Consider the following 100,601-nt stretch of genomic DNA (forward strand, 5'->3'; position numbering starts at 1 on the left):
ATCCTTCGCTCCGCTCCGCCCAGGAGATCCGCAGCGGCTGGCGGGCCTGGATCTCCTCGGCCGGCTCGGCGAGGGCGGTCAAGGCGTCGTCTACCTCGCCAAGGACCCGTCGGGCACGCACGTGGCCGTCAAGTGGCTGCGCCCCGACCAGGCGGGCGACGCCGTCAGCGTCGAACGGTTCCTGCGCGAGGTGCAGGTGGCCCAGCAGGTGGCGCCGTTCTGCACGGCCGCCGTCCTCGGCACCGGCGTGGAGCAGGACCGCCCCTACATCGTCAGCGAGTACATCGAGGGCCCCTCCCTGCACCGCGTCGTGCAGGAGGAGGGGCCGCGCACCGGGTCGGTGCTGCACCGGCTGGCCATCGGCACGGCCACCGCGCTGGCCGCCATCCACCAGGCCGGCATCGTGCACCGCGACTTCAAGCCGGCCAACGTGATCATCGGCGCCGACGGGCCGCGGGTCATCGACTTCGGCATCGCCCGCGCGCTCGACGCCACCTCGACGATCAGCAGCATGGTCGTGGGCACGCCGTCGTACATGCCGCCCGAGCAGATCATGGGCCACACCGTGGGGCCGGCGGCCGACATGTTCGCCTGGGGCAGCGCCATGGTCTACGCGGCGTCGGGGCGGGCGCCGTTCGGCAGCGACACCATGCCCGCGGTGATCAACCGCGTGCTCAACCAGCAGCCCGACCTCGGCGTGCTGGAGGGCCAGCTGCTCGACGTGGTCACCGACTGCCTCAACAAGGACCCCGCCCAGCGGCCCACCGCCGAGCAGGTGATCATGCGCCTGCTCCAGCATCCGGCGGCCGGCTCGGGCATCCTCGCCCAGGCCGCCGCCGAGGCCGCGCCGCAGACCCCGGCCGGCCCGCCGGCCCCGCACGGCCCTTCGGCCGCCTACCCGCCGCCCGGCCGGCCCTCCGGGCCCCAGCCGGGCGGCCCGGCCTCGGGGCCCCAGCCCAGCGGCCCGATGCCGGGCCCGCACTCGGGTCCGCTGTCCGGCCCGCTGTCCGGCCCGCTGTCCGGCCCGCCCTCCGGTCCGCACCCGGGTGGTCCGGCGTCGGGGCCGGTGCCGTACCCGCAGTCGGGGCCGCAGCCGGTCGGCCACGGGGGCCACGTCCCGCCGCCCGGGTCCCAGCCGTGGCAGCCGCCGCACCAGCCGGCCCCGCCGTACGGCCAGCCGACCTACCCCAGCAGGTACGGCCAGCAGCCCCCGCGCCGCAAGAGCCGCGGCCCGCTGATCGCCGGCATCACCGCAGGCGTGGCGTTACTGCTGCTCGCGGGCGTCATCGTGATCGTCACCCTGGACAAGACGAACAGCGGCGGCGCCAAGGTCGCCTCGTCCGACTCCCCCGCCGCGAGCACCGACCCCCGGGAGAGCACGCCGCCGTCCACGCCCCAGGAGACCGGCGTCCCGCGCGAGGGCCAGCGCAAGACGCTCCCCGGCGGCGCCATCCACCTCTACGAGACCCCCTCCGACGCCGTCCTCCTGACCTCCTACGAGGTCTACGACAAGAAGAAGGAGGACTGGGTCGACTACGCGCGCGACTCGCTGCAGAGCACGACGTTCACCAAGTACGCCGGCAACTGGGAGTCCAGGGTCTCCCCCGACGGCCGCTACCTCGCCACCCGGGGCCGCGACTACAGCTCCGACAACCACGACTTCATCGTCATCACCGACCGCACGACCGGCGACCGCTCGACGATCAAGACCGTCAAGTCCCCGCTGATCAGCAGCATCCGGGCCTGGTCAAAGGACAGCACCAAGATCCTGCTCAACATCGAGCGCAAGACCGGCGCGGACAAGTGGGTCTATCTCGGCTTCGTCCTCGTGGACGTGGCCGCCAAGAAGGCCGACGTGGTCAACGTGAGCGACACCGCCGTCCGCGACACCGCCTTCGGCTTCGACGCCGAGGACAAGGGCGCGATCAACGTCTACGGCGACGAGAAGAACCGCGGCCTGCGCTTCTTCGACGCCCAGGGCAAGGCGACCCGCTCGCTGCCCGGCATCGGCACGCTGTCGGCCGGCACCCAGGACATCTTCTCGCCCTCCGGCAAGACGTTCGTCACCAACTGCCCCAACGGCGGCGACGGCGACCACTGCATCTGGGACACCGCGTCCGGCGAGCGGGTGCGCAAGTTCGGCTCCGACTGCGACAAGGTGCTCGGCTTCTACGACGAGAGCCACCTCTACTGCTGGGAGCAGGACAACAACGACGTCGACGAGATCCAGGTGATCGACTTCACCGGCAAGCTGGTGCGCAAGCTGGTCGACGTGCCCGACGACCTCGACTTCAGCCCGGCGTTCACCGTCAATCCGCAGCACCGCTCCTGAACCGCTCGCCCCCGGGAGCCGTGATAGGGGCATGAGAACGTTGATCCGTACGGTCGCGACCGTCGCCGCGCTGGCGGCAGTGGCGTCCTGCACCTCTTCCGCGGGGAAGTCCGCGGAGGAGTCGCCCGGCCGTCAGAAGCCGTCGTCGCTGGGCGCGATCCGCCTGGTGTCCTACAGCGGCTGCGACGACCTGCTGTCGGGCCTGCGCGAGCACGCGGCCGCGAACGTGTCCCCCTGGGGGCTCGGCGGCGTGATGCCCATGATGATGGAGCGCTCGGACACCGCGGCCACGGCGAAGCAGAGCACGCCCGAGCACTCCACCACGAACGTGCACGAGGCCGGCGTGGACGAGCCCGACCTGGTCAAGACCGACGGCGACCGGGTCGTGACCGTCACGAACGGCACTCTGCGGATCATCGACACCGCCACCCGCAAGGTGACGGGCTCGCTCAAACTGACCGAGGGCGACCAGCACTACTACGCCCCCGCCGACCTGCTGATGGCCGGGGACCGGGCGCTGGTGCTGTTCCGCGGCTACGGCGACATCATGGTCAAGAGCACCCGCATGATGCCGATGGGCGACACCCGGTACGTCCTCGTGGACCTGGCCGGCGGCCGGCCGAAGGTCATCGGCACGGTCAAGCCGTCGGGCACGTACGTCGACGCCCGCATGGTCGGCTCGACCGTCCGCATCGTCACCCGCAGCCAGCCGCAGATCGAGTTCCCGCAGGCCGAGAACGCGACGGAGGCCGAGCAGCTCAAGCGCAACCAGGAGACGGTCCGCCGCGCGCCGCTCGACGCCTGGCTGCCGAAGCTGCAGATCACGGACGCCGCGGGCAAGGTCACCGACGGCAAGGTCCCGTGCGAGCGGATCAGCCACCCGGCCGACTACACCGGGACGTCGCTGCTGACGATCCACACCCTCGACCTGGCGCAGGGCCTCACCGCCGCCGGCACCGACCCGATCGCGCTGGCCGCCGACGGCGACATCGTCTACGGCACCGGCACCAGCCTGTACGTCGCCAGCAACCCGCGCTGGTGGGCGCCGCTGCCCCAGCTGCCCGCCGAGGAGACCCCGGCCACCGGCGAGGCCCCGGCCGTGGAGCCGACGCCCACAGAACCGGTACCCACGCCGACGGCGCCGCCGGAGGAGACCGAGATCCACCGCTTCGACGTCGCCTCGCCCGGCCGGCCCGCGTACGCGGCCTCGGGCAAGGTCGCCGGCCGCCTGCTGAACCAGTACTCGCTGTCGGAGTACGACGGCCACCTGCGCGCCGCCACCACGATCGTCTCCGCCGACGGCCGCGAGAGCTCCAGCACCGTCCACGTGCTCGACGCCCGCACGCTGGCCAAGACCGGCGAGGTCGGCGGCCTCGGCAAGGGCGAACGCATCTACTCGGTGCGCTTCATCGGCCCGGTCGGCTACTGCGTCACCTTCCGCCAGGTGGACCCGCTCTACACGCTGGACCTGCGCGACCCGGCGCGGCCGAGGGTGACAGGGGAGCTCAAGATCACCGGCTATTCGGCGTACCTGCATCCGGGGGCCGAGGGGCGGCTGATCGGGATCGGCCAGGAGGCCAGCGACAAGGGCCGCACGCTGGGCACGCAGATCTCGCTGTTCGACGTCAGCGACCCGGCCGCGCCGCGCCGGCTGTCGCGGTTCTTCCAGAAGGAGTCCGGCTCGGAGGCCGAGTGGGACCCGCACGCGTTCCTGTACTGGCCGAAGACGGGCCTGTCGGTGATCCCCCTGTTCCAGCAGGACGGGTCGGGCGCGCTGGTGCTGCGGATCGACGACTCCGGGGTGACGAAGCTCGGCATGATCAGGCATCCGGCGCAGCGGCAAGAGGGCAGCGACCAGCCATACCAGCCCGGTATCCAACGCTCGATCGTCATCGGGTCCTCGGTCTGGACCCTGTCGCAGGAAGGGCTGCAGGTCAACGACGCGGCGACGCTCGACTCACAAGCGTGGATTTCGCTCCGTTAAGCAAGCAAAAGATGCCGGTTAGTAGCTAACCGGCGTCTTTTGTATGGACTTACCCGACAAGTCGTGAAACTTTTGCTGACAGCAACCTGTCCGATCTTCACCGAGAAAGGGCTCACGCTGCCATGCGATCACTCACCCCCCTGCTCGCATTGCTCGTCGGCGCGCTGGCGTTACCCCTGACGCCGGTCAGCGCGTCGGCCGGCGCGGCCGCCGACGAGGGCACGTACATCGTCCAGCTCAGGCCGATCACCCGGGAGGCCCCGCAGAGCCTCGCCGCCGCCCAGACCGCCCAGTACGGCGGCCATCTCGTCGGCGTGTACGAGCACGCCTTCAAGGGCTACACCGCCCAGCTCACCGCCGAGGCGGCCGAACGGCTCAAGAAGAACCCCAACGTGCTGAGCGTCGAGCCCGACGCCGAGGTCCACACCTTCGCCCAGACCGTGCCCACCGGCATCCGGCGGATCTTCGGCCCGAGCAACCCCAACCTCGACATCGACGGCGTGGACGACGTCCGCATCAACACCGACGTCGCGGTCGTCGACACCGGCGTGGACTACACCCACCCCGACCTCAACGTGGTGGCCCGTACCAACTGCCAGACCGGCGTCTGCGTCAACAACTCCGGCACCGACGACAACGGCCACGGCTCCCACGTGGCCGGCACCATCGGCGCCATCGACAACAACATCGGCGTGGTCGGCGTCGCCCCCGGCGCCCGCATCCACGCCGTGAAGGTGCTCAACTCCGCCGGCTCCGGCACCCTGTCCGCCATCGCCGCCGGTCTCGACTGGGTGGTGGCCCGCGCCGCCACCATCGAGGTCATCAACCTGAGCCTCGGCTGCAGCGGCTGTTCGAGCAGCGCGATCAGCAGCGCGATCACGAACGCCACCAACGCCGGCGTCGTGGTCGTCGTGGCGGCCGGCAACAGCCACGCCAACACCTCCAGCTTCTTCCCGGCCAACCACGCCGACGTGGTCACCGTCTCGGCGCTGACCGACAACGACGGCCTGGCCGGCGGCGCCGGCGGCAGCACGCTGTCGTGCCGCAGCGAGACCGACCAGGACGACACCTCGGCGTTCTACTCGAACTACGGCTCCACCGTCGAGATCACCGCGCCCGGCACCTGCATCTACTCGACCTGGCGCAACGGCGGCTACAACACGATCAGCGGCACCTCGATGGCCAGCCCGCACGTGGCCGGCGCGGCCGGCGTCCTCACGGCGGGCACCCGCAAGCCCACCACCCGGGCCGGCGCCCTCGCCGTGCGCAGCACGCTGATCTCGACCGGCAACTTCAACTGGACCGACGACTCGGGCGACGGCGTCAAGGAGCCGCTGCTCGACGTGCACGACGCCACGAAGTACTGATGCTCTCTCAGCGGGCGGCCCCCGGGGCCGCCCGCTCCTCCGCCTCGGCCAGCTCCCGGGCGATGTCGAGGTGCCCGGCGTGCCGCATGTACTCCTCCAGCACGTGGAACATGATCCACCCCAGCGTCGGCGGCTCCTCCTCGCGGAAGCGGCCGATCCGCGAGGCCCGGTCCGACAGCCGCCCCGCGGCGACCACCTGGCGTGAACGCTCGCACTGCGCCAGGTAGAACGCCCTGACCTCGGCGAAGGACTCGTCGGTCGCGAGGTCGCCGGCCTCGTCGCGGTCGTCGTCGGGATCGTCAACCGGCTCGCCCGCGTGGTCCCACACGAACCAGCGCCGCTCCATGGACGCCAGGTGCTTGAGCATCGCCACCGGCGTCCAGCCGGACGGCACCCGGCTCACCCCGGGGTCGGGGAAGCCCTCCAGCAGCCGCAGGACCTCGGCGCGGTAGTGGTCGAGGTAGCCCTCCAACAGCTCACGGGGGTCGGAGAGCCGCCGTGACGGCTCGCCGCCGCTCATGCCCGCTCCGGGACGACGACGGGGACGATCTCCGGCGCGCCCAGCCGGATCGCGTCCGCCTCCTGGTCGGAGTCCTGCTCCTGGGAGCGGCGTTCGGCCTCGACGCGCTTGGTGAAGTACTCGACCTCCCGCTTGACCTGCTCGTCGGTCCAGCCGAGCGGGCCGGCCAGCAGTTCGGCGGCCTCCTGCGCGACCGCCGCACCGCGGTGGAAGGTCTCGATCGAGATGCGGGTGCGCCGGGTCAGCACGTCGTTGAGATGCCGGGCGCCCTCGTGGGTGGCGGCGTACACGATCTCGGCCCGCAGGTAGTCGTCGGCCTTGGTGAGCGGCCTGCCCAGCGATGGGTCCCGCTCGATCAGCTCCAGCACCTCGTCGATGAGCGAGCCGTAGCGCTGGAGCAGGTGCTCGATCCGCGCCACGTGCAGGCCGGAGGAGTGGGCGAGGCGGTGCCGGGAGTTCCACAGCGCCTGGTAGCCCTCGGCGCCCACCAGCGGGACGCGGTCGGTGCACGACGGCGGCACCCGCTGGTCCAGGCCGTGCGCGACGGCGTCCACGGCGTCCTGGGCCATCACCCGGTAGGTGGTGTACTTGCCGCCGGCGATCATCACCAGCCCCGGCACCGGATGCGCGACGACGTGCTCGCGCGACAGCTTGGACGTCTCGTCCGACTCGCCCCACAGCAGCGGGCGCAGCCCGGCGTAGACGCCCTCCACGTCGTCGCGGGTCAGCGGCGTCGACAGCACCGCGTTGACGTGGTCGAGCAGGTAGTCGATGTCGGCGCGGGAGGCGGCCGGGTGCGACTTGTCGAGCGTCCAGCTGGTGTCGGTGGTGCCGACGATCCAGTGGCGGCCCCACGGGATGACGAACAGCACCGACTTCTCGGTCCGCAGGATGATCCCGGTCAGCGAGTGGATGCGGTCGCGCGGCACGACCAGGTGGATGCCCTTGGACGCCCGGACGTGGATCTGGCCGCGCCCGCCGACCAGCTCCTGGATGTCGTCGGTCCACACGCCGGTCGCGTTGACCACCTGCTGGGCCCGGATCTCCTGCTCGGCGCCGGACTCAAGGTCGCGGACGCGCACGCCGGTGACCCGCTCGCCCTCGCGCAGGAAGCCGACGACCTGGGTGCGCGGGGCGACGTGGGCGCCGTACGCGGCCGCCGTGCGCAGCGTCATCATCACGAAGCGGGCGTCGTCCACCTGGGCGTCCCAGTACTGGACCGCGCCGGTGAAGGCGGACTTCTTCAGCGCCGGGGCCAGCCGGAGCGCGCGCGAGCGCGACAGGTGCCGGTGGCCGGGCACGCCCCGGGTCAGGCCCGAGGCGAAGCCGAGCGTGTCGTACAGGGCCACCCCCGCCCCCACGTACGGCCGCTCCCACAGGTGGTGCGTCAGGGGGAACAGGAACGGCACCGGCCTGACCAGGTGCGGCGCGATGCGCTGGAGCAGCAGCGAGCGCTCCTGCAACGCCTCGCGCACCAGCTCGAAGTTGAGCTGTTCGAGATAGCGCAGCCCGCCGTGGATGAGCTTGGAGGAACGGGACGAGGTGCCGGAGGCGAAGTCCCGCGCCTCCACCAGGCCCGTGTCCAGGCCGCGGGTCACCGCGTCGAGTGCGACTCCCGCCCCCACCACTCCGCCACCGACCACGACCACGTCGAGCTCCCGCTCGGCCATCCGCTCCAGCGCCGCGGCGCGCTCGGCTGGACCGAGCCTGGCCGCACCTATCCCCGAGGCCATAACACTCCCTGATAGCGTCCTGAGCCCCTACATACCCACAGATAAGCCTCAGGCGCGTACGACCTTCACCCCGGCGTCGCTGAGCGCGCCCGCCAGCTCGTCGGAGAGCCGGTCGTCGGTGACCAGCGTGTCGATCCTGGTGATGGGGCAGATGCGGGAGAACGCCCGCTTTCCGATCTTGGAGGAGTCGGCCACCACGACGACCTGCGCGGCCCGGCTGATCAGCAGGTTGTTGACGCTGGCCTCGCCCTCGTGGTGCGCGGAGGCGCCCAGCTCGACGTCCAGGCCGTCCACGCCGAGGAAGGCGATGTCCAGGGTCACCTGCTCCAGGACGCCGGAGGCGAGCGGGCCGATCAGCTCGTACGACTGCGGCCTGGCCACCCCGCCGGTCACCACGATCTTGACGTGCTGGCGTACGGTCAGCTCGGCGGCGATGTTGAGCGCGTTGGTGACGACGGTGAAACCGCTCTCCAGCGCGGGCCGGATCGCCAGGGTGCGGGCCAGCTCGGAGGTCGTGGTGCCGCCGTTGAGCCCGACCACCGCGCCGGGCGGGACCAGCTCGGCGGCGGCGGTGGCGATGCGGTTCTTCTCGTCGGCGTGCCGGGCGGTCTTGTAGCGCAGCGGGAGGTCGTAGCTGACGCTCTGGGCGACCGCGCCGCCGCGCGTGCGCATGAGCATCTGCTGCTGCGCGAGCTGGTCGAAGTCCCGCCGGATGGTCGCGGTGGACACCTCGAGCGCCTGGGCCGCCTCCTCCACCGTCAGCCGCCCCTCCTGGGCGAGCAGTTCGAGGATGGCGTTCCAGCGGTCGTAGCGGGACACGGGGGCCTCCTAGCGGATGTGGTCCGCAGCAAGCGTGGCACACCGGGAGGGGTGGAGCCACTACTGCCCAAATGTGCACTTTCCTGCTATAAAAGGTGCAGAAACAATCAATCCTGGGGAGGCCGGGTGACCACCCACACCGAAGCCGAGATCGCGTCACAGCCGGAGTGCTGGCGGCGCGCCGTCGCGAACGTCCCCGCGGACGCGCTGCCGCGTGAGGGCGAGCGGGTCGCCGTGGTCGGCTGCGGCACCTCGTGGTTCATCGCGATGGCCTACGCCACGCTCCGCGAGCAGGCCGGGCAGGGCGAGACCGACGCCTTCGCGGCCTCCGAGTTCCCCGTGGGCCGCGCCTACGACCGGGTGCTCGCGCTGACCCGCTCCGGCACCACGACCGAGGTGCTCGACCTGCTGGGCCGCATCAGCACGCGGACCACGGCCATCACCGCCGACCCCAAGACGCCGATCATGGAGGCGGCCGGCGACGTCGTCGTGCTCGACTACGCCGACGAGCGGTCGGTCGTGCAGACCAGGTTCGCCACCACGCAGCTCGCGCTGCTGCGCGCGAGCCTCGGCGAGGACCTGACCCGGGCCGTCGCCGACGCCGAGGAGGCCGTGGCCGCTCCCCTGCCCGCCGAGCTGGTGGAGGCCGAGCAGTTCAGCTTCCTCGGCGCGGGCTGGACCGTCGGGCTGGCGCAGGAGGCGGCGCTCAAGATGCGCGAGGCGTCCCGGTCGTGGACGGAGGCGTACCCGGCGATGGAATACCGGCACGGCCCGATCAGCATCGGCGCGCCCGGCCGCGTCACCTGGATGCTCGGCGAGGCCCCCGAGGGCCTGCGCGCGCAGGTCGAACGGACCGGCGCGACGTTCGTCGAGAGCGGACTCGACCCGATGGCCGAGCTGATCCGCGCCCAGCGCGTGGCGGTCGCGCGGGCCTTCGCCGCCGGGCTCAACCCCGACGAGCCCATGCACCTCACGCGATCTGTGATCCTTTCTCCATGAGCCTTACTCTCGCCGACGCCCGGATCGTGACCACTGAAGGTGTGCACGAGGGGTGGCTGACCATCGAAGACGGCCGGATCACGCACGTCGGCCAGGGCAGCGCTCCCGGCCCCGGCCTCGCCCTGGGCGGCCGGCACGTCGTGCCCGGCTTCGTGGACGTGCACAACCACGGGGGCGCCGGCGGCTCTTTCCCCACCGGCGACCTCGACCAGGCGCGCACCGCCGTGGCGCTGCACCGGCGCCACGGCACCACCACCACGATGGCGAGCCTGGTCAGCGACGCCCCCGAAGGGCTGGCGCGGGCCGCGGCGGCGCTGGCCGAGCTGTGCGAGGAAGGGCTGCTGGCCGGCATCCACTTCGAGGGCCCCTACATCGCGCGCGGCCGCTGCGGCGCGCACGACCCGGCGCTGCTGCGCGAGCCGTCGCCGCAGGAGTTCGCCGAGCTGGTCAAGGCCGGGCGCGGGCATGTGCGCATGCTCACCATCGCGCCCGAGCTGCCGGGGGCGCTCGACACGATCCGGCTGGCCGTGGCCGAGGGCGTGATCGCCGCGATCGGCCACACCGAGGCCGACTACGACCTGACCATCGCCGGCATCGAGGCGGGCGCGAGCCTCGCCACCCATCTCTACAACGCGATGCCGCAGCTCGGGCACCGCGCGCCCGGCCCCATCGCGGCCCTGCTCGACGACGAGCGGGTGACGGTCGAGCTGATCAACGACGGCGTGCACGTGCATCCGGCCATGCTGCGGCTGGCGTACGAGGTGGCCGGGCCCGGCCGCACGGTGCTCGTCACCGACGCCATGTCGGCCGCCGGGCTCGGCGACGGCGACTACCGGCTCGGCTCGATGCGCGTACGCGTCGACGACGGCGTGGCGAGGCTCGCCGAGGGCGGCTCCATCGCGGGCTCCACCCTCACCATGGACGTCGCCTTCCGCCGGGCCGTGCGCGAGCTCGGCCTGTCGCTGCCCGACGCCGTCCAGGTGACCTCGCTGACGCCCGCGCGGGTGCTCGGCCTGGCGGGGAGCATCGGCTCGATCGCCGTCGGCAAGGCCGCCGACCTGGTCGTGCTCTCCCCCGACCTGGAGGTGGACGCGGTCATGAAGGACGGCGTCTGGACGACGGAGCCCTGATGATCCTCACGGTGACGCTCAACATGGCGCTCGACGTGACCTACCAGGTGCCCGCCGTCGAATGGGACGGCGTCAACCGGGTCGGAGAGGTGCACAGGCGCGCGGGCGGCAAGGGCGTCAACGTGGCCAGGGTGCTGGCCGCGCTCGGCCGGGAGGTGCTGGTCACCGGCCTGGCCGGCGGGCCGACCGGGCAGGCGATCGAGGACGACCTGCGGGCGGCGGAGCTGCCGGGCGCGGTCTTCGCCGTCGCGGGCGACTCCCGCACCACGCTCGCGGTCTCCGAGACCGGCGAGCGGCCGGCGACGACGCTGTTCAACGAGCCGGGCCCCGAGGTCACGGGCGAGGAGCTGGCGGCCTTCACCCGGCACTACGCGGCGCTGGCCGCCGACGCCGAGGTGGTGGTGCTCTCGGGCAGCCTGCCGCGCGGCGTCCCCGCGGACTTCTACGCCACGCTCAGCGGCCTCACCGCCGCGCCGGTCATCGTGGACGCCGACGGCGACCCGCTGCGCCACGCGCCCGAGGGCCGGCCCGCGATCGTCAAGCCCAACGCCGAGGAGCTGGCGAGGGCCGTGCCCGGCGCCCCCGAGGAGGGCGCGCGGGCGCTCCGCGAGCGGGGCGCGGAGTCCGTCGTGGTGTCCCTGGGCGCGGGCGGGCTGCTCGCCGTCACCGGCGAGGGAACGTTCCGGGCCCGGATGCCCTACACCGTGCGCGGCAACCCCACCGGCGCGGGCGACTCCCTGGTCGCCGGGCTGGCACTGGGCCTGGCCGAGGCGACCCCGTGGCCGGACCGGCTGCGGCGGGCGGCGGCGCTCGGCGCGGCCGCGGTGGCCGCCCCCGTGGCCGGCGACTTCGACCGCGACGTCTACGCCGCGATCCTTCCCCAGATCGTCATCACGTAAGGAGCGACCATGCCCCTCTCCGCCATCGGCGACATCGTCCGTCAGTCCCCCGCGGGGGTGGGTGCCTTCAACGTGATCCAGCTTGAGCACGCCACCGCCATCGTCGCCGGGGCCGAGTCCCTGGGCCTGCCGGTCGTGCTGCAGATCAGCGAGAACTGCGTCCGCTACCACGGGGCGCTGGAGCCGATCGCGCTGGGCGCGCTCGCGGTGGCCCGGCGCGCCGCCGTGCCGGTCGCCGTCCACCTCGACCACGCCACCGACCGCGCGCTCGTGGAGGAGGCGGTGGAGCTGGGCCTCGGCTCGGTCATGTACGACGCCTCCGCCCTGCCCGACGAGGACAACGTCCGCACCACGGCCGAGGTGGCGGCCTGGTGCCACGAACGCGGCGTGTGGGTCGAGGCCGAGCTGGGCGAGGTCGGCGGCAAGGACGGCGTGCACGCTCCCGGCGCGCGCACCAAGCCGCACGAGGCCGTCGACTACGTCGCCAAGACCGGCGTGGACGCGCTCGCCGTGGCCGTCGGCACCTCCCACGCCATGACCACGAAGTCCGCCGAGCTGGACCTCGGCCTCATCGCCGAGCTGCGCGCCGCGGTGCCGGTGCCGCTGGTGCTGCACGGCTCGTCGGGCGTGCCGGACGACACCCTGCGGGCCGCCGTACGGCACGGCATGAAGAAGATCAATATCGCCACGCACCTGAACAAGGCGTTCACCGGCGCGATCCGCGACTACCTCGGCCACGACGAGCGGGTGGTCGATCCGCGCAAATACGTCAAGGCAGGCCGCGACGCGGTGACCCGCGAGGTCAGCCACCTGCTGGGCGTACTGGCGGGCTGAGCCTCAGGCGCGCCTCGCCGAGCTTGCGGCGCGGCCGTCGGCGCGCCTCAACCGTCCAGGCGGGCCAGCACCCGTTCCGCCTGGCGCCGGAAGGTGCCGGGCGGGTTGCGCGGCTTGTCCGGGTCGTCCTGCGCGAGCAGGAAGAGCCAGACCAGCGCCTGCGCCCTGCGGCACTCGCGCAGCCGCCGCTCCTCCTCCGCGCTCAGTCCGAACCTGGCGACGAGATCCACCCCGACGTCCGTGGGGCCGTCCACCCACATGGACACGTGCTCGGCCAGCTCCGCCAGCTCGTACGCCAGATCGCTCCGCCCCGAGTCCTCGAAGTCGACGACCCGCACCCGGCCGCCGTCCCACAGGAAGTTGGCCAGGTTGCCGTCACCGCCCCCGAACACCGGCCGCACCCCGCTCCCGTCCGGCCGCCACCCGTCCAGCCAGCGCAGCCCTTCGCGCACGGCCCGGTCGGCGAGCGGGTCGCGGGCGCGCCACCGCGCTCCCTGCCCGCGCAGCCAGTCGCGGACCGCCTCGCGCTGCCACGGCCGCACGGGCACGTCAAGCAGCACCGGCAGGGGAACGGCGGCGTGCAGCATGGCCAGCGCCCCCGCCAGGGCCGTCAGGTGCTCGTCGGTCACGGGCAGCCCGCGCAGCGGCTCCCCGTCGAGGCGGCTCATCCGCACCACGCCCGCCTCGAACGCGATCGGCTCAGGCGCGAGCCCCGGCGCGTGCTCGGCCAGCAGGGTGAGCGCCCGCCACTCCCGCTCGGCCGAGCCCGGACCGCCGGCGCGGTAGCGTTTGGTCACGACGTCGCCGTCGAACGCCACCTCGTGGGTGTGCTGAAGATCGGCCATCCCGCGCATGCTACGGCAGGCGGCTCAGCCCCGCAGCGCCCGCGCCAGCAGCTCGGCGAACTCCTCGGGCGCCTCGGTGTAGCCGCCGTGCCCGCCGGGGAACTCGGTCAGCTCGCGCCCGAGCCGCCGGGCCAGCTCCGCCGCCGGCCGGTACGGCAGATGCCCCCGCGTCTCCCGCCCCGCCGCCAGGACCAGCCGGTCGGCGACGGCCGCCAGCGCCTCCAGGTCGGGCTCGTACGCCGTGAACTGCCGCAGCTCGTGCTCCATGAACCGCGGCATGTTCGCCACCGTCCTCACCACCCGCTCGGCGGCCCGGGGCGACAGCGTCGCCGGGTCCGGCAGCGGCCTGAGCGTGCCGCCGATGCCCTCGCTCATGTACGCCCCCGCCGCGGCCAGCCCCTCGGCCCGGTAGATCTCGTACACCTTGCCGAAGAACCCCAGCTGCTCGGCGGCGTCCGGCAGCACCGCCACGCACGGCGGCTCGTGGACCACGGCCCGCCGCACCCGTCCGGGATGGCGGGCGAGCAGGTCGAGCACGACGATCGCGCCGTCGCTGCCGCCGAAGACGTACGCGCTGCCGCCGCCCAGGTGGTCGATGAGCCGGGCGCAGTCCTCGCTCTGCGTCTCCACCCGCTGGTCCACGGGCTCGAGGCTGTCGAGCCGGCTGCGGGAGTAGCCGCGCGGGTCGGCGGCGACCACGGTGAAGTCGCGGGCGAGCACGTCGGCGATGCCGTCGAAGGTGCCCGCGTCGCCGCCCCCGCCCGGCACCAGCAGCAGCATCGGGCCCGCGCCGCGTACCTCGTGGAACAGCTCGGCGCCGGGGACGCGCAGCGTGCCGGTCTTCATCGTTCCTCCTCGTTCGCCCTGGGCCAGTGCGTCAGCGTCACGTGCAGGGCCTCGATGGCCCGGTCCCAGGACGCGTCCACGTCCCGGGAGTGCTGGAAGCCGCCCACGGCCTCCAGGCTGGTGTAGCCGTGGAAGGTGCTGCGCAGCAGCCGCACCGCGTCGGTGAGGTCGGGCTCGGCCAGGTCGTAGGCGCGCAGCATCCCGTACGTCAGCTCGCCGGTGCGCAGGAACGGCCCCAGGTCGGCGACCTGCGCGAGGTCCACCTTGCTCTGCGTGGCGGCGTAGCGGCCGGGGTGGCGCAGGGCGTACGAGCGGTAGGCGCCCGCGAACGCGGCCAGCGCGTCCTTGCCCGACCGCCCGGCCACGGCCGCCGCGATGAGGTCCACCATCTCGCCGGCGGCGAGCACCGCCACCCTGGTGCGCAGGTCGCGCAGGTTCTTGACGTGCGAGTAGAGGCTCGCGTCCTTGACGCCGAAGTGCCGGGCCAGCGCCGACACCGTGACGTTGTCGAAGCCGACCTCGTCGGCCAGGTCGGCCGCCGCCCGCGTGATGCGCTCGGCCGTCAGCCCCGCTCGCGCCACCCGTCCTCCTAGTGCCTCTAGCTTCTTACCTAGGAGCACTAGGTTAGCACACGCGTGAAAAACGGCCCGCCTCCCGATGATCGGGGGGCGGGCCGTTTCGGTCGCGGGACCGTCAGCGCTGGACCGGCGAGACGACGACCTCGACCCGCTGGAACTCCTTGATGTCGGAGTAGCCCGTGGAGGCCATCGTGCGCTTGAGCGCGCCCATCAGGTTCATCGAGCCGTCGGCCACGCTGGAGGGCCCGTGCAGGATCTGCTCCAGCGTCCCCACGGTGCCGAACTCGACCCGCCGCCCCCTGGGCAGGTCGGGGTGGTGCGCCTCGGAGCCCCAGTGGAAGCCCCGGCCGGGCGCCTCGGCCGCGCGGGCCAGCGGCGAGCCCACCATGACGGCGTCGGCTCCGCAGGCGATGGCCTTGGCGATGTCACCGGAGGTGCCCATGCCGCCGTCGGCGATGACGTGGACGTAACGGCCGCCCGACTCGTCCATGTAGTCGCGCCGCGCCGCCGCCACGTCGGAGATCGCCGTGGCCATCGGCACCGCCACGCCCAGCACGTTGCGGGTGGTGTGCGAGGCGCCGCCGCCGAAGCCGACCAGCACCCCGGCCGCGCCCGTGCGCATGAGGTGCAGGGCCGCGGTGTAGGTGGCGCAGCCGCCCACGATGACCGGGACGTCCAGCTCGTAGATGAACTGCTTGAGGTTGAGCGGCTCGGCGCGCCCCGAGACGTGCTCGGCCGAGACGGTGGTGCCGCGGATGACGAAGATGTCGACGCCCGCGTCGATCACGGCCTTGTGGTATTGGACCGTGCGCTGCGGCGACAGCCGGACCGCCGTGGTGACCCCGGAGGCGCGGATCTCCTCGATGCGCCGGCCGATCAGCTCCTCCTTGATCGGCGCCGCGTAGATCTCCTGCAGCCGCCTGGTGGCCGCCTCGGCGTCGAGTGCCGCGCACTCCTCCAGCAGCGGCTGCGGGTCCTCGTAGCGCGTCCAGAGCCCTTCGAGGTCGAGCGGGGCCAGGCCGCCGAGCCGCCCGATCTCGATGGCGGTGGCCGGCGACACGACGCTGTCCATGGGCGCGACGACAACGGGCAGCTCGAACCGGTAGGCGTCGATCTGCCAGGCGATCGAGACCTCCTCCGGGTCGCGGGTCCGCCGCGAGGGCACCAGACCGATCTCGTCCAGCGCGTACGCCCGCCGCCCGGTCTTCCCCCGGCCGATCTCCACCTGCTGAGTCATGAACTTACCTTCTGTGATAGTTCGGAGCTTCCACGGTCATCTGGATGTCGTGGGGGTGGCTCTCCTTGAGGCCCGCCGCGGTGATCGGCATGAGCTCACAGTCGGTGTGCATCTGCTCGATCGTGCGGCATCCCGCGTACCACATGCCCTGGCGCAGCCCGCCGACCAGCTGGTGCGCGACGGCCGCCACCGGGCCGCGGTAGGGCACCTGGCCCTCGATGCCCTCGGGGATGAACTTGTCCTCGCCGCTGATGTCGCCCTGGGCGTAGCGGTCCTTGCTGAAGGAGGTGCCGCCGCGCTCGCGGTTGCGCACCGCGCCCAGCGACCCCATGCCCCGGTACGACTTGAACTGCTTGCCGTTGATGAAGATCAGCTCGCCGGGCGACTCCTCGCAGCCGGCCAGCAGCGAGCCCAGCATGACCGTGTCGGCGCCGGCCGCGATGGCCTTGACGATGTCGCCGGAGTATTGGAGACCGCCGTCGCCGATGACCGGCACGCCCGCGGGAGCGGCGGCCTTGGACGCCTCGTAGATGGCCGTGACCTGCGGCGCGCCCACCCCGGCCACCACCCGGGTGGTGCAGATCGAGCCGGGGCCCACCCCGACCTTGACCGCGTCGGCGCCCGCGTCGACCAGCATCTGGGCGCCCGCCCTGGTGGCGATGTTGCCGCCGATGACCTGGACCTTGCTGTTGGCCTTGACCTTGGCGATCATGTCGGCCAGGCCCCTGGAGTGGCCGTGGGCCACGTCCACGACGATGACGTCGACCCCGGCCTCGATGAGCGCCTTGGCGCGCAGCTCGGCGTCGCCGCCGACGCCCACGGCCGCGCCCACGAGCAGCCGGCCGTCGGCGTCCTTGGTGGACAGCGGGTACTGCTCGCTCTTGGTGAAGTCCTTCACCGTGATCAGGCCGCGCAGCCGGCCGTCCGGGTCGACCAGCGGCAGCTTCTCGATCTTGTTCTGCCGCAGCAGGGCGAACGCGTCGTCCCTCGACACCCCGACCGGGGCGGTGACCAGCGGCATCTTCGTCATGACCTCGCGCACCGGGCGCGACTGGTCGGTCTCGAAGCGCATGTCGCGGTTGGTGACGATGCCCACGAGCGCGCCCGACACGTCCGTCACGGGCACGCCCGAGATGCGGTAGGTCGCGCAGAGCCGCTCCACGTCGGCCAGCGTGTCGTCGGGGCTGCAGGTGACGGGGTTGGTCACCATGCCGGCCTCGGACCGTTTGACCAGGTCGACCTGCTGCGCCTGCTCCTCGACCGCGAGGTTGCGGTGCAGGATGCCGATGCCGCCCTGCCGGGCCATGGCGACCGCCATGCGGGCCTCGGTCACGGTGTCCATGGCCGCCGAGACGAGCGGGATGGACAACGTGATGCCGCGCGACAGGCGGGAGGTCGTGTCGGCCTCGCCCGGCTGCAGGTCTGAATAGGCTGGCACCAGCAGCACGTCGTCGAAGGTCAGTCCTGTCTCGGTGAACTTGGACATGCTGCGGCCCCCTCTGCCGTTCCCGTTGATGGGCCTCAGTCTATGGCCTGCCGCCAAACGCGCACCGCCGACCTCGCACATCGCGCCCGCCGGACATGCGAATGCCGGGAGGACGATGACCCCCACGGTCCGTCGTACTCCCGGCATCCACCGCAACAAAAAGTGCCGGGGGATGGGACGGTCGGTGATCCGTCCCATCCCCCGGCCACCGGCAACCCAATGCCGCGGCGCCACGCACCACCGAACCCCCCTCCGCGTCCTGATGGGCTGCGCTGCCGCACTCTGACGAGATGCCGACGCTATGTGAATCCTGCGTTACGCACCGGCAGCGCCGCAATGTCCAAACGTGCAGTTGCACGAAGCTGCACGACGGGCGTACCGGTGGACGCGGAGGAACCGCCAGTCGTCGCAAGAAGCGGACAAGGGCGTCAAGCGGCGTTATTCTCACGGCACGCCCGTGTTCCCCCTACGGAGCCGCACACCATGCGCAACGAGTCCCGCACCCGGACAGATCCGCTGGAGACGCTGGGCCTGGACGCGGCCCAGCGCGCGCTCTACACGGCGATCCTGCGCCTGCACAGGGCCACCCGCACCGACATCGCCCAGGCGATGGACGACCCCGTGGAGAAGGTCGGCCGCCAGCTCGACGATCTGGTCAAACTCGGGGTCGTGGACGAGCACTCCGGGGAGTACTTCGCCCGGCACCCCGCCGCCGCGCTCGGCCGGGTGATCGCCCAGCGCCTCGACCGGCTCGCCGAGGAGAGCCGGATGATCGACTCCGCCTTCGGCTCGATCCGCGGCCTCATCCGCGATTACGACGCCGGCCGCGACTACCAGAGCGGATCCTTCACGGTCGAACTCGCGAACGGCGCGGACGTGTTCTACGAAAGCGTCGTCGGCATCGCGGTGCAGTCGCCGGGGATGGAATTGGTGACGGCGATCCCCGATGAGCGCACTATGACTGACTTTGTTCGCAAATTTGCGGATCTCTGGATTGATGCGCAAAAACGAAAACTGCTTACGGTATACGCGGTCATTCCCGTGGACACGCTCGCACTGCCCGGCGTCCGCGCCCAGCTCACCGAGCTCATCGAGACCGGCGGCCAGGTGCGCACCCTGCGCAGGGTGCCGAGCTGGTTCATGACGGCCGGGGCGGAGGTCGCGGGCCTGCCGCCGTTCTGGGGCGGCAACCTGCCTGACCACGCCTACAACTTCTACCTGGTCCGCACCCCCGTGGTCGTCGGCGTGCTGCGCGCGCTGTTCGACGAGCTGTGGGGACGGGCGGTGCCGCTCCCCTGGGGCCGCAAGGGCGAGGGGATGGTGCAGGTGCTGCGCCTGGCCGCCCAGGGCATGTGCGACGACTCCATCGCCCGCCAGCTCGGCGTCTCGGTCCGCACCGTACGCGCCCGCTTCGCCGACGCCATGTCCGAGCTGGGCACCCAGACGCGCTTCCACGCGGGTGTCGAGGCGACCAGGCGCGGCTGGCTGAGCTGACCAGGGGCGGGGGCCCGTTCCGCGCGGCCCGTGGGACGACCGGATCAAGGCCGTCACCGGTGCGGGACACTCACCGCCGGTGTCAGATACTCACCGCGCGGGCCGCATCGGTCATATGGTGGGAAGGTGCTGGAAGACGTCCCCCGCGACCCGTTCGCGGACGACCCGAACGACCCTTCCTCGGCGATGGGCGCGCTCGACGACGCGGAGCCACTGACCGCGGCCGAGCGTGACGAGGCCATCACCGACCTCGCCGACGTCGAGGTCTTCCGCTCCCTGCTCGAACCGCAGGGGGTGCTGGGTCTCGTGCTCGACTGCCCGGAATGCGGTGAGCAGCACTACTTCGACTGGGAGCTGCTGCGCGGCAACCTCCGGCAGATGATCGAGAAAGGCCAGCCGCAGGTGCATGAGCCGGCCTTCCACCCCGACCCCGCCGACTACGTGACCTGGGAATACGCCAGGGGCTACGTCGACGGCGTCATCGACACGGAGGAGCGTCGCTGACCGAGATCATCAGGCGAACCGTCGGAAGACTCTGAGGAGCGGCCCCGGCCCGCGTCACCGACCTCGGACAGCCGAGGCCGTCCTCCCAGGGCACAGAGCCCGCCCAGCCCGTCCCGATCCGGAACGTCCCTGTCGAGAACGTCACCGACCAGCGCGGCCAGCAGGCGCACCGCGGGGTCGCCGGCGTGACCCGAGCCGAGGCCGGGCAGCTCTCCACGACCGAGCACATCGAACAGCGCGTCGGTCTCGTGCTCCGGCGTCAAGCGGACTCCAGCTCCGCCATCTGCCGCAGCCTGGTCAGCGCCCGATGCTGGGCGACGCGGACGGCACCTGGTGACATACCGAGTACATTACCGGTCTCCTCGGCGGACAGCCCGGAGACCACCCGCAGCAGCAGCAGCTCGCGCTGGTTCTCGGGCAGCCGGGCGAGCAGCCGGCGGGCGTGCTCGACCTCGATGTAGCGGACCACGGTCTCCTCCGGCCCCGGGCCCTCGTCCGGCCCGTCCGGCAGGTCCTGGGTCGGCACGGCGGAGCGCACCGAGCTCCGCAGCGCGTCGGCCACCTTGTGCGAGGCGATCCCGAAGACGAACGAGGCGAACGGCCGCCCCATGTCGCGGTATCGCGGCAACGCGGACAACACCGCGATGCAGACCTCCTGGGCCACGTCATCGGCAATGTGATATTGCCCAGAAACCCTGCCCAGCCTGGCGCGGCAATAGCGCACCACCATCGGACGCAACTCGCCGAGCAGGGATTCGATCGCGCTGCGATCCCCCTGTACGGCGAGGCTCGTCAGTTCCCTTAGGTCGGAGTCATCCGTCCGTGCCGGAAGTCTCGACGCGAGCCTTACCCCAATTTTGGCGTCGGCGACGCTTCCCTCGCTCACGATAGGCATGATGCCCTCACTGATCCGGCCTGTCGTCATGGCGAACGGCTACGGATTGGTCACATTGACGCGACGATAACGGGGAGTAATCGACTGATCACACTAAGCCTTTAGGCTGGCATAATGTTTCACCTGATAAGCCGAAATGCGCGACAATTGTCAGAGACCGACGCTTATCACGCACTGCCGGTTTACGCCATTAGTCCACCTTTTCCGACACTTCCCCAACCGAACGTAACTCCACCCCCGGCCCCTGACGAGACTCGTCGCCGCCGTCGGCGTCCTCGCCGCCGAGGTCCAGGAGCTCCAGGTAGCCCTCGACGGCCTCCCACAGATGGTGCTCGGGGTAGCGGCCGATGCCGCGGTGGTCACGGCGCCACTTGCGGTCCCAGTAGGAGCGGTGCACCTCACGCAGGTGTTCGAGCGCGGCCTCCCGCTCCTCGGCGGTGCGCGCCCGTACGTCCTGGGCGCTGCCCGGGCTCTCGCGCCGCAGCAGGGCGGTGCGGCGGTCGCGGAGGGCGTCGAGCACGTCCTGGTCCGTCCCCTCCTCCACGGACCAGAACCGCACCGGCTCCCTGATGTGGTGGTTCCACACCGGGTCCCTCCGGGAGCGCCACCAGTAGACGATCCCGCCCTTGTCCAACTCCAGGAAGTCCACGAGCCAGGCCGTGCCGGGCGGCTGGGAGCCCCAGGTCACCTCCTCGGGCGGCAGGTTCAGCACGAGGACCACCTCAAGGGCGTCCACCGGGTCGGCTCCCTCCAGCAGCCCCCCGAAGACGTACGCCGCCCGCAGGAACGGCTCCGCCGCCGCCACCCGGCGCGTCTGGTCGCACGTCTCGGCGAGCCGCCGCAGCCGCTGCACCGCCCGCCGGTACTGCATCCCGCCACCTCCCGCCGCCCAGCGTACGCACCCGCCGAGCCCGGGCCCTCCCCGGAGGCGCGAAGACCCCGAGACACGAAGACCCCGAGACACGAGGGCCCGGAGACGCGAAGACCCCAGTACGCGAGGGCCGGGAGACACGAGGGCCCCGAGACGCGAACTAGTGTCCCGGAGCCCCGAAAGCCCGAGACGCGAGGCCCCTGAGACGCGAAAGCCGCTGGGACACCGGAGCCCCTGAAAACCGCCGCGGCCCGCCTCCCCCTCCGCCCGAAGGCGGCAGCGGGACGCGGGCCGTGACAGGTGAAGCGGAAAGAAGGGCCGATCAGTGGCCGTGGCCGTGACCGTGGCCCTGGCCGGCGGCCGGAGCCTCCTCCTCGGGCTTGTCCACGACGAGCGCCTCGGTGGTGAGCAGCATGCCCGCGATCGAGGCGGCGTTCTGGACGGCCGAGCGGGTGACCTTGACCGGGTCGATGACGCCCTGGCCGATGAGGTCGCCGTATTCGCCGGTGGCGGCGTTGAGGCCGTGACCCGCGGACAGCTCGGCGATCTTGTGCGTGACGACGTAGCCCTCGAGGCCGGCGTTCTCGGCGATCCAGCGGGCCGGCTCGACCAGCGAACGGCGGACGATGCCGACGCCCGTGGCCTCGTCGCCGCTCAGGCCGAGGTCGTCGAGCTCCTTGCCGACGTGGATGAGCGCGGAGCCACCGCCGGAGACGATGCCCTCCTCGATCGCCGCGCGGGTGGCGGAGATCGCGTCCTCAAGGCGGTGCTTCTTCTCCTTGAGCTCGACCTCGGTGGCCGCGCCGACGCGCAGCACGCACACGCCGCCGGCGAGCTTGGCCAGGCGCTCCTGCAGCTTCTCGCGGTCCCAGTCGGAGTCGGACTGCTCGATGGCGAGCTTGATCTCCTTGACGCGGTCCTCGATGGCCTGCGCGTCACCGGCGCCGTCGACGATGGTCGTGGTGTCCTTGGTCACCACGACGCGGCGGGCGGTGCCGAGCACCTCCAGGCCGACGTGCTCCAGCTTGAGGCCGACCTCCTCGCTGACGACCTGGCCGCCGGTGAGGATGGCCATGTCCTGCAGCATCGCCTTGCGGCGGTCGCCGAAGCCGGGGGCCTTGACGGCGACGGAGGTGAACGTGCCGCGGATCTTGTTGGTGACCAGGACGGCCAGGGCCTCGCCCTCGACGTCCTCGGCGACCACGAGCAGCGGCTTCTTGGTCTGGGCGATCTTCTCCAGCAGCGGCAGGAAGTCCGCGATGGAGGAGACCTTGCCCTGGGTGAGCAGGATGTAGGCGTCCTCGAGGACGGCCTCCATGCGCTCGGGGTCGGTCACCATGTAGGCCGACAGGTAACCCTTGTCGAACTGCATGCCCTCGGTGAACTCGAGCTCCATGCCCATGGCGTTGGACTCTTCGACGGTGAGGACACCGTCCTTGCCCACCTTGTCGAACGCCTCGGCGATCAGCTCGCCGATCTTGGCGTCCTGGGCGGAGATGGTGGCGACGTTGGCGATCTCGTTCTTGTCGCCGACCTCGCGGGCCACCGAGAGCAGCTTGTCGCTGACCGCCTTGGCGGCCTTGTCGATGCCGCGCTTCAGCGACAGCGGCGAGGCGCCGGCGGCGACGTTGCGCAGGCCCTCGCGGACCATGGCCTGGGCCAGGACGGTCGCGGTGGTGGTGCCGTCACCCGCGATGTCGTTGGTCTTGGTGGCCACTTCCTTGGCGAGCTGGGCGCCGAGGTTCTCGTAGCGCTCCTCCAGCTCGATCTCACGAGCGATGGTCACGCCGTCGTTCGTGATCGTCGGCGCACCGAACTTCTTGTCGATGACGACGTTGCGGCCCCGCGGGCCGAGGGTAACCTTCACGGCGTCCGCGAGGGCGTTGACGCCGCGCTCCAGGGCGCGCCGCGCGTTCTCGTCGAACTCCAGGATCTTCGCCATGCTGAAAGTCCTCTCCTGGCGTCGAAAGCCCCGGCCGCCCTAAAGCGCCCGGGGCTCGACGCATCCGGCCTACTTCTCGATGATCGCGAGAACGTCGCGGGCGGAGAGCACGAGGTACTCCTCGCCGTTGTACTTGACCTCGGTGCCGCCGTACTTGCTGTAGAGGACGATGTCGCCCTCGGAGACGTCGAGCGGAATCCGCTTCTCGCCGTCCTCGTCCCAGTTGCCCGGACCCACCGCGAGGACTCGGCCCTCCTGCGGCTTCTCCTTGGCGGTGTCAGGGATGACCAGGCCGGAAGCCGTGGTCTGCTCGGCCTCAAGCGGCTGAACCACAATGCGGTCGCCGAGCGGCTTAACGGGAACCTTGGTGGCGGTCGTCACGATCGGACCTCCCCTTCAGATGTGAATGATCAGAAGAGGCGACCAGCTGGGCCTGCCGTCGCGGGTGTCAGACCTGCCTCGTCGCACGTTGGCACTCTCAAGGGGAGAGTGCCAACAGGAAACATATGCAAGAGGGCCTTGACAGTCAACACGAACGCGTCCGCGTCTGCTGACAGCGATCGGAACAACGGGTGTCGATCAGGCGTACGAGCCCTCGGTGAGCTCGGCCACGATCCCCGGCCGGGTCGGGGTCCAGCCGAGCTCGCGGCGGGTGCGCGGCGCGCCGACCCGCTGGCCGAGGGCCAGGGCCTCGGCGAATCCGGCCCCGAGCGCCTTCGCGGCCTCCTCCAGCGGCCAGGGCTCGGCGACCTCCTTGACGCCGGCCGCGCGGGCCGCGGCCTCGGCCACCTCCGTGAGCGGCACGGCCTCCTCGCTCACGCCGTGGTAGACCGCCGCCCCGCCCCGCTCCACGACCGCCGCGACGAGCTCGGCGAGGTCGTCCACGTGCACGAACGTCCAGGTGGGCGCCGTGCCGTCGGCCGAGACGTACACGCCGGTGCCGCGCTCGGCGGCCAGGCCGCGAAGGAGCGCGGGGATGCCGGAGCCCCGGCCGTGCACCACGCCCGGCCGCACGACGGAGCCGCCGCCGCCGAGCACCACCCGCTCCACCTCGTCCCGGTACGCCACGAGCGGAATCGGCCGGGCCGGGCTGTCCTCGTCGCCCCCGTCGACCGCGCCGAGCACCCACACGCCGCTCAGGTACACCATCCGCGCCCCCGCGGCGGCCGGGACACCCGCGACGGCGAGGTCGGTCTCACGGTCGCCGGTGAGCTGCCCGGCGTGCACGACGACCTCGACACCCGGCTCCAGTGCCGCCTGCAGCGCGGCAGGGTCCGACAGGTCGCCGTACCGCTCGCCGGCCGCCGCCGGCACCCGCCTCGCGCCGTCGGCCGACGGGCGTACGTACGCGATCACCTCGTGGCCCCCCTCGACCAGCCGCTCCACGACGGCCGCCCCGATGTAACCGGTCGCGCCGATCACCAGAACTCGCATCACTCTCACCTCAAAAAGTTCGACATTGAAGTCTTCCACGCCGAAGATAGCGCCAGGCGTCGAACATTTCAATGTCGTAGGATCGAGCGCATGGACGAGGCGATCGACGCGGTCGACGAGATCATCGGCCAGTGGGCGCGGGCGCGGCCCGGCGTCGACGTGTCCCCCACGGGCGTGATCGGCAGGGTCACGCGCGCCTCCCGGCTGCTGGACCGCGCCGCCAGGGAGTTCCTGGCCGAGCACGGGCTGGAGGCGTGGGAGTTCGACGTGCTCGCCACGCTCCGGCGCGCCGAGGACGTCCGCATGTGCATGAAGGACCTCTCGGCCGCCGCCATGGTGAGCCCCGGCGCGCTCACCAACCGCATCGACCACCTGCTCGACCGCGGGCTCGTCGATCGGTGGCCGGCCCCGGGCAACCGGCGGATGACGTTCGTCGGGCTGACCGAAGAGGGCCGGCGGGTGGCGGACGACGTGCTCGAACGGCACGCGGCCAACGAGGCCCGGCTGCTGTCCGGGCTCTCCGGGGACGACCAGGACGCCCTGGCCGCCCTGCTCCGCAAGCTCCTGCTGTCCCTGGGCGACACCCCAGCCGTCTCGTGCGCCGCCGGGGACGCCGCCGCGACCACTACGGAGACCGTCACGAGCGGCGTCACGAGGGGTTCCGCGACGCGATAACGTCGGGCAACGTGGACCTCGACGCCTTCCGACAGCTCCTGACCTCCCGCGGCCGGCAGGCGCTCGCCGAGGCCGTGGAGCTGACCGCCACGGGGGCCGATCCCGTCGCCGCCGCCACGAGGCTGCGCCGCACGTACGACGCCGCGCTCACCTCGGCCGCGCTCACCCAGGCGGCGCTCCGCGAGCGGGCGCGGGCGAAGTTCGGCGAGGACGCCGAGGTGATGTTCTTCACCCCGCACGGCCTGGAGCAGTCCACCCGCAAGGAGGTGGCCGAGCACCGCGCCCGCCGCCTCGCAGGAGCGCGCGTGGTCGACGTCTGCTGCGGCGTCGGCGGCGACCTCCTCGCCCTGGCGCGGGCGGGCTGCACCGTGACCGCCGTGGACATCGACCCGCTGACCGTCGCCGTGGCCAGGGCGAACGCCGAGGCGCTGGGCGTCGCCGACCGGGTGAGCGTGGTCGTGGGCAACGCGGGGGCGGTGCGGCCCGAGGACTACGACGCGCTCTTCGCCGACCCGGCCAGGCGGACGGGGCGGGGCCGCACGTTCGACCCTCTGGCGTACTCTCCGCCGTGGCCGACGGTGCTCGACCTGGTGGCGCGGGCGGACCGCGCCTGCGTCAAGGTCGCCCCGGGCATCCCCTACTCCTACATCCCCGAGTCCGCCGAGGCCGAGTGGGTCTCGTACAAGGGGGAGGTCAAGGAGGCGGCCATCTGGACCGGCCCCGGCGGCCGCTCGATGCGCCGCGCCACCCTGCTGCCCGGCGGGCACACGCTGGCCGCCACCGGCCCCGAGAGCCTGGCGCCGGTCGGCGCGCTGGGCCGCTACGTCTACGAGCCCAACGGCGCCGCGATCAGGGCGCACCTGGTGCGCGAGGTGGCCGGCCTGGTCGGCGGGCGGCTGCTCGACCAGCAGATCGCCTACATCGCCGCCGACGAGCCGATCGACACCCCGTGGGCCGCGCGTTACGCCGTGGACGAGGTGATGACGTTCTCGCTGAAGAAACTCCGGGCGGCGCTGCGTGAGCGACAAATCGGAAATGTCACCATCAAGAAGCGCGGCTCGGCTCTCGACATCGAACGGCTCCGGGCCGACCTGCGACTTAATGGGGAAAAGTCAGCGGTAATCATCCTGACTCGCATTATGGAACGCCCATATGCGTTTATCTGCGACACCTCCCCGAGTGCCTGACCACGGATAACGGTCGATCTCTCGCCAACCACGATCTTTCCATTCGGCGCTTCCGGACCTTGATCGAGGGGCTAAGGTTGGCGGGCGGGAGTTCTCCCCCTGATGCGGTTGTCGCGTTCTCGCCATTTCACGTGCAAACCGGACCTATCCCACCGCTGCGCAACAGACCGCCGGCGAGCGAAGGAGCCTTTCGGTGGACAATTCCAACCACACGACCCTTCTCACGGCAGGGGGCTACACCAACGTCTCCGAGAGGATGCGAGACCTGCTCAACCGCGCGTCACAGGACCACGTCTACGAGCAGCGCACGCAGGGGGCCGTCCTCGACGAGATCCGCCAGCGGCTCGAAGGCATGGAGTGGCTGCTGCGGGAGGTGCGCGAGCGCGAGCTGGGCGGCCTCAGCGGCGCTCTGGAGTCGGTCAACGGGCGGCTGGAGGACATCTCCGCCAAGCCGCCGATGTGGGCGGAGGGGCTGGCACAGCACGTCGAGGCCGTACGCGACCACGTGGACGCCGTCGGCGACCGGGTGGGCCACGTGGACGCCCGCGTCGCCCCGGTGTCCGAGCTGCCGAGCCTCTGGGCCGATCTCGGCACCGTGGGCGAGAACGTCGATGAGGCGCTCAAGCGCCTGCAGTCCGTGCTGGAGACCACCGACGGCATCACCAAGGGGATGTCCGACTTCGCCGGCATGCTGGCCAACCTTCACGCCGGCATGGAGGCCGCGGCGGGCCGCTTCACCAGGCTCGACAGGTCGGTGGCCGAGCTGAGCTCCCGCACCGAGCAGGTCGAGGCGGTCGTCGGCGAGCTGTCCGAGGGCGTCAACGACCGGCTGGCCGGCACGGCCGAGCGGCTCTCCGTCCAGGTCGAGGCCGTCGAGCAGCGCCTCACCGCGCGCCTCGACGACGGCGCGGCCCGCCTGGAGGAGACCGGCAAGCAGCTCACCGCCCGCCTCGACGCCACCGACCAGCGCCTCACCACCCGCCTCAAGGAGACGGACCAGCGGCTGACGGCCCGCCTGGAGGAGACCGACCGCAACCTGTCCGCCCGCCTCGGCGACACCGAGCGCAACCTCACCGCCCGCCTGGACGAGACCGACCGCGCCCTCTCCACACGTCTGGAGGAGACCGACCGCGCCCTCACCGTCCGCCTGGAGGAGACCGACCGCAGCCTGTCCACCCGGCTCGACGAGACCGACCAGCGGCTCAGCGCCAAGCTCGACGAGACCGCCGCCGGCGTCGAGGAGACCGGCAGGCGGCTGACCGCACGCCTGGAGGAGACCGACGCGCGGGTGACCGTCCGCCTGCGGGAGACCGACGAACGCCTCGACGGCCACCTCGCCGCGATCGAGCAGCGCCTCACGACCCGCCTCGACGAGACCGACCAGCACCTGGCCGTGCAGCTCGGCGAGAGCGAGCAGCGCCTGACCGACCGCCTCGCCGGCGTGGACGCCCGGCTCGGCCGGGTCGAGGGCCGGCTGGCCGGTCTGGACACCCGGCTCACCGGGTTCGACGGGCGGCTGGAGTCGACCGACGAGTGCCTGGCCGACATCGACACCCGCCTCGACGGCCTCGACGGCCGCATGGGCAGCCTCGACGGCCGCATGGGCGGTGTCGACACGCGGCTCACCCGCATGGACGGCCAGCTCGGCGCGCTCGACCAGCGCCTCGGCACGGTGGACGGCCACCTGAGCCGCCACGACGACCGCTTCGACGCGCTCGGCACCCGACTCGACACCCGCTTCACGGCCCTCGACGACCGGGTGGCCGCCGCCGACCAGCGCATCGGCGAGACCGCCAACCGCAGCGAGGGCCGCTTCAACAAGCTCGACACCCAGCTCGACGCGCTCGACGAGCGGCTGGGAGAGGCCGAGGAGCACCTGGGCGGCCGCTTCGACGGGTTCGACGCCCACCTCACCGGGCTGGCCGCCAGCGCCGGGCAGACCGGCCGGCACCTCGACGCCATCGACGGCCGCATCGACGCGGTCGGCCGCCGGGTCGACGGGCTGCCCGCGTCCCTGGGGCTGCCGGAGCTGCTCGGCGCTCAGGCCGGCGAACAGGCCGACCGCCTGACGGCCGCCGCCGAGGCGCTGACCGAGCTGGTGGGCTCGCGCCCCGACCGCGACGAGCTGGCCCGTACGGTCACCGGCATCGTCGAGCCGGCCGCGGCCGACCTCACCAGGCGACTGGGCGCGCTCGAGGACACCATGCTGGCCCTGGCCGAGGCCCTGCTCCGCCCCACCCGTACCAAGGACTGAGGCATCCCCGTGACCACGGACGTGTTCACGGGGCCTCTAAAGGTCGAGCTGCAACGTCAGCATCCTGTGGGTCGGCAGGTAGCCGAGCGCGTCGTTCACGGCGCGCATGTGACGGTTGCTGTCGGCCGTGTCGGTCAGCAGGCCCTCAAGGTCCGGGTAGCGCTCGCGTGCCTGCCGGATGGCCTCGGCCTTCATCCAGCGGGCGAGCCCGTGCCCGCGATGCTCGGGCAGCACGCCGGTGCCGTAGTGCTGGGCGTCGCCCTTGCCGTCTCCCGGCACGACCAGCTCGGTGAAGCCGGCGATGGACCCGTCCGGCTCCGCGACGGCGGCGACGGTGTGCAGCGTTTCGCCGCGCTTCCCGGGCCGCGCGCGGCCAGGAACGCCTCCGCCGGTGAGCCGGGCTCCGCCTGCGCGGTGAGGCTGCGCCGCCGTTCCTGCCGGGCCGCCGCCACCGCGGCGTCCAGCAGGAGGGAACCGACGCCCTTGCGCTGCTCGGCGGGGTGGACGTGCAGGTCGAGCTCGGCCAGATGATCCTGGCCCGCCTTCACGTACAGGCGCAGGAACGCCGATCCGGCGGGAGCGCCGGTCGGCAGGGTGGCGAGCCAGGCCAGGCGCCGGCTGGACGGCGTCGGCTCTGGATCGACCAGAGGGACGATGCGCATCGAAGGCCGGGTCAGGGTCAGACGTGCACGGTGGTGATCGGCAGGGACGAGTCGGCCGGGATCTGCAGGCTGGACGGCGAGACCCCGGCCGCGATCAGGTCGGAGCCCAGCGCGGCCACCATCGCCCCGTTGTCGGTGCAGAGCCCCGGTCGCGGCACCCGCAGCCGCACCCCGGCGGCGTCGCACCGCTCCTGGGCGAGCGCCCGCAGCCGCGAGTTGGCCGCCACGCCGCCGCCGATGAGCAGGTCGGAGACACCGTATTTGCGGCACGCCTGCAGCGCCTTGCGGGTGAGCACGTCGACCACGGCCTCCTGGAAGGAGGCGGCCACGTCGGGCACGTGCACGCTCTGCCCCGCCGCCTCGCGCGCCTCCACCCACCGCGCCACGGCGGTCTTGAGCCCGGAGAAGGAGAAGTCGAGCGTGCCGTCGTCGATCTTGCCGCGCGGGAACGTGACGGCGGTGCCCGAGCCGTCGCGGGCGGCCCGGTCGATGTGCGGCCCGCCGGGGAACGGCAGCCCCAGCACCCGCGCCACCTTGTCGAACGCCTCCCCCGCCGCGTCGTCCACGGTCGAGCCGAGCGAGATGACGTCGCCGGTCACGTCGGGCACGAGCAGCAGCGAGGAGTGCCCGCCGGAGACCAGCAGGGCGATGCACGGCTTGGGCAGCGGCCCGTGCTCCAGCTCGTCCACGGCCACGTGCGCGGCCAGGTGGTTGACGCCGTAGAGGGGGACGCCGAGCCCGAGCGCGTACGACTTCGCCGCCGCCACCCCGACCAGCAGCGCCCCCGCGAGTCCTGGCCCGGCGGTGACGGCGATGGCGTCGATGTCGGTGAAGCGCAGCCCGGCCGCGGCCAGCGCCGCCTCCACGGTGGGCGTCATGGCCTCCAGATGGGCGCGCGAGGCGACCTCGGGCACCACGCCGCCGAACCTGGCGTGCTCGTCCATGCTGGAGGCGATGGTGTTGGCCAGCAGCGTGTGGCCGCGGACGATGCCGATGCCGGTCTCGTCGCAGGACGTCTCGATGCCGAGCACCAGGGGTTCGTCAGCCATCCAGCTTCCTTCTCATCATGATCGCGTCGGTGCCGTCGTCGTAGTAGCGGCGGCGGGTGCCGATCTCCTCGAACTCGAAGCGCCGGTAGACCGCCTGGGCGCGCGGGTTGTCCGCGCGGACCTCCAGGAACATCTCGCGCGCTCCCCTGCGCCGGGCCTCGGCCAGCAGTTCGGTCAGCAGGGCGCTGCCGATGCCGCGCCCCTGGTGCTTGTCGAGCACCGCGATGGTCTGCACGTCGGCCTGGTCGGAGGCGGCGGCGAGCCCGGCGTAGCCGACGATCTCGTCCTCGTCCAGGGCCACCACGTAGTGGCGGGTGCGCGGCATGTCGTCCAGCTCGCCGCGCATCATGCCCTCGCTCCAGGCGTCGAGCGGGAACGTGGCCCGCTCGATCGCCATGACCGCCGGCAGGTCGGCGCCGGTCATGGGCCGCAGCGTCACCATGTGGGCCGCCTCACGCCGTCGCCCGCCCGCTCTCGCCGGGCGCGAGCACCTTCTTCGGGGCGCCGGGCACGACGGCGTCGGGGCGGCGCAGGTAGATGGGGCGCGCCGGGTCGAGCGGGGCGCCGGCGGCCAGCCGTTCGACGGCGAGGGCGGCCAGCGATCCGGCGTACGGGTAGGGCGGCGCCTCGTGGCCCTTGCCCTCCAGCACGTCGCGGTAGAGGTCGGCGCCGGCGCCGATGACCGGCAGCCCGTCGGCGGGGACGTCGGCGGGCCGGTCGACGGCCGGTCCGCCGAGCCGGGTGCGCAGGTCGGCGTAGCGGGCCCAGAAGACCTCCTTGCGCCGTGCGTCGGTGGCGGCGAGGAACGGCTCGGTCAGGCCGCTGCCGTAGGCGAGCGCGTCGAGCGTGCAGACGCCGTACGCGGGCACGCCGAGCGTGGTCGCGAGCCCCTGCGCGGTCATGAGACCGACGCGCAGCCCGGTGTAGGGGCCGGGGCCGCTGCCGGCGACGACGGCGGTCACGTCGCGGAGCGTCACGCGGGCCTCGGCCAGCACGAGCTCGATGGTGGGGGCGAGCAGTTCGCCGTGGCGCCGCGCGTCGATCGTCGTGTGCTCGGCGAGCACCCGCTCGCCGTCGTGGAGCGCGGCGGTGACGGCGGGTGTCGCGGTATCGAAAGCCAGGACCAGCACGACTGATTAGCCTACCCGCAGCGGACCGCGCACCCGCCCGTTACGCCGTCAGTCCCAGCCCGTACGCCGCCGCAGCCACTCCAGCGCGACCACGCCCTGCGCCCGCTGGAACTCCCGTACCGTCGCCAGCCCCGGCGGTGGCGGCTGCCGCGACTGCCTGGCCAGATATCCGGCCACCGCCGCGACCACGGCGGGCTCGGCGTCGGCGAACAGCTCCCACGGCGGCGGCCCGCCCTGCATCCCGACGGACGGCAGCATGCACAACAGGTCGAACCAGGGCGCCGCCCGGCAGGCCCAGGGCCAGTCCACGACGAAGACGCGCTCGCCGGCCAGCAGGATGTTGTCGGCGCGCAGGTCGCCGTGCGCGAGGCTGTCGCCGGCCGCGGCCTCCTCCCAGCCGGCCTCCAGCTCGGCCAGCTCGCCGAGGTGGCGCAGCGCCCACGGGTCGAGGCCGGCGGTGTCCTCACCGGTCAGCCTGCGCCAGCCGTGGAAGGAGTCGCCGAAGACCTCGGCGACCGTCGGCGCGTCGGCGACGGGCGAGGGGGTCAGCGCCCGCGACATCCGCGCGAGCGCCTCAAGCACCCGGTCGAGCTGGTCGCGTCTCCAGGGCAGCTCGGGGTGCTCGCCCTCGACGTCCTCGAAGACCAGCGTCACCCAGCCGGCCAGCTCGAACCCGGTCAGCAGCCGGGGCACGGGCGCCGACTCCGGCAGGGCCGCGGCGATCCTGAGCTCGGCGCGGTAGATGGGCGGGGTGTCGGGGTTGGGCTCGGGCCCGACGGTCTTGACGAAGGCCCGCCGGCCGTGCTCGGTGCGCAGCCGTACGGCGGCCGCGGGCGAGAACCCGCCCTCCTGGGTGCGCGCCTCGACCACGCGCCCGGCGAGGAACTCCTCGACCGCGGCGCGGACCTCTTCAGGCACCCGCGACCAGGGCACCCGGCTGCCGCCGACGGCAGGAGGATGGCTCATGCACGGGAAGCGTAGACGATGACGTTGTCGAGGTACTCGCCACGCGCGCGATCGAACTCGCCGCCGCAGGTGACCAGCCTCAGCCCGTCCTCCAGGTAGACCCGCCTGGTGGGGAAGCTGTCCTTGTGCACCTGCTCGATCGAGTCGACCTTGTACGTCACCGTCTTGCCGTCGCTGCGCCGCACCTTCACGGTCTGGCCCTTGCGCAGGTCCCTGAGCTTGTAGAACACGGCGGGGGCGGTCTTGGTGTCGACATGGCCGATGATGACCGAGGCGCCCTTCTCGCCGGGCACGGCGCTGCCTTCGTACCAGCCGGCGGTCTTGGGCTTCTCGTACGGCGGCAGCTCGACGTCGCCGTTCTTGGCGAGGCCCAGCTTCATGAGCGGGGCCTCCAGGTCGATCGAGGGGATGTCGAGGCTCTCGGGCACGACGTTCGCGGCGGGCGTGGACGCCTCCTGTTGAGCGCCCTTGCCGAAGGCGAACAGCACCAGCCCCGTGACGACCCCCGCGACGACGACCCGTCCAGGTCGTGCCATCGTCTACCCCTTGCGCCGCTTGACCGCCCAGCCGATGCCACCCGCGAGGGCGAGGCCGAGCAGCACGCCCGCCGGGCCGAAGGGGATGGAGGAGCCCTCGTCCACGTCCTTGGCGTACGTGCCGCCGCCGCCCGCGCGGGGCGCCCGGGTCGGGACGTGGGTGGGCAGCGCCTCGCCGGCCACGACGCGCAGCCGCGCGCTGCCGGCGTCGTTGGTGCCGTCGCACTTGACGCTGACGGTGTAGGTGCCGCGCGGGACCGTTCCTGAGACCTGCGCGGAGCCGCGCACCCAGGGCGAGCCGGCCGCCGAGCCGGTGGGGGTCGGGGAGCTGGCGCCGGAGGGCACGGGGTTGAGCGTGGCGCCGCTGACGAACGCCCGGGACGTGGCGGTGCCGGTGTGCGCCGGACCGCCGGTGGGGACGGGGCAGTTGGCGAGGATCCACACGGTGTTGGTCTGGCCCGCGGTGACCCGGTCGGGGTTGAGCTGGACCTGGATCCTGGGCCGGGTGCCCGTGGGCGCGGGGGTGCCGGTGGCGCTGGTTAAGGGCGTGCCCGACGCCGTGGCCGTCGGGGTTGCCGTGGGTTCGGTCTCGGCCGAGGCTGTGCAGCCGGTCAGACCTACGATGACGAGAGCTCCCGCGTACGCGACACGCCTGACCCTGAGCACCGGCCGCACCCCACTTTGCCGTCCTGCCACCAGCATCCACCCGAATCGTGGATGTCGCCCTCCCTGATACCCAGAAATTCTGGGCGAATCCCTGCCAACGATCATGTCTTCGGCCGGGTACGTCAAGGGTGCCAGTTTTGCCAGGACGTGACCGGCGTTTTACCCTTCGAGCCGATCAATCGGCGTGTCGGCCCAACGGGGCCCGACGCCGCGCACGGTGAGCACGCGGGCCTCGTCGCCCGCCTCCCTGTCGATGTGGATCTCCAGCCGGTCGTCGGCCAGGCCCTCGACCAGCCCTTCGCCCCACTCGACGACGGTGACCGACTCCTCCAGCGAGGCGTCGAGGTCGAGGTCGTCGACCTCCAGGTCGCCGCCCAGCCGGTAGGCGTCGGCGTGCACGAGCGGCGGCCCCTGACGCAGCGAGGGGTGCACCCGGGCGATGACGAACGTGGGCGAGGTGATCGGGCCGCGTACTTTGAGCCCTTCCGCGATGCCCTGCACCAGCGTGGTCTTGCCCGCGCCGAGCGGCCCGGACAGCACGATCAGGTCGCCGGCCCGCAGGTGGGCCGCCAGCCGGGCGCCGAACGCCCGCATGGCCTCGGCGGTCGCTGCTCTCATCGCTACAGCTCCACCCTCTTGGCCAGGTCGCGCAGCGCGTCGTTGACCACGCCGGGACGTTCGAGCTGGATCAGGTGCGAGGTGTCGGGCACCTCGGTCAGCTGGGCCTTGGGCAGCGCGGCCGCGATGGCCTTGCTGTGGTCGGGCGGGGTGAGCCAGTCGCCGTCGCCCACGAGGATCGCGGTGGGCACGGCGTCGAGCACGTCCAGCGCGGCCAGTTTGTCGTGGTTCATCAGGGCCGGGTAGAAGTCGGCGAAGACCTCGGTGGGGGTGGCCCTGATCATCGACTCGGCGAAGTCGACGACGGTGGGGCTGACGTTCTTCGCGTCGCCGAAGCCCATGTAGCGGGTGATGAGGAAGGCGATGTCGCTGCCGGCGCTGCGGGTGCGGTCGATGAGCGCGCCGCGCTTGCCCAGCATGGACACCGTGCCCGGCGCGACCTTGTGGACGACCTTGGACAGCATGGCCGGCAGGCCCAGCGTCAGCTCCGCCAGCTTGCCCGCCGAGGTCGCGAGCAGCGCCACGGCGCGGATCTTGTCGCCGAACAGGCCGGGGTGGCGGTCGGCCAGCGCCATGATCGTCATGCCGCCCATGGAGTGGCCGACCAGCACGCACGGGCCGGGCACGAACTCCTCGATCACCTCGGCCAGGTCGTCGCCCAGCCGGTCGATCATGCTCTCGTCGGCCTGGGCGCGCTGCGAACGGCCGTGGGAGCGCTGGTCCCACAGCACCAGCCGGTAGTTCTCGCGCAGGTCCTTGCGCTGGTAGTGCCAGGACTCCAGGCTGAGGCAGTAGCCGTGGCAGAACACGATGGTCAGCGGCGCGTCGTCAGGGCCGTCGAGCTCGACGTGCAGCGCCACGCCGTCGGAGGTGATGTGCGTGCGCTCCCTGCCCCGCAGCTCGCCGAACGGCTCGCTGGCCTCGGTGTCGGGGCGGAGCCTGATCCGGCCGACCGCGTAGCGCTTGGCCATGGCCGCCGCCGCGACCCCCGCCGACGCCGCGCCGACGAGCGCGCCGGCGATCCCGAACCTGCGGCGTGTTGTCGTCGTCATCTCCCCGATCCTTCTCAAGCGCCCGTATGGACCCGCGGGACCCGCGAGCCGATCCTGGTCACGATCTCATGCGTGATCGTGCCGAGGGTATCGGCCCACTCCTGAGCGGTCGGCTCGCCCCCGTCGCCCGGGCCGAACAGCACCACCTCGTCGCCGGCGGCCAGCAGGTCGTCACCTAGGTCGATCATGAACTGGTCCATGCACACGCGGCCCGCGACCCGCCTGCGCCGCCCGCCCGCGAGCACCTCGGCTCTTCCCGTGGCGTGCCGGAGTATGCCGTCGGCGTAGCCGAGAGGGACGAGCGCCAGGTGGGTCTCGCGTTCGGTGGTGTAGAGGTGGCCGTAGGAGACCCCGGAGTCCTGCGGGACGCGCTTGACCAGCGCGGCCTGCGCCACCAGGGTCATCGCCGGGCGCAGGCCGAAGCCGCCCTGCTCGGGGATCGGGCTGAGGCCGTACATCGCGATGCCCGGCCGGACCAGGTCGTAGCGGGCCTCGGGCAGCGTGAGCGCGCCGGCGGAGTTGGCGAGGTGCCTGATCACGTGGGAGCCGGCCGCGCCCGCCTGCTCGGCGAGCTTCAGCGCCGTCTGGTAGGCCTCCAGCTGCTGGTGCACGGACGGATGGCCGGGGATGTCGGCGCAGGCGAAGTGCGACCACAGGCCGACGATCTCGACGATCCCCTCGGCCTGCAGCTCCAGCGCCCTGGCCAGCAGCCCCGGCCAGGCGGCCAGCGGAGCGCCGCCCCTGCTCATGCCGGTGTCGGCCTCCAGGTGCAGCCGGGCGGTGCGGCCGGTGCGGCGCGCGGCGGCGGCGATCTCGTCGAGCAGCCGCACGTCGGCGGCCGACAGCTCGACGTCGTGCGTCAGTGCCTCGTCGAGCGGCTCGCCCGGGGTGATGAGCCAGGCGAGGACGGGCGCGGTCACGCCGCCCGCGCGCAGCTCCAGCGCCTCCCTGACGAACGCGACGCCGAGGCGGCTCGCGCCGCCCTCCAGCACCGCGCGCGAACAGGGGACCAGGCCGTGCCCGTAGGCGTCGGCCTTGACGGCGCCCATCAGCTCGGCGCCCGTGCGCTCCTTGAGCAGGGCGACGTTGTGCCTGATGGCGGCCAGGTCGACGCGTGCCTCCGCGGGCGTGGCCATCGAGGAGTACATCCTCCCAGTGTGGCAGCTCACGGGCGTGGTCGAGCGCGTTTTTCACCTCAGGCGCCCCCGGCCGTCACCGCCCGGATGGCGGCGGGAACGGCCGTGGTGACGTCCGCGGCGGCCAGCGGAGCGCCGTCGGCGGCCAGCCGGCCGGCCAGCCCGTGCAGATAGGCCGCGCACGCCCCCGCGTCGTACGCCCCGAGCCCCTGGGCCAGCAGCGAGCCCGCCACGCCCGACAGCACGTCGCCGGTGCCGCCGGTGGCCAGCCAGGAGGTGCCGGTCGGGTTGACCCGGACCGGCCTGGACTCCTCGGCCACGACCGTGGTCGAGCCCTTGAGCAGCACGGTCACGCCCAGCTCCGCCGCCGCCGCGCGGGCGTGCTCCAGCCGTGCCGCCTCGATGTCCGCACGCTCGGCCCCGATCAGCCTGGCCAGCTCGCCGGCGTGCGGGGTGATCAGCGTGGGGGCGGCGCGGCGCAGCAGCGAGCGGTCCCGCGCGACCACGGTCAGCCCGTCGGCGTCCACGAGCACCGGCAGACCGGTGGCGAGCACCTGGGCGGCCAGCTCGTGCGCCCAGTCGCCGGTGCCGAGGCCCGGCCCGAGCACCCACGCCTGCACCCTGCCGACGTCCTCGATGGTCGGCCGGTCGAGGGTGGTGATCACGGCCTCCGGCCAGGCGGCGCGCACCTGCGCCACGGGCTCGGCCGGCCCGGCGTAGCGGACCATCCCGGCCCCGGCGCGCAGCGCCCCGCCGACGGCCAGCACGGCCGCGCCGGTGTAGAGGTCGCTGCCGGCCAGCACGCCGAGCACTCCCCTGCGGTATTTGTCGGACTCGTTGCCGGGGCGCGGCAGCAGGTCGTCCACGTCGCCGCCGGTGAGCGCGGCCACGTCGGGGTCGGGCAGGCAGGGGCCGAGCCCGATGTCCACCAGCTCGACCCGGCCGGCGTACCCGGCTCCCGGATCGACCAGCAGCCCGGTCTTGATCGCGCCCATGGTCACGGTCACCTGGGCGCGCACGGCCGCCCCCTCGACCCGGCCGGTGCTCGCGTCCACGCCGCTCGGCACGTCCACGGCGACGACGGGGGCGCGGGCCGCGTTCGCCTGCTCGGCCAGCGCCGCGTACGGCTCCCGCAACGCCCCCGACGCCCCGATCCCGACCAGCCCGTCCATGACGAGGTCGGCCCGCGTCAGCGCGTCCGGCCCAGCTGAGGGCCCGGCTGCCCGCCCGCCGGCCCGCAGCAGCGCGGCCAGCCCCTCCTCGTGCGTCTTCGACCCGGCGAGGATCGCCTCCACCCGCGCCCCGCGCCGCGCCAGCCGCTCGCCCGCGTACAGCGCGTCGCCGCCGTTGTCGCCGCTGCCGACGAGCAGCACGACCCGGCTGCCGTACACGCGGCCGAGCAGCCCCGCGCAGGCGGCGGCGAGCCCGGCGGCGGCCCGCTGCATGAGCGTGCCGGGCGGCAGCCCGGCCATGAGGACGTGCTCGGCGGCGCGGATCTGGTCGGCGGTGTAGGCGGTGCGCATGATCCGAAGCTATCCCCCGCGCTAGCCCTCGGCGATCACGTAGGCCACGGCCACGCCCGCGTCGTGGCTGAGCGAGACGTGCCAGCGCTTGACGCCCAGCTCGTACGCCACCTCGGCCACCCGCCCGGTCACCCGCAGCTCGGGCCGGCCCAGCTCGCCGCGGCACACCTCGGCCTCCCGGTGCCCCAGCCCCCGGGGCGCGCCCAGCGCCTTGGCCACGGCCTCCTTGGCGGCGAACCTGGCGGCCAGCGACCGCACGGGCAACGTCTGCTCGTTCTCGGTGAACAGCCGCTCGCGCAGGCTCGGGGTGCGTTCGAGCGCCTGCTCGAAGCGGGAGATGTCCACCACGTCCACGCCGATGCCCAGGATCATGGCGTCCATTAGAACAGCCCGCGCTCCCAGGGCCCCCAGATGGCGAACGACCTGCCCTGCTTGGCCTGCACGTTGACGAACAGCGTGTGCCCGCCGGGGCCGAAGGTGCTGCCCGCGAACTCGGCCCCGGGGTCGCCGGCGATCGGCGCGAGCCGGCAGAAGTCGAACAGTTTCCCTGCCTTGGTCAGCCCGCGCAGGTAGTTGTCGCCGTCGCCGTCCTCGCACAGCACGAGCGTGCCGCGCCTGCTCACCGTGATGTTGTCGGGCAGGTCGAGGACCGACGCGCGCGGCGACTCGTAGACCAGCCTGAGCGTGCCGCTCCAGGTCTCGTACGCCCACACCTGGCCGCGGCCCTTGCCGAACCCGTCGGGCATGGGGTCGGCGGGCGAGGTGTCGCCGCCCTGCGTGGAGACGAAGTAGACCACGCCCTGGTGGAAGACCGCGCCTTCCAGCCTGGCGAAGATCGCCGCGCCCTTGGCCCGGCCCTGGCGGCCGACGGCCTGGACCGCCTCGTCGTAGGCGGGCCGGCCGCGGAAGGCGGGGTCGGGATCGTCGATGTCCACCCAGGTGGTGGCGTACGCGGCCCCGGACCGCTGCCCCAGGGACAGGTCGGCGCGCTCGGTGTCCGCGACGGCCAGCATCTGCAGCCGCCCGCCGTCGAGCAGCTTGCCGGCCAGCACCGGGTGCTTGGGCGGCAGGTAGCGGTAGAACCCGGACGGATGGGCGAAGTTGTCCTCGGTGAGGTAGAGGGCGCCCGAGGAGGGGTCGAAGGCGGCCGACTCGTGCGCGAACCGCCCGGCCGCCCGGATGGGCCTGGCCGTGGCGGCGCGGTTGAGCGGCACCTCGAAGATGTAGCCGTGCTTCTGGGTGAGCCTGGCGTTGCCCTCGCCGCCGGGCGCGTCGGCCACGTCGGGGCCGTTGACGGTCTCCTCGCAGCTCACCCAGGCTCGCCAGGCCATGGGCCCGCCCGAGCAGTTCATCATGGTGCCGGTGAGCGACGGGGTGGCCCTGATGACCTCGCCCTGGCGGGTGACGCGGAGGGTGGAGGTGCCGCCCCCGGCCATCGGGTCGTAGGCGCGCTCGCGGTCGCCGAACGCGCCGACCGCGCCGCCGACCTCGTGGTTGCGTACGAGGATCACGCTGTCGCCGGGCCCGGAGAAGGCGGCCATGCCGTCGTGCCGGCCGGGCACCTCGCCGCCGTCGCTGAACTTCTCGCCCGCGGCGCTGAACGAGCGGTAGCGGAAGCCCTCGGGCAGGTGCAGGCGCACCTTGCCGTCACGCAGGTCGCGGGCCGGGCGCAGCGGGCCGTAACCGCTGGGGGCGGCCTGGGCGCCGCCCTGCCGTCCCGCGCAGGCGACCCCGGCGAACGGCCCGGCGACGACGCCGGCGGCGGTCATGGCGGTGAGGAAACGGCGACGGTCCACGCAACGAGAGGCTAGCCGCCTCCCAACCCTTGCATAACGATTTCGTCGAATCGACGATCGTTCCCCGAACTGGCTCTCGATAATCCCCATCTTTTATCCACAGGCTGTGGACGCGGAACCAGGGGCCGCCCATGATCTCCCTTGTGGCGCATCGCTACGCTGCCTAGGTGAACAACGGCTACGTGGAACTGAGCAGGGAGCAGTGGAGCGAGCTCCGCAAGAACACGCCCTTGACTCTCACCGCCGAAGAGCTGGAAGAGCTGCGCGGTCTGGACGACCCCATCGACCTGACCGAGGTCACGGACATCTATCTTCCGCTGACCCGGCTGCTCAACCTGCACTTCACCGGATCCAAGCAACGCAGCAGCGTGCTGAGCGCGTTCCTCGGCCATCCCGAGACGCGTGTGCCGTACATCCTGGGCATCGCCGGGAGCGTCGCGGTGGGCAAGTCCACCACGGCGCGGCTGCTGCACACGCTGCTGGCCCGCTGGCCCGAGCATCCGCGCGTGGAGCTGGTCACCACCGACAGCTTCCTCCACCCCAACGCGGTGCTGGAGGCCAAGGGGATCATGCATCGCAAGGGGTTCCCCGAGAGCTATGACCGGCGGGCGCTGGTCAGGTTCGTGGCGGAGGTCAAGGCGGGGGCGGCCGAGGTGCGGGCGCCCGTCTACAGCCACCTTGAGTACGACATCGTCCCCGGCGCGGTCCAGACCGTGAAAAATCCCGACATCCTGATCATCGAAGGACTCAACGTCCTCCAGCCCGCCCCGCCCACCTCCCTCGCCGTCAACGACTACTTCGACTTCTCCATCTACGTCGACGCCAAGGTCGAGAGCATCCGCACCTGGTACGTCGAACGCTTCCACAAGCTGCGCCGCACCGCCTTCGAGGACCCGAAGTCGTACTTCCGGCACATCGCCGAGCTCTCCCACGACGAGGCCACCGCCTTCGCCGTGAACGTCTGGCGCGACATCAACGAGCGCAACCTGGTCGAGAACATCGCCCCCACCCGGGGCCGGGCCGACCTCGTGCTGAAGAAGGGCGTCGACCACGCGGTCAGGCGGGTACGGCTTCGCCGGACCTGAACGCCACCTCCTCGAACAGGTAGAGGGCGAACCGGCCCCCGCACTCCTGGTCGTCGAGATCGGCGAACCAGCACTCTTCGCCGTGTTCGTGGCATCTGTACCGGATCATGGCAGGGAGCTTCCGGCATAGGTATCAAAACCCCGTCAACGTCCGATCGACGCCGCGATCGATCACAATGGGCTCGTGCTGCATCTGCGACTGATCAGCCCGGCCGGCCGCACCGACGAGGTGACGGCGGTGCTGGAGGACTGCCCCGGCGTCACCAACATCGTGGTCCTGACCGGCGCGGGCCGCGTCCCCAAGGGTGACGTCATCCTCTGCGACGCGGCCCGCGAGTCGGCCAACGAGGTGATCGGCCGCCTCGGCTGGCTCAGGAGCGAGGGCTCGATCGCGGCCGAGCAGGTGGACCTGTCGCTGTCCGAGGTCGCCGACGAGGCGGTCGAGGAGGCGCCCGGCCATCCCGACGACGCGGTCATCTGGGAGGAGCTGGCGCAGCGGGTGTCGGCCGACTCCCGTGTGACGTGGGCGTATCTCACCTTCTTCGTCATCGCCACCATGCTGTCGGGCATCGGCGTGCTGCAGAACTCGCCGATCCTCATGGTCGGCGCGATGGTGCTCGGGCCCGAGTTCGGCGCGATCGCCGCCATCTGCTTCGGCCTGCTCCACCGGCACTGGCACCTCATCGTCACGTCCCTGCGCACGCTGGTCGTCGGCTTCCTGGTGGCCATCGTCGTCACCTTCGCCTGCGCGCTGGTCATCCACCTGCTCGGCTGGATCGACATCGGCAACCTGCAGAGCAACGCCGAGGTGCAGTTCATCGTCAAGCCCGACCGGTGGTCGTTCATCGTGGCGCTGCTGGCGGGCGCGGCCGGGGTGCTGTCGGTCACCGCCGGCAAGTCCTCGGCCCTGATCGGCGTGTTCATCTCGGTCACCACGGTCCCCGCGGCCGGCTACGCCGCCGTGGCCCTGGCGCTGGCCGACTGGAAGGAGGTCGCGGGCTCGGTGTCCCAGCTCGCGGTCAACATCCTCGGCATGGTCATCGCGGGCACCGTCACCCTGCAGATCCAGCGCAGATTCTGGCCTCAAGTAGGACGACGTTCATCCGTTTGACCGACGCCACGGCACGGGCCACCCAGGTAGGGTCCGGCTCATGCACATCCTCGCCACCGAGGGGCTGACCAAACGTTTCCCCACCGTCACCGCGGTCGACCAGCTCACGGTCACCGTCGGGCCCGGCGTCACCGGGCTGGTGGGGGCCAACGGCGCGGGCAAGTCGACGCTGATCAAGATCCTGCTCGGCCTGCTGCCGCCCACCAGCGGCACGGCCCGCGTACTCGACCTGGACGTCACCTCCCAGGGCGCCGGGATCCGCAGGCTCGTCGGTTACATGCCCGAGCACGAATGCCTGCCCCCCGACGTCTCCGCCACCGAGCTGGTGGTCCACCTCGCCCAGATGTCCGGGCTGCCGCGCACGGCCGCCCGCGAGCGCGCCGCCGACGTGCTGCGCCACGTCGGCCTCGCCGAAGAGCGCTACCGCCCGATCGGCGGCTACTCCACCGGCATGAAGCAGCGGGTCAAGCTGGCCCAGGCGCTCGTCCACGACCCCAAGGTGGTCTTCCTGGACGAGCCCACCAACGGCCTCGACCCGCGCGGCCGCGACGAGATGCTGGCGCTCGTCCGGCGCATCGGCACCGAGTTCGGCATCAGCGTGGTGGTCACCTCCCACCTGCTGGGCGAGCTCGAACGCATCTGCGACCACGTCGTGGTCATCGACGCGGGGCGGCTGCTGCGCTCGTCGGCCATCGGCGAGTTCACCCAGACCACGCGGACCGTCACGGTCGAGGTCGACGAGGGCATGGACGCGCTGGCCGCCCGCCTGTCCGAGGCCGGGCACACCGTCTCGCCGCAGGGGCGGCTGCTGGTGGTGGAGGTGGCGGGGCCGGAGACGTACGACGCCGTCCGCGACGCCGCCGCCGACCTCGACCTGTGCCTGATCCGGCTGGAGCAGGGCCGCCACCGCATCGAGGACGTCTTCAGGGAGGAGGTGGCGCATGTCTGAGATCTACGACATCGGCTACCGCCACTACGACGGGCCCCGGCTCGGCCGCGCCCACTCGTTCCGCGCGCTGGCCGTGCACAGCCTGCGCGGGATCTTCGGCCTCGGCCGCCCTGCGCGCAGCAAGATCGTGCCGTTCGCGCTGTTCGCCATCATGCTGATGCCCGCCGTCGTGAGCATCGCCCTCATGGCGCTGCTCAAGGAGCGCGGCATCGCCTACAGCGCCTACGCGGTCATCATGCAGGCCGTCGTGGCGATCTTCCTGGCCTCGCAGTCGCCCACCGTGGTCGCCCCCGACCTGCGTCACCGCGTGCTCCCGCTCTACCTGTCGCGGCCGGTCTCGGTCACCGACTACGTGGCCGCCAAGGTCGCGGCCATGACCGTGGCGGTGTTCCTGCTCGTCGCGGCGCCCCTCACCCTCATCTTCGTGGGCGAGGTGGTCGTGGACCTGCCGGGCGACCTGGCCACCGGCGAGTACGCCGGCTCGGTCCTCATGGCGCTGGCGCTGGCGCTGCTGCTGGCCGCGTTCGGGCTGGCGCTGGCCTCGTTCACGCCCCGGCGCGGGCTCGGCGTGGCCTCGGTGATGGTCGTCTACCTGCTGTCGTCCGCGTCCGTGCCCATCGTCTACGGCGCCTTCTACTCGACCGGCAACGAGGCCGCGGCCTCCTGGGCGGCGCTGCTCAACCCGTTCTGGCTGGTCGACTCCGTACAGTCCTGGTTGTTCGGCACCCCGTCGCACTTCATCGACGGGGCCCCCTACCCCAGCGGCCCCGCCTCGCTGGCGGCCCTCGTCCTGCTGATCGCCGCCGGCCTCGGCGCGCTCGCGCTGCGCTACCGGAAGGCGGCCGCCCGATGAAGATCGAGCTCTCCCAGGTGTCGCGCTGGTACGGCAACGTCGTCGCCGTCAACGACGTGACGATGACGATCGGCCCCGGCGTCACCGGCCTGCTCGGCCCCAACGGCGCCGGCAAGTCGACGCTCCTGCACATGATGGCGGGCTTCCTGGCCCCGTCGGGCGGCACGGTCACGCTCAACGGCGACCGCGTCTGGAAGAACCACCAGATTTACCGAAATATCGGGCTGGTCCCCGAACGTGAGGGCGTCTACGGCTTCCTCACCGGCTGGCAGTTCGTCCTGTCCGCCGCCCGGCTGCACGGCCTGTCCGACCCCGAGGAGGCCGCCCGCAAGGCCCTCGCCACGGTCGAGATGGAGGAGCCGAAGGACCGGCGGGTGGAGACGTACTCGAAGGGCATGCGCCAGCGCGTCAAGGTCGCCGCCGCGCTCGTCCACGACCCGCCCGTGCTGCTGCTGGACGAGCCGTTCAACGGCATGGACCCGCGCCAGCGGCTGCACCTCATGGACCTGATCCGGGCCATGGGCACGGCCGGCAAGACCATCCTGTTCAGCTCGCACATCCTGGAGGAGGTCGAGCGCGTCGCCCAGCACATCGAGGTGCTGGTCTCCGGCCGCCACGCCGCCTCCGGCGACTTCCGCGACATCCGCCGGCTCATGACCGACCGCCCCCACCTGTTCATGATCCGCTCCAGCGACGACAGGAAGCTCGCCGCCGCCCTCATCCGCGACCCCTCGGCCGGCGGCATCACGCTGCGCCCCGACGGCCTGGAGGTCCAGGCGACCGAGTTCCGGCGCTTCGCCCGCCTGCTGCCCAAGCTCGCCCAGGCCGAGGGCGTCCGCCTGCACCAGGTCTCCCCCGCCGACGAGGACCTGGAGAGCGTCTTCTCGTACCTGATCAACAGGAGCACCGGATGAACACCGTCGTCGCGGCCATCACCTACCGCGCCCTGCTCGGGCGGCGGCGGATCGTGCTGCTCCTGCTGCTGCCCCTCGCCCTGATCGCGCTCGCGGTGCTGTTCAAGCTGGTGGGCGAGAGCGACCAGCGCACCACCGTCCTGCTGCTGCAGAGCTTCGCGCTCAGCACCATGCTGCCGCTGCTCGGCCTCATCGCCGGCACCGGCGTCATCGCCCCCGAGATCGACGACGGCACGATCATCCACCTGATGTCCAAGCCGATCTCCCGCCCGGTCATCATCCGGACGAAGTTCGTGGTGGCCGTCTCGCTGCTCGCGCTGTTCGCGACGGTGCCGACGTACGTCGCCGGCTGGCTGCTCGTCGGCAACGAGGCCGGCATCGCGGCCGGGTTCGCCGTCGGCGCCCTGGTGGCGGGCATCGCCTACGCAGCGCTCTTCCTGCTGCTCGGCGTCGTCACCCGGCACGCGGTCACGATCGGCGTCATCTACGCCCTGGTCTGGGAGAGCCTCGTCGGCAACCTCGTCCCGGGCGCCCGCCGCTTCTCCATCCAGGCGTGGGGACAGTCCGTCGCCGGCCAGATCACCGACTCCCCGTTCTTCCGTACGGACGTCACCCTGGGCTTCGCCGTCCCCGCCCTGATCGTCGTCACCCTCGCCGGCGTCTTCTGGGCAGGCCGCCGCCTACGCGTCTATTCCTTGACCGGAGACGAATAACCGCGGGACTCCTGGGCAGAGCGATGGGACCAGGGGTACGAGAAGGGCCCACGGGGAGCGCTCCCCGTGGGCCCTTCTTCTTTCGTCACTCAGTTGCCGCAGGCTCTGCGGACCACGTCGGCGAGGCGGTTGGCCACCTGGGTGGCGTGCTCCTCCGACGCGGCCTCGACCATGACCCTGATCATCGGCTCGGTGCCGCTCGGCCGGATCAGCACCCGGCCGGTCTCCCCCAGCTCCGCCTCGGCCGCCCGCACGGCGGCCGTCAGCTCGTCGGCGCCGGCCTTGGCCTTGTCGACGTCCTTGACGTTGATGAGGATCTGCGGCAGCGGCGTCATCACCGCGGCCAGCTCCTTCAGCGGCACGCCCGTCTTCGCGACCACGCCCAGCAGGTGGAGCGAGGTGAGCAGGCCGTCGCCGGTGGTGGCGTGGTCCAGCATGATGACGTGGCCCGACTGCTCGCCGCCGAGGTTGTAGCCGTCGGACTTCATGCGTTCGAGCACGTAGCGGTCGCCCACCGCGGTCTCCACCACGGAGATGCCCGCCTCGCGCATCGCCAGCTTGAAGCCCAGGTTGGACATCACGGTCGCGACCACGGTGTCCTTGGCCAGCAGGCCCTCGTCGTGCATGGCGCCGGCCAGGATCGCCATGATCCGGTCGCCGTCCACGATCTCGCCCGTGTGATCGACGGCGAGACAGCGGTCGGCGTCGCCGTCGTAGGCCACGCCCAGGTCCGCGCCGCGCGAGACGACCACCTGGCGGACCCGGTCGAGGTGGGTGGAGCCGTAGCCGTCGTTGATGTTGAGACCGTCGGGGCGGGCCCCGATGGCCTCGACGCGGGCGCCGGCCCGCACCAGCGCCTCCGGAGCCACCATGTGGGCGGCGCCGTGGGCGCAGTCGACGACCACGCTGAGCCCGTCGAGCGGGTGGTTCATCGTGGTCAGCACGTGCGAGATGTAACGGTCGGCCTCACCGTAGGCGTCACGCACCCGGCCCACGCCGGAGCCGACGGGGAAGCCCCACTCCTCGCCGAGCCGCCGCTCGATCTCGTCCTCGACCGCGTCGGACAGCTTGAAGCCGCCGCGGGCCAGGAACTTGATGCCGTTGTCCGGCGCAGCGTTGTGCGAGGCCGACAACATGACGCCGAGGTCGGCGCCGAGCGCGGCCGTGAGGTGGGCGACGGCGGGCGTGGGCAGCACCCCGAGCCGCAGCACGTCCACCCCGGACGCCGCGAGGCCGGCGACCACGGCGGCCTCGAGGAACTCCCCCGAGGCGCGCGGGTCCCGGCCCACCACCGCCACCGGATGACGCCCGGTGGCGGCGAACGCGCCTGCATCGCCGAGGACGTGGGCCGCCGCCACGGACAGATCCATGGCGAGCTGGGCCGTGAGGTCGCGGCCCGCGACCCCTCGTACCCCGTCGGTGCCGAAAAGGCGCGCCAATTTAGCGCTTGCTGTACTGCGGAGCCTTGCGGGCCTTCTTGAGGCCGTACTTCTTCCGCTCCGTGGCGCGGGCGTCACGGGTGAGGAAGCCGGCCTTCTTCAGCGGCGGCCGGTTGACCTCGACGTCCAGGATCGCCAGCGCGCGGGACAGGCCCATGCGCAGCGCGCCGGCCTGGCCGGTCACGCCGCCGCCGTCGATGCGGGCGATGACGTCGAACGCCTCCTCGGCGCCGAGCACGACGAACGGCTCGTTGACGATCTGCTGGTGGACCTTGTTCGGGAAGTAGACGTCCAGCGAACGGCCGTTGATCGTCCACTTGCCGGTGCCGGGGACGATGCGCACGCGGGCGATCGCCTCCTTGCGGCGACCGGTGCCGTACGAGTTGCCCGTGGTGACGGGCTTACGCACAGGCGCGTCAGCGCTGGCGGTGGACTCGGTGGTGTACTCGGAAGGGAAGTCCTCGCCGGAGTATTCCTCCAGCTCGGCCTCGACCGTCTCGACACCGGTGGGCTCAGCCACGGTTCTCCTCTAAATCTTTCGCTACTACTGGGCGATCTGGGTGATCTGGAACGGCACGGGCTTCTGGGCCTGGTGCGGGTGCTCGGCGCCCGCGTAGACCTTCAGCTTCTTGGCCATCTTCCGGCCGAGGGAGTTCTTCGGCAGCATGCCCTTGACGGCCTTCTCGACGGCCTTGTCGGGCCGCTTCTCCATGAGCTCGCCGTACGAGACGGAACGCAGACCGCCCGGGTAGCCCGAGTGGCGGTACGCCTTCTTCTGCTCAAGCTTGTTGCCGCTCAGCGCGATCTTGTCCGCGTTGATGACGATGACGAAGTCACCGGTGTCGACGTGGTTGGCGAAGATCGGCTTGTGCTTGCCGCGGAGCAGGGTCGCGACGTGGCTGGCCAGCCGGCCCAGCACGACATCGGTCGCGTCGATGACGTACCACTGACGCTGGACGTCGGCGGGCTTCGGTGAGTACGTGCGCACGGTCGTAGCCTTCTTTATGCTCGCGTCTTCGGCGCTGTCGGATGCGACAGCCGCATTGGTCGGTCGGTGCGGGCACACGGCAGCCCGGACCTTCCGTCTCCTCGCTACGGGAGATGACGCCGGACGCGCCGCGCATTGGTCACGCAGGACCTATGCACACAACGAACGATTAGGTTACCCGCCCACCTGTCTGCAGGTCAAAAGACCGGTACCCGCGGAAGAGTCTACCCGACTCAGAACGGTTCGATTTCGTTTCCCTGGGACCCCTTCTTTCCCACGACCTTTCATCCCTATCGTTGTTTGCGGTATGTGGCAGACCTCTCACACCCGGCCATCCCAGCGGGGCGCTCGGCGCCGGAGCCATCTGGGTGTGTTGACCTGCCTCATGTTCGCCGTGCTGTTCACGGGGGTGCTGATCGGTCGATTGACGGACGATCCGGCGGCGGACCCCCACATCTACCTCAACGGCACCGCCCCGCCGGCCGCGGCCACGGCCAACCCCGCGCCGACCGTCGAGAAGAAGGCGTACCAGCAGCTCGAGAGCATCCCGCGCGAGGTCACCACCAACCGGCTCCCGGGCGGCGCGACCCCCAAGCCCACCGCCTCGCGCACCGACAGCCAGATCCCCGGCTCCTTCGACAGCCAGGGCGACCCCACCCAGGTGCTCGGCGGCGACCAGGACGCCGAGGTGGCGCTCATCCCCGGCCTCGCGGGCCGCGTCGTCACGCTCACGAACGCGGCCAGGGCCCGGCGCGGCTGCGGGCCGCTGCGGGTGGACTCGGGGCTGACCCGCTCGGCGCGTACGCACGCGCTGGAGATGGCCCGTACCGGCCGGCTCACCCACAACTCCCCCGGCGGCGACTCCCCCTGGGACCGCATGGAGCGCGCCGGATACCGCTACGGCGCCGCCGAGAACATCGGCGCCGGCTACAGCACGGCCGAGGAGGCGGTGCGCGGCTGGCTCGACAGCCCCGACCACCGCAGGAACATCCTCGACTGCGGTCTGAGGGCCATCGGCGTGGGCGTCGCCTCCGGCCCCGACGGCCCTTGGTGGACCCAGGACTTCGGAACTCAGTGAGCCACGTCGCGGTAATGTCGCCGCATGGGTTTTCCCGAGCAGCCTGAGAACGCCCAGGAGCGCGCCCCTCGCCGGTCCCGCCGCGCCCGCCCCTTCGACGACGCCGCACCCGCGCAGCAACCGCCCCCCGGCGCCCCTGGTGGAGCCCCTGGTGGAGCCCCCGGCGGTCCCGGCGGTCCCGGTGCCCCTGGCGACCCCGGTGCCTTCGGCGGTCCCGGTGCCTTCGGCGCCCCTGGCGGGCCTGGCGGCCCCGGCATTCCTGGCGCCCCCGGCGCGGAGGCCGCCGGCGACCCCGCTCCTGGCACGGCCACGCAGGTCAACAGCAGGATCGGCTGGAGCCCCTACGACGAGGGCCCGCGCTCACGCGCGCCGCTGTGGTTCGCGATCGGCGGCGTGCTGGTGCTCGGCGCGCTCGGCGGCGGCATCGCCATGATGTGGAACGCGGGCGGCCCCACCAGCGCCGAGACCGCCGAGCCGCAGCGCACCTCGGCCCCGCTGCCGTCCGTGCCGCCCGGCAAGTACGGCTACGCCGAGAACCGCTCGACCGACCCCGACCCCATCTCGGTCAAGGAGGTCTTCGGCAAGAAGCGGAAGTTCACCACGTCCGGCCGCGGCTACGAGATGACGATCACCAGCAAGGACAAGAAGTGCACCGACGGCGCGCTCGGCGACAAGCTGCAGAAGGCGCTCAAAGCCGCCAAGTGCACGCAATTCGTCCGGGCGAGCTTCCGCGACAAGGCGGGCACGGTGATCGGCACGGTCGGCCTGGCCAACCTCTCGACCGGCAAGAACGCCGGCAAGGTGGCCAAGGTCGGCGACGCGAGCAACTACGTGAAGCCGCTGACCGGTAAGGACAGTGTCACCAAGTTTCTAGGGTCGGGCAGCGGCGGGGCGCGGATCTGGACGCACGGCCACTACGCGGTCCTCGTCTGGTTCCAGAACAAGAACGGCACCAAGCCCGACGCCAAGGGACAAAAGCGCATTTCACAGGCAATTGACGACATCACGAAGGCGACAGTCTTCAAGGCTCTGGACAACCGGACGCTGACCGGCAGCCCGTTGACGTAACCCGTCTTCTGCCGTCTTAACCCCCCCAAACGGGATGCCCGCTGCCTCTGGGAACGCCCATACCGACGTAACGATCTCGCCTCTCTCGCTAGGCTCCCCCTATGCGTGGTCAGGAACCCGGGTCTGAACACGATCGCAAGGGCACCGGCAACACTGCCCGACCTGCGACGCCGCCGCCTAGCTTCGGCCAGACCAACGGGCGAGCCCAACCGCCGGCGCCCGCCTCCCCAGCGGAGGAGCCCGGCGACGAGACCGTGTCCGTCGTCCCCCCGATCCTCGGGTCCGTACCCACCGAGCCGCCGTCGGGGGCAGGGGGCGCCGTACAGCCGTGGGAGGTGCCGGCGGACGCCGGCACACCGTACGACTGGTACGCCGACCACGCCGACGCCGACCCTCCGTCCCACACCCCCCGCCACCCCGCACCACCCGCCCCCCACTCCCTCTCCACCCCCGGCGCCACCCCACCTGGCCCCGGCCCCATGCAGCCCGGTCACGGCCCTGCGCAGCCCGGCTACGGCGCCGCTCACCCCAGCACTGACGCCCCCCAGCCCGGCTACGGCGCCGCTCACCCCAGCACTGGCACCGCCCAGCCCGACCACGGCCTCGCGCAACCCGGCCACGGCCTCGCGCAACCTGGCCACGGCCTCGCGCAACCTGGCCACGGCCTCGCGCAGCCCGGCCACGGCCTCGCGCAACCTGGCCATGGCCTCGCGCAACCTGGCCATGGCGCCACTCACCTCGGCTCCGACCAGACTCATCCCGGCCTGAACCAGCCCCACCCTGGTGCCGCGCCCCCCGGCCCCGCCGCCCAGCCGCCCTCCGGCTACGGTCGCTCGCCCCACTCCGGCGCCAACCCGTACCCAGCGCCCTCCCACCAGGGCGCCGACGTTCCTCAGCACCCGCCGACGGTCCCGTACCCGGCCCAGCCACACGCCGCCCAGCACCCAAGCGGCCCGTACACGGGACAGCAGGCCGGCGACCCCGGGGCCGTCCATCCGCAGCCCACAAGCGGGCCGTACACCACCCATCCGCCCGCGATGGAGCAGGCCCCCGGCGCGGAGACCGCACACCCGCACGTCAGCGGCCCGCAGCCCATCCCCCCGCACGCCGCTTCTCCGGGTGGCGCCGGACCACACGCCGTCACCCCTCACGCTGCTTCCCCGCACGCCACTTTTCCGGGCGGCACCGACGCACACGCCACTTCCCCGCACACCGCGTTCCCGGGTGGCGCCGAGCCGCACGCCGCCTCCCCTTACGGCGGCTCTCCGGACGCCGCTTCTCAGCAGGCCCCTGTCCCGCAGTCCGGGCAGCCGTCCGCCGACACCCCGTGGGTCGGGCCGCTCCAGGCGGACCTCCAGGGCGTGATCAGCCACCAGCCCGCCGAGGGTGCCCCCTGGCCGTCCGCCGCCCCGGCGTCCGACGTCCGCCCCGCCCCGCAGCAGCCGACCGCGCAGGACCCGCCGTCCTGGCCCGTGAACCCCGGCGTACCCGGTGCGCCCCCGTGGGAGCCGCCTCCCGCCTTCACCGCCGCAGCGGCGGGCATGCCCGTATGGCCGGCCCCGCCCTCGGATCCGCACGCCATGCCCCCGTGGCCCGCCGCAACCGGCGAGCTGGTGGCCGAGCCCGACGAGCCTCAGCCCACCGCCTTCGACGCCAACGCCACCGACCCGGAGGGCACCGTTCGCCCACCCCACAATTCCGCCGCCCCCACCCCGGACCAGCCCCACCCCGGCCGCCCGCAGGGCCCGGGCCACGTACAAGGGCTGAGTGATCCGCAAGGGCCGAGCGGCCCGCACCCCGTCCAGCGCCCCGCCGGCCTCTCGCAGCCCGCCACCGGCCTCACCGCCTACCCCGCCACCACCGCACCCGGCATCTCCACGCCCGGCCCAGGCACTCCGCCGCCCGCGAGCCAGAACGCCTCCGCGCCCGGACACCCCGCCTCCCCCGACGGCACCGACCCGGACGCCACCCGTCCCGGCGCTGTCCCCGTTCCTCAGGAAGGTCCTCACCAGGAAGGTCCTCACCGGCACCCCTCCGACGACGCCCAGCAGGGCGCGACGCCGGACGAGGACCCGCGACGGCACAGCGGCGGCCACGCGATCCCGCTCTCCGCCCCCGTGGCCGAGGCCGTGGACACCCGCCCTGCCGAGCAGCAGCAGCCGTCAGACGCGCCCCTGCCGGCCCAGCCGACCGACCCCTCCGGAGCACCCGCGTCTCCCCACGGCGCCACGCCGCCCGAGGACACCGGCACCCCTGACGACGACCAGCCGCCCGTCACCCCCTTCGACCCGAACGCCCCCACCCCGGTCCGCCCAGCGGAGCCCGGTGACGTCCCCGTCTGGCCGCCGCTCCCGCCGGGCGCGGCGGACGCGACGGGCGCGACGGCCCCGCAGCGGATCCCCGACCTCCCCTTCTCCCGCGACACCTGGGGCCAGCGCCAGTCCACCAGCCTGGACCTGCCGACCCCGCCCCACGGCCTGGCGGTCACCACGGCGGGCAAGGGCACAGCCGGAGGCGGCCCGGCGTTCCCGCCGGGGGCGTTCAAGCAGGCCCCGTTCCAGATCCCGCCCCCACCCCCGCCCCCGTCAGGCGGCGGGAAGCGGGCGCTGCTGGTCACCCTGGGCGCCCTCGCCCTGGTCGGCGTCGCCACCGGCGGCTTCTTCGCCTATCAGGCGGTGAGCGACCCGGCCCCCACCACGGCCGCCGCCCGCACCGGCCCCCCGTCCGGCCAGGACGGGCACGGTCAGGGGCAGGGCCAGGGGCAGCCCCAGCAGACGGCCGTCACCAGCGACGGCCCCGGCGCGTCCGTTCTCGACTCGGAGCAGAGCGACCCGCAGAAGCTGTCGCTGTCGGAGGCGTTCCCGAAGAAGAAGGTGAGCGCGGCGGGCACCACGTTCAAACGGGTCAAGGCCGGCATGGAGACGACCTGCGACAAGGCCGCCACCGGCGCCTTCGCCGACGCGCTGAAGGCGCAGAGCTGCACCCGCGTCCTCCGCGCCACCTACGTGGACAGCAAGAAGCGCTACGCGGTCACCACGGGCATCGCGGTCCTGCCGACCAAGGAAGCCGCCACCGCCGTCGACCAGACGAAGGACCTCGGGAAGAACGTCTGGTTCCGCCCGCTGCCCGGCCCCAAGGGCTCGGGCGGCGATCGGGTGCAGATCGCCGGCGGGTACGCGGCCGGCCTCGTCTGGGGCCGCTACATCGTCTTCAGCTACGCCACGTACGCCGACGGCCGCACCCCGGCCGACAACGAGAAGACGCTGCCGAAGGTCAGCGGCGCCTTCCGCGACGAGACCTCACTCGTCCTGGAGCGCCGCGTCACCGGCGGCTGAGGCCGCGTCGCCGGGGACCGGCAGGCTGCGCACCCGCCGCGTGGCCGCCGCCCGCGCGGCGAGCTCGGCGTCCGGCGGGTAGCCCACCTCCTCCAGGCACAGCCCGTGGGCGGGCGCGACGTGCACGCCCGAGTCGCGTACGGCCCGGACCAGCACCTGTCCGGGCCACTCCACCGGCCGCCGCCCGTCGCCGGCCGCCAGCAGCGACCCGACCAGCGCCCGCACCATCGAGTGGCAGAAGGCGTCGGCCACGACGGTGGCCACCAGCACGCCGCCGGGCTCGCGCGCCCAGTCGAGCCGCCGCAGCTCCCGGATGGTCGTGGCGCCCTCGCGCTTCTTGCAGAAGGCCGCGAAGTCGTGCTCGCCGAGCAGCCGGGCCGCGGCCGCGTTGAGCGCGTCGAGGTCGAGGGGGCGGTTGTGCCAGACGATCTCGTGCCGCCGCAGCGGGTCCACGCCGCCCGCCGTGTCGCACACCCGGTACGCGTACCGCCGGAACGTCGCCGAGAACCGGGCGTCAAAGCCCTCAGGAGCCACGCTGACGCGATGAACCCGTACATCGAGGGGCAGAACCCCACCCAGCCTCCGGACGAGCGCAGCGAGCCGCTCCGCCGTGCCGAGCGGCCCCCGGTTGCCGTCCAGCTCGGCGAGGGCGTCTTCCGGGACGTCCAGATGGGCGACCTGGCCGCGGGCGTGCACGCCGGCGTCCGTCCGCCCAGCCACGGTCAGCGTCGCGGGCTCGCCGAGGCGCAGGATCCGGCCGAGCGCCTGTTCGAGCTCGCCCTGGACGGTACGCCGGCCGGGCTGCCGGGCCCAGCCGGAGAACTCGCTCCCGTCGTACGCGAGGTCGAGGCGGAGCCGTACCACGATGAATCCCCCTGAGAGAGCAAAGGGCCCGGCCCCCCGTGGAGGGGTCCGGGCCCGATACGTCCTGCCTGAAAGATCAGGCTTCGTCCTTCTTCTCCGCGTCCTTCTTCTCCGCGTCGCCGGCGCCCTCGGCGGCCTGAGCCTCCGGAGCCTCGGCGGTCTCGGCCTTGGGCTCCTCGGCGGCGTCGGCCTCGGCGGCCTCGGCCTTCGGGGCCTCCTCGGTCGCCGGAGCGGCGGCCGGGGCCTCGGTGCGGCGGGTCGTGACGGCGTTCAGCGGCTCGGTCACCAGCTCGATGATCGCCATGGGGGCGTTGTCACCCTTACGCGGACCGATCTTGGTGATCCGGGTGTAGCCACCGGGACGCTCCGCGAACGTCGTCGCGATCTCGGTGAAGAGGTGGTGCACGACGCCCTTGTCCCTGACGACGGTCAGGACCTGGCGACGGTTGTGGATGTCGCCCTTCTTCGCCTTGGTGATCAGGCGCTCCGCGACCGGACGCAGGCGCTTGGCCTTCGCGACCGTCGTACGGATCTTGCCGTGCCGGAACAGGTCCGTCGCCAGGTTGGCCAGGATCAGCCGCTCGTGCGCCGGGCTGCCGCCAAGACGGGCACCCTTGGTGGGCTTGGGCATGGGATTCTCTCCTCGGAGTCAACCCGCCCCGGCCGTGCCAGGTACCGGAGTCGGGCCGCCAGGCCCCCTGCTTGCCAGGGGGCCCGCGCTATCAGTGTGTGATCAGTACTGCTCGGTCTCGACGTACGCGCTGTCGTCGTCGTCGTAGCCGCCGCCGGCCACCGCGCTCGGGTCGAACCCGGGCGGGGAGTCCTTGAGCGACAGCGACATCTCGTGCAGCTTCTGCTTGACCTCTTCGATCGACTTGGCGCCGAAGTTCCTTATGTCGAGCAGGTCCTGCTCGCTCCGCGCGACGAGCTCGCCCACGGTGTGGATGCCCTCGCGCTTGAGGCAGTTGTACGAGCGGACGGTGAGGTTGAGCTCCTCGATCGGCAGCGCCAGGTCGGCCGCCAGGGCGGCGTCGGTGGGCGACGGGCCGATGTCGATGCCCTCGGCCTCGACGTTGAGCTCACGGGCCAGGCCGAAGAGCTCGACGAGGGTCTTGCCGGCGGAGGCCACCGCGTCGCGGGGCTTCATGGCGGGCTTGGTCTCGACGTCGAGGATGAGCCGGTCGAAGTCGGTCCGCTGCTCGACTCGGGTGGCCTCGACCTTGTAGGTGACCTTGAGCACCGGGGAGTAGATCGAGTCGATCGGGATGCGACCGATCTCCTGGCCCGGCTGCTTGTTCTGGGCGGCGGAGACGTAGCCGCGGCCGCGCTCGACGGTCAGCTCCATCTCCAGCTTGGCCTTGCCGTTGAGCGTCGCGATGCGCAGCTCGGGGTTGTGCACCTCGACACCGGCCGGAGGCGCGATGTCGGCGGCGGTGACCTCACCCGGGCCCTGCTTGCGCAGGTACATCACGACCGGCTCGTCGTGCTCGGAGGAGACGACCAGTTCCTTGAGGTTGAGGATGATGTCGGTGACGTCTTCCTTGACCCCGGGAACGGTCGAGAACTCGTGCAGCACGCCCTCGATGCGGATGCTCGTCACGGCCGCGCCCGGAATGGACGACAGCAGCGTGCGACGCAGCGAGTTGCCGATGGTGTAACCGAAGCCCGGCTCCAGCGGCTCGATCACGAACCGGGACCGGGTGTCGTCGAGCGACTCTTCCAGGAGAGTCGGGCGCTGAGCGATCAGCATGTTCGGGTTCTCCCCTTTTTCGTGTGGCGCCCGCTATATGACACCACTCCGATGAAAAGCGTAGCCGAGGTACGGCGAACCGCACCTCGGCCGAGGCTCACTTCGAGTAGTACTCGACGATGAGCTGCTCCTGGACCTGGGTGTCGATCTGCTGCCGGACGGGCAGCTGGTGCACCAGGACGCGGAGCTTGTCCGGCACGACGCCCAGCCAGGCCGGGATCGTGCGGTCGCCGGCCGTGGCCCGCGCGACCTCGTACGGCATGAGGTTGCGCTTGTTCTCGCGGACCTCGATGATGTCGTGCTCCCGGACCAGGTAGGACGGGATGTCGACCTTCTTGCCGTTCACCAGGATGTGCCCGTGACGGACCTGCTGGCGGGCGGCGTCGCGCGACTGGGCGAAACCGGCGCGGTAGACCACGTTGTCGAGGCGGCTCTCCAGGATCTGGAGCAGCACCTCACCGGTCTTGCCGGTCTTGCGGGAGGCTTCCTCGTAGTAGTTGTGGAACTGCTTCTCGAGGACGCCGTAGATGCGGCGGGTCTTCTGCTTCTCACGAAGCTGAAGCTGGTACTCGGACTCCTTGGGACGTCCGCGGCCGTGCTCACCCGGCGGGTAAGGACGGATCTCGATGGGGCACTTGGCGGATTCGCACTTGCTGCCCTTGAGGAAGAGCTTGGTCTTCTCGCGGCGGCAGAGCTTGCAGTCCGCGCCCGTGTAACGAGCCATGTGTCTCTATCTCCTGCGCTATCTCAGACGCGGCGGCGCTTGGGCGGCCGGCAACCGTTGTGCGGAACCGGGGTGACGTCCTGGATCGAGCCCACTTCGAGGCCGGTGGCCTGCAGCGAGCGGATCGCGGTCTCACGGCCGGAGCCGGGACCCTTGACGAAGACGTCGACCTTGCGCATGCCGTGCTCCATGGCGCGGCGGGCGGCGTTCTCGGCGGCCATCTGGGCGGCGAACGGGGTGGACTTACGGGAGCCCTTGAAACCCACGTGGCCGGCGCTGGCCCAGGAGATCACGTTCCCGCTGGGGTCGGTGATCGAGACGATCGTGTTGTTGAACGTGCTCTTGATGTGGGCGTGCCCGTGAGCGACGTTCTTCTTCTCCTTGCGGCGCACCTTCTTCGGCGCGCCCTGACGGCTCTTAGGAGGCATTGTTTGCCGTTACTCCTGAGGTCTTCGGTCCAGCGGCTGCGAGGACTACTTCTTACCGGGCTTCTTCTTGCCGGCGACGGTCTTCTTCTTGCCCTTGCGGGTGCGCGCGTTGGTCTGCGTGCGCTGACCGTGCACGGGCAGGCCCTTGCGGTGCCGGATGCCCTGGTAGCAACCGATCTCGATCTTGCGACGGATGTCGGCCTGGACCTCGCGGCGCAGGTCACCCTCGATCTTGAAGTTCGCCTCGATGTAGTCACGCATCGGGACGAGCTCGGTGTCGCTGAGCTGGTGGACGCGAAGGTCCCCGCTGACACCGGTGGCCTCGAGGATCTCCTGGGCGCGAGTGCGGCCGATCCCGTAAATGTAGGTGAGAGCGATCTCCAGCCGCTTGTCGCGGGGGAGGTCGACGCCAACCAGGCGAGCCATGGTCGGGCATTCTCCTTTTCTGTGGCGGAGGTCTTGCGCCGCACTACCCCTCCCCATGCCCGGGGTGAGGGCCCCGGCCTCCGACCGGGGGTCTCCTGAACGGTTCGACCGAAAGGCCGCCTGCTCAGGCGTGAAACGCGCTAACTGACTGGAGGCTTCTCATGCGTCGAGCCCGCTCCCGCGATCGGGGCGGACTCGGAGAAGCCTTGCGGCGACTTAGCCCTGGCGCTGCTTGTGGCGCAGGTTGTCGCAGATCACCATGACGCGACCGTGCCGGCGGATCACCTTGCACTTGTCGCAGATCTTCTTGACGCTCGGCTTTACCTTCATTGTCCTTTGTTCCTCAGACGTCTTACTTGTATCGGTAGACGATCCGCCCACGACTGAGGTCGTAGGGGCTCAGCTCAACGACTACCCGGTCGTCCGGCAGAATCCGGATGTAATGCATCCGCATCCGTCCGCTGATGTGGGCCAGGACCTTATGGCCGTTGTCGAGCTGCACCCGGAACATGGCGTTCGGGAGCGACTCGACCACAGTGCCCTCGATCTCGATGGCGCCGTCTTTCTTGGCCAAAGAATTCCTCGCGTTTCACTGATCGGTCGTCTGAGGCTCCGGTTCACTACGCAGCCGCGACCTTCACGCTTCGGAGAGAGCGGCGATCAGCGAGGACCGCCGACGCGTGACAAGTCATAGTGAGCCGACTAAGGAGTGTACGACACCTGAGCCAAAAACGCGAAACGCGTGCCAGGTGTCCTGACACAACCATGTAAGAGTGTACCCCACCCGCACAGCCCGAAAGGCCCGCCAGGGGAGAGAGCCCGGCGGACCTTTCCGGAAGGGGACGATCAGTAGATGCGGTGCGTGGGCCCGCAGTACTTCGTGGGGCCGCCCCAGCAGGTGTAGGTGTACAGCTTCTTGATGCCCGGCTGCGACCAGGTCTCGTGGTACGAGCCGTTCCAGCCGCGGTAGAAGGAGTGCCAGTTCCCGCCCGAGTAGTACTTGAACCAGACGTAGCCCTTCTTCGGCGTCGACTCCTTGCCGTACCAGTGGGTGTACACCCGGCCGCCGGACTTCCAGGTCTTGCCGTAGGTGTAGGCCTTGCGGTTGCTGGAGTAGTACTTCCCCCAGCTCTTCACCAAACTGGCCGTGGTCTGCGAGGTGGCCGCCTGGGCGGCGGGGGCGGCGAGGGTGAGGCCGGTGACGGCGATCGAGCCGGCGAGGGCGGCGGCCGCGAACAGCTTGCGCATCTTGGTTCCTCCGGTGAGTGGTGTTGCCGACACCGCTCACGTTAGGAATCCGGACTTATCCGTACTGCGGATGAATGCACACAGTGCACTAGTGCACAAATCCCTACTGCTGCTGCTTGGGCTGGTTGTTGCCGAAGATGGTGCTGATCAGCAGGATCACGCCCCACGGGCCCATGACCCACAACGGCCAGGGATAGACGTCACCGTTGGAGGTGGAGCTCACGATTAACCAGATCACCCAGTTGATGCCGCTGGCCATCGCCCACGCGCCCCACGCCGCCTTGATGCCCGCGTGCGCGTCGCGCTTCTTCTCGATCTCCTTCGAGACCTTGGGGCGGTTGCGGAGGTCGACCTCCGGCAGGTCGGCGGTCAGCCTGGCCAGCTCACCGTAGGTCTTGGACTTGTAGAGCTGTTCGAGCCGCTCGTTGAACTCGTCCATGGTGATGCGGCCCTGGGCCGTGTGCTCGCGGAGGACGGCGGCGACCCGGTCGCGGTCGCCGTCCGAGGCTCGCATCTCAGGGCTGTTCGCCATCCCACCACTCCCGGTTCAGTTCTGCGAGTGTCCTCCGAGGCGAGATTCGCCCCCGTCCAGGGCGGTAAGCACCCAAGGACCATTATGTGTCACGGCGACGCTGTGTTCGAAGTGTGCGGACGACTTGCCGTCCACGGTTACCACGGTCCACTCGTCGGACAGCACCCGGGTGCGCTCGGTGCCCAGGTTGACCATGGGCTCGATGGCCAGGCACATGCCCTCCTCCAGCACCGGGCCACGCCCGGGCCGGCCGTGGTTGGCGATCCACGGGTCCATGTGCATCTCGGTGCCGATGCCGTGGCCGCCGTACTCGGGCGGGATGCCGAAGCGGCCCTGCGACTTGACGTACTTCTCGATCTCGAAGCCGATGTCGGACAGGTGCCGGCCGGGCCGCAGCGCCGCGATGCCGCGCCACATGGCCTCCTCGGTCACCCGCATCAGCTCGGTCAGCTTCGGGTCCACCTCGCCGACCGGGACCGTCACGGCCGAGTCGCCGTGCCAGCCGTCCAGGATGGCGCCGCAGTCGATGGAGATGACGTCGCCCTCGCGCAGCTTGCGGGCGTCGGTGGGGATGCCGTGGACCACCTCGTCGTTGACCGAGGCGCAGATCGTCGCGGGGAAGCCCTGGTAGCCCTTGAACGACGGGATCGCGCCCTCGTCCCTGATCGCCTTCTCGGCGATGGAGTCGAGGTCGAGCGGCGTCATCCCCGGCTCGACCGAGCGCTTCAGCAGGTCCAGCGTGCGCCCGACGACCAGCCCGGCCGCGCGCATCTTCTCCAGCTGCTCCGGCGACTTGATCTGGATGCCGTGCCGGTTCCTCTTGAACATGTTCTGCCCCCCATGGGTCTCAACGGGCCACGTCGGGGGCCCAATTCCCCCACAATAGCCGCGAGGTGGCACGGAAACCCGTGCCACCTCCGCCTTGCCGATGCCGCAGCTAGCCCATGTAAGGGCTGATCGCCTCCATGGCCCGCCCGGTGACCTCCTCCACGGGGCCGGTCGCGTCGACCCCCACGAGGATGCCCTCCTCCGCGTAGTAGGAGACCAGCGGCGCGGTCTGCTCCTGGTAGACCTCCAGCCGGTGCCGGACGGTCTCCTCTTTGTCGTCGTCCCGCTGGAAGAGCACGCCCCCGCACGCGTCACACCTGTCGTCCTTCTTGTCGTCGAAGTCGACGTGCCAGATGCGGCCGCACTGGCTGCAGGTGCGTCGGCCGGCCAGCCGCCTGACCACCTCGTCGTCGTCCACGACCAGCTCCAGGACCAGGTCGAGCGCCTGGCCCCAGTCCTTGAGCATGTCGCGCAGGATCTCCGCCTGCGCGACGTTCCTCGGGAACCCGTCGAGCAGGAAACCGTCCTGCGCGTCGGGCTCGGACAGGCGGTCGCGGACCATGGCGATGGTGACCTCGTCGGGCACCAGGTCGCCGCGGTCCATGTAGGTCTTGGCCAGCTTGCCGAGGTCCGTGCCGCCGGAGACGTTGGCACGGAAGATGTCACCTGTCGAGATCTTCGGGATGGACAGGTTCGATGCGATGTACTGGGCCTGAGTCCCCTTACCCGCTCCGGGAGGCCCCACCAGGACGAGACGCACTACCGCAGGAAGCCTTCGTAGTTACGCTGCTGCAGCTGGCTCTCGATCTGCTTAACCGTGTCCAGGCCCACGCCTACCATGATCAGGATACTCGTCCCTCCGAACGGGAAGTTCTGGCTCGCACCGGACACCGCGAGAGCGACGATCGGGACCATGGAGATGAGACCCAGATAGAGCGACCCCGGAGCCGTCAGGCGGGTGAGCACGAAGTTGAGGTACTCAGCCGTCGGGCGACCGGGGCGGATGCCCGGAATGAACCCACCGTACTTCTTCATGTTGTCGGCGACTTCAGCGGGGTTGAACGTAATCGACACGTAGAAGTACGTGAAGAAGATGATCAGCAGGAAGAACGTGGCCATGTAGATCGGCGTGTCGCCGGTGGCGAGGTTCGTCGAGATCCACCTGATGACCGCGTTGTCGCTCGTCTGGAAGAGCGAGGTCACCAGCTGCGGCAGGTAGAGCAGCGAGGACGCGAAGATCACCGGGATGATGCCGGCCTGGTTGACCTTCAGCGGGATGTAGGTCGAGGTGCCGCCGTACATCCGCCGGCCGACCATGCGCTTGGCGTACTGGACCGGGATGCGGCGCTGCGCCTGCTCGACGAAGACCACCGCGGCGATCATGAAGACGCCGACCACCATGACCACCGTGAAGGTGAAGGGGTTGGCCTTGAAGATGTTGACCAGCTCGGACGGGAAGACCGCCACGACCTGGGTGAAGATCAGGATCGACATGCCGTTGCCGACGCCGCGGTCGGTGATCAGCTCACCCAGCCACATGATGACCGAGGTGCCCGCCGTCATGATGACGACCATAGTGACGATGCTGAAGATGTCGTCAGGGTCGAGCAGCACGCTCTGCTGACAGTTCGGGAAGAGCTGACCCGTGCGGGCCAGGGCGATGAAGGCCGTCGACTGCAGGACCGCGAGGCCGATGGTCAGATAACGCGTGTACTGCGTGATCTTGGTCTGACCGGCCTGGCCTTCCTTCTTCAGCGCCTCCAGTCGTGGAATGACCACGACGAGCAGCTGGAGAATGATGCTCGCGGTGATGTACGGCATGATGCCCAGCGCGAACACTGAAAGTTTCAGGAGGGCGCCACCGCTGAACAGCTGCACCATCCCGTAGATGTTGCCGGTTTCCTGATCAGCGCGCGCCTGGTTGAAACAGGCGGCCAGATTCTGGACGTGAACTCCCGGAGTCGGAAGAACCGAGCCGAGACGGAAAAGCGCGATGATGCCCAGCGTGAAGAGCAACTTCTTGCGCAGGTCCGGCGTCCGGAACGCCCGGGTAAACGCGGTCAGCACGGTCCCTCCTGCGCGCCTATGAGGCGAATTGAGTATGCGATGGTGCGGGGATCTGCCATCTGAGTCTCATTGTCAGAACGAGCCGGACAGAAGCCTGCCGTCTCGCGAACTCTAACGCACTACGGGCGTGGGAGCCCATTGTCAGGGCCCCCACGCCTCGTCATAGCGTTACTACAGCTCGGTAACGGAGCCACCGGCGGCGGCGATCTTCTCCTTCGCCGCGGACGAGAAGGCGTGCGCCTGCACGTTGACCGCGACGGAGATCTCACCGGTGCCGAGGACCTTCACGAGCTGGTTCTTGCGAACAGCACCCTTGGCGACCAGCGCCTCGACGGTGACCTCGCCACCCTCGGGGAACAGCTCACCGATCCGGTCCAGGTTGACGACCTGGTAGGTCGTCTTGAACAGGGCGTTGGAGAAGCCCTTGAGCTTCGGCAGACGCCTCTGCAGCGGCACCTGGCCACCCTCGAAGCCCGGGAGCATCGTGGTGCGGGCGTGCGTGCCCTTGGTGCCCCGACCGGCCGTCTTGCCCTTGGACGCCTCGCCGCGACCCTTGCGGATCTTGGACTTGTTGGCGCCCGGAGCCGGACGGAGGTCGTGAATCTTGAGCGGAGCCTTGTCAGTCATGACTAGTCGACCTCTTCCACCTCGACGAGGTGCGTCACCACGGAGACCATCCCGCGAATCTCGGGACGGTCCTCCTTGACGACGACGTCGCCGATTCGCTTCAGGCCAAGCGAACGCAGCGAGTCACGCTGGTTCTGCTTGCCACCGATCTTCGAGCGAACCTGAGTGATCTTCAGGCGTGCCATGACTAGCTCACCGCCTTAGCGGCCGCGGCCTCCGCCAGGCCCTCGCGCTGAGCCTTGAGCATGGCGGCCGGAGCCACGTCCTCGATCGGCAGGCCACGGCGGGCGGCGATCTCCTCGGGGCGCGAAAGGCCCTTCAGCGCGGCCACGGTGGCGTGCACGATGTTGATCGGGTTGTCGGAGCCGAGCGACTTCGACAGGACGTCGTGGATGCCGGCGCACTCCAGCACCGCGCGCACCGGGCCACCGGCGATGACGCCGGTACCGGCCGAGGCCGGACGCAGGAAGACGACACCGGCCGCCTCCTCGCCCTGCACGGTGTGCGGGATGGTGCCCTGGATGCGGGGCACCTTGAAGAAGTGCTTCTTGGCCTCTTCGACGCCCTTGGCGATGGCCGCGGGCACTTCCTTGGCCTTGCCGTAGCCGACGCCGACCAGGCCGTTGCCGTCACCGACGATGACGAGGGCGGTGAAGCTGAAGCGACGACCACCCTTCACGACCTTGGCCACTCGGTTGATCTTCACTACGCGCTCGATGTACGAGACGCCCTTGTCGGCGGCGCCACCGCGGCGATCGTCACGACGGTCCCGCCGCTCGCCACCGGTGCCGCCACCGCGACGCGGAGCTGCAGCCATCAGTGGTTCCTCATCTCAGCATTTGCGGTCATCAGAATTCGAGCCCACCTTCGCGGGCGCTGTCCGCCAGCGCGGCGATGCGCCCCGCGTAGCGGTTGCCACCGCGGTCGAAGACGACCTTGGTGATCCCGGCTTCCTTGGCCCGCTGAGCGAGGAGCTCGCCGACCTTCTTCGCCTTCTCGGTCTTGTCCGCCTCCAGCGTGCGCAGCGAGGGGTCCATGGTGGACGCGCTCACCAGCGTGTGGCCGACGGAGTCGTCCACGATCTGGACGAACATGTGACGGGTCGAGCGGTTGACGACCAGGCGCGGACGCTCGGCCGTACCGACGACGAACTTGCGGACGCGGCGGTGACGGCGGGCCCGCGAGACGGTGCGGGCAGCCGTGTGCTTGCTGAACGCAGTCTTCGGAGCCATGCCTACTTACCAGCCTTTCCGACCTTGCGGCGGATCTGTTCGCCCTGGTAGCGCACGCCCTTGCCCTTGTACGGGTCAGGCTTGCGCAGCTTGCGGATGTTCGCGGCGACCTCGCCGACCTTCTGCTTGTCGATGCCGTCCACGTGGAACAGCGTCGGCTTCTCGACGCGGAAGGTGACGCCCTCGGGGGCGTCCACGATGACCGGGTGGCTGAAGCCCAGGGAGAACTCCAGCTGCGTCGGGCCCTTGGCCTGGACGCGGTAACCGACGCCGACGATCTCCAGGGACTTCGAGTAGCCCTGGGTCACGCCCTGCACCATGTTGGCGATGAGCGTGCGCGAGAGGCCGTGCAGGGCACGGACCTTGTTCTCGTCGTTGGGACGGGTGACGGCGATGGAGCCGTCGTCGTCGCGACCCACCTGAATGGGGTCCGCGACATTGTGAGTAAGCGTGCCCTTAGGGCCCTTCACCTGAACGCTCTGGCCGTCGATCGTGATGTCCACGCCACTGGGCACAGGGATGGGCAGCCGTCCGATACGCGACATGCTGGGTTCCTCCCCTCTACCAGACGTAGGCGAGGACTTCCCCGCCCACGCCACGCTTGCCGGCCTGCTTGTCGGTCATGAGGCCGTGGGACGTCGAGATGATCGCGACGCCCAGCCCGCCCAGGACTCGAGGCAGATTGTCCTTCTTCGCATAAACCCGCAGGCCGGGCTTGGAAACCCGGCGCAGACCCGCGAGCGACCGCTCACGGGTCGGCCCGAACTTGAGCTCCACGACAAGGTTCTTGCCAACCTTGGCGTCCTCGACGGTCCAGGCCTGGATGTAGCCCTCCTGCTGGAGGATCTCGGCGATGTGCGCCTTGATCTTCGAGTACGGCATCGACACGCTGTCGTGGTACGCCGAATTCGCGTTGCGCAGACGCGTGAGCATGTCTGCGATCGGGTCGGTCATCGTCATGGCCAGTGGCCTTCCTCGCCGCGGTTTCCAGTCGGCCAAGCAGCGCTCTGCCGGTGGACCTTCGGCGTGGTCACGGACGCCCGCACCGGGCGTCCTGATCCTTGTACTACGAAAATATGAGTGCCTGGTGAACGGCACAGCCGTCCACCAGGTTACCTACCAGCTCGACTTGGTGATGCCGGGCAGCTCGCCACGGTGCGCCATCTCGCGGAAGCACACGCGGCAGAGCCCGAACTTCCTGTAGACGGCGCGGGGACGACCGCACCGCGAGCACCGGGTGTAGGCCCGGACCTCGAACTTCTGCTTGCGCCCCGCCTTGGCGATCAGCGACTTCTTCGCCATTGGATCAGGCCTCCTTGAACGGGAAGCCGAGGAGCTTCAGCAGCGCCCGGCCCTGGTCGTCGTTGGTCGCGGTGGTCACGATCGTGATGTCCATGCCGCGCGGCCGGTCGACCTTGTCCTGGTCGACCTCGTGGAACATGACCTGCTCGGTCAGACCGAAGGTGTAGTTCCCGTTGCCGTCGAACTGCTTGGGCGAAAGGCCGCGGAAGTCACGGATACGGGGCAGCGCGAGCGCGAGCAGCCGGTCCAGGAACTCCCACATGCGGTCGCCGCGCAGCGTGACGTGCGCGCCGATCGGCATGCCCTCACGCAGCTTGAACTGCGCGATGGACTTGCGGGCCCGGACGACGGCCGGCTTCTGGCCGGTGATCACGGTGAGGTCGCGGACGGCGCCCTCGATCAGCTTGGAGTCGCGAGCCGCCTCGCCGACACCCATGTTGACCTTGATCTTGACCAGGCCGGGGGTCTGCATGACGTTCTTGATGTCGAACTGCTCGCGCAGCTGCGCCGCGATCTCCTCGCGGTACTTCGTCTTGAGCCGGGGCGTCGGGCGCTCGGTCTCAGTGGTCGTGGCAGTCATCAGCTGTCCTCACCCGTCTTCTCGTCGGCCTTCTTCTCGTCGGCCTTCTTGTCGGCGGGCTTGTCGTCCTTGAGCCTCTTCACGTTCGAGACGTGGATGGGGCCCTCCATGGTCTGCACGCCGCCCGTCTTGGCGCCGCGCGGACCCTGGTGGGTCTCCTTCGCGTGCTTCTTGATCATGTTGACGCCCTCGACGACCACACGGTCCTCGCCCGGGAGCGCGGCGATGACCCGGCCCTTGGCGCCCTTGTCCTTGCCGGCGATGACCTCGACCAGGTCACCCTTCTTCACATGCAGCTTCGGCATTACAGCACCTCCGGGGCGAGCGAGATGATGCGCATGAACTTCTTGTCACGCAGCTCGCGGCCGACCGGGCCGAAGATACGAGTGCCACGAGGGTCACCGCTGTCCTTGATGATGACGGCGGCGTTCTCGTCGAAGCGGATGTAGGAGCCGTCGGGCCGGCGCCGCTCCTTGACCGTGCGGACGATGACGGCCTTGACCACGTCGCCCTTCTTGACGCCCGTGCTGCCCGGCAGCGCGTCCTTGACAGTGGCGACGATCACGTCGCCGATACCGGCGTAGCGTCGGCCCGAGCCGCCGAGCACACGGATGCAAAGGATCTCCTTCGCGCCCGTGTTGTCGGCGACCTTGAGCCGCGACTCCTGCTGGATCACGTTAACTCCTGTTAGTCGCGCCGGTTCTCATCGCTGAGCCTGGCGGAACCTGATGTTGTCTTGTTCCCACGGCCACAGCCCCGCTGGGGCCGCACCGCAGGCGACGCGAGGCCCCGGAGGACCCCGCGTCCTTGGACGCCGTCATGGGGGCTCTGGAGAGCCCCCACGGGGCGCGGTATATGCGAGAGGGCCTTACTTGGCCTTCTCGAGGATCTCCACGACCCTCCACCGCTTGGTGGCGGAGAGGGGGCGGGTCTCCATCAGCAGCACGCGGTCGCCGACGCCGCAGGCGTTGGCCTCGTCGTGCGCCTTGTACTTGGTCGTCCGGCGGATGACCTTGCCGTACAGGCGGTGCTTGACGCGGTCCTCGACGGCGACGACGACGGTCTTGTCCATCTTGTCGCTGACGACAAGGCCCTCGCGCACCTTGCGGAAGTTCCGCTGGGTGCCCTCGGCCTCGGCCGCGCCGGCCTCGGTGCTGGTGGTGGTCTCGTCAGCCATCGCTCGACTCCTTCTCGACCGTGACGATGCCGAGCTCCCGCTCGCGCATCACGGTGTAGATACGGGCGATCTCGCGGCGGACGGCCCGCAGCCGCCCGTGGCTCTCCAACTGACCGGTCGCCGCCTGGAAGCGGAGGTTGAACAGCTCCTCCTTCGCCTCCTTCAGCTTCTGGACCAGGGTGTCCTGGTCCTCGAGCCGCAGCTCGCCGGCGGTCAGGCCCTGTGCCATCACGCCTCACCCACTTCACGCTTAACGATCTTGCACTTCATCGGGAGCTTGTGGATCGCACGCTGAAGCGCCTCGCGAGCGATCGGCTCCGCCACGCCGGACAGCTCGAACATCACGCGTCCGGGCTTGACGTTGGCGATCCACCACTCCGGCGAACCCTTACCGGAACCCATGCGGGTCTCGGCCGGCTTCTTCGTGAGCGGACGGTCGGGGTAGATGTTGATCCACACCTTGCCGCCACGGCGGATGTGACGGGTCATGGCGATACGAGCCGACTCGATCTGGCGGTTGGTCACGTAGGAGTGCTCAACGGCCTGAATGCCGAACTCGCCGAACACGACCCTGGTGCCGCCCTTGGCGGCTCCGCTGCGGTCGGGCCGGTGCTGCTTGCGGTGCTTGACCCTGCGCGGGATCAGCATGGTCAGCTCCCTTCAGCACCCGGCTGCGCGGCCGGGCCGGTCTCGGGGGCGGCCTGCGCGGCCGCCTCGGTGCGGGGGGCGCGGCCGCCGCGACGTGCGCGGTCGCCGCCACGGCGCGGACGGTCGCCGCCACCGCGACGGTCGTCACGCTCACGGCGCTGGCCGGCCCGGGCGCCGGCGGCAGCCGCCTCGCGCTCGGCGCGGCTGGTCGGAGCCTCGCCCTTGTAGATCCAGACCTTCACGCCGATGCGGCCGAAGGTCGTACGGGCCTCGTAGAAGCCGTAGTCGATGTCCGCGCGGAGGGTGTGCAGCGGCACGCGGCCCTCGCGGTAGAACTCCGACCGGGACATCTCGGCGCCGCCCAGACGACCGGAGCACTGGACACGGATGCCCTTGGCGCCGGACTTCATGGCCGACTGCATCGCCTTGCGCATGGCGCGGCGGAACGAGACACGGCTGGACAGCTGCTCGGCCACGCCCTGCGCGACGAGCTGCGCGTCGATCTCCGGGTTCTTGACCTCGAGGATGTTGAGCTGGACCTGCTTCTTGGTCAGCTTCTCCAGGTCACCGCGGATGCGGTCGGCCTCGGCGCCGCGACGGCCGATCACGATGCCGGGACGCGCGGTGTGGATGTCCACCTGGACGCGGTCCGTGGTGCGCTCGATCTCGACCTTGGAGATGCCGGCCCGCTCCATGCCCTTCTGGAGCATGCGGCGGATCGACACGTCCTCGGCGACGTAGGACTTGTACAGCTTGTCGGCGTACCACCGGCTCTTGAAGTCGGTCGTGATGCCGAGGCGGAACCCGTGCGGGTTAACCTTCTGGCCCACTATCGGGTCCTTCCCTTCGGCTCGCGGGACTCCACGATCACGGTGATGTGGCTCGTCCGCTTGTTGATCCGATAGGCACGACCCTGTGCACGCGGGCGGAACCGCTTCAGCGTCGGGCCCTCGTCGACCCAGGCCCGGCTGACGACGAGCGTCTGCGGGTCGAGGTCGAAGTTGTGCTCGGCGTTCGCCATGGCGCTGCTGAGCACCTTGTAGATCGGCTCGCTCGCCGACTGGGGAGCGAACTGCAGCACGGCCTGCGCCTCCGAAGCGGGCAGCCCGCGAATGAGGTCCACCACACGGCGGGCCTTCTGGGGCGTGACGCGGACGAACCGCGCCTGAGCCCTGGCTTCCATCGCTTACTCCTCTGAATGCTTCTGAAGGCGTCTATCGCCGGCTGCGCCGGTCTTCCTTGACGTGGCTGCGGAACGTCCGCGTCGGGGCGAACTCTCCGAGCTTGTGGCCGATCATCGACTCGGTGACGAACACCGGGACGTGCTTGCGGCCGTCGTGCACGGCGATCGTGTGCCCGAGCATGTCGGGAACGATCATGGAGCGCCGCGACCACGTCTTGATGACGTTCTTGGTGCCCTTCTCGTTCTGGGCGTCCACCTTCTTCTGCAGGTGGTCGTCCACGAAGGGACCCTTCTTAAGGCTACGTGGCATTTCGGCTGCTCCTACCGCTTCTTCCTCTTGCTGCGACGCCGGATGATCAGCCGGTCGCTGGCCTTGTTCGCCTGGCGGGTGCGGCCCTCGGGCTTGCCCTTCGGGTTCACCGGGTGGCGACCACCGGAGGTCTTGCCCTCACCACCACCGTGCGGGTGGTCGACGGGGTTCATCGCGACACCGCGGACGGTGGGGCGCTTGCCCTTCCACCGCATACGGCCGGCCTTGCCCCAGTTGATGTTGGCCTGCTCGGCGTTGCCGACCTGGCCGACCGTCGCCCGGCAGCGCACGTCGACCATGCGCATCTCACCGGACGGCATACGCAGGGTGGCGTACTGGCCTTCCTTGGCGAGCAGCTGGATCTGGGCGCCGGCGGAGCGACCGAGCTTGGCGCCGCCGCCCGGACGGAGCTCCACCGCGTGGATGAAGGTACCGGTCGGGATGTTGCGCAGCGGCAGGCAGTTGCCCGTCTTGATGTCGGCCGCGGGGCCGTTCTCGATGCGGTCGCCCTGCTTGAGGCCCGTCGGCGCGATGATGTAGCGCTTCTCACCGTCGGCGTAGTGCAGCAGAGCGATGTTGGCGGTGCGGTTGGGGTCGTACTCGATGTGAGCGACCTTCGCCGGGATGCCGTCCTTGTCATGCCTACGGAAGTCGATGATCCGGTAGGCGCGCTTGTGGCCGCCGCCCTGGTGGCGTGCGGTCACCCGGCCGTGCACGTTGCGGCCGCCCTTGTTGTGAAGGGGCGCAAGCAGCGACTTCTCGGGCTCGCTGCGAGTGATCTCGGAGAAGTCCGAGACACTCGATCCGCGGCGACCGGGAGTCGTCGGCTTGTATTTACGGATGCCCATCTTTTTCGTTCATCCTTCGTCGGTTACATGGATGAGCCCGCCGCACGAGCGTGCGGCGGTCTCACCCCGCGGACCTCGGGGGCCCGCTCTATCTTCTGGCTGCTAGCCGATCTGACCGAAGATGTCGATCCGATCGCCCTCGACCAGGCTCACGATCGCGCGCTTGGTGTCGGGACGCTTGCCGTAGCCGGTGCGGGTGCGCTTGCGCTTGCCCTGCCGGTTGATCGTGTTCACGCTGGTGACCTTGACCCCGAAGATCTGCTCAACGGCGATCTTGACCTGGGTCTTGTTCGCGGTCTTCTTCACCAGGAACGTGTACTTGTTGTTCTCGTCGATCAGGCCGTAGCTCTTCTCGGAGACGACCGGCTTGATGATGACGTCGCGCGGGTCGGCGATCTTGTCCATCAGGCCTCTTCCTTCCCGCTGTTGCTCAGGCGAGCGACGACCTGGTCGTAGGCCTCCTGGGTGAAGACCACGTCGTCGTGCACGAGCACGTCGTAGGTGTTGAGCTGCCCGGAGTCCAGCAGGTGGACCTCGGGGGCGTTGCGCAGGCTCAGCCAGGTCAGCTCGTCGGCCTCGTCGACCACGACGAGGACGCGCGGAGCCTGGGTGATCTTGCGCAGGGCCTCCAGCGCCGACTTGGTCTTCGGGGTCTCCCCCGCGACCAGCGAGCTGACCACGTGCACGCGGCCGCCGCTCGCGCGGTCGGACAGCGCGCCGCGCAGCGCGGCGGACTTCATCTTCTTGGGCGTGCGCTGGGAGTAGTCGCGCGGCACGGGGCCGTGGACGACGCCACCGCCGGCGAACTGCGGCGCGCGCGTCGAGCCCTGACGGGCGCGGCCGGTGCCCTTCTGGCGGTACGGCTTCTTGCCGCCGCCGGAGACCTCACCACGGGTCTTGGCCTTGTGGGTGCCCTGCCGGCGAGCGGCGAGCTGGGCCACGACCACCTGGTGGATCAGCGGAACGTTGACCTTGGCCCCGAAGATGTCCTCGGGGAGGTCGACGGTGCCGGTCTTCGCGCCGCTGGCGTCGAGGACGTCAATAGTGGTGCTCACTTGGCAGCCCCCTTCTTGGCAGCGGTACGGACGAGGACCAGGCTGCCGTTGGCGCCGGGAATCGCACCCTTGATGAGGATGAGACCCTTCTCGGCGTCCACGGCGTGAACCTTGAGGCTCTGCACGGTGGTGCGGACGTTACCCATCCGGCCAGCCATGCGCAGACCCTTGAAAACGCGGCCCGGGGTGGCGCAGCCACCGATGGAACCCGGCGAGCGGTGCTTGCGCTGCGTACCGTGCGACGCGCCCAGACCACCGAAGCCGTGCCGCTTCATGACACCGGCGAAGCCCTTGCCCTTGCTCTTGCCCGTCACGTCGACGAACTGGCCGGCCTCGAAGGTGTCGGCCAGCAGCTCCTGGCCGATGGTGTAGTCGCTCGCGTCGTCGGTGCGGATCTCCGCGAAGTAACGGCGCGGGGTGATGTCGTGCTTGCGCAGGTAGTCGCCGAGCGGCTTGTTGACCTTCCGGGGGTCGACCTGCCCGTAGCCGAGCTGGACGGCGGTGTAGCCGTCCTTCTCCGCGGTGCGGACCCGGGTCACCACGCACGGACCGGCCTCGACCACGGTCACCGGTACGATCCGGTTGTCCGCGTCGAAGACCTGGGTCATGCCGAGCTTCTTGCCCAGGACGCCCTTGATCGTCTTAGCCATGTCAGTGCGTTCCCTCAGAGCTTGATCGAAATGTCGACACCCGCGGGGAGGTCGAGCCGCATGAGCGAGTCGACCGTCTTGGGGGTCGGGTCGATGATGTCAATCAGCCGCTTGTGCGTGCGCATCTCGAAGTGCTCGCGGCTGTCCTTGTACTTGTGCGGCGAGCGGATGACGCAGTACACGTTCTTCTCGGTCGGCAGCGGCACCGGGCCCGCGACCTTCGCGCCAGTCCGCGTCACCGTCTCGACGATCTTCTTGGCCGAGCTGTCGATGACCTCGTGGTCATAGGCCTTAAGCCGGATGCGGATCTTCTGTCCCGCCATAGTGGCCTCGGTGTCCTTCGCTGTCGTCTGAAAAAGTATCGTGCGGCCTGTTGCCGCTATGTCAGTGCAGGTCGATGCCTGCTTTGACCCCACGAGGCAGACGTAGTCGATCTGCCTTTTCTTCCGTGATCCGGCAGTGACTTCGGTCACTGGGGCCGAATTCACTGCTGGATCACGGCGCCTTTTGCGCGAGGTCCACGTGGAACGGCGGTCGGGCCCGGGATTCGGGGCCCGACCGCCGCCCCCACGGTCTGGCTACTTGATGATCTTCGTGACCCGACCGGCGCCGACGGTGCGGCCACCCTCACGGATCGCGAACTTCAGGCCTTCCTCCATGGCGATGGGCTGGATCAGCTCAACGCGCATCTCGGTGTTGTCGCCCGGCATGACCATCTCGGTGCCCTCGGGGAGGTTCACCACGCCGGTCACGTCCGTCGTACGGAAGTAGAACTGCGGGCGGTAGTTGTTGAAGAACGGCGTGTGCCGGCCGCCCTCGTCCTTGGACAGGATGTAGACCTGGCCCTCGAACTCGGTGTGCGGGGTGGTCGTGCCCGGCTTGATGATGCACTGGCCGCGCTCGACGTCGTCGCGCTTGATGCCGCGGAGCAGCAGGGCGGCGTTGTCACCGGCGTGACCCTCGTCGAGCATCTTGTTGAACATCTCGATGCTGGTGACGGTGGTCGTCGTCTTCTCCGGCTTGATGCCGATGATGTCGACCTGCTCGTTGACCTTGACGATGCCGCGCTCGATACGGCCGGTGACGACCGTGCCGCGACCGGTGATCGAGAAGACGTCCTCGACCGGCATGAGGAACGGCTTCTCCGTCTCACGCGGCGGCTCGGGGACGTTCTCGTCCACGGCGTTCATGAGCTCGATGATGCTGTCGGCCCACTTCTCGTCGCCCTCGAGGGCCTTGAGCGCGGACACACGCACCACGGGCAGGTCGTCGCCGGGGAACTCCTGCGCCGACAGCAGCTCGCGGACCTCGAGCTCGACGAGCTCCAGGATCTCCTCGTCGTCCACCATGTCGGACTTGTTGAGGGCCACGACGATGTAGGGGACGCCGACCTGGCGGGCCAGGAGGACGTGCTCCTTCGTCTGCGGCATCGGGCCGTCGGTGGCGGCGACCACGAGGATGGCGCCGTCCATCTGAGCGGCACCGGTGATCATGTTCTTCACGTAGTCGGCGTGACCGGGGCAGTCCACGTGGGCGTAGTGGCGCTTCTCGGTCTGGTACTCGACGTGCGCGATGGAGATCGTGATGCCGCGAGCCTTCTCCTCCGGCGCCTTGTCGATCTTGTCGAACGGGGTCGCCTTGTTGAGCTCGGGGTAACGGTCGTGAAGCACCTTGGTGATCGCCGCGGTCAGCGTGGTCTTGCCGTGGTCGATGTGTCCAATGGTGCCGATGTTCATGTGCGGCTTGGTCCGCTCGAACTTGGCCTTGCCCACTGGTTCTCTCCTTAGAGAATCTGACTGACTTTCGTCTACACACTCGGGCCCGGGAGAACCCAGACCCCTAGGCGGCGGGGTGGCTCGCACCACCCCGCCAGGGACCGGAACTACTCGCCCCGGGCCTTCGCGACGATCTCCTTGGCGATGCCCGGAGGCACCTCCGCGTAGGAGTCGAACTGCATGCTGTAGCTCGCGCGCCCCTGCGTCTTGCTACGCAGGTCGCCCACGTAGCCGAACATCTCAGACAGCGGCACGAGCGCCTGGACGACACGGGCGCCGGCCCGCTCGTCCATCGCCTGGATCTGCCCGCGGCGACCGTTGAGGTCACCGATGACATCACCCATGTAGTCCTCGGGCGTGGTGACCTCGACGGCCATCATCGGCTCGAGAAGAACGGCGTCCGCCTTGCGCGCGGCCTCCTTGAAGGCCATCGAGCCAGCGATCTTGAAGGCCATTTCCGAGGAGTCGACGTCGTGCGCGGCACCGTCCTGGAGCGTCACCTTCACGCCCACCATCGGGTAGCCGGCCAGCACGCCGAACTCGGCGGCCTCCTGAGCGCCCGCGTCGACCGACGGGATGTACTCCCTCGGGACACGGCCACCCGTGACCTTGTTCTCGAACTCGTAGCCGTCGTTGCCCTCGCCGAGCGGCTCGAGGTCGATGATCACCCGCGCGAACTGACCGGAACCACCGGTCTGCTTCTTGTGGGTGTAGTCGACCTTCTCCACCTTGCGGCGGATGGTCTCGCGGTAGGCGACCTGCGGGCGGCCGACGTTGGCCTCGACCTTGAACTCGCGACGCATCCGGTCGACGAGGATCTCCAGGTGAAGCTCGCCCATGCCCCAGATGACCGTCTGACCGGTCTCCTCGTCACGGCGGACCTGGAAGGACGGGTCCTCCTCGGCCAGCCGCTGGATCGCGGTGGACAGCTTCTCCTGGTCGCCCTTGGTCTTGGGCTCGATCGCGACGTTGATGACCGGGGCCGGGAACGTCATCGACTCGAGCACGACCTGGTTGGACGGGTCGGACAGGGTGTCGCCGGTCGTGGTGTCCTTCAGACCCATGACCGCGACGATCTGACCAGCGATCGCCGACGGGCGCTCCTCGCGCTTGTTGGCGTGCATCTGGTAGATCTTGCCGATCCGCTCCTTCTTCCCCTTCACAGAGTTGATGACCTGTGAACCGGACTCGAGCGTGCCCGAGTAGATGCGGATGTAGGTGATCTTGCCCAGGTGCGGGTCGCTGGCGATCTTGAAGGCCAGGGCGGAGAACGGCTCGGCCGGGTCCGCGTGCCGCTCGATGACCTTGTCCTCGTTGCCGACCGCGTGGCCCTTGAAGGCCGGGATGTCGGTCGGCGCCGGGAGGTAGGCAACGATGGCGTCGAGCAGGGGCTGCACGCCCTTGTTCTTGAACGCGGTGCCGCACAGCACCGGGTTGATGGCGCTGGCCAGCGTCGCGCGGCGCAGGGCCGCGACCAGCTGCTCCTCGGAGGGCTCGGTGCCCTCGAGGAAGAGCTCCATCAACTCGTCGTCGTTCTCGGCGACCGTCTCGATGAGGCGGTCGCGCCACTCACGGGCCGCGTCGGCGTGGTCGGCCGGGATGTCGACGGTGTCGTACATCTCGCCCTTGGCCGCCTCGGCGCTCCAGAGCAGGGCCTTCATCTTGATCAGGTCGATGACGCCCTTGAAGTCGGCCTCGACGCCCAGCGGGAGCTGGATGACGGCCGGCGTGGCGCCCAGACGGCTGACCATCATGTCGACGCAGCGGTGGAACTCCGCGCCGACCCGGTCCATCTTGTTCACGAAACAGATGCGCGGGACGTTGTAGCGGTCCGCCTGGCGCCACACCGTCTCTGACTGGGGCTCAACACCGGCGACGCCGTCGAACACGGCGACCGCGCCGTCGAGGACGCGGAGCGAACGCTCCACCTCGATGGTGAAGTCGACGTGACCCGGGGTGTCGATGATGTTGATCGTGTGACCGATCCACTCGCAGGTCGTCGCGGCAGACGTGATGGTGATGCCGCGCTCCTGCTCCTGCTCCATCCAGTCCATGGTGGCTGCGCCCTCGTGGACTTCACCGAGCTTGTAGTTGATGCCGGTGTAGAACAGGATGCGCTCGGTCGTGGTGGTCTTGCCCGCGTCGATATGGGCCATGATCCCGATGTTGCGGACCTTGGCCAGGTCAAGAGCGGTCGTAGCGGCCACTGTAACTCGCGTCCTCGTCGTCTCGTCGGACCCGCCGGGTTACCAGCGGTAGTGGGCGAAGGCCTTGTTGGACTCGGCCATCTTGTGGGTGTCCTCGCGCTTCTTGACGCTCGCCCCGAGGCCGTTGCTGGCGTCGAGGAGCTCGTTCATGAGGCGCTCGGTCATGGTCTTCTCGCGGCGGGCGCGGGAGTACTGCACCAGCCAGCGCAGGGCCAGGGTGGTGCTGCGCGCGGCGCGCACCTCGACCGGCACCTGGTAGGTCGCGCCACCGACGCGGCGGCTGCGGACCTCGAGGGTGGGCTTGACGTTGTCGAGCGCGCGCTTCAGGGTGACGACCGGGTCGTTGCCGGTCTTCTCCCTGCAGCCCTCGAGGGCGCCGTACACGATCGACTGGGCGATGGAACGCTTGCCGTCGAGGAGGACCTTGTTGATCAGAGCGGTAACCAGGGGCGAGCTGTAGACCGGGTCGGCCATGAGCTGCCGACGGCCAGGAGAACCCTTACGAGGCATTGTTAGCTCTTCTCCTTCTTCGCGCCGTAACGGCTGCGGGCCTGCTTGCGGTTGCGGACACCCTGGGTGTCCAGCGAACCGCGGATGATCTTGTAGCGAACACCAGGCAGGTCCTTCACACGACCGCCACGCACGAGCACGATGGAGTGCTCCTGAAGGTTGTGACCCACACCGGGGATGTAAGCCGTGACCTCGATGCCGTTCGTGAGCCGAACGCGGGCCACCTTGCGCAGTGCCGAGTTGGGCTTCTTCGGAGTCGTGGTGTAAACGCGCTGGCAGACGCCGCGCCGCTGCGGACTCCCCTTGAGGGCAGGAGTCTTGGTCTTGGAGACCTTGTCCTGCCGGCCCTTGCGGACCAACTGCTGAATAGTGGGCACTGCCACTCCGTTTCGTGCCTTGGCCGGTGTCACGTCATTGGTGGTGCTTTTCGCAGGCACTGCCGGTGTCATGACCTGCTGATTTTCTCCGTCCCGGTGCCCCCGCGCTCGGGCGTGTCGCGTTGTTCACGCAGACTTCCCGCGAGGTTTACGAGCCGGAAGACCGTCCTGCGCTTGTCATGAGCGCACGGTCGAGAGCCCGCATGAGAACGGGCACGATGCTCAAGACTACCCAGGCCCGAGCGACACGTCAAAACGGCGCAGCATGACCAGCAAGCCATGCTGCTCCGGGTCGTCGGGGCCCTGCTTCATCAGGCGTCTCGCATGCGGCCCGTCCCACAGCTCCCGGGTAATGATATAGGCCCTGACGAGCTCTCGGTCGCGGTACGGCGAACCGTCACCGTACCGCGACCGGAAACGACGCCCCCGCGGGCCTGAGCGCCCCGGAGAAGCGGCGCGCCCGGGCCCCTCGGCAGAGGGACCCGGGCGCGCCGTACGTCGCGGATTTACCGGTTGTACTGGCCGAAGTCGTACTCCTCCAGCGGCACGGCCTCGCCGCTGCCGGTGCCGAAGGTGTAGTCGGCCGCCGAGCCGTCGTAACCGCCGACGGTGTACATGGCCGCCTTGGCCTCCTCGGTCGGCTCCACCCGGATGTTGCGGTATTGGGGCATGCCCGTACCGGCCGGGATGAGCTTACCGATGATGACGTTCTCCTTCAGGCCCAGGAGCGAGTCGGACTTGGCGTGGATCGCCGCGTCCGTCAGGACCCTGGTGGTCTCCTGGAAGGAGGCCGCCGACAGCCACGACTCGGTGGCCAGCGAGGCCTTGGTGATGCCCATGAGCACCGGACGGCCCGCGGCCGGGCTGCCGCCCTCGGCCACCGTCTCGCGGTTCATCTGCTCGAACCTCGGCCGCTCGACGAGCTCGCCGGGCAGCAGGTCGGTGTCGCCGGACTCCAGGACGTTGACCCGCTTGAGCATCTGCCTGACGATGATCTCGATGTGCTTGTCGTGGATCGACACACCCTGCGAGCGGTAGACCTGCTGGACCTCCGCCACCAGGTGCAGCTGCACGGCCCGCGGGCCGAGGATGCGCAGCACCTCGTTGGGGTTGACCGCACCGGCCACGAGCTGGGTGCCGACCGAGACGCGGTCGCCGTCCTGCACGAGCAGGCGCGAACGCATCGAGACCGGGTAGGCGATCTCCTCCGAGCCGTCGTCCGGAGTGATGACGATCTTCCTGGTCTTGTCGGTCTCGTCGATCCTCGCCCGGCCCTCGGCCTCGGAGATCGGGGCGACACCCTTGGGGATGCGCGCCTCGAACAGCTCCGTGACACGGGGCAGACCGTGGGTGATGTCGGCGCCCGCCACACCACCGGTGTGGAAGGTCCGCATCGTCAGCTGCGTGCCGGGCTCACCGATCGACTGGGCGGCGATGATGCCGACCGCCTCGCCGACGTCCACGAGCTTGCCGGTCGCCAGCGAGCGGCCGTAGCAGGTGGCGCAGACACCGATCTTCGCCTCGCACACCAGCGCGCTGCGGGTGCGCACGGTCTCGACGCCGGCCTCGACCAGCTTCGTGACGTGGGTGTCGTTGATGTCGACGCCCGCCGGCACGATGACCTTGCCGTCGACCTCGACGTCCTCGGCCAGGATGCGCCCGTGCACGTTGGACTCGGCGTTCTCCGCCTTGACCAGGTTGCCCGAGGCGTCCCTGTCGCCGACGTGCAGCGGGACCGCGCGGTCGGTGCCGCAGTCGATCTCACGCACGATGACGTCCTGCGCGACGTCCACCAGACGACGGGTCAGGTAGCCCGAGTCGGCGGTGCGCAGCGCGGTGTCGGCGAGACCCTTCCGCTGACCGTGGGTGGAGATGAAGTACTCCAGCACCGACAGGCCCTCGCGGAACGAGGCCTTGATCGGCCGCGGGATCGTCTCACCCTTGGTGTTGGACACCAGGCCGCGGATGCCGGCGATCTGGCGGACCTGCATCTTGTTGCCTCGGGCGCCGGAGTTGACCATCATCCAGACCGGGTTGGTCGCCGGGAAGGCGTTGACCATGTCGGTCTCGACGTCGGCCGTCGCGTGCGTCCAGATCTCGATGAGCTCCTGACGGCGCTCCTCGTCGGTGATCAGACCGCGCTCGTACTCGCGCTGGACCTTGTCGGCCCGGCGCTCGTAGTTCTCCATGATGTCGGTCTTGTTCGGCGGCGCGACGACGTCCTCGATCGAGATCGTGACGCCGGAGCGCGTCGCCCACCGGAAGCCGGCGTCCTTGAGCGCGTCGAGCGAAGCGGCGACCTCGATCTTCGGGTAGGTCTCCGCCAGCTCGTTCACGATCTGGGACAGCTGCTTCTTGCCGACCTGGAAGTCGACGAACGGGTAGCTGACCGGCAGCGTCTGGTTGAACAGGCACCGCCCGAACGTGGTCTCCAGCCGGACCGGGTCGCCCTGCTCCCAACCCTCGGGAGCCACCCAGGCGCGCGGCGGCAGGACGTCCTTGAGCCGAATCTGGATCTTGGCCTGGATGTCCAGCTCGCGGCGGTCGAAGGCCATCTGCGCCTCGGCCACCGAGCCGAACACCCGGCCCTCGCCCTTCGCGCCTTCCTTCATGGTCGTCAGCCAGTAGAGGCCGATGACCATGTCCTGGGTCGGCATGGTGACGGGCTTGCCGTCGGCCGGCTTGAGGATGTTGTTGGTCGAGAGCATCAGGATGCGCGCCTCGGCCTGGGCCTCGGCCGACAGCGGCAGGTGCACGGCCATCTGGTCGCCGTCGAAGTCCGCGTTGAACGCGGTGCAGACGAGCGGGTGGATCTGGATGGCCTTGCCCTCGACGAGCTGCGGCTCGAACGCCTGGATGCCCAGGCGGTGGAGCGTCGGAGCGCGGTTGAGCAGCACGGGGTGCTCGGTGATGACCTCTTCGAGCACGTCCCACACCACCGGGCGGGCGCGCTCGACCATCCGCTTGGCCGACTTGATGTTCTGGGCGTGGTTGAGATCGACCAGCCGCTTCATCACGAACGGCTTGAACAGCTCCAGCGCCATCTGCTTGGGCAGGCCGCACTGGTGCAGCTTGAGCTGCGGGCCGACGACGATGACCGAACGGCCGGAGTAGTCGACTCGCTTGCCCAGCAGGTTCTGGCGGAACCGGCCCTGCTTGCCCTTCAGCATGTCGCTGAGGGACTTGAGCGGACGGTTGCCGGGGCCGGTGACCGGACGGCCGCGCCGGCCGTTGTCGAACAGCGCGTCCACGGCCTCCTGGAGCATCCGCTTCTCGTTGTTCACGATGATCTCGGGCGCGCCGAGGTCGAGCAGACGCTTGAGGCGGTTGTTCCGGTTGATGACCCGGCGGTAGAGGTCGTTGAGGTCGGAGGTCGCGAAGCGGCCACCGTCGAGCTGCACCATCGGACGCAGGTCCGGCGGGATCACCGGGATGCAGTCGAGCACCATGCCGCGCGGCGAGTTGGTGGTGTTGAGGAACGCCGACACCACCTTGAGCCGCTTGAGCGCGCGGGCCTTCTTCTGGCCCTTGCCGCTGCGGATCGTCTCGCGGAGGTTCTCGGCCTCGGCGTCGAGGTCGAAGCCGATCAGGCGGTCCTGGATGGCCTGAGCGCCCATGCCGCCCTTGAAGTAGCGGCCGAAGCGGTCGCGCATCTCGCGGTAGAGCAGCTCGTCGCCCTCGAGGTCCTGGACCTTGAGGTTCTTGAAGCGGCTCCAGACCTCCTCCAGCCGGTCCAGCTCGCGCTGGGCCCGGTCACGGAGCTGACGCATCTCGCGCTCGGCGCCCTCACGGACCTTGCGGCGCTGGTCGCCCTTGGCGCCGGCGGCCTCGAGCTCGGCCAGGTCGGTCTCGAGCTTCTTCTGCCGGGACTCGACGTCGGCGTCACGGCGCTGCTCGATGTGCTGCCGCTCGACGGAGATCTTCGCCTCCAGCGAGGGCAGGTCACGCTCACGCATCTCGGTGTCGACATGCGTGATCATGTAGGCCGCGAAGTAGATGACCTTCTCCAGGTCCTTCGGGGCCAGGTCGAGCAGGTAGCCGAGACGCGACGGGACGCCCTTGAAGTACCAGATGTGCGTGACCGGCGCGGCCAGCTCGATGTGGCCCATCCGCTCACGACGCACCTTGGCGCGGGTCACCTCGACGCCGCAGCGCTCACAGATGATGCCCTTGAAGCGGACGCGCTTGTACTTGCCGCAGTAGCACTCCCAGTCGCGGGTCGGACCGAAGATCTTCTCGCAGAAGAGCCCGTCCTTCTCCGGCTTGAGGGTGCGGTAGTTGATGGTCTCCGGCTTCTTGACCTCGCCGTGCGACCACTGACGGATGTCGTCGGCCGTCGCCAGCCCGATCCGAAGCTCGTCGAAGAAGTTGACGTCCAGCATTATGTGCGATCTCCCCCTCAGACTTCTTCCACGCTGCTCGGCTCACGCCGGGACAGATCGATGCCGAGCTCCTCCGCGGCGCGGAAGACGTCCTCGTCGGTGTCGCGCATCTCGATGGACATGCCGTCGCTGGAGAGCACCTCGACGTTGAGGCACAGCGACTGCATCTCCTTGATGAGGACCTTGAAGGACTCCGGGATGCCGGGCTCGGGGATGTTCTCGCCCTTGACGATGGCCTCGTAGACCTTCACGCGGCCGAGGACGTCGTCGGACTTGATGGTCAGGAGCTCCTGCAGGGCGTAGGCGGCGCCGTACGCCTCCAGCGCCCACACCTCCATCTCACCGAAGCGCTGGCCACCGAACTGGGCCTTACCGCCGAGCGGCTGCTGGGTGATCATGGAGTACGGGCCGGTCGACCGAGCGTGAATCTTGTCGTCGACCAGGTGGAGCAGCTTGAGGATGTAGATGTAGCCGACCGAGATCGGGTACGGGAACGGCTCACCGGAGCGGCCGTCGAACAGCTGGGCCTTGCCGGAGGGCTGGACCATCCGCTGGCCGTCGCGGTTGGGCACGGTGTTCTGGAGCAGACCGACGATCTCCTCCTCGTGCGCGCCGTCGAAGACCGGGGTGGCGACGTTGGTGCGCGGCTCGACCTGGCCGAAGCCCTTGTCGCGCAGCCGCTCGGCCCACGCCTCCTGGACACCCGAGATGTCCCAGCCACGGGCGGCGATCCACCCGAGGTGGGTCTCCAGCACCTGGCCGACGTTCATTCGGCCGGGCACGCCCAGCGGGTTGAGGATGATGTCGACCGGGGTGCCGTCCTCCAGGAACGGCATGTCCTCGACCGGCAGGATCTTGGAGATGACGCCCTTGTTGCCGTGCCGGCCGGCCAGCTTGTCGCCGTCGGTGATCTTGCGCTTCTGCGCGACGTAGACGCGGACCAGCTCGTTGACGCCCGGAGGAAGCTCGTCGCCCTCCTCGCGGGAGAACACCCGGACGCCGATGACCTTGCCGGACTCGCCGTGCGGCACCTTCAGCGAGGTGTCGCGGACCTCGCGGGCCTTCTCGCCGAAGATGGCGCGCAGCAGCCGCTCCTCCGGGGTCAGCTCGGTCTCGCCCTTCGGGGTGACCTTGCCGACCAGGATGTCGCCGGGGACGACCTCGGCGCCGATGCGGATGATGCCGCGCTCGTCGAGGTCGGCCAGCACCTCCTCGGAGACGTTGGGGATGTCCCGCGTGATCTCCTCGGGGCCCAGCTTGGTGTCGCGGGCGTCGACCTCGTGCTCCTCGATGTGGATCGACGACAGCACGTCGTCCTGCACCAGGCGCTGGGACAGGATGATCGCGTCCTCGTAGTTGTGACCCTCCCACGGCATGAACGCCACCAGGAGGTTCTTGCCCAGCGCCATCTCGCCCTGGTCGGTGCAGGGGCCGTCGGCGATGACCTGGTTGACCTCCACCCGGTCGCCCTCGGCGACGATGGGCTTCTGGTTGAAGCTGGTGCCCTGGTTGGAACGCTTGAACTTGGCGACACGGTAGGTGGTGCGCGTGCCGTCGTCGTTCATGACGGTGACGTAGTCGGCGGAGACCTCCTCGACCACACCGGCCTTCTCGGCGCTGATGACGTCGCCGGCGTCGGTCGCGGCACGGTATTCCATGCCGGTGCCGACCAGCGGCGCCTCGCTCTTGAGCAGCGGCACCGACTGGCGCTGCATGTTGGAGCCCATGAGCGCGCGGTTGGCGTCGTCGTGCTCGAGGAACGGGATCATCGCCGTCGCGACCGACACCATCTGGCGCGGCGACACGTCGATGTAGTCGACCTCCTCGGCACGGGCGAGCTCGGTCTCACCGCCCTTGGTGCGGACCAGGACGCGGGCCTCGGCGAACGAGCCGTCGGGGTTGAGCGCCGTGTTGGCCTGCGCCTTGACGTAGCGGTCCTCCTCGTCGGCGGTCAGGTAGTCGACCTGCTCGGTCACCTTGCCGTCGACGACCTTGCGGTAGGGCGTCTCGACGAAGCCGAAGGCGTTGATGCGGCCGTAGGAGGCCAGCGAGCCGATCAGGCCGATGTTGGGGCCTTCAGGGGTCTCGATCGGGCACATCCGGCCGTAGTGGGACGGGTGCACGTCACGGACCTCGAAGCCGGCCCGCTCACGGGACAGACCACCGGGGCCCAGCGCGGACAGACGCCGCTTGTGCGTCAGGCCGGCGAGCGGGTTGGTCTGGTCCATGAACTGCGACAGCTGGGAGGTGCCGAAGAACTCCTTGATCGACGCCACGACCGGCCGGATGTTGATCAGGGTCTGCGGCGTGATCGCCTCGACGTCCTGCGTCGTCATCCGCTCGCGCACGACCCGCTCCATGCGGGCCAGGCCGAGCCGGACCTGGTTCTGGATCAGCTCGCCGACGCTGCGCAGGCGGCGGTTGCCGAAGTGGTCGATGTCGTCGATCTCGACGATCACCTCACCGTTCGCCCCCGGCATCGACTCCTCGCCGGCGTGCAGCCGGACGATGTACTCGATGGTGGCGACGATGTCCTCTTCGGTCAGGGTGCCCTGCGTGATCTCCGCGTCGACCCCGAGCTTCTTGTTGATCTTGTAGCGGCCCACCTTCGCCAGGTCGTACCGCTTGGCGTTGAAGTACAGATTCTCCAGCAGCGTCTGCGCCGACTCCTTGGTCGGCGGCTCACCCGGCCGCAGCTTGCGGTAGATGTCCAGCAGCGCGTCGTCCTGACCCGCCGTGTGATCCTTCTCCAGCGTCGCCCGCATCGACTCGTACTGGCCGAACCGCTCCAGAATCTGGTCGTTCGTCCAGCCCAGCGCCTTCAGCAGCACCGTCACGGCCTGCTTGCGCTTACGGTCGATACGCACACCGACGCTGTCACGCTTGTCGATCTCGAACTCCAGCCAGGCACCCCGCGACGGGATCACCTTGCACCCGTACAGGTCCTTGTCGGAGGTCTTGTCCACAGTGCGCTCGAAATACACACCGGGCGAGCGGACCAGCTGCGAGACCACGACACGCTCGGTGCCGTTGATGATGAACGTGCCCTTCGGCGTCATGAGCGGGAAATCACCCATGAACACCGTCTGGCTCTTGATCTCACCAGTGGTGTTATTGATGAACTCCGCCGTGACGAACATCGGGGCGGAGTAGGTCATGTCCTTGTCTTTGCACTCGTCTACGGAGTACTTCGGCGGCTCGAACCGGTGGTCCCGGAACGACAAGGACATGGTCCCCGAGAAGTCCTCGATCGGACTGATCTCTTCGAAGATCTCTTCGAGGCCCGACTGGGTCGGGACGTCCCTGCGCCCGGCCTGACGAGCCGCCTCTACCCGGGCCTTCCACTTGTCGTTGCCGAGCAGCCAGTCGAAAGACTCGGTCTGCAGAGCGAGAAGGTCAGGAACTTCGAGCGGCTCCTGGATACGCGCGAAAGACACGCGACGGGGACCAGCGGGTACGGCGGAGGCGTTGCGCGAGGCTGCCAACAGATGTCCTTCCGAGGGCTCGCGGCGGACTGACTACACGCACGCCAGACAACCTCGCAACGTGAGCAAGCATCACGGGTCGTCAAAGGGCAGCGCAAAGGGGCAGTGTAGCCGATCGGCACACGCCTGTCCACTTCGCTCTCGCTGCATGCTCCACGTTGGTCGCAGCATCGCCCGTTCGGGCGGATACGTCAAGCCCGCGAGCCCGACTAATAGCCGGTTCGGGGCCCGGACGCTGGGTTTTCTTCCCTGCGTGACAGATCGCCTACCGCCATGGCCCAAGACGATACCCGCGAACGGGGGCGGTTAACGCTCCGTCACACCGGGGGTCGAACCCATGCCGATCACCGGTGTAGCTGTGACTGGGTTACCCGTCTCTTGGACGGCGCTAAACCAGCTTTTTGGTAACAATTGAACCCGGCGGCGCGCCCGGGGGCTCCAGGCGCAGGTCATCGGCCCTGCGGGCCTCACGCGCTCCCCAGGAGCGTGGAGAGATCGGCGGCCAGCCAGCGCTCCCCCTGGCGGACCATGACGAGCCTGGCGCGGTTCTGGGCCACCTGCTGCTGCGGCCCGGCCTGACCGGGCACCTGTCTGACCGTACCCATGTTCACGAACAGCAGAACCTCCACGCGGTCGGGACTTGCGCTCTCGACCGCGGCCCCCGCGACGGCGGCGGTCCGTACGATCTTCTCCGCCTTGGCCCGCGTGACCAGGCTGGTGGCCAGCTCCTTGTAGTGCCGGGTGAGCTCGCCGGTGGTGTGCCCGCCGGCCCGCGCGAGGTCCTGCTCGATCGTGCGGTAGTCGTAGGAGAGCAACTGGGGGGCGACCTGCCGGGCGGCGGCCATCGCGGAGTCGCCGGCCGCGTCGGCCTCCCGCAGGTCGCGCAGGTTGAACCACATGGTCGGCACCAGCACGGCGCCCACCGCCACCAGGACGCCCAGCAGCACGATCGCGAACATCCTCACAGCACCTGCACCGCCTTCGACACCCGCCAGACGCCGCCGACCTTCTCCAGCTCCATCGACCAGCGGTAGTAGCGCTCCTGGGCCGGGCTGTCCGAGCCGTCCCAGTGGATCTCCACGTCGGCGACGGCCAGCGCCTTGGCCTTGCCGCCGGTCAGCGAGACCAGGCCCGTGGCGCGCAGCACGCCGGTCTGGACGACCTTGCTCTCGACGGTGGTGGTCTTCAGCTTGGCGGCGGTGGCGACGTACTCGGCTCTGGCCGGGCCCGTGGAGGTGTCGAGGATGCGCTGCAGGTCGGCGTCCACGGTCCGGTAGTCGAGCGAGACGAGGTTCCTCGCGTGGGCGCCGGCGGCCAGCAGCACGGCCTCGCGGTCGCCCGCCCTGCCCTGCACCTCGCGGGCCTCGGCGGCGATCCAGGCGCCCATGCCCACGAGCACCGCCAGCATCCCGCCGAGCACCGTGATCACGATGCGCGCGGAACGGACGCCCAGCCATGTCATGACCGCTCACCCCTCCCAGATCGCCGGATCATAACGCGGCGCTCGTCCCCGGAGTCCCGGAAACGACCGAGGCGGTGTGGTAACGGGGGCGAAGGCGGATGCGTCCCTAAAATGCCCCCAGACGGCCCTGAGACGGCCGCTCCGGGCAGAACGGCGGACGGTCGGGCCACTCCCCCTGAGCCGGCCCGACTACTGGACGCCGTGCAGGTGAGCGTTGACCAGGCGGGGATACTCCTCCAGCCAGTTGCGCCCGCGCTCGTCCACGAACGACCCCTGCGGCGGGATCACGCCGTTGGCCGCCAGCCACGTGCCGGGCGGCTGCTGGGTGCGGCGGACGCGGTTGCCCGTCGGCATGAGCTGCGGCGGGATCGGCGGCAGCACGCCGGGGTCGTGCCCGAGCTGGGCCTCGGCCTCCAGCTCGGACAGGTCCTTCTCCTCCGACATGCCGATCGGGCCGTGCCTGCGGGCGTTGAGGAACTGCCGCACCACCGGCTCGTCGCTGGACAGCAGCATCTCGCGCGGGCCGAACATCACCAGCTCGCGCCGGAAGAGCATCCCGATGCTGTCCGGCACGGTACGGGCGGTGTTGATGTCGTGCGTCACGATCAGGAACGTGGCCTCGACCTCGGCGTTGAGGTCCACGATGAGCTGGTTGAGCAGCGCGGTGCGCACCGGGTCGAGCCCGGAGTCCGGCTCGTCGAACAGGATGATCTCGGGCTCCAGCACGAGCGCCCTGGCCAGCCCGGCCCGCTTGCGCATGCCGCCCGAGATCTCGCCCGGCAGCTTGTCCTCCGCGCCCCGCAGGCCGACCAGCTCGATTTTCTCCATGACGACGTCGCGGATCTGGGACTCGCTCTTCTTCGTGTGCTCGCGCAGCGGGAAGGCGATGTTGTCGTAGAGGTTGAGCGAGCCGAAGAGCGCGCCGTCCTGGAAGAGCACGCCGAACAGCCTGCGCAGCTCGTAGAGCTTGCTCTCGCGGCAGTTGGCGAGGTCGTGGCCGTCGATCCAGATGTGGCCGCGGTCGGGACGGAGCAGGCCGACCAGCGTCTTGAGAAAGACGGATTTGCCGGTGCCGGACGGGCCGAGCAGCACGGAGATCTGCCCGGCCGGGAGGGTGAAGGAGACGTCCTCCCAGATGACCTGGCGCCCGAACGACTTGGTGAGCCCTTCCACGACGACCTCGACGCCCACCGGCCACCTCCCAGTCGCGAACGATGGCCTCACCGTAACGGGGACGCGGGCCGCTTGGGAAGCGGCTATGAGACCTCGGGTCCAGTAAGGGCCAGCAGGCCGGGCCGCAGCAGCCGGGCGATCTCCTCCGGTGGGACGGCCCGCAGCTCCTCCAGCTCCAGGAGCTGGTGGCCGATGGTGACGCCCAGCATGACCACGGCCATCAGCGCGGCCCGCAGCCGGGCGTCGTCGCCGGGGATCGCGGTCGCCAGCCGGTCGATCTGCCGGGCCAGCGCCTCGCGGGCGGCGGCGCCGGCCTCGGGATGGGTGAGCATCGAGCGCAGCATGGCCAGCGATCCCGGGGACAGCTCGCCGATCTTGGTGTCGAGGGTGCCGAGGAGGTGGTCGACCAGCTCGTCGGCGTCCAGGCCCTCCTCCGGGGGCGGGACCGCCTCGGCGGCGTGCCTGAACAGCTCCTGCTTGCTGCCGAAGTACTGCATGACCAGGGCAGGGTCCACCCCGGCCGCGCGGGCGACGGCCCGGATCGTGGTGCGTTCGTACCCCACCTCGGCGAACAGCGTCCGGGCCGCGTCGAGGATGTGCCGCTCGGTCCTGCGCCGCCGCTCGGCCCGGGGCGGCAGTCGTTCGCTCACGCCGCCGACTCTACCCGCGTTGACCGGTCGCGCCTTTTCGCTCTACGCTCGTTGAGTCAACGAACGTTGAGCGAAAGGGACGGCCATGTCCATCGAGGAGATCGTCGTCGGCTACCAGGCCGCGATGCTGCACAAGTCGCCCGACGAGCTGGCCGGGCTCTACGCCCCCGAGGGGCTGCACGAGTTCCCGTTCGGGGGGCTCGCGCCGCTCGCCGGGCGGGAGGCCGTGAGGGACGCGTACCGGGCCATGTGGGGCGGCTCTCCGTTCGAGGCCGAGGAGGTGCGACTGGTGGCGCTGCACCGCGCTCAGGACCCCGAGGTGGTGGTCGTGGAGCAGGTGACGCGCGTCAGGGCCGGGGAGCGCGCCGTGGAGGTCCCCAGCCTGGTGATCCTCCGGGTACGGGACGGCGCGATCGTCCACGCCAGGGACTACATGGACACCAGTGCCATCGCCCGGCTGCGTTCCGAAACTGTCACCTCCGGGTGAGGTCGAAGACGGTGACGCCGCCGACGGTGGTGGCGGTGAAGTTCGCCTGGACCCAGGCGGCGATCCTGGCCGCGTCGTCGCTGCCGCCCGCCCCCGTACGGCCTCCGCCGAAGCCGCCCATCCCCGTGCCGAGGAAGTAGTGGATCTTCCCCGCCGCGACGTGGCGCTGGAACTCCTCCAGCGTCGGCGCGGGATCGGTGCCGTTGAAGCCGCCCACCGCCATCACCGGGAGGCCGGTGGCGAGCTGGTAGCCGGCCGCGTTGTTGGAGCCGACGGTGGCCGCCGTCCACGTGTAGCCGCCGGCCTTCAGCAGCGCGGTCAGCTCGGCGCTCGGTGCACCGGCGTCGAGCAGCCCGCCCCCGCCGCCACGCCCCCTCCCACCGGGGCCCATGCCGCCGGGGCCCTGGGCGCCGCGTCCGACACCGCCGCTGCCCGCTCCGACGCCGCCCCCGTCCCAGGCCCCGTCCCCGTCCTGACGGAACGCCCGCCCGCCTCCGGGCCGGAACCCGCCTCCACCAGCCCGGCCGAAGCCGCCGCCCGTGCTGGGCCCGCCCGTCGGGATCGCCCCGGTGTGGGGCGTGGCCGCCGTGTCCACCGCGTACGCGGCCGGCCCCGCCAGGCACGCCACCACCGCGACGGCCGCCACGGCCGCCACCCGCCGGCTCAGCAACATCGCCAGCGCGGCCACGAGCCCCGCCACGACCACCGCGATCCCGAGCCAGGGGTTCCAGCCGGCGCTGCGCGACAGCAGCACGTACGCCCACACGGCCGTCCCCATGACCATGACCGCGAGCGTCCGCCGCGCCCCGCGCTCCCATAGCGCCGCCACGCCCATGCCCACCAGCACCGCGATGGCCGGAGCCAGCGCCACCGTGTAGTACGCGTGGAAGATCCCCCGCATGAGGCTGAAGACCAGCCCCGTGACCACCAGCCAGCTCCCCCACACCCAGAACGCGGCCCGCACCGCGTCCGTCCGCGCCGCCCGCCTGGTCCGCCAGGTGACCGCGACGAGCAGCGCCAGCGCCGCCGGCAGCAGCCAGGCGATCTGCCCGCCCGCCTCGGTGTCGAACAGCCGCAGCCACCCGGCCTGCTGGTCGAGGTTGCCGAGCCCGCCGTAGTCGTCGCCGTTGAGCCGCCCGATGCCGTTGTAGCCGAGTGCCAGCTCCAGCACGCTGTCGCCCTGCGAGCCGCCGATGTAGGGCCGCTCGCCGGCGGGCACCAGCGCCACCGCCAGCAGCCACCATCCGGCGGCGGCCACCAGCGCGGCCCCGGCCGCCAGGAGCTGCCAGAGCCGCCGCCGCACCGGCACCGGCGCGGTCACCAGATAGACCAGCGCGAACCCCGGCAGCACGAGGAACGCCTGCAGCATCTTGGCGAGGAACGCGAACCCGATCGCCGCCCCCGCCAGCACCAGCCACCGGGTCGCGCCGCGTTCCTGGGCGCGCACCACGCAGTAGCCGGCCGCGGTCAGCAGCAGCACGAGCAGCGCGTCGGGGTTGTTGAAGCGGAACATCAGCACCGCCACCGGCGTCAGCGCCATGACGGCGCCGGCCAGCAGCCCGGCCCACGGCGTGAACAGCCGGCGTGCCGAGGCGTGCACCAGGGCCACCGTCGCGACCCCCATCAGCGCCTGCGGCACCAGCATGGCCCACGTGTTCAGCCCGAACAGCCGCACGCTCAGCCCCATCGGCCAGAGCGCGGCCGGGGTCTTGTCCACGGTGATCGCGTTCGCGGCGTCGGAGGCCCCGAAGAAGAACGCCTTCCAGCTCTGGCTGCCCGCCTGTACGGCGGCCGCGTAGTACGCGTTCGCCCACCCCGAGGCGCCGAGCCCCCAGACGTAGAGCACGCCCGTGCCCGCGAGCAGGGCGGCGAGCGCCCAGCGAGACTTGTCTTTCACGTCCCGCACGCTAGGCAGGCGGGGTGGAGCGGCCCTGAGACGAGGATGAGAAGTTCCTGAGCCCCACGTCGCCGGGGAGAAGTTGCTCGGTGAGGAGGCGGCGGACCCGGCCGGGGCCGGTGACCCAGGGTCGCAGCAGCTCCCATCCATGGAAATATCCGAAGATGTACGGGCTGGCCGCCGACGGCTTGAGCCCCGCCAGCGCCGCCGCCACCTCCCGGTCGTCGTACAGCGCCCACCGGGCCAGGTACGCGCCCACCTCCGCCTCCCCGCGCCCCTCGGCGGCCATGAGCGCGGCGTTGCCCCAGACGCCCCACAACACGTTCCTGGCCTGGTGAACGGCCGCGAAGTCGCTCCCGTCCGGACGGATGCCGCAGGTGGGAAGGATGTGGGCGGTCAGCCACTCCTGGGCCTCGTCACCGGGGAAGGCGATCTCCTCGGCCAGCAGCCCCAGCCCCTCGCTGAGCAGGAACGACGGGGACACCATGAACCTCACGCGCTGGTCCGCGCGCGTCTCCTTGAGCATCGACTCCGCGATATGTCCGGGATGGCCCTCGTGCGCGACGACGTACAGCAGGTCGGCCAGGTTGAAGGGGATCGAGACGTTGATGTGGATCGCCGACCTCAGCCCGCCCTGATAGTCACCGGCCGCGTGGAAGTGCGTGTCCCGGACGAGCAGGCAGTCGACGACCTCGCCGGGAGGGAGCGGGATGATCGCGTTCGTCCGCCGGCGGCACTCCGCCACCGCCTCGGCGACCAGGCCGGGCAGGCGTTCGACGGCGTGCAGGGTGTGCGCGGCCTGCCAGTCGTGCAGCCGGTCGGACAACGGCCCCGGCCGCTTCGGCAGTGCCCGGTCGAGCCGGTCGTGCGCCTGCCCGAACAGCGACTCGGGCAGCCACCGCGGCTCCAGGCCCAGGACCTGGCGGGCGTACTCGGTGAGGGGCAGCCGCTCGCCGGCCAGACAGCGGGCGACCGCCCGCATCGCGGTCACGTGGGCGGCCAGGTAGGGGGACGGCGGGCGCTCCAGCAGCCGGTCGGCGTCGTCCGCCAGGCGGCCGGGGACGGCGGGGGCCTCGGACTCGGCCTGGTCACGCCACTCTCGCGGGCCTCGGTAGATGAGTGCGCCGCCGCCCATCAGGCGGTTCAGGCGCAGGGCGAGCAGGGCGTACGCGTGCGTCCAGCGCGGTTCGGTCATGGCGCGTAAGCTAGCCGTACGGTTTTCCGTACAGCGCACGGCCGGAGGGCGGATGCCCGAGTCGATCTGGCTGCGCGGCGACGACGAACGCCCGCGCAAGCCGCGCCTGTCCCGCGCGCGCATCGTCGAGGCGGCCGTCGCGCTGCTCGACGCGGAGGGCGTGCCCGGGTTCTCGATGCGCGCCCTGGCCGCGCGCCTGCAGGCGGGCACGATGTCCCTGTACGAGTACGTCACGAGCAAGGAGGACGTGCTCGACCTGGCACTCGACGAGGTGATCGGCGAGGTCGAGACGCGCGAGCACCCGTCCTGGCGCGACCTGCTGACCGCCCAGCTCACCCAGAGCAGGCAGGTCATGCGGCGGCACCCATGGGCTCCCGCGCTCACCGCCACCCGCCCGCTGCTCGGCCCCAACGCCCTGGCCCGCTCCGAACGCTGCTACGCCGCTCTCGCCGACGCCGGCCTGTCCGGCCCTGAGCTGGTCGCCGCCGTCGGGACCCTGTCGTCCTACGTCAACGGGTTCGTCGCGGCCGAGAACACCTGGCGGACCGTCGTCCGCACCCCTCCGGCCGAGACCGACCTGCGCGAGCGGACCGCGCGGCATCTGGAACGGCACCGCCCGCAGCTCGCCGAGCTCGCCCAGGTGCGCATCGACGACTTCGACGCCCAGTTCCAGCTCGGGCTCACGCTCATCCTCGACGGCATCCAGAGCCGGCTCTGACACCGCCGTCGTGGTCGCGGAAGCCCCCGGGCATACGAAAAGGGGCGGCGGACATCCGGCACCAGGATGTCCTCCGCCCCTTCAGCGTCGAGCCAGGAGCTCCAGCCGTCTTACTTGACGGTGACGGTCGCGCCGGCGCCCTCGAGGGCAGCCTTGGCCTTCTCCGCCTGCTCCTTGTTGACCTTGCCGTCGAAGACCGGCTTCGGAGCACCGTCAACCAGGTCCTTGGCCTCCTTGAGGCCCAGGGACGTCAGGGCGCGGATCTCCTTGATGACCTGGATCTTCTTGTCGCCGGCGGCCTCGAGGATGACGTCGAACTCGTCCTGCTCCTCGGCGGCCGGGGCCTCGGCACCGCCACCGGCGGCGGGGGCGGCGGCGACCGCGACGGGGGCGGCGGCCTTGACGTCGAAGATGTCCTCGAACTGCTTCACGAACTCGGAGAGCTCAAGGAGGGTCATCTCCTTGAAAGCGTCGATGAGCTCGTCGTTGCTGAGCTTCGCCATGATGCGTTTCCTTACGTTTAGGACTTGCTGAAAACTAGGAACGGGACCGCGGTGGGTGCGGCAACCCCCGTGTTACTCGCCTGCTTCTTCGCGCTTCGCGCGAAGGGCTTCGGCCAGCTGAGCCATCTGCGTGGGCAGCGCGGCGAACATCGCGGCAGCGGCGCTCTGCTTCGCCTTGAGCGCACCGGCAAGCTTCGCGAGGAGGACCTCGCGGGACTCGAGGTCGGCGAGCTTGGTGATCTCGGTGGCGTCGAGCGTCTTGCCCTCGAGCACGCCGCCCTTGATCACCAGAAGGGGATTGGCCTTGGCGAAGTCACGCAGACCCTTGGCCGCCTCCACGACGTCGCCCTTGACGAAGGCGACAGCGGTGGGGCCGACCAGCAGGTCGTCCAGACCCGTCACGCCGGCCTCGTTGGCCGCGATCTTGGTCAGGGTGTTCTTCGCCACGGCGAACTTCGCATTCTCACCGAGAGACTTGCGCAGGTCCTTGAGCTGCGCGACGGTGAGACCGCGGTACTCGGTCAGAACGGCGGCGGCGCTACCTTCGAACTCGTTCTTGAGCTCGGCAACAGCCGTCGCCTTATCCGCCCTCGCCATGGGCCTCCTTCCAGATGTGCCGCCGGCGAAGGTCTTCAGAAATGAGAACAGCCCCGGGCGCAGGGCGCACACGGGGCTCACGCACATGGATGACCATGCGGGAAACTCGCATCACACCTGCGCGGGTCGTCCACAAGACGTGGAACCTTCGGCCGCCAGGATGTGAGCACCTGACGACGACCGGCGGTCTTCGGCAACGACCAGAGTACGTGCTGGCCGCCGAGTTTCCAAATCGTTCTCGGTGGTGGTTCCTAGTTGGTCGTGGTCTTCGGCATCTCGCCGACCTGGTCGGCGGCCGGGGCCTGGATGGTCACGGGCTTGTTGTAGTCCTTGAAGAACAGCGTGGCGTCCAGCTTGCCGCCGTCCTTCTGGCCGTTCAGGGCGAGCTTGCGGGGCAGGCCGTCGGCGGCCACCCAGACGTCGAACGCGACGTCCTTGAGCTCGGCCAGGTTCGAGCGGGCCTGCTCCTGCCGGTCGGCCGGCAGCAGCAGCACGGCCGCCTCGACCGGGAAGGTGCCGCTGTAGTGGGTGGTGTCCTCGCCGTTGACGCTCTCGGTGCCGACCTGCTTCACGTCCTTGGAGGCCGTGACGAGCTTGGTGACGTTGGCCAGGTCGAACTGCTGGATCTGGGCGAGGTACTGGTCGACCTGCGTACGGTCGCCGACCTCGTTCAGCGAGACCTTGATCCACGGCTTGGTGGCGCCCAGCATCTTGTTCAGCGCCTCGACCTTGACGTAGACGGTGTCGCCCTGCAGCACGGCGCGGACGCCGCCAGGCAGGCTCTGACCGCCCATGTCCACGGTGTCCAGCGTGAGGTCCACGGCGAGCTCGGGCTTGCTCTGGTAGAGCATGCGGCCCTGCACCCGGCCGTTGCCCTCCTGGGCGGCGGAGGCGTTGACGACGGCGTCGACGGTGTAGCTGGTGACCTCGGTGGTCTTCTGCGCGGCCTGCGCCAGGACCTCAGAGGCCGCCAAATTGACCTGGATGGGTTGGGCGTTCGTGCCACAACCGGCAACCGCGGCCACGACGAGCGCGGCTCCGGCCGCGGCGAGACTTATCGTGCGCTTCAGCATGTCTTGACCCTACGTTTGCGATCCGGGACTGTAGCGGCTTCCCCGCACAATTCGGGGAAAACCCAGGGTTCTCCCCCACACACTCTGCACAGCTCCTCCACAACCCCCCAACCCCTCCGGCGCAAAGAACGCCTGACCCAAGCAGAAGAGCCCCGCCCGTACGAGACGGGCGGGGCTCTACCTGAGCAGACGCGATTACTCGCCCAGCTCGGCGGTGATGCCGCGGGTGACGTTGGGGTCGACCGGAACGCCCGGGCCCATCGTCGTGGAGAAGGTGACCTTCTTCAGGTAGCGGCCCTTGGCGGCCGACGGCTTGAGACGCAGCACCTCGTCCAGCGCGGCAGCGTAGTTCTCCAGGAGCTGACGCTCGCCGAAGGACGTCTTGCCGATGATGAAGTGCAGGTTGGCCTGCCGGTCGGTGCGGAACTCGATCTTGCCGCCCTTGATGTCCGTGACGGCCTTGGCGACGTCGGGCGTCACCGTGCCGGTCTTCGGGTTGGGCATGAGGCCACGCGGGCCGAGAACGCGGCCCAGGCGGCCGACCTTGCCCATCATGTCGGGCGTGGCCACCACGGCGTCGAACTCGTTGAGCCGGTTGCCCTTGGAGATCTCGTCGATCAGCTCGTCGGCGCCGACGATGTCGGCGCCCGCCTCGCGGGCAGCCTCGGCACGGTCACCGGTCGCGAAGACCAGGACCCGGGCGGTCTTGCCGGTGCCGTGCGGAAGGTTGACCGTGCCGCGCACGATCTGGTCTGCCTTGCGAGGGTCGACGCCCAGCCGCAGCGCGACCTCGACGGTGGCGTCGAACTTGGTGGTCGACGTCTCCTTGGCGAGCTTGGCGGCCTCGACCGGGGTGTAGAGCTTGTCGCGGTCGACCTTGGCCGCCGCGTCCTTGTGCGCTTTGCTGCGCTTCATTGCGTACTCCTAGTGGTACTCGGGCCGTCGCCGTCGCGGCGGCCCTCCCACGACGTCTGGGAAGGGGTGTTACTCGGCGATCGTGATGCCCATCGACCGGGCGGTGCCGGCGATGATCTTCTCGGCCGCCTCGATGTCGTTGGCGTTGAGGTCGGGCATCTTGGTCTCGGCGATGCTGCGCAGCTGCTCGCGGCTCAGCTTGCCGACCTTGTCGCGGTGCGGGACCGCGCTGCCCTTGTCGAGGCCGAGGGCCTTCTTGATCAGCTCGGGGGCCGGCGGCGTCTTCGTGACGAAGGTGAAGCTGCGGTCCTCGAAAATGGTGATCTCAACGGGGATGATGTTGCCCCGCTGGGCCTCCGTCGCAGCGTTGTACTGCTTGACGAAGTCCATGATGTTGACGCCGTGGGGACCGAGGGCGGTACCCACCGGCGGCGCCGGGGTGGCCTGGCCAGCGGGGAGCTGGACCTTCACCAACGCGGCGATTTTCTTCTTCGGAGGCATGTGTCCTTCTCCGGGTCCTGGATTGTGATGCGATGCCGGGCGGCGGATGCGGCCCTGACATGTCGGAGGCCGCCCGACAGCGCAGGCGGCCAGTCCGAACGTCTAAGTGTAGGTGATCGACCTAGATCTTCGAGACCTGGTTGAACGACAGCTCCACCGGGGTCTCCCGGCCGAAGATCGAGACGAGCACCTTGAGCTTCTGCGACTCGGGGCTGATCTCGCTCACCGAGGCCGGCAGGGTGGCGAACGGGCCGTCCATGACCGTGACGGACTCGCCGATCTCGAACTCGACCGTGGGGCCGGCGGCGGTCTTGGTGGCCGCCTTCTTGGTCTCCTCGGTCGGCTCGGGGGCGAGCAGCTTGGCGACCTCGTCGAGGCTGAGCGGGCTCGGCTTGTTGGACAGGCCGACGAAGCCGGTGACGCCCGGGGTGTTGCGCACCGCGGCCCAGGACTCGTCGGTCAGCTCCATGCGCACCAGGACGTAGCCGGGCAGCACGCGCTCCTTGACCGGCACCTTCTTGCCGCTCTTGAACTCCTGGACGGTGTGCGTCGGCACCTCGACCTGGTAGATGTAGTCCTCCATGTTGAGCGAGACGTTGCGGCTCTCGATGTTGGACTTCACGCGGTTCTCGTAGCCGGCGTAGGAGTGGATGACGTACCACTCGCCGGGCAGGCCGCGCAGCGACTGCTTGAACTCCTCGACGGGATCGACGTCGGGAAGGGCCGAAGCGTCCTCGGCGGCGGAAGCATCGGCCTCGGTCGGCTCGTCGCTCTCCGCTACCTCGGCCTCCTCGGACTCCGCCTCGGCGGTCTCCTCAGTGGCCTCTTCCAGCTCGTCGTCCCACTCGTCGCGAGACTCGTCCGCCGGAAATGAAGACTCGGACACGGTGACTCTTCCTCTTTCGTCGAATCGAAGGGCGACTCCGTCAGTCGACCGGCGGCGTCAGGATCAGGCCCCGCCGAAGACCTTCAGCACTGCCCATCCCAGGGCGCTGTCGAGCCCGTAGACGATGGCAACCATGATCAGAACGAATACCAGAACGACCGTGGTGTAAGTGATGAGATCCTTGCGTGTCGGCCAGATGACCTTACGAAGCTCGTTGACGACCTGCCGATAGAAGAGGGCAGGTGAAGTGCGCGTCTTCTTCTCGCCACTGGGCTTGTCTGCGGTCTCGCCGCGCGTGTCGATCGCCACAGTCCTCACCTGAATTCGTCGTATCCAACGCAGTTCTGCGGCGCGCTTACACGCCTATCTTGCGCGGACCGCACTCGCAGGGCACGAGGGACTCGAACCCCCAACCGCCGGTTTTGGAGACCGGTGCGCTACCAATTGCGCCAGTGCCCTATGTCATCAACCAGGTTACCCTGATTGAATCACTGCCTGGACCGAACCGCTCGCCGACATGCGGCGGAAGGACCGAGCTGAAGCATACGGGGGATTGCCCGGCACGTCGAACCAAAACCTGATCCCCCAGGTCAGCGTGTCGTGCGACGATGGAACCATGCCGAGCCGACGCCGCATCTCCGCGAGAATCTCCGCGATTTCCGAGTCCGCCACCCTGGCCGTGGACGCCAAGGCGAAGGCCATGAAGGCCGCCGGGCGCCCGGTCATCGGGTTCGGCGCGGGCGAGCCCGACTTCCCGACGCCCGGCTACATCGTCGAGGCGGCGGTCGAGGCGGCGCGCGACCCGCGCTTCCACAAGTACACCCCGGCCGGCGGGCTGCCCGAGCTCAAGCAGGCCATCGCGGCCAAGACGCGGCGCGACTCCGGCTACTCGGCCGAGCCCTCGCAGGTGCTCGTCACCAACGGCGGCAAGCAGGCCGTCTACGAGGCGTTCGCCACCCTGCTCGACCCGGGCGACGAGGTGCTCGTCGTGGCGCCCTACTGGACGACCTACCCCGAGGCGATCAAGCTGGCCGGGGGCACGCAGGTCGACGTGGTCACCGACGAGTCCACCGGCTACCTCGCGAGCGTCGAGCAGCTGGAGGCGGCGCGCACGGAGCGGACGAAGGCGCTGCTGTTCGTCTCGCCGTCCAACCCGACGGGCGCGGTCCACACCCGCGAGCAGACGGTCGAGATCGGCCGGTGGGCCGCCGAGCACGGCCTGTGGGTGATCACCGACGAGATCTACGAGCACCTGGTGTACGGCGGCGCCGAGTTCACCAGCATCGCCACGGCCGTCCCCGAGCTGGGCGACCGGGTCGTGATACTCAACGGGGTGGCCAAGACGTACGCGATGACCGGCTGGCGGGTGGGCTGGCTGATCGGCCCGGCCGACGTCGTCAAGGCGGCCACCAACCTGCAGTCGCACGCCACCTCCAACGTCTCCAACGTCTCGCAGATGGCGGCGCTGGCGGCGGTCTCCGGCGACCTGTCGGCGGTGGCCGAGATGCGCGCGGCCTTCGACCGGCGGCGGCAGACGATGGTGCGGATGCTCAACGACATCCCGGGCGTGCTGTGCCCGGAGCCCAAGGGGGCGTTCTACGCCTACCCGTCGGTCAAGGCGCTGGTCGGCAAGGAGCTGCGGGGGCGGCGGCCGGGCACGTCCGCCGAGCTGGCGGAGCTGATCCTGGAGGAGGCCGAGGTCGCGGTGGTGCCCGGGGAGGCGTTCGGGACGCCGGGATACTTCCGGCTGTCGTACGCGCTGGGCGACGACGACCTGGTCGAGGGCGTCAGCCGCCTGGGCAAGCTGCTGGCCGAGGCCCGCTGACTAGCCGATCCCGGCGGCGATCGGCTGGATCCGGTCGCTGAGCCCCGGCGTCGCGCCGACGTAGACGGCCACGCCGGGGCGGTCCAGCCACATGAGGTTGCGCACGCCCGTGCGCGTGGTCCAGTGCAGCGCGGGCCGGCCCTCCCACGCCGTGAGCCGCGCCCGCGCCACCAGCGTGACGAACTGCTCGGCGGTACGCGGGCCGCACACCACGCCGACGTACAGCCGCTCGTCGTTCTGGCTCCAGATCAGGCCGTGCACGGCGAGGGGGCGGGTGAGGGCGGGCAGGCGGGAGAAGGCGCCCGCGCGTTCGAGCGGGGCGGGCACGGCGGGCAGCTGGACCTCGGAGGCGGCGTCGCACGACAGCGTCAGCGCCTGGCTGCCGGCCTGCTCGGCGGACGGGGTCTCCTCGGGCAGGGGTTCTTCGGACAGGGTTTCTTGGGACAGCGGCTCGGCGGACGTACGGGGCACCGGGGCCTCGCCGCCGCCCGAGCCGCCGTCGCCCGCGCAGCCGGAAAGCGCGCAGCCGGAGAGCGCGAGCGCGAGGAGCACCGCCGCCGGACGCCGCATGGACCCCCCATGACGTGTGTGGACACCCCGGGAAGGGGACGGGAAGGGGCTCTAGTCTCCTACACGAGCCTTGACCGAGGCGGCAACTGCGAGGAGTTCCTTACGCAGGGATTCACCTGCCCTGACGCGCACGCCTGTGCCGCGGCGCTCCAGCCAGGCGATCGTCCGGCCGCCGCGCGGGTCCCGGCCGACCACGGCGGGCCTGCCGTGCAGCACGGTGGCACGACCGTCGAGCACGGCGGCATGGGAGCGGTAGCGCGGCCAGTCTGCGGCGAAGGGGCCGCGTTCGACGCGCGCCACGATGTACCTGCCGGACTGGCCGGAGCCCGCCGGGGCGTACCTGGCCCAGCCGCCCGCCCCGGCGCCGAACGTTCCACCGCCGGTGCGCTTCAGGCCCGGGGGGAGGTAGGTGAGGTAGAAGCCGTCGGCGATCACGGCCAGCCTGGGCGCCGGCGGCGCGGCCGGCTCGGGCGACGGGGTCCGCGCCGGCGGGGCGGGGGCGGGCGGGCCCTGCCCGGCGGCGGCGGCCGGCTCCGCCGCCGGGTCGGGCGGGCGCACTCGCCCGAAGCCCGACGCGAACAGCCCGTAGATGGCCACCGCGGTCGCGGCGAACGCCAGCGCCGCGAGCGCCGCCCGCCTGCTCTGCCCGCCCGCGTCCGCGGTTCCGTCCGCGGGTTCCTGCCCGTACACGCGCCCCTCGGGGATCATTCCCCGATGATCCCCTGCTCGGCCCGCCTCCTACCCCTCTTTTGAGCCAACCGATGGCGACGCCGGTGGCAAGATGAGGAGATGCCGAAGTCCCTGGTCACGCTCCCCAAAGCACATCTTCACCTGCACTTCACCGGCTCCATGCGGCACGCCACGCTGATCGAGCTGGCCAGGGATCAGGGGCTGCACCTGCCCGACGCGCTGGAGCAGGACTGGCCGCCCAAGCTGCGGGCCACCGACGAGCGCGGCTGGTTCAGGTTCCAGCGGCTGTACGATATCGCCCGATCCGTCCTGACCCGCCCGGAGCACGTCTACCGGCTGCTGCGCGAGACCGCCGAGGACGAGGCGGAGGCCGGGTCGCGCTGGCTGGAGATCCAGGTGGACCCGTCCGGCTACGCCCAGCGGTTCGGCGGGCTGACGGCCACGCTGGAGCTGATGCTGGACGCCGTGCGCCAGGCCGCCGAGCACTCCGGCGTCGGCATCGCGGTGATCGTGGCCGCGAACCGGACCAGGCACCCGCTGGACGCCAACACGCTGGCCAGGCTCGCCCTCCAGTACCGCGACCACGGGGTCATCGGCTTCGGGCTGTCCAACGACGAGCGCCGGGGCGAGGCCCGCGACTTCGAGCGCGCCTTCAGGATCGCCAAGCGGGGCGGGCTGCTGGCCGTGCCGCACGGCGGCGAGCTGCTGGGGC

The 100,601-nt window shown here is 70.4% G+C and carries 111 protein-coding genes and 1 tRNA gene; 25 read left to right on the forward strand and 87 right to left on the reverse strand.

Translation table 11 applies throughout. From position 1 onward, the window contains the following. From AC27IY_RS13035 to AC27IY_RS13045, 3 genes are all read left to right on the forward strand, one after another. Positions 1 to 2,332 (forward strand): protein kinase domain-containing protein (locus tag AC27IY_RS13035; RefSeq protein WP_487178127.1); only part of this gene is annotated, 2,332 nt, incomplete at its 5' end. Between the two features lie 31 nt (positions 2,333 to 2,363). Next, positions 2,364 to 4,316 carry a beta-propeller domain-containing protein gene (locus AC27IY_RS13040; RefSeq protein WP_487178128.1) on the forward strand — a complete coding sequence of 651 codons (1,953 nt, stop codon included), beginning with the start codon at positions 2,364 to 2,366 and terminating at the stop codon, positions 4,314 to 4,316. A gap of 122 nt (positions 4,317 to 4,438) precedes the next feature. Then, the gene (locus AC27IY_RS13045; protein ID WP_449955938.1) at positions 4,439 to 5,683 is read left to right on the forward strand and encodes a S8 family serine peptidase; all 1,245 of its coding nucleotides are present in this window, start codon (positions 4,439 to 4,441) and stop codon (positions 5,681 to 5,683) included. A gap of 7 nt (positions 5,684 to 5,690) precedes the next feature. Here AC27IY_RS13045 and AC27IY_RS13050 read toward each other — a convergent pair whose 3' ends face one another. From AC27IY_RS13050 to AC27IY_RS13060, 3 genes are read right to left on the reverse strand one after another with little or no spacing between them, the layout of a single operon-like run. After that, positions 5,691 to 6,203 carry a mycothiol transferase gene (locus AC27IY_RS13050; protein ID WP_487178129.1) on the reverse strand — a complete coding sequence of 171 codons (513 nt, stop codon included), beginning with the start codon at positions 6,201 to 6,203 and terminating at the stop codon, positions 5,691 to 5,693. Beyond that, positions 6,200 to 7,936 (reverse strand): glycerol-3-phosphate dehydrogenase/oxidase, encoded by a 1,737-nt coding sequence (locus tag AC27IY_RS13055; protein WP_423443099.1) that lies wholly within the window; start codon positions 7,934 to 7,936, stop codon positions 6,200 to 6,202. Before AC27IY_RS13055 ends, AC27IY_RS13050 begins: the two co-directional genes overlap by 4 nt. A gap of 48 nt (positions 7,937 to 7,984) precedes the next feature. Continuing rightward, positions 7,985 to 8,755 carry a DeoR/GlpR family DNA-binding transcription regulator gene (locus AC27IY_RS13060; RefSeq protein WP_344216758.1) on the reverse strand — a complete coding sequence of 257 codons (771 nt, stop codon included), beginning with the start codon at positions 8,753 to 8,755 and terminating at the stop codon, positions 7,985 to 7,987. A 126-nt stretch (positions 8,756 to 8,881) separates the two neighbouring features. Between AC27IY_RS13060 and AC27IY_RS13065 the strand changes: the two genes are divergently transcribed. Genes AC27IY_RS13065 through AC27IY_RS13080 form a run of 4 tightly spaced genes read left to right on the forward strand, consistent with a single transcriptional unit; the run spans position 8,882 to position 12,617 of the window. Next, a complete protein-coding gene (locus AC27IY_RS13065) occupies positions 8,882 to 9,754 on the forward strand; it encodes an SIS domain-containing protein (RefSeq protein ID WP_364461405.1) in 873 nt (290 codons plus the stop codon). Continuing rightward, entirely contained in the window at positions 9,751 to 10,884 is a 1,134-nt protein-coding gene (gene nagA / locus AC27IY_RS13070) for an N-acetylglucosamine-6-phosphate deacetylase (protein WP_423443096.1), read from the forward strand. Before AC27IY_RS13065 ends, nagA begins: the two co-directional genes overlap by 4 nt. After that, positions 10,884 to 11,783, forward strand: coding sequence for a 1-phosphofructokinase family hexose kinase (locus AC27IY_RS13075; protein WP_423473929.1), 900 nt, complete (start codon positions 10,884 to 10,886; stop codon positions 11,781 to 11,783). Before nagA ends, AC27IY_RS13075 begins: the two co-directional genes overlap by 1 nt. 9 nt (positions 11,784 to 11,792) lie before the next feature. Then, on the forward strand, positions 11,793 to 12,617 hold the full coding sequence (locus AC27IY_RS13080; protein ID WP_364461398.1) for a class II fructose-bisphosphate aldolase: 825 nt from the start codon (positions 11,793 to 11,795) through the stop codon (positions 12,615 to 12,617). A 47-nt stretch (positions 12,618 to 12,664) separates the two neighbouring features. Here the strand turns inward: AC27IY_RS13080 and AC27IY_RS13085 are convergent, their stop codons facing one another. The 5 genes from AC27IY_RS13085 to guaB form a co-directional block, all read right to left on the reverse strand. After that, entirely contained in the window at positions 12,665 to 13,462 is a 798-nt protein-coding gene (locus AC27IY_RS13085) for a phosphotransferase family protein (RefSeq protein WP_487178130.1), read from the reverse strand. A gap of 24 nt (positions 13,463 to 13,486) precedes the next feature. Then, complete coding sequence (locus AC27IY_RS13090) at positions 13,487 to 14,308, reverse strand: alpha/beta fold hydrolase (RefSeq protein ID WP_487178131.1); 822 nt, start codon at positions 14,306 to 14,308, stop codon at positions 13,487 to 13,489. Continuing rightward, positions 14,305 to 14,889 carry a TetR/AcrR family transcriptional regulator gene (locus AC27IY_RS13095; RefSeq protein WP_449955914.1) on the reverse strand — a complete coding sequence of 195 codons (585 nt, stop codon included), beginning with the start codon at positions 14,887 to 14,889 and terminating at the stop codon, positions 14,305 to 14,307. Before AC27IY_RS13095 ends, AC27IY_RS13090 begins: the two co-directional genes overlap by 4 nt. A gap of 112 nt (positions 14,890 to 15,001) precedes the next feature. Then, positions 15,002 to 16,123 (reverse strand): GuaB3 family IMP dehydrogenase-related protein, encoded by a 1,122-nt coding sequence (locus AC27IY_RS13100; protein WP_344216742.1) that lies wholly within the window; start codon positions 16,121 to 16,123, stop codon positions 15,002 to 15,004. 4 nt (positions 16,124 to 16,127) lie between these two features. Beyond that, positions 16,128 to 17,609, reverse strand: a complete 1,482-nt coding sequence (gene guaB, locus AC27IY_RS13105) for an IMP dehydrogenase (protein ID WP_344216740.1) — start codon at positions 17,607 to 17,609, stop codon at positions 16,128 to 16,130. 483 nt (positions 17,610 to 18,092) lie between these two features. Here guaB and AC27IY_RS13110 point away from each other — a divergent pair, with 483 nt between their 5' ends. Together AC27IY_RS13110 and AC27IY_RS13115 are read left to right on the forward strand one after the other, a co-directional pair. Continuing rightward, positions 18,093 to 19,103, forward strand: a complete 1,011-nt coding sequence (locus AC27IY_RS13110) for a helix-turn-helix transcriptional regulator (RefSeq protein ID WP_487178132.1) — start codon at positions 18,093 to 18,095, stop codon at positions 19,101 to 19,103. 126 nt (positions 19,104 to 19,229) lie between these two features. Next, positions 19,230 to 19,607, forward strand: coding sequence for a DUF5319 domain-containing protein (locus AC27IY_RS13115; protein ID WP_329585425.1), 378 nt, complete (start codon positions 19,230 to 19,232; stop codon positions 19,605 to 19,607). Between the two features lie 259 nt (positions 19,608 to 19,866). Here the strand turns inward: AC27IY_RS13115 and AC27IY_RS13120 are convergent, their stop codons facing one another. From AC27IY_RS13120 to AC27IY_RS13140, 5 genes are all read right to left on the reverse strand, one after another. Then, complete coding sequence (locus AC27IY_RS13120; RefSeq protein WP_329592664.1) at positions 19,867 to 20,502, reverse strand: sigma-70 family RNA polymerase sigma factor; 636 nt, start codon at positions 20,500 to 20,502, stop codon at positions 19,867 to 19,869. Between the two features lie 190 nt (positions 20,503 to 20,692). After that, the gene (locus AC27IY_RS13125) at positions 20,693 to 21,373 is read right to left on the reverse strand and encodes a DUF7711 family protein (RefSeq protein ID WP_487178133.1); all 681 of its coding nucleotides are present in this window, start codon (positions 21,371 to 21,373) and stop codon (positions 20,693 to 20,695) included. A 322-nt stretch (positions 21,374 to 21,695) separates the two neighbouring features. Then, positions 21,696 to 23,315 carry a chaperonin GroEL gene (groL, locus tag AC27IY_RS13130; protein ID WP_344216733.1) on the reverse strand — a complete coding sequence of 540 codons (1,620 nt, stop codon included), beginning with the start codon at positions 23,313 to 23,315 and terminating at the stop codon, positions 21,696 to 21,698. Between the two features lie 69 nt (positions 23,316 to 23,384). After that, positions 23,385 to 23,696 (reverse strand): co-chaperone GroES, encoded by a 312-nt coding sequence (groES, locus tag AC27IY_RS13135; RefSeq protein ID WP_020542252.1) that lies wholly within the window; start codon positions 23,694 to 23,696, stop codon positions 23,385 to 23,387. 198 nt (positions 23,697 to 23,894) lie between these two features. After that, the gene (locus AC27IY_RS13140) at positions 23,895 to 24,749 is read right to left on the reverse strand and encodes an NAD-dependent epimerase/dehydratase family protein (protein ID WP_487178134.1); all 855 of its coding nucleotides are present in this window, start codon (positions 24,747 to 24,749) and stop codon (positions 23,895 to 23,897) included. Positions 24,750 to 24,839: 90 nt separating this feature from the next. On the opposite strand from AC27IY_RS13140, the gene AC27IY_RS13145 reads away from it, so the two are divergent. The 3 genes from AC27IY_RS13145 (at position 24,840) to AC27IY_RS13155 (ending at position 28,865) form a co-directional block, all read left to right on the forward strand. Continuing rightward, positions 24,840 to 25,424 (forward strand): MarR family winged helix-turn-helix transcriptional regulator, encoded by a 585-nt coding sequence (locus AC27IY_RS13145; RefSeq protein WP_487178135.1) that lies wholly within the window; start codon positions 24,840 to 24,842, stop codon positions 25,422 to 25,424. An 11-nt stretch (positions 25,425 to 25,435) separates the two neighbouring features. Then, complete coding sequence (locus AC27IY_RS13150) at positions 25,436 to 26,611, forward strand: THUMP-like domain-containing protein (RefSeq protein ID WP_487178136.1); 1,176 nt, start codon at positions 25,436 to 25,438, stop codon at positions 26,609 to 26,611. A 193-nt stretch (positions 26,612 to 26,804) separates the two neighbouring features. After that, the gene (locus AC27IY_RS13155) at positions 26,805 to 28,865 is read left to right on the forward strand and encodes an apolipoprotein A1/A4/E domain-containing protein (RefSeq protein WP_487178137.1); all 2,061 of its coding nucleotides are present in this window, start codon (positions 26,805 to 26,807) and stop codon (positions 28,863 to 28,865) included. Between the two features lie 36 nt (positions 28,866 to 28,901). Here the strand turns inward: AC27IY_RS13155 and AC27IY_RS13160 are convergent, their stop codons facing one another. The 14 genes from AC27IY_RS13160 to AC27IY_RS13225 all read right to left on the reverse strand — a co-directional run bounded on the left by AC27IY_RS13160 (position 28,902) and on the right by AC27IY_RS13225 (position 39,999). Next, the gene (locus tag AC27IY_RS13160) at positions 28,902 to 29,144 is read right to left on the reverse strand and encodes a GNAT family N-acetyltransferase (protein ID WP_487178138.1); all 243 of its coding nucleotides are present in this window, start codon (positions 29,142 to 29,144) and stop codon (positions 28,902 to 28,904) included. Continuing rightward, positions 29,057 to 29,527, reverse strand: a complete 471-nt coding sequence (locus tag AC27IY_RS13165; protein WP_423443069.1) for a GNAT family N-acetyltransferase — start codon at positions 29,525 to 29,527, stop codon at positions 29,057 to 29,059. The genes AC27IY_RS13160 and AC27IY_RS13165 overlap by 88 nt, the downstream gene beginning before the upstream one ends. 17 nt (positions 29,528 to 29,544) lie before the next feature. Then, complete coding sequence (tsaD, locus tag AC27IY_RS13170; protein ID WP_329585447.1) at positions 29,545 to 30,576, reverse strand: tRNA (adenosine(37)-N6)-threonylcarbamoyltransferase complex transferase subunit TsaD; 1,032 nt, start codon at positions 30,574 to 30,576, stop codon at positions 29,545 to 29,547. Next, positions 30,569 to 31,018 (reverse strand): ribosomal protein S18-alanine N-acetyltransferase, encoded by a 450-nt coding sequence (gene rimI, locus AC27IY_RS13175; protein WP_344216720.1) that lies wholly within the window; start codon positions 31,016 to 31,018, stop codon positions 30,569 to 30,571. Before rimI ends, tsaD begins: the two co-directional genes overlap by 8 nt. A 10-nt stretch (positions 31,019 to 31,028) precedes the next feature. Then, entirely contained in the window at positions 31,029 to 31,706 is a 678-nt protein-coding gene (gene tsaB, locus AC27IY_RS13180) for a tRNA (adenosine(37)-N6)-threonylcarbamoyltransferase complex dimerization subunit type 1 TsaB (protein ID WP_487178139.1), read from the reverse strand. Between the two features lie 48 nt (positions 31,707 to 31,754). Next, positions 31,755 to 32,672, reverse strand: coding sequence for an aminoglycoside phosphotransferase family protein (locus tag AC27IY_RS13185; protein WP_487178140.1), 918 nt, complete (start codon positions 32,670 to 32,672; stop codon positions 31,755 to 31,757). After that, the gene (locus tag AC27IY_RS13190) at positions 32,669 to 33,208 is read right to left on the reverse strand and encodes a class F sortase (protein ID WP_344216714.1); all 540 of its coding nucleotides are present in this window, start codon (positions 33,206 to 33,208) and stop codon (positions 32,669 to 32,671) included. Before AC27IY_RS13190 ends, AC27IY_RS13185 begins: the two co-directional genes overlap by 4 nt. 3 nt (positions 33,209 to 33,211) lie before the next feature. Then, complete coding sequence (locus AC27IY_RS13195) at positions 33,212 to 33,874, reverse strand: hypothetical protein (RefSeq protein ID WP_423473904.1); 663 nt, start codon at positions 33,872 to 33,874, stop codon at positions 33,212 to 33,214. Between the two features lie 159 nt (positions 33,875 to 34,033). Beyond that, positions 34,034 to 34,492 carry a tRNA (adenosine(37)-N6)-threonylcarbamoyltransferase complex ATPase subunit type 1 TsaE gene (gene tsaE, locus AC27IY_RS13200; RefSeq protein ID WP_371251240.1) on the reverse strand — a complete coding sequence of 153 codons (459 nt, stop codon included), beginning with the start codon at positions 34,490 to 34,492 and terminating at the stop codon, positions 34,034 to 34,036. A 2-nt stretch (positions 34,493 to 34,494) separates the two neighbouring features. Further along, positions 34,495 to 35,544 carry an alpha/beta fold hydrolase gene (locus AC27IY_RS13205; protein WP_449955878.1) on the reverse strand — a complete coding sequence of 350 codons (1,050 nt, stop codon included), beginning with the start codon at positions 35,542 to 35,544 and terminating at the stop codon, positions 34,495 to 34,497. A gap of 14 nt (positions 35,545 to 35,558) precedes the next feature. Continuing rightward, positions 35,559 to 36,680: an alanine racemase gene (alr, locus tag AC27IY_RS13210; protein WP_487178158.1), complete on the reverse strand. Its 1,122-nt coding sequence runs from the start codon at positions 36,678 to 36,680 to the stop codon at positions 35,559 to 35,561. Between the two features lie 59 nt (positions 36,681 to 36,739). Next, positions 36,740 to 38,203, reverse strand: a complete 1,464-nt coding sequence (locus AC27IY_RS13215; RefSeq protein WP_487178141.1) for an NAD(P)H-hydrate dehydratase — start codon at positions 38,201 to 38,203, stop codon at positions 36,740 to 36,742. A gap of 21 nt (positions 38,204 to 38,224) precedes the next feature. Then, positions 38,225 to 38,575, reverse strand: a complete 351-nt coding sequence (locus tag AC27IY_RS13220) for a holo-ACP synthase (RefSeq protein WP_364461343.1) — start codon at positions 38,573 to 38,575, stop codon at positions 38,225 to 38,227. Between the two features lie 8 nt (positions 38,576 to 38,583). Next, the gene (locus AC27IY_RS13225; RefSeq protein WP_487178142.1) at positions 38,584 to 39,999 is read right to left on the reverse strand and encodes a PhoX family protein; all 1,416 of its coding nucleotides are present in this window, start codon (positions 39,997 to 39,999) and stop codon (positions 38,584 to 38,586) included. Between the two features lie 182 nt (positions 40,000 to 40,181). On the opposite strand from AC27IY_RS13225, the gene coaA reads away from it, so the two are divergent. Next, on the forward strand, positions 40,182 to 41,084 hold the full coding sequence (gene coaA, locus AC27IY_RS13230; RefSeq protein WP_344217052.1) for a type I pantothenate kinase: 903 nt from the start codon (positions 40,182 to 40,184) through the stop codon (positions 41,082 to 41,084). On the opposite strand, the gene AC27IY_RS13235 is transcribed toward coaA, so the two are convergent. After that, positions 41,056 to 41,193, reverse strand: coding sequence for a hypothetical protein (locus tag AC27IY_RS13235; RefSeq protein ID WP_329585474.1), 138 nt, complete (start codon positions 41,191 to 41,193; stop codon positions 41,056 to 41,058). The genes coaA and AC27IY_RS13235 overlap by 29 nt on opposite strands. Positions 41,194 to 41,268: 75 nt before the next feature. Between AC27IY_RS13235 and AC27IY_RS13240 the strand changes: the two genes are divergently transcribed. The 5 genes from AC27IY_RS13240 to AC27IY_RS13260 are packed head-to-tail and all read left to right on the forward strand — an operon-like array spanning position 41,269 to position 45,624. Next, complete coding sequence (locus AC27IY_RS13240) at positions 41,269 to 42,195, forward strand: DUF389 domain-containing protein (protein ID WP_487178143.1); 927 nt, start codon at positions 41,269 to 41,271, stop codon at positions 42,193 to 42,195. A gap of 40 nt (positions 42,196 to 42,235) precedes the next feature. Next, on the forward strand, positions 42,236 to 43,144 hold the full coding sequence (locus AC27IY_RS13245; protein WP_487178144.1) for an ABC transporter ATP-binding protein: 909 nt from the start codon (positions 42,236 to 42,238) through the stop codon (positions 43,142 to 43,144). Beyond that, positions 43,137 to 43,997, forward strand: a complete 861-nt coding sequence (locus AC27IY_RS13250) for an ABC transporter permease (RefSeq protein ID WP_487178145.1) — start codon at positions 43,137 to 43,139, stop codon at positions 43,995 to 43,997. Before AC27IY_RS13245 ends, AC27IY_RS13250 begins: the two co-directional genes overlap by 8 nt. Then, positions 43,994 to 44,911, forward strand: coding sequence for an ABC transporter ATP-binding protein (locus AC27IY_RS13255; RefSeq protein WP_344216694.1), 918 nt, complete (start codon positions 43,994 to 43,996; stop codon positions 44,909 to 44,911). The genes AC27IY_RS13250 and AC27IY_RS13255 overlap by 4 nt, the downstream gene beginning before the upstream one ends. Further along, on the forward strand, positions 44,908 to 45,624 hold the full coding sequence (locus tag AC27IY_RS13260) for an ABC transporter permease (RefSeq protein WP_344216692.1): 717 nt from the start codon (positions 44,908 to 44,910) through the stop codon (positions 45,622 to 45,624). The genes AC27IY_RS13255 and AC27IY_RS13260 overlap by 4 nt, the downstream gene beginning before the upstream one ends. An 89-nt stretch (positions 45,625 to 45,713) precedes the next feature. Here the strand turns inward: AC27IY_RS13260 and glmM are convergent, their stop codons facing one another. The 3 genes from glmM to rplM are packed head-to-tail and all read right to left on the reverse strand — an operon-like array spanning position 45,714 to position 48,051. Beyond that, positions 45,714 to 47,063, reverse strand: a complete 1,350-nt coding sequence (gene glmM / locus AC27IY_RS13265; RefSeq protein ID WP_364461319.1) for a phosphoglucosamine mutase — start codon at positions 47,061 to 47,063, stop codon at positions 45,714 to 45,716. A 1-nt stretch (position 47,064) separates the two neighbouring features. Further along, positions 47,065 to 47,583, reverse strand: coding sequence for a 30S ribosomal protein S9 (gene rpsI, locus AC27IY_RS13270; RefSeq protein ID WP_329585493.1), 519 nt, complete (start codon positions 47,581 to 47,583; stop codon positions 47,065 to 47,067). A 24-nt stretch (positions 47,584 to 47,607) separates the two neighbouring features. Continuing rightward, positions 47,608 to 48,051: a 50S ribosomal protein L13 gene (gene rplM / locus AC27IY_RS13275; protein ID WP_020542277.1), complete on the reverse strand. Its 444-nt coding sequence runs from the start codon at positions 48,049 to 48,051 to the stop codon at positions 47,608 to 47,610. A gap of 370 nt (positions 48,052 to 48,421) precedes the next feature. On the opposite strand from rplM, the gene AC27IY_RS13280 reads away from it, so the two are divergent. The 3 genes from AC27IY_RS13280 to AC27IY_RS13290 all read left to right on the forward strand — a co-directional run bounded on the left by AC27IY_RS13280 (position 48,422) and on the right by AC27IY_RS13290 (position 53,532). Continuing rightward, entirely contained in the window at positions 48,422 to 49,129 is a 708-nt protein-coding gene (locus AC27IY_RS13280) for a CAP domain-containing protein (protein ID WP_364461314.1), read from the forward strand. A gap of 24 nt (positions 49,130 to 49,153) precedes the next feature. Continuing rightward, positions 49,154 to 50,197, forward strand: coding sequence for a hypothetical protein (locus AC27IY_RS13285; protein ID WP_487178147.1), 1,044 nt, complete (start codon positions 49,154 to 49,156; stop codon positions 50,195 to 50,197). A gap of 254 nt (positions 50,198 to 50,451) precedes the next feature. Then, positions 50,452 to 53,532, forward strand: a complete 3,081-nt coding sequence (locus AC27IY_RS13290) for a hypothetical protein (protein WP_487178148.1) — start codon at positions 50,452 to 50,454, stop codon at positions 53,530 to 53,532. Here the strand turns inward: AC27IY_RS13290 and truA are convergent. From truA to AC27IY_RS13510, 44 genes are all read right to left on the reverse strand, one after another. After that, positions 53,497 to 54,396 carry a tRNA pseudouridine(38-40) synthase TruA gene (gene truA, locus AC27IY_RS13295; protein ID WP_487178149.1) on the reverse strand — a complete coding sequence of 300 codons (900 nt, stop codon included), beginning with the start codon at positions 54,394 to 54,396 and terminating at the stop codon, positions 53,497 to 53,499. The genes AC27IY_RS13290 and truA overlap by 36 nt on opposite strands. Before the next feature lie 76 nt (positions 54,397 to 54,472). Then, positions 54,473 to 55,027 (reverse strand): 50S ribosomal protein L17, encoded by a 555-nt coding sequence (gene rplQ, locus AC27IY_RS13300; protein ID WP_364461302.1) that lies wholly within the window; start codon positions 55,025 to 55,027, stop codon positions 54,473 to 54,475. Positions 55,028 to 55,129: 102 nt separating this feature from the next. After that, a complete protein-coding gene (locus AC27IY_RS13305; protein WP_020542283.1) occupies positions 55,130 to 56,146 on the reverse strand; it encodes a DNA-directed RNA polymerase subunit alpha in 1,017 nt (338 codons plus the stop codon). A 97-nt stretch (positions 56,147 to 56,243) separates the two neighbouring features. Next, positions 56,244 to 56,870, reverse strand: coding sequence for a 30S ribosomal protein S4 (gene rpsD, locus AC27IY_RS13310; protein WP_020542284.1), 627 nt, complete (start codon positions 56,868 to 56,870; stop codon positions 56,244 to 56,246). Between the two features lie 23 nt (positions 56,871 to 56,893). Beyond that, a complete protein-coding gene (rpsK, locus tag AC27IY_RS13315; RefSeq protein WP_012887860.1) occupies positions 56,894 to 57,298 on the reverse strand; it encodes a 30S ribosomal protein S11 in 405 nt (134 codons plus the stop codon). A gap of 45 nt (positions 57,299 to 57,343) precedes the next feature. Beyond that, positions 57,344 to 57,724: a 30S ribosomal protein S13 gene (gene rpsM, locus AC27IY_RS13320; RefSeq protein ID WP_020542286.1), complete on the reverse strand. Its 381-nt coding sequence runs from the start codon at positions 57,722 to 57,724 to the stop codon at positions 57,344 to 57,346. 216 nt (positions 57,725 to 57,940) lie between these two features. Continuing rightward, complete coding sequence (gene rpmJ / locus AC27IY_RS13325) at positions 57,941 to 58,054, reverse strand: 50S ribosomal protein L36 (protein ID WP_003956441.1); 114 nt, start codon at positions 58,052 to 58,054, stop codon at positions 57,941 to 57,943. 22 nt (positions 58,055 to 58,076) lie between these two features. Next, complete coding sequence (infA, locus tag AC27IY_RS13330) at positions 58,077 to 58,298, reverse strand: translation initiation factor IF-1 (protein WP_012887858.1); 222 nt, start codon at positions 58,296 to 58,298, stop codon at positions 58,077 to 58,079. A gap of 272 nt (positions 58,299 to 58,570) precedes the next feature. Further along, positions 58,571 to 58,972 (reverse strand): hypothetical protein, encoded by a 402-nt coding sequence (locus AC27IY_RS13335; RefSeq protein ID WP_487178150.1) that lies wholly within the window; start codon positions 58,970 to 58,972, stop codon positions 58,571 to 58,573. A 103-nt stretch (positions 58,973 to 59,075) separates the two neighbouring features. Next, positions 59,076 to 59,504 carry a DUF1707 SHOCT-like domain-containing protein gene (locus AC27IY_RS13340; RefSeq protein ID WP_344216673.1) on the reverse strand — a complete coding sequence of 143 codons (429 nt, stop codon included), beginning with the start codon at positions 59,502 to 59,504 and terminating at the stop codon, positions 59,076 to 59,078. 15 nt (positions 59,505 to 59,519) lie between these two features. Then, on the reverse strand, positions 59,520 to 60,332 hold the full coding sequence (map, locus tag AC27IY_RS13345; RefSeq protein WP_344216671.1) for a type I methionyl aminopeptidase: 813 nt from the start codon (positions 60,330 to 60,332) through the stop codon (positions 59,520 to 59,522). 109 nt (positions 60,333 to 60,441) lie between these two features. Further along, positions 60,442 to 61,092, reverse strand: coding sequence for an adenylate kinase (locus tag AC27IY_RS13350; RefSeq protein WP_344216669.1), 651 nt, complete (start codon positions 61,090 to 61,092; stop codon positions 60,442 to 60,444). Then, positions 61,092 to 62,399 (reverse strand): preprotein translocase subunit SecY, encoded by a 1,308-nt coding sequence (secY, locus tag AC27IY_RS13355; protein WP_344216667.1) that lies wholly within the window; start codon positions 62,397 to 62,399, stop codon positions 61,092 to 61,094. Before secY ends, AC27IY_RS13350 begins: the two co-directional genes overlap by 1 nt. Positions 62,400 to 62,570: 171 nt before the next feature. Beyond that, entirely contained in the window at positions 62,571 to 63,026 is a 456-nt protein-coding gene (rplO, locus tag AC27IY_RS13360) for a 50S ribosomal protein L15 (protein WP_329585533.1), read from the reverse strand. 2 nt (positions 63,027 to 63,028) lie between these two features. Beyond that, positions 63,029 to 63,211, reverse strand: a complete 183-nt coding sequence (rpmD, locus tag AC27IY_RS13365) for a 50S ribosomal protein L30 (RefSeq protein WP_080043226.1) — start codon at positions 63,209 to 63,211, stop codon at positions 63,029 to 63,031. A 2-nt stretch (positions 63,212 to 63,213) separates the two neighbouring features. Then, on the reverse strand, positions 63,214 to 63,843 hold the full coding sequence (gene rpsE / locus AC27IY_RS13370; protein ID WP_487178151.1) for a 30S ribosomal protein S5: 630 nt from the start codon (positions 63,841 to 63,843) through the stop codon (positions 63,214 to 63,216). Positions 63,844 to 63,874: 31 nt separating this feature from the next. Then, entirely contained in the window at positions 63,875 to 64,258 is a 384-nt protein-coding gene (gene rplR / locus AC27IY_RS13375) for a 50S ribosomal protein L18 (protein WP_091090113.1), read from the reverse strand. Between the two features lie 2 nt (positions 64,259 to 64,260). Next, on the reverse strand, positions 64,261 to 64,803 hold the full coding sequence (gene rplF / locus AC27IY_RS13380) for a 50S ribosomal protein L6 (protein WP_329585542.1): 543 nt from the start codon (positions 64,801 to 64,803) through the stop codon (positions 64,261 to 64,263). Positions 64,804 to 64,819: 16 nt separating this feature from the next. After that, positions 64,820 to 65,218, reverse strand: a complete 399-nt coding sequence (gene rpsH / locus AC27IY_RS13385) for a 30S ribosomal protein S8 (RefSeq protein WP_020542297.1) — start codon at positions 65,216 to 65,218, stop codon at positions 64,820 to 64,822. A gap of 156 nt (positions 65,219 to 65,374) precedes the next feature. After that, a complete protein-coding gene (locus tag AC27IY_RS13390; protein WP_020542298.1) occupies positions 65,375 to 65,560 on the reverse strand; it encodes a type Z 30S ribosomal protein S14 in 186 nt (61 codons plus the stop codon). 4 nt (positions 65,561 to 65,564) lie between these two features. Next, positions 65,565 to 66,140 carry a 50S ribosomal protein L5 gene (rplE, locus tag AC27IY_RS13395; protein ID WP_344216662.1) on the reverse strand — a complete coding sequence of 192 codons (576 nt, stop codon included), beginning with the start codon at positions 66,138 to 66,140 and terminating at the stop codon, positions 65,565 to 65,567. Continuing rightward, on the reverse strand, positions 66,140 to 66,436 hold the full coding sequence (rplX, locus tag AC27IY_RS13400; RefSeq protein ID WP_344217050.1) for a 50S ribosomal protein L24: 297 nt from the start codon (positions 66,434 to 66,436) through the stop codon (positions 66,140 to 66,142). The genes rplE and rplX overlap by 1 nt, the downstream gene beginning before the upstream one ends. An 8-nt stretch (positions 66,437 to 66,444) precedes the next feature. Continuing rightward, positions 66,445 to 66,816 (reverse strand): 50S ribosomal protein L14, encoded by a 372-nt coding sequence (gene rplN, locus AC27IY_RS13405; RefSeq protein ID WP_026214151.1) that lies wholly within the window; start codon positions 66,814 to 66,816, stop codon positions 66,445 to 66,447. A gap of 192 nt (positions 66,817 to 67,008) precedes the next feature. Next, complete coding sequence (rpsQ, locus tag AC27IY_RS13410; RefSeq protein WP_344216660.1) at positions 67,009 to 67,317, reverse strand: 30S ribosomal protein S17; 309 nt, start codon at positions 67,315 to 67,317, stop codon at positions 67,009 to 67,011. Continuing rightward, positions 67,310 to 67,546, reverse strand: coding sequence for a 50S ribosomal protein L29 (rpmC, locus tag AC27IY_RS13415; RefSeq protein WP_344216658.1), 237 nt, complete (start codon positions 67,544 to 67,546; stop codon positions 67,310 to 67,312). Before rpmC ends, rpsQ begins: the two co-directional genes overlap by 8 nt. Then, positions 67,546 to 67,965, reverse strand: a complete 420-nt coding sequence (gene rplP, locus AC27IY_RS13420; RefSeq protein ID WP_080043233.1) for a 50S ribosomal protein L16 — start codon at positions 67,963 to 67,965, stop codon at positions 67,546 to 67,548. Before rplP ends, rpmC begins: the two co-directional genes overlap by 1 nt. 2 nt (positions 67,966 to 67,967) lie before the next feature. Further along, positions 67,968 to 68,795 carry a 30S ribosomal protein S3 gene (gene rpsC, locus AC27IY_RS13425; protein ID WP_344216656.1) on the reverse strand — a complete coding sequence of 276 codons (828 nt, stop codon included), beginning with the start codon at positions 68,793 to 68,795 and terminating at the stop codon, positions 67,968 to 67,970. Continuing rightward, complete coding sequence (gene rplV / locus AC27IY_RS13430; protein WP_020542306.1) at positions 68,795 to 69,148, reverse strand: 50S ribosomal protein L22; 354 nt, start codon at positions 69,146 to 69,148, stop codon at positions 68,795 to 68,797. Before rplV ends, rpsC begins: the two co-directional genes overlap by 1 nt. Before the next feature lie 31 nt (positions 69,149 to 69,179). Then, the gene (gene rpsS / locus AC27IY_RS13435) at positions 69,180 to 69,458 is read right to left on the reverse strand and encodes a 30S ribosomal protein S19 (RefSeq protein WP_030451498.1); all 279 of its coding nucleotides are present in this window, start codon (positions 69,456 to 69,458) and stop codon (positions 69,180 to 69,182) included. An 11-nt stretch (positions 69,459 to 69,469) separates the two neighbouring features. After that, on the reverse strand, positions 69,470 to 70,306 hold the full coding sequence (rplB, locus tag AC27IY_RS13440) for a 50S ribosomal protein L2 (RefSeq protein WP_020542308.1): 837 nt from the start codon (positions 70,304 to 70,306) through the stop codon (positions 69,470 to 69,472). Between the two features lie 102 nt (positions 70,307 to 70,408). After that, complete coding sequence (gene rplW, locus AC27IY_RS13445; protein ID WP_329585558.1) at positions 70,409 to 70,711, reverse strand: 50S ribosomal protein L23; 303 nt, start codon at positions 70,709 to 70,711, stop codon at positions 70,409 to 70,411. After that, on the reverse strand, positions 70,711 to 71,361 hold the full coding sequence (rplD, locus tag AC27IY_RS13450; RefSeq protein WP_364461262.1) for a 50S ribosomal protein L4: 651 nt from the start codon (positions 71,359 to 71,361) through the stop codon (positions 70,711 to 70,713). The genes rplW and rplD overlap by 1 nt, the downstream gene beginning before the upstream one ends. Beyond that, the gene (gene rplC / locus AC27IY_RS13455) at positions 71,358 to 72,011 is read right to left on the reverse strand and encodes a 50S ribosomal protein L3 (protein ID WP_329585564.1); all 654 of its coding nucleotides are present in this window, start codon (positions 72,009 to 72,011) and stop codon (positions 71,358 to 71,360) included. Before rplC ends, rplD begins: the two co-directional genes overlap by 4 nt. 14 nt (positions 72,012 to 72,025) lie before the next feature. Further along, positions 72,026 to 72,334 (reverse strand): 30S ribosomal protein S10, encoded by a 309-nt coding sequence (gene rpsJ / locus AC27IY_RS13460; protein WP_012887830.1) that lies wholly within the window; start codon positions 72,332 to 72,334, stop codon positions 72,026 to 72,028. Positions 72,335 to 72,589: 255 nt separating this feature from the next. After that, positions 72,590 to 73,783: an elongation factor Tu gene (tuf, locus tag AC27IY_RS13465; protein ID WP_020542312.1), complete on the reverse strand. Its 1,194-nt coding sequence runs from the start codon at positions 73,781 to 73,783 to the stop codon at positions 72,590 to 72,592. A gap of 110 nt (positions 73,784 to 73,893) precedes the next feature. Further along, positions 73,894 to 75,942, reverse strand: coding sequence for an elongation factor G (gene fusA / locus AC27IY_RS13470; RefSeq protein ID WP_371251248.1), 2,049 nt, complete (start codon positions 75,940 to 75,942; stop codon positions 73,894 to 73,896). A 90-nt stretch (positions 75,943 to 76,032) separates the two neighbouring features. Then, complete coding sequence (gene rpsG, locus AC27IY_RS13475) at positions 76,033 to 76,503, reverse strand: 30S ribosomal protein S7 (RefSeq protein ID WP_020542314.1); 471 nt, start codon at positions 76,501 to 76,503, stop codon at positions 76,033 to 76,035. 2 nt (positions 76,504 to 76,505) lie between these two features. After that, positions 76,506 to 76,880 carry a 30S ribosomal protein S12 gene (rpsL, locus tag AC27IY_RS13480; RefSeq protein ID WP_020542315.1) on the reverse strand — a complete coding sequence of 125 codons (375 nt, stop codon included), beginning with the start codon at positions 76,878 to 76,880 and terminating at the stop codon, positions 76,506 to 76,508. A gap of 506 nt (positions 76,881 to 77,386) precedes the next feature. After that, on the reverse strand, positions 77,387 to 81,262 hold the full coding sequence (locus AC27IY_RS13485) for a DNA-directed RNA polymerase subunit beta' (RefSeq protein WP_344216644.1): 3,876 nt from the start codon (positions 81,260 to 81,262) through the stop codon (positions 77,387 to 77,389). A 17-nt stretch (positions 81,263 to 81,279) separates the two neighbouring features. Further along, on the reverse strand, positions 81,280 to 84,747 hold the full coding sequence (gene rpoB / locus AC27IY_RS13490) for a DNA-directed RNA polymerase subunit beta (RefSeq protein ID WP_371251249.1): 3,468 nt from the start codon (positions 84,745 to 84,747) through the stop codon (positions 81,280 to 81,282). A 467-nt stretch (positions 84,748 to 85,214) separates the two neighbouring features. Then, positions 85,215 to 85,706 carry a hypothetical protein gene (locus AC27IY_RS13495; protein WP_344217749.1) on the reverse strand — a complete coding sequence of 164 codons (492 nt, stop codon included), beginning with the start codon at positions 85,704 to 85,706 and terminating at the stop codon, positions 85,215 to 85,217. Positions 85,707 to 85,708: 2 nt separating this feature from the next. Then, on the reverse strand, positions 85,709 to 86,209 hold the full coding sequence (locus AC27IY_RS13500) for a hypothetical protein (protein ID WP_344217751.1): 501 nt from the start codon (positions 86,207 to 86,209) through the stop codon (positions 85,709 to 85,711). A gap of 189 nt (positions 86,210 to 86,398) precedes the next feature. After that, positions 86,399 to 87,400, reverse strand: a complete 1,002-nt coding sequence (locus AC27IY_RS13505) for an ABC transporter ATP-binding protein (RefSeq protein ID WP_329585583.1) — start codon at positions 87,398 to 87,400, stop codon at positions 86,399 to 86,401. Positions 87,401 to 87,465: 65 nt separating this feature from the next. Further along, the gene (locus AC27IY_RS13510) at positions 87,466 to 88,032 is read right to left on the reverse strand and encodes a TetR/AcrR family transcriptional regulator (RefSeq protein WP_364463106.1); all 567 of its coding nucleotides are present in this window, start codon (positions 88,030 to 88,032) and stop codon (positions 87,466 to 87,468) included. An 85-nt stretch (positions 88,033 to 88,117) separates the two neighbouring features. Here AC27IY_RS13510 and AC27IY_RS13515 point away from each other — a divergent pair, with 85 nt between their 5' ends. Beyond that, on the forward strand, positions 88,118 to 88,519 hold the full coding sequence (locus tag AC27IY_RS13515; RefSeq protein ID WP_487178152.1) for a nuclear transport factor 2 family protein: 402 nt from the start codon (positions 88,118 to 88,120) through the stop codon (positions 88,517 to 88,519). On the opposite strand, the gene AC27IY_RS13520 is transcribed toward AC27IY_RS13515, so the two are convergent. After that, complete coding sequence (locus AC27IY_RS13520) at positions 88,506 to 90,416, reverse strand: glycosyltransferase family 39 protein (RefSeq protein WP_487178153.1); 1,911 nt, start codon at positions 90,414 to 90,416, stop codon at positions 88,506 to 88,508. The two genes, AC27IY_RS13515 and AC27IY_RS13520, sit on opposite strands and share 14 nt — an antisense overlap. Before the next feature lie 10 nt (positions 90,417 to 90,426). Next, complete coding sequence (locus AC27IY_RS13525; protein WP_487178154.1) at positions 90,427 to 91,611, reverse strand: hypothetical protein; 1,185 nt, start codon at positions 91,609 to 91,611, stop codon at positions 90,427 to 90,429. Between the two features lie 52 nt (positions 91,612 to 91,663). On the opposite strand from AC27IY_RS13525, the gene AC27IY_RS13530 reads away from it, so the two are divergent. Next, positions 91,664 to 92,329, forward strand: a complete 666-nt coding sequence (locus AC27IY_RS13530; RefSeq protein ID WP_487178155.1) for a TetR/AcrR family transcriptional regulator — start codon at positions 91,664 to 91,666, stop codon at positions 92,327 to 92,329. A 110-nt stretch (positions 92,330 to 92,439) separates the two neighbouring features. Here AC27IY_RS13530 and rplL read toward each other — a convergent pair whose 3' ends face one another. The 8 genes from rplL to AC27IY_RS13570 form a co-directional block, all read right to left on the reverse strand. Further along, positions 92,440 to 92,832 (reverse strand): 50S ribosomal protein L7/L12, encoded by a 393-nt coding sequence (rplL, locus tag AC27IY_RS13535; protein WP_020544883.1) that lies wholly within the window; start codon positions 92,830 to 92,832, stop codon positions 92,440 to 92,442. Between the two features lie 72 nt (positions 92,833 to 92,904). After that, complete coding sequence (gene rplJ, locus AC27IY_RS13540; protein WP_329585600.1) at positions 92,905 to 93,429, reverse strand: 50S ribosomal protein L10; 525 nt, start codon at positions 93,427 to 93,429, stop codon at positions 92,905 to 92,907. Positions 93,430 to 93,680: 251 nt separating this feature from the next. Continuing rightward, positions 93,681 to 94,502, reverse strand: a complete 822-nt coding sequence (locus tag AC27IY_RS13545; protein ID WP_423451011.1) for an SCO4651 family lipoprotein — start codon at positions 94,500 to 94,502, stop codon at positions 93,681 to 93,683. Positions 94,503 to 94,697: 195 nt separating this feature from the next. Beyond that, on the reverse strand, positions 94,698 to 95,417 hold the full coding sequence (gene rplA, locus AC27IY_RS13550; protein ID WP_091080601.1) for a 50S ribosomal protein L1: 720 nt from the start codon (positions 95,415 to 95,417) through the stop codon (positions 94,698 to 94,700). Between the two features lie 69 nt (positions 95,418 to 95,486). Further along, the gene (rplK, locus tag AC27IY_RS13555; protein ID WP_020544879.1) at positions 95,487 to 95,918 is read right to left on the reverse strand and encodes a 50S ribosomal protein L11; all 432 of its coding nucleotides are present in this window, start codon (positions 95,916 to 95,918) and stop codon (positions 95,487 to 95,489) included. A 121-nt stretch (positions 95,919 to 96,039) separates the two neighbouring features. After that, positions 96,040 to 96,804, reverse strand: coding sequence for a transcription termination/antitermination protein NusG (nusG, locus tag AC27IY_RS13560; protein ID WP_364463084.1), 765 nt, complete (start codon positions 96,802 to 96,804; stop codon positions 96,040 to 96,042). A 63-nt stretch (positions 96,805 to 96,867) separates the two neighbouring features. Next, positions 96,868 to 97,113 carry a preprotein translocase subunit SecE gene (gene secE / locus AC27IY_RS13565; RefSeq protein WP_344217771.1) on the reverse strand — a complete coding sequence of 82 codons (246 nt, stop codon included), beginning with the start codon at positions 97,111 to 97,113 and terminating at the stop codon, positions 96,868 to 96,870. A gap of 77 nt (positions 97,114 to 97,190) precedes the next feature. Further along, positions 97,191 to 97,263, reverse strand: a tRNA-Trp gene (locus AC27IY_RS13570). Positions 97,264 to 97,420: 157 nt separating this feature from the next. Between AC27IY_RS13570 and AC27IY_RS13575 the strand changes: the two genes are divergently transcribed. Continuing rightward, positions 97,421 to 98,629, forward strand: coding sequence for a pyridoxal phosphate-dependent aminotransferase (locus AC27IY_RS13575; protein WP_423477533.1), 1,209 nt, complete (start codon positions 97,421 to 97,423; stop codon positions 98,627 to 98,629). On the opposite strand, the gene AC27IY_RS13580 is transcribed toward AC27IY_RS13575, so the two are convergent. Together AC27IY_RS13580 and AC27IY_RS13585 are read right to left on the reverse strand one after the other, a co-directional pair. After that, positions 98,630 to 99,199, reverse strand: a complete 570-nt coding sequence (locus AC27IY_RS13580; RefSeq protein ID WP_423451013.1) for a hypothetical protein — start codon at positions 99,197 to 99,199, stop codon at positions 98,630 to 98,632. 51 nt (positions 99,200 to 99,250) lie between these two features. Continuing rightward, a complete protein-coding gene (locus AC27IY_RS13585) occupies positions 99,251 to 99,907 on the reverse strand; it encodes a hypothetical protein (protein ID WP_487178156.1) in 657 nt (218 codons plus the stop codon). An 81-nt stretch (positions 99,908 to 99,988) separates the two neighbouring features. On the opposite strand from AC27IY_RS13585, the gene AC27IY_RS13590 reads away from it, so the two are divergent. Next, a partial coding sequence (locus tag AC27IY_RS13590; protein WP_487178157.1) for an amidohydrolase family protein occupies positions 99,989 to 100,601 on the forward strand: 613 nt, incomplete at its 3' end.

This window comes from Nonomuraea sp. B208, from assembly GCF_057536035.1.

Bases quoted from the DNA above. Each gene is read 5' to 3' on its own strand.
- AC27IY_RS13040 (WP_487178128.1), top strand. From the start codon at position 2,364: ATGAGAACGTTGATCCGTACGGTCGCGACCGTCGCCGCGCTGGCGGCA.
- AC27IY_RS13045 (WP_449955938.1), top strand. From the start codon at position 4,439: ATGCGATCACTCACCCCCCTGCTCGCATTGCTCGTCGGCGCGCTGGCG.
- AC27IY_RS13050 (WP_487178129.1), bottom strand. From the start codon at position 6,203: ATGAGCGGCGGCGAGCCGTCACGGCGGCTCTCCGACCCCCGTGAGCTG.
- AC27IY_RS13055 (WP_423443099.1), bottom strand. From the start codon at position 7,936: ATGGCCTCGGGGATAGGTGCGGCCAGGCTCGGTCCAGCCGAGCGCGCC.
- nagA (WP_423443096.1), top strand. From the start codon at position 9,751: ATGAGCCTTACTCTCGCCGACGCCCGGATCGTGACCACTGAAGGTGTG.
- AC27IY_RS13075 (WP_423473929.1), top strand. From the start codon at position 10,884: ATGATCCTCACGGTGACGCTCAACATGGCGCTCGACGTGACCTACCAG.
- AC27IY_RS13080 (WP_364461398.1), top strand. From the start codon at position 11,793: ATGCCCCTCTCCGCCATCGGCGACATCGTCCGTCAGTCCCCCGCGGGG.
- AC27IY_RS13085 (WP_487178130.1), bottom strand. From the start codon at position 13,462: ATGGCCGATCTTCAGCACACCCACGAGGTGGCGTTCGACGGCGACGTC.
- AC27IY_RS13090 (WP_487178131.1), bottom strand. From the start codon at position 14,308: ATGAAGACCGGCACGCTGCGCGTCCCCGGCGCCGAGCTGTTCCACGAG.
- AC27IY_RS13100 (WP_344216742.1), bottom strand. From the start codon at position 16,123: ATGACTCAGCAGGTGGAGATCGGCCGGGGGAAGACCGGGCGGCGGGCG.
- guaB (WP_344216740.1), bottom strand. From the start codon at position 17,609: ATGTCCAAGTTCACCGAGACAGGACTGACCTTCGACGACGTGCTGCTG.
- AC27IY_RS13110 (WP_487178132.1), top strand. From the start codon at position 18,093: ATGCGCAACGAGTCCCGCACCCGGACAGATCCGCTGGAGACGCTGGGC.
- AC27IY_RS13120 (WP_329592664.1), bottom strand. From the start codon at position 20,502: ATGCCTATCGTGAGCGAGGGAAGCGTCGCCGACGCCAAAATTGGGGTA.
- AC27IY_RS13125 (WP_487178133.1), bottom strand. From the start codon at position 21,373: ATGCAGTACCGGCGGGCGGTGCAGCGGCTGCGGCGGCTCGCCGAGACG.
- groL (WP_344216733.1), bottom strand. From the start codon at position 23,315: ATGGCGAAGATCCTGGAGTTCGACGAGAACGCGCGGCGCGCCCTGGAG.
- AC27IY_RS13140 (WP_487178134.1), bottom strand. From the start codon at position 24,749: ATGCGAGTTCTGGTGATCGGCGCGACCGGTTACATCGGGGCGGCCGTC.
- AC27IY_RS13145 (WP_487178135.1), top strand. From the start codon at position 24,840: ATGGACGAGGCGATCGACGCGGTCGACGAGATCATCGGCCAGTGGGCG.
- AC27IY_RS13165 (WP_423443069.1), bottom strand. From the start codon at position 29,527: ATGCGCATCGTCCCTCTGGTCGATCCAGAGCCGACGCCGTCCAGCCGG.
- tsaD (WP_329585447.1), bottom strand. From the start codon at position 30,576: ATGGCTGACGAACCCCTGGTGCTCGGCATCGAGACGTCCTGCGACGAG.
- rimI (WP_344216720.1), bottom strand. From the start codon at position 31,018: ATGGTGACGCTGCGGCCCATGACCGGCGCCGACCTGCCGGCGGTCATG.
- AC27IY_RS13185 (WP_487178140.1), bottom strand. From the start codon at position 32,672: ATGAGCCATCCTCCTGCCGTCGGCGGCAGCCGGGTGCCCTGGTCGCGG.
- AC27IY_RS13190 (WP_344216714.1), bottom strand. From the start codon at position 33,208: ATGGCACGACCTGGACGGGTCGTCGTCGCGGGGGTCGTCACGGGGCTG.
- tsaE (WP_371251240.1), bottom strand. From the start codon at position 34,492: ATGAGAGCAGCGACCGCCGAGGCCATGCGGGCGTTCGGCGCCCGGCTG.
- AC27IY_RS13205 (WP_449955878.1), bottom strand. From the start codon at position 35,544: ATGACGACGACAACACGCCGCAGGTTCGGGATCGCCGGCGCGCTCGTC.
- alr (WP_487178158.1), bottom strand. From the start codon at position 36,680: ATGGCCACGCCCGCGGAGGCACGCGTCGACCTGGCCGCCATCAGGCAC.
- AC27IY_RS13215 (WP_487178141.1), bottom strand. From the start codon at position 38,203: ATGCGCACCGCCTACACCGCCGACCAGATCCGCGCCGCCGAGCACGTC.
- AC27IY_RS13220 (WP_364461343.1), bottom strand. From the start codon at position 38,575: ATGATCCTGGGCATCGGCGTGGACGTGGTGGACATCTCCCGCTTCGAG.
- AC27IY_RS13235 (WP_329585474.1), bottom strand. From the start codon at position 41,193: ATGATCCGGTACAGATGCCACGAACACGGCGAAGAGTGCTGGTTCGCC.
- AC27IY_RS13245 (WP_487178144.1), top strand. From the start codon at position 42,236: ATGCACATCCTCGCCACCGAGGGGCTGACCAAACGTTTCCCCACCGTC.
- AC27IY_RS13250 (WP_487178145.1), top strand. From the start codon at position 43,137: ATGTCTGAGATCTACGACATCGGCTACCGCCACTACGACGGGCCCCGG.
- AC27IY_RS13255 (WP_344216694.1), top strand. From the start codon at position 43,994: ATGAAGATCGAGCTCTCCCAGGTGTCGCGCTGGTACGGCAACGTCGTC.
- AC27IY_RS13260 (WP_344216692.1), top strand. From the start codon at position 44,908: ATGAACACCGTCGTCGCGGCCATCACCTACCGCGCCCTGCTCGGGCGG.
- AC27IY_RS13285 (WP_487178147.1), top strand. From the start codon at position 49,154: ATGGGTTTTCCCGAGCAGCCTGAGAACGCCCAGGAGCGCGCCCCTCGC.
- rplQ (WP_364461302.1), bottom strand. From the start codon at position 55,027: ATGCCCAAGCCCACCAAGGGTGCCCGTCTTGGCGGCAGCCCGGCGCAC.
- AC27IY_RS13305 (WP_020542283.1), bottom strand. From the start codon at position 56,146: ATGCTGATCGCTCAGCGCCCGACTCTCCTGGAAGAGTCGCTCGACGAC.
- rpsD (WP_020542284.1), bottom strand. From the start codon at position 56,870: ATGGCTCGTTACACGGGCGCGGACTGCAAGCTCTGCCGCCGCGAGAAG.
- rpsK (WP_012887860.1), bottom strand. From the start codon at position 57,298: ATGCCTCCTAAGAGCCGTCAGGGCGCGCCGAAGAAGGTGCGCCGCAAG.
- rpsM (WP_020542286.1), bottom strand. From the start codon at position 57,724: ATGGCTCGCCTGGTTGGCGTCGACCTCCCCCGCGACAAGCGGCTGGAG.
- rpmJ (WP_003956441.1), bottom strand. From the start codon at position 58,054: ATGAAGGTAAAGCCGAGCGTCAAGAAGATCTGCGACAAGTGCAAGGTG.
- AC27IY_RS13335 (WP_487178150.1), bottom strand. From the start codon at position 58,972: ATGCGCAAGCTGTTCGCGGCCGCCGCCCTCGCCGGCTCGATCGCCGTC.
- AC27IY_RS13340 (WP_344216673.1), bottom strand. From the start codon at position 59,504: ATGGCGAACAGCCCTGAGATGCGAGCCTCGGACGGCGACCGCGACCGG.
- map (WP_344216671.1), bottom strand. From the start codon at position 60,332: ATGTTCAAGAGGAACCGGCACGGCATCCAGATCAAGTCGCCGGAGCAG.
- rplO (WP_329585533.1), bottom strand. From the start codon at position 63,026: ATGACTGACAAGGCTCCGCTCAAGATTCACGACCTCCGTCCGGCTCCG.
- rpmD (WP_080043226.1), bottom strand. From the start codon at position 63,211: ATGGCACGCCTGAAGATCACTCAGGTTCGCTCGAAGATCGGTGGCAAG.
- rpsE (WP_487178151.1), bottom strand. From the start codon at position 63,843: ATGGCTGCAGCTCCGCGTCGCGGTGGCGGCACCGGTGGCGAGCGGCGG.
- rplR (WP_091090113.1), bottom strand. From the start codon at position 64,258: ATGGCTCCGAAGACTGCGTTCAGCAAGCACACGGCTGCCCGCACCGTC.
- rplF (WP_329585542.1), bottom strand. From the start codon at position 64,803: ATGTCGCGTATCGGACGGCTGCCCATCCCTGTGCCCAGTGGCGTGGAC.
- rpsH (WP_020542297.1), bottom strand. From the start codon at position 65,218: ATGACGATGACCGACCCGATCGCAGACATGCTCACGCGTCTGCGCAAC.
- AC27IY_RS13390 (WP_020542298.1), bottom strand. From the start codon at position 65,560: ATGGCGAAGAAGTCGCTGATCGCCAAGGCGGGGCGCAAGCAGAAGTTC.
- rplE (WP_344216662.1), bottom strand. From the start codon at position 66,140: ATGACTGCCACGACCACTGAGACCGAGCGCCCGACGCCCCGGCTCAAG.
- rpsQ (WP_344216660.1), bottom strand. From the start codon at position 67,317: ATGGCTGACGAGACCACCACCAGCACCGAGGCCGGCGCGGCCGAGGCC.
- rpmC (WP_344216658.1), bottom strand. From the start codon at position 67,546: ATGGCACAGGGCCTGACCGCCGGCGAGCTGCGGCTCGAGGACCAGGAC.
- rplP (WP_080043233.1), bottom strand. From the start codon at position 67,965: ATGCTGATCCCGCGCAGGGTCAAGCACCGCAAGCAGCACCGGCCCGAC.
- rplV (WP_020542306.1), bottom strand. From the start codon at position 69,148: ATGGAAGCCAGGGCTCAGGCGCGGTTCGTCCGCGTCACGCCCCAGAAG.
- rpsS (WP_030451498.1), bottom strand. From the start codon at position 69,458: ATGCCACGTAGCCTTAAGAAGGGTCCCTTCGTGGACGACCACCTGCAG.
- rplB (WP_020542308.1), bottom strand. From the start codon at position 70,306: ATGGGCATCCGTAAATACAAGCCGACGACTCCCGGTCGCCGCGGATCG.
- rplW (WP_329585558.1), bottom strand. From the start codon at position 70,711: ATGGACAAGATCGCCGACCCGCGCGACGTCATCATCAAGCCGGTCGTC.
- rplC (WP_329585564.1), bottom strand. From the start codon at position 72,011: ATGGCTAAGACGATCAAGGGCGTCCTGGGCAAGAAGCTCGGCATGACC.
- rpsJ (WP_012887830.1), bottom strand. From the start codon at position 72,334: ATGGCGGGACAGAAGATCCGCATCCGGCTTAAGGCCTATGACCACGAG.
- fusA (WP_371251248.1), bottom strand. From the start codon at position 75,942: ATGGCCCATATCGACGCGGGCAAGACCACCACGACCGAGCGCATCCTG.
- rpsG (WP_020542314.1), bottom strand. From the start codon at position 76,503: ATGCCTCGTAAGGGTTCTCCTGGCCGTCGGCAGCTCATGGCCGACCCG.
- AC27IY_RS13485 (WP_344216644.1), bottom strand. From the start codon at position 81,262: ATGCTGGACGTCAACTTCTTCGACGAGCTTCGGATCGGGCTGGCGACG.
- AC27IY_RS13495 (WP_344217749.1), bottom strand. From the start codon at position 85,706: ATGTTCGCGATCGTGCTGCTGGGCGTCCTGGTGGCGGTGGGCGCCGTG.
- AC27IY_RS13500 (WP_344217751.1), bottom strand. From the start codon at position 86,209: ATGACATGGCTGGGCGTCCGTTCCGCGCGCATCGTGATCACGGTGCTC.
- AC27IY_RS13515 (WP_487178152.1), top strand. From the start codon at position 88,118: ATGTCCATCGAGGAGATCGTCGTCGGCTACCAGGCCGCGATGCTGCAC.
- AC27IY_RS13525 (WP_487178154.1), bottom strand. From the start codon at position 91,611: ATGACCGAACCGCGCTGGACGCACGCGTACGCCCTGCTCGCCCTGCGC.
- AC27IY_RS13530 (WP_487178155.1), top strand. From the start codon at position 91,664: ATGCCCGAGTCGATCTGGCTGCGCGGCGACGACGAACGCCCGCGCAAG.
- rplL (WP_020544883.1), bottom strand. From the start codon at position 92,832: ATGGCGAAGCTCAGCAACGACGAGCTCATCGACGCTTTCAAGGAGATG.
- rplJ (WP_329585600.1), bottom strand. From the start codon at position 93,429: ATGGCGAGGGCGGATAAGGCGACGGCTGTTGCCGAGCTCAAGAACGAG.
- AC27IY_RS13545 (WP_423451011.1), bottom strand. From the start codon at position 94,502: ATGCTGAAGCGCACGATAAGTCTCGCCGCGGCCGGAGCCGCGCTCGTC.
- rplA (WP_091080601.1), bottom strand. From the start codon at position 95,417: ATGAAGCGCAGCAAAGCGCACAAGGACGCGGCGGCCAAGGTCGACCGC.
- rplK (WP_020544879.1), bottom strand. From the start codon at position 95,918: ATGCCTCCGAAGAAGAAAATCGCCGCGTTGGTGAAGGTCCAGCTCCCC.
- AC27IY_RS13575 (WP_423477533.1), top strand. From the start codon at position 97,421: ATGCCGAGCCGACGCCGCATCTCCGCGAGAATCTCCGCGATTTCCGAG.
- AC27IY_RS13580 (WP_423451013.1), bottom strand. From the start codon at position 99,199: ATGCGGCGTCCGGCGGCGGTGCTCCTCGCGCTCGCGCTCTCCGGCTGC.
- AC27IY_RS13585 (WP_487178156.1), bottom strand. From the start codon at position 99,907: ATGATCCCCGAGGGGCGCGTGTACGGGCAGGAACCCGCGGACGGAACC.